This window comes from Ensifer sp. 1H6, assembly GCF_001976035.1.
Classification (GTDB): domain Bacteria; phylum Pseudomonadota; class Alphaproteobacteria; order Rhizobiales; family Rhizobiaceae; genus Ensifer; species Ensifer canadensis.
Window position 1 is genome coordinate 172505 of record NZ_MOAI01000005.1, and the last position, 115343, is coordinate 287847.

At 61.9% G+C, this 115343-nt stretch carries 99 protein-coding genes and 3 pseudogenes (2 of these 102 running past the window's edge); 60 read left to right on the forward strand and 42 right to left on the reverse strand.

Translation table 11 applies throughout. The annotated features are described in order from the left end of the window. A protein-coding gene (locus BKP54_RS08105) for an alpha-2-macroglobulin family protein (RefSeq protein WP_084814354.1) crosses the window boundary here: on the reverse strand, positions 1 to 1223 show its 5' end (the start). 4228 nt of this gene lie to the left of the window's left edge; only the first 1223 of its 5451 coding nucleotides appear in the window; it begins with the start codon at positions 1221 to 1223; its stop codon lies beyond the left edge, outside the window. A 156-nt stretch (positions 1224 to 1379) separates the two neighbouring features. Further along, on the reverse strand, positions 1380 to 2045 hold the full coding sequence (locus BKP54_RS08110) for a GntR family transcriptional regulator (protein WP_025428611.1): 666 nt from the start codon (positions 2043 to 2045) through the stop codon (positions 1380 to 1382). Between the two features lie 282 nt (positions 2046 to 2327). Between BKP54_RS08110 and BKP54_RS08115 the strand changes: the two genes are divergently transcribed. Next, positions 2328 to 3359, forward strand: a complete 1032-nt coding sequence (locus BKP54_RS08115; RefSeq protein WP_057218117.1) for a proline racemase family protein — start codon at positions 2328 to 2330, stop codon at positions 3357 to 3359. 13 nt (positions 3360 to 3372) lie between these two features. Here the strand turns inward: BKP54_RS08115 and BKP54_RS08120 are convergent, their stop codons facing one another. Further along, positions 3373 to 3993 carry a cupin domain-containing protein gene (locus tag BKP54_RS08120; RefSeq protein WP_082555520.1) on the reverse strand — a complete coding sequence of 207 codons (621 nt, stop codon included), beginning with the start codon at positions 3991 to 3993 and terminating at the stop codon, positions 3373 to 3375. Positions 3994 to 4223: 230 nt separating this feature from the next. Here BKP54_RS08120 and BKP54_RS08125 point away from each other — a divergent pair, with 230 nt between their 5' ends. From BKP54_RS08125 to ugpC (BKP54_RS08195), 16 genes and pseudogenes are all read left to right on the forward strand, one after another. Continuing rightward, positions 4224 to 5801, forward strand: a complete 1578-nt coding sequence (locus BKP54_RS08125; protein WP_025428614.1) for an ABC transporter substrate-binding protein — start codon at positions 4224 to 4226, stop codon at positions 5799 to 5801. 65 nt (positions 5802 to 5866) lie between these two features. Further along, entirely contained in the window at positions 5867 to 6808 is a 942-nt protein-coding gene (locus BKP54_RS08130; protein ID WP_025428615.1) for an ABC transporter permease, read from the forward strand. After that, positions 6805 to 7674, forward strand: coding sequence for an ABC transporter permease (locus BKP54_RS08135; RefSeq protein ID WP_025428616.1), 870 nt, complete (start codon positions 6805 to 6807; stop codon positions 7672 to 7674). Before BKP54_RS08130 ends, BKP54_RS08135 begins: the two co-directional genes overlap by 4 nt. A 1-nt stretch (position 7675) precedes the next feature. Beyond that, a complete protein-coding gene (locus BKP54_RS08140; RefSeq protein ID WP_025428617.1) occupies positions 7676 to 8689 on the forward strand; it encodes an ABC transporter ATP-binding protein in 1014 nt (337 codons plus the stop codon). Further along, positions 8686 to 9699, forward strand: coding sequence for an oligopeptide/dipeptide ABC transporter ATP-binding protein (locus BKP54_RS08145; protein ID WP_082523801.1), 1014 nt, complete (start codon positions 8686 to 8688; stop codon positions 9697 to 9699). The genes BKP54_RS08140 and BKP54_RS08145 overlap by 4 nt, the downstream gene beginning before the upstream one ends. 28 nt (positions 9700 to 9727) lie before the next feature. Further along, a complete protein-coding gene (locus BKP54_RS36405; protein WP_245317808.1) occupies positions 9728 to 10648 on the forward strand; it encodes an aminopeptidase P family N-terminal domain-containing protein in 921 nt (306 codons plus the stop codon). Next, entirely contained in the window at positions 10642 to 11529 is an 888-nt protein-coding gene (locus tag BKP54_RS36020) for a M24B family metallopeptidase (RefSeq protein WP_245317810.1), read from the forward strand. Before BKP54_RS36405 ends, BKP54_RS36020 begins: the two co-directional genes overlap by 7 nt. A gap of 226 nt (positions 11530 to 11755) precedes the next feature. Then, the gene (locus tag BKP54_RS08155; protein WP_038577837.1) at positions 11756 to 12487 is read left to right on the forward strand and encodes a DeoR family transcriptional regulator; all 732 of its coding nucleotides are present in this window, start codon (positions 11756 to 11758) and stop codon (positions 12485 to 12487) included. Positions 12488 to 12665: 178 nt separating this feature from the next. Then, positions 12666 to 13679 carry a deoxyribose-phosphate aldolase gene (gene deoC, locus BKP54_RS08160; protein ID WP_025428620.1) on the forward strand — a complete coding sequence of 338 codons (1014 nt, stop codon included), beginning with the start codon at positions 12666 to 12668 and terminating at the stop codon, positions 13677 to 13679. Positions 13680 to 13684: 5 nt separating this feature from the next. Beyond that, a pseudogene (locus tag BKP54_RS08165) lies at positions 13685 to 16068 on the forward strand (aldehyde dehydrogenase family protein). Between the two features lie 154 nt (positions 16069 to 16222). Then, positions 16223 to 16678 (forward strand): RbsD/FucU family protein, encoded by a 456-nt coding sequence (locus tag BKP54_RS08170; RefSeq protein ID WP_025428622.1) that lies wholly within the window; start codon positions 16223 to 16225, stop codon positions 16676 to 16678. Positions 16679 to 16799: 121 nt separating this feature from the next. Next, the gene (gene rbsK, locus BKP54_RS08175; RefSeq protein ID WP_025428623.1) at positions 16800 to 17732 is read left to right on the forward strand and encodes a ribokinase; all 933 of its coding nucleotides are present in this window, start codon (positions 16800 to 16802) and stop codon (positions 17730 to 17732) included. Continuing rightward, positions 17729 to 18607: a sugar ABC transporter permease gene (locus BKP54_RS08180; protein ID WP_025428624.1), complete on the forward strand. Its 879-nt coding sequence runs from the start codon at positions 17729 to 17731 to the stop codon at positions 18605 to 18607. Before rbsK ends, BKP54_RS08180 begins: the two co-directional genes overlap by 4 nt. Next, a complete protein-coding gene (locus BKP54_RS08185; protein WP_025428625.1) occupies positions 18604 to 19632 on the forward strand; it encodes a carbohydrate ABC transporter permease in 1029 nt (342 codons plus the stop codon). Before BKP54_RS08180 ends, BKP54_RS08185 begins: the two co-directional genes overlap by 4 nt. A gap of 41 nt (positions 19633 to 19673) precedes the next feature. Further along, the gene (locus BKP54_RS08190; protein ID WP_025428626.1) at positions 19674 to 21128 is read left to right on the forward strand and encodes an extracellular solute-binding protein; all 1455 of its coding nucleotides are present in this window, start codon (positions 19674 to 19676) and stop codon (positions 21126 to 21128) included. A 239-nt stretch (positions 21129 to 21367) separates the two neighbouring features. Next, positions 21368 to 22459, forward strand: coding sequence for a sn-glycerol-3-phosphate ABC transporter ATP-binding protein UgpC (ugpC, locus tag BKP54_RS08195; protein ID WP_025428627.1), 1092 nt, complete (start codon positions 21368 to 21370; stop codon positions 22457 to 22459). 46 nt (positions 22460 to 22505) lie between these two features. Here the strand turns inward: ugpC (BKP54_RS08195) and BKP54_RS08200 are convergent, their stop codons facing one another. Genes BKP54_RS08200 through BKP54_RS08220 form a run of 5 tightly spaced genes read right to left on the reverse strand, consistent with a single transcriptional unit; the run spans position 22506 to position 26514 of the window. Beyond that, the gene (locus BKP54_RS08200; protein ID WP_025428628.1) at positions 22506 to 23012 is read right to left on the reverse strand and encodes a GAF domain-containing protein; all 507 of its coding nucleotides are present in this window, start codon (positions 23010 to 23012) and stop codon (positions 22506 to 22508) included. Between the two features lie 21 nt (positions 23013 to 23033). Then, positions 23034 to 23774 carry an ABC transporter ATP-binding protein gene (locus BKP54_RS08205; protein ID WP_025428629.1) on the reverse strand — a complete coding sequence of 247 codons (741 nt, stop codon included), beginning with the start codon at positions 23772 to 23774 and terminating at the stop codon, positions 23034 to 23036. After that, positions 23771 to 24604: an ABC transporter ATP-binding protein gene (locus BKP54_RS08210; protein WP_025428630.1), complete on the reverse strand. Its 834-nt coding sequence runs from the start codon at positions 24602 to 24604 to the stop codon at positions 23771 to 23773. The genes BKP54_RS08205 and BKP54_RS08210 overlap by 4 nt, the downstream gene beginning before the upstream one ends. Next, a complete protein-coding gene (locus BKP54_RS08215) occupies positions 24604 to 25509 on the reverse strand; it encodes an ABC transporter permease (RefSeq protein ID WP_025428631.1) in 906 nt (301 codons plus the stop codon). Before BKP54_RS08215 ends, BKP54_RS08210 begins: the two co-directional genes overlap by 1 nt. A 12-nt stretch (positions 25510 to 25521) precedes the next feature. Further along, the gene (locus BKP54_RS08220) at positions 25522 to 26514 is read right to left on the reverse strand and encodes an ABC transporter permease (RefSeq protein ID WP_038578191.1); all 993 of its coding nucleotides are present in this window, start codon (positions 26512 to 26514) and stop codon (positions 25522 to 25524) included. A 204-nt stretch (positions 26515 to 26718) separates the two neighbouring features. On the opposite strand from BKP54_RS08220, the gene BKP54_RS08225 reads away from it, so the two are divergent. From BKP54_RS08225 to BKP54_RS08235, 3 genes are all read left to right on the forward strand, one after another. Beyond that, the gene (locus BKP54_RS08225) at positions 26719 to 27405 is read left to right on the forward strand and encodes an XRE family transcriptional regulator (protein ID WP_025428633.1); all 687 of its coding nucleotides are present in this window, start codon (positions 26719 to 26721) and stop codon (positions 27403 to 27405) included. A 10-nt stretch (positions 27406 to 27415) separates the two neighbouring features. Beyond that, positions 27416 to 29005, forward strand: a complete 1590-nt coding sequence (locus BKP54_RS08230) for an ABC transporter substrate-binding protein (protein ID WP_025428634.1) — start codon at positions 27416 to 27418, stop codon at positions 29003 to 29005. Positions 29006 to 29151: 146 nt separating this feature from the next. Further along, positions 29152 to 29580 (forward strand): OsmC family protein, encoded by a 429-nt coding sequence (locus tag BKP54_RS08235; RefSeq protein WP_025428635.1) that lies wholly within the window; start codon positions 29152 to 29154, stop codon positions 29578 to 29580. Between the two features lie 44 nt (positions 29581 to 29624). Here the strand turns inward: BKP54_RS08235 and BKP54_RS08240 are convergent, their stop codons facing one another. Both BKP54_RS08240 and BKP54_RS08245 read right to left on the reverse strand, forming a co-directional pair. Next, entirely contained in the window at positions 29625 to 30146 is a 522-nt protein-coding gene (locus tag BKP54_RS08240) for a hypothetical protein (protein WP_038578194.1), read from the reverse strand. A gap of 41 nt (positions 30147 to 30187) precedes the next feature. Further along, positions 30188 to 30613: an Lrp/AsnC family transcriptional regulator gene (locus tag BKP54_RS08245; RefSeq protein WP_025428636.1), complete on the reverse strand. Its 426-nt coding sequence runs from the start codon at positions 30611 to 30613 to the stop codon at positions 30188 to 30190. A gap of 124 nt (positions 30614 to 30737) precedes the next feature. On the opposite strand from BKP54_RS08245, the gene BKP54_RS08250 reads away from it, so the two are divergent. The 8 genes from BKP54_RS08250 (at position 30738) to BKP54_RS08285 (ending at position 37924) form a co-directional block, all read left to right on the forward strand. Next, entirely contained in the window at positions 30738 to 31790 is a 1053-nt protein-coding gene (locus BKP54_RS08250) for an ornithine cyclodeaminase (protein WP_280115194.1), read from the forward strand. A 1-nt stretch (position 31791) separates the two neighbouring features. Beyond that, positions 31792 to 32763 carry an arginine deiminase-related protein gene (locus tag BKP54_RS08255; protein WP_025428638.1) on the forward strand — a complete coding sequence of 324 codons (972 nt, stop codon included), beginning with the start codon at positions 31792 to 31794 and terminating at the stop codon, positions 32761 to 32763. 31 nt (positions 32764 to 32794) lie between these two features. Next, on the forward strand, positions 32795 to 33598 hold the full coding sequence (locus BKP54_RS08260) for an arginine deiminase family protein (RefSeq protein ID WP_025428639.1): 804 nt from the start codon (positions 32795 to 32797) through the stop codon (positions 33596 to 33598). A gap of 130 nt (positions 33599 to 33728) precedes the next feature. Beyond that, complete coding sequence (locus tag BKP54_RS08265; protein WP_245317809.1) at positions 33729 to 34421, forward strand: transporter substrate-binding domain-containing protein; 693 nt, start codon at positions 33729 to 33731, stop codon at positions 34419 to 34421. 124 nt (positions 34422 to 34545) lie between these two features. Then, positions 34546 to 35259, forward strand: coding sequence for an ABC transporter permease subunit (locus tag BKP54_RS08270; RefSeq protein WP_025428641.1), 714 nt, complete (start codon positions 34546 to 34548; stop codon positions 35257 to 35259). Continuing rightward, the gene (locus BKP54_RS08275) at positions 35259 to 35960 is read left to right on the forward strand and encodes an ABC transporter permease subunit (protein WP_025428642.1); all 702 of its coding nucleotides are present in this window, start codon (positions 35259 to 35261) and stop codon (positions 35958 to 35960) included. Before BKP54_RS08270 ends, BKP54_RS08275 begins: the two co-directional genes overlap by 1 nt. Positions 35961 to 35997: 37 nt before the next feature. Then, positions 35998 to 36762 carry an ATP-binding cassette domain-containing protein gene (locus BKP54_RS08280; protein WP_025428643.1) on the forward strand — a complete coding sequence of 255 codons (765 nt, stop codon included), beginning with the start codon at positions 35998 to 36000 and terminating at the stop codon, positions 36760 to 36762. 10 nt (positions 36763 to 36772) lie between these two features. Then, the gene (locus BKP54_RS08285) at positions 36773 to 37924 is read left to right on the forward strand and encodes a M20 aminoacylase family protein (protein WP_025428644.1); all 1152 of its coding nucleotides are present in this window, start codon (positions 36773 to 36775) and stop codon (positions 37922 to 37924) included. A gap of 30 nt (positions 37925 to 37954) precedes the next feature. Here BKP54_RS08285 and BKP54_RS08290 read toward each other — a convergent pair whose 3' ends face one another. After that, positions 37955 to 39331 (reverse strand): FAD-containing oxidoreductase, encoded by a 1377-nt coding sequence (locus tag BKP54_RS08290; protein ID WP_025428645.1) that lies wholly within the window; start codon positions 39329 to 39331, stop codon positions 37955 to 37957. After that, positions 39328 to 39795 (reverse strand): membrane protein, encoded by a 468-nt coding sequence (locus BKP54_RS08295; protein ID WP_025428646.1) that lies wholly within the window; start codon positions 39793 to 39795, stop codon positions 39328 to 39330. Before BKP54_RS08295 ends, BKP54_RS08290 begins: the two co-directional genes overlap by 4 nt. Before the next feature lie 335 nt (positions 39796 to 40130). Between BKP54_RS08295 and BKP54_RS08300 the strand changes: the two genes are divergently transcribed. The 9 genes from BKP54_RS08300 to ugpC (BKP54_RS08340) all read left to right on the forward strand — a co-directional run bounded on the left by BKP54_RS08300 (position 40131) and on the right by ugpC (BKP54_RS08340) (position 49660). Next, complete coding sequence (locus tag BKP54_RS08300; RefSeq protein WP_025428647.1) at positions 40131 to 41042, forward strand: ABC transporter substrate-binding protein; 912 nt, start codon at positions 40131 to 40133, stop codon at positions 41040 to 41042. 115 nt (positions 41043 to 41157) lie between these two features. Next, the gene (locus BKP54_RS08305) at positions 41158 to 42324 is read left to right on the forward strand and encodes an ABC transporter permease (RefSeq protein ID WP_025428648.1); all 1167 of its coding nucleotides are present in this window, start codon (positions 41158 to 41160) and stop codon (positions 42322 to 42324) included. Continuing rightward, a complete protein-coding gene (locus BKP54_RS08310; RefSeq protein ID WP_025428649.1) occupies positions 42321 to 43259 on the forward strand; it encodes an ABC transporter ATP-binding protein in 939 nt (312 codons plus the stop codon). Before BKP54_RS08305 ends, BKP54_RS08310 begins: the two co-directional genes overlap by 4 nt. Continuing rightward, on the forward strand, positions 43259 to 43996 hold the full coding sequence (locus BKP54_RS08315) for an ABC transporter permease (protein WP_025428650.1): 738 nt from the start codon (positions 43259 to 43261) through the stop codon (positions 43994 to 43996). The genes BKP54_RS08310 and BKP54_RS08315 overlap by 1 nt, the downstream gene beginning before the upstream one ends. Positions 43997 to 44263: 267 nt before the next feature. Next, the gene (locus BKP54_RS08320) at positions 44264 to 45421 is read left to right on the forward strand and encodes a Gfo/Idh/MocA family oxidoreductase (protein ID WP_025428651.1); all 1158 of its coding nucleotides are present in this window, start codon (positions 44264 to 44266) and stop codon (positions 45419 to 45421) included. Between the two features lie 13 nt (positions 45422 to 45434). Beyond that, entirely contained in the window at positions 45435 to 46319 is an 885-nt protein-coding gene (locus BKP54_RS08325) for a sugar ABC transporter permease (protein WP_025428652.1), read from the forward strand. Continuing rightward, the gene (locus tag BKP54_RS08330; protein WP_025428653.1) at positions 46316 to 47173 is read left to right on the forward strand and encodes a carbohydrate ABC transporter permease; all 858 of its coding nucleotides are present in this window, start codon (positions 46316 to 46318) and stop codon (positions 47171 to 47173) included. Before BKP54_RS08325 ends, BKP54_RS08330 begins: the two co-directional genes overlap by 4 nt. 35 nt (positions 47174 to 47208) lie before the next feature. Beyond that, entirely contained in the window at positions 47209 to 48438 is a 1230-nt protein-coding gene (locus BKP54_RS08335) for an ABC transporter substrate-binding protein (protein ID WP_025428654.1), read from the forward strand. An 88-nt stretch (positions 48439 to 48526) separates the two neighbouring features. Next, the gene (ugpC, locus tag BKP54_RS08340; RefSeq protein ID WP_025428655.1) at positions 48527 to 49660 is read left to right on the forward strand and encodes a sn-glycerol-3-phosphate ABC transporter ATP-binding protein UgpC; all 1134 of its coding nucleotides are present in this window, start codon (positions 48527 to 48529) and stop codon (positions 49658 to 49660) included. 150 nt (positions 49661 to 49810) lie between these two features. Here the strand turns inward: ugpC (BKP54_RS08340) and BKP54_RS08345 are convergent, their stop codons facing one another. Together BKP54_RS08345 and BKP54_RS08350 are read right to left on the reverse strand one after the other, a co-directional pair. Continuing rightward, on the reverse strand, positions 49811 to 51286 hold the full coding sequence (locus BKP54_RS08345; RefSeq protein WP_025428656.1) for a M81 family metallopeptidase: 1476 nt from the start codon (positions 51284 to 51286) through the stop codon (positions 49811 to 49813). A 20-nt stretch (positions 51287 to 51306) separates the two neighbouring features. Then, positions 51307 to 51798 carry a hypothetical protein gene (locus BKP54_RS08350; RefSeq protein WP_025428657.1) on the reverse strand — a complete coding sequence of 164 codons (492 nt, stop codon included), beginning with the start codon at positions 51796 to 51798 and terminating at the stop codon, positions 51307 to 51309. 113 nt (positions 51799 to 51911) lie between these two features. On the opposite strand from BKP54_RS08350, the gene BKP54_RS08355 reads away from it, so the two are divergent. From BKP54_RS08355 to BKP54_RS08380, 6 genes are all read left to right on the forward strand, one after another. After that, a complete protein-coding gene (locus BKP54_RS08355; RefSeq protein WP_025428658.1) occupies positions 51912 to 52301 on the forward strand; it encodes a RidA family protein in 390 nt (129 codons plus the stop codon). Between the two features lie 25 nt (positions 52302 to 52326). Further along, on the forward strand, positions 52327 to 53190 hold the full coding sequence (locus tag BKP54_RS08360; RefSeq protein WP_025428659.1) for a MurR/RpiR family transcriptional regulator: 864 nt from the start codon (positions 52327 to 52329) through the stop codon (positions 53188 to 53190). 21 nt (positions 53191 to 53211) lie between these two features. Then, entirely contained in the window at positions 53212 to 53988 is a 777-nt protein-coding gene (locus BKP54_RS08365) for an SDR family oxidoreductase (RefSeq protein WP_025428660.1), read from the forward strand. Between the two features lie 25 nt (positions 53989 to 54013). Beyond that, positions 54014 to 55933, forward strand: a complete 1920-nt coding sequence (locus BKP54_RS08370) for a beta-N-acetylhexosaminidase (RefSeq protein WP_025428661.1) — start codon at positions 54014 to 54016, stop codon at positions 55931 to 55933. An 11-nt stretch (positions 55934 to 55944) separates the two neighbouring features. Then, the gene (locus BKP54_RS08375) at positions 55945 to 57387 is read left to right on the forward strand and encodes a M81 family metallopeptidase (protein WP_025428662.1); all 1443 of its coding nucleotides are present in this window, start codon (positions 55945 to 55947) and stop codon (positions 57385 to 57387) included. 87 nt (positions 57388 to 57474) lie between these two features. Then, positions 57475 to 58686: an MFS transporter gene (locus tag BKP54_RS08380; protein WP_025428663.1), complete on the forward strand. Its 1212-nt coding sequence runs from the start codon at positions 57475 to 57477 to the stop codon at positions 58684 to 58686. Between the two features lie 43 nt (positions 58687 to 58729). Here the strand turns inward: BKP54_RS08380 and hutU are convergent, their stop codons facing one another. From hutU to BKP54_RS08445, 13 genes and pseudogenes are all read right to left on the reverse strand, one after another. Then, positions 58730 to 60403 carry a urocanate hydratase gene (gene hutU / locus BKP54_RS08385; protein ID WP_025428664.1) on the reverse strand — a complete coding sequence of 558 codons (1674 nt, stop codon included), beginning with the start codon at positions 60401 to 60403 and terminating at the stop codon, positions 58730 to 58732. 2 nt (positions 60404 to 60405) lie between these two features. Further along, positions 60406 to 61224, reverse strand: coding sequence for an N-formylglutamate deformylase (hutG, locus tag BKP54_RS08390; protein WP_084814349.1), 819 nt, complete (start codon positions 61222 to 61224; stop codon positions 60406 to 60408). A gap of 1 nt (position 61225) precedes the next feature. Further along, positions 61226 to 62761, reverse strand: a complete 1536-nt coding sequence (gene hutH / locus BKP54_RS08395) for a histidine ammonia-lyase (RefSeq protein WP_025428666.1) — start codon at positions 62759 to 62761, stop codon at positions 61226 to 61228. Beyond that, positions 62758 to 64002 (reverse strand): imidazolonepropionase, encoded by a 1245-nt coding sequence (hutI, locus tag BKP54_RS08400; RefSeq protein ID WP_084814350.1) that lies wholly within the window; start codon positions 64000 to 64002, stop codon positions 62758 to 62760. The genes hutH and hutI overlap by 4 nt, the downstream gene beginning before the upstream one ends. 193 nt (positions 64003 to 64195) lie before the next feature. Then, complete coding sequence (phnN, locus tag BKP54_RS08405; protein ID WP_057211228.1) at positions 64196 to 64783, reverse strand: phosphonate metabolism protein/1,5-bisphosphokinase (PRPP-forming) PhnN; 588 nt, start codon at positions 64781 to 64783, stop codon at positions 64196 to 64198. Further along, entirely contained in the window at positions 64780 to 65919 is a 1140-nt protein-coding gene (locus tag BKP54_RS08410; protein WP_025428669.1) for an alpha-D-ribose 1-methylphosphonate 5-triphosphate diphosphatase, read from the reverse strand. The genes phnN and BKP54_RS08410 overlap by 4 nt, the downstream gene beginning before the upstream one ends. A 1-nt stretch (position 65920) precedes the next feature. Next, positions 65921 to 66627, reverse strand: a pseudogene (locus BKP54_RS08415) (DUF1045 domain-containing protein). A 126-nt stretch (positions 66628 to 66753) separates the two neighbouring features. Beyond that, the gene (gene phnE / locus BKP54_RS08420; RefSeq protein ID WP_025428671.1) at positions 66754 to 68271 is read right to left on the reverse strand and encodes a phosphonate ABC transporter, permease protein PhnE; all 1518 of its coding nucleotides are present in this window, start codon (positions 68269 to 68271) and stop codon (positions 66754 to 66756) included. A 9-nt stretch (positions 68272 to 68280) separates the two neighbouring features. Further along, the gene (gene phnE / locus BKP54_RS08425; RefSeq protein ID WP_025428672.1) at positions 68281 to 69243 is read right to left on the reverse strand and encodes a phosphonate ABC transporter, permease protein PhnE; all 963 of its coding nucleotides are present in this window, start codon (positions 69241 to 69243) and stop codon (positions 68281 to 68283) included. A gap of 107 nt (positions 69244 to 69350) precedes the next feature. Then, a complete protein-coding gene (phnD, locus tag BKP54_RS08430) occupies positions 69351 to 70256 on the reverse strand; it encodes a phosphonate ABC transporter substrate-binding protein (protein WP_025428673.1) in 906 nt (301 codons plus the stop codon). Positions 70257 to 70342: 86 nt separating this feature from the next. After that, on the reverse strand, positions 70343 to 71185 hold the full coding sequence (phnC, locus tag BKP54_RS08435) for a phosphonate ABC transporter ATP-binding protein (RefSeq protein ID WP_025428674.1): 843 nt from the start codon (positions 71183 to 71185) through the stop codon (positions 70343 to 70345). Positions 71186 to 71353: 168 nt separating this feature from the next. Further along, positions 71354 to 72481 (reverse strand): FAD-binding oxidoreductase, encoded by a 1128-nt coding sequence (locus BKP54_RS08440; RefSeq protein ID WP_025428675.1) that lies wholly within the window; start codon positions 72479 to 72481, stop codon positions 71354 to 71356. A gap of 80 nt (positions 72482 to 72561) precedes the next feature. Then, on the reverse strand, positions 72562 to 73518 hold the full coding sequence (locus BKP54_RS08445; protein ID WP_025428676.1) for a LysR family transcriptional regulator: 957 nt from the start codon (positions 73516 to 73518) through the stop codon (positions 72562 to 72564). A 300-nt stretch (positions 73519 to 73818) separates the two neighbouring features. On the opposite strand from BKP54_RS08445, the gene BKP54_RS08450 reads away from it, so the two are divergent. Further along, positions 73819 to 75006 carry an acyl-CoA dehydrogenase gene (locus BKP54_RS08450; protein ID WP_025428677.1) on the forward strand — a complete coding sequence of 396 codons (1188 nt, stop codon included), beginning with the start codon at positions 73819 to 73821 and terminating at the stop codon, positions 75004 to 75006. 10 nt (positions 75007 to 75016) lie between these two features. Beyond that, the gene (locus BKP54_RS08455; RefSeq protein WP_025428678.1) at positions 75017 to 76210 is read left to right on the forward strand and encodes a CaiB/BaiF CoA-transferase family protein; all 1194 of its coding nucleotides are present in this window, start codon (positions 75017 to 75019) and stop codon (positions 76208 to 76210) included. Positions 76211 to 76269: 59 nt separating this feature from the next. Here BKP54_RS08455 and htpG read toward each other — a convergent pair whose 3' ends face one another. The 3 genes from htpG to BKP54_RS08470 all read right to left on the reverse strand — a co-directional run bounded on the left by htpG (position 76270) and on the right by BKP54_RS08470 (position 81219). Further along, a complete protein-coding gene (gene htpG / locus BKP54_RS08460) occupies positions 76270 to 78159 on the reverse strand; it encodes a molecular chaperone HtpG (RefSeq protein WP_057211223.1) in 1890 nt (629 codons plus the stop codon). Positions 78160 to 78337: 178 nt separating this feature from the next. Next, the gene (locus tag BKP54_RS08465; RefSeq protein WP_025428680.1) at positions 78338 to 79813 is read right to left on the reverse strand and encodes an NAD-dependent succinate-semialdehyde dehydrogenase; all 1476 of its coding nucleotides are present in this window, start codon (positions 79811 to 79813) and stop codon (positions 78338 to 78340) included. Between the two features lie 137 nt (positions 79814 to 79950). Beyond that, entirely contained in the window at positions 79951 to 81219 is a 1269-nt protein-coding gene (locus BKP54_RS08470) for a 4-aminobutyrate--2-oxoglutarate transaminase (protein ID WP_025428681.1), read from the reverse strand. Positions 81220 to 81449: 230 nt separating this feature from the next. On the opposite strand from BKP54_RS08470, the gene BKP54_RS08475 reads away from it, so the two are divergent. The 5 genes from BKP54_RS08475 to BKP54_RS08495 all read left to right on the forward strand — a co-directional run bounded on the left by BKP54_RS08475 (position 81450) and on the right by BKP54_RS08495 (position 87737). Then, complete coding sequence (locus tag BKP54_RS08475) at positions 81450 to 82262, forward strand: cupin domain-containing protein (RefSeq protein ID WP_025428682.1); 813 nt, start codon at positions 81450 to 81452, stop codon at positions 82260 to 82262. A 321-nt stretch (positions 82263 to 82583) separates the two neighbouring features. After that, positions 82584 to 83783 carry an acyltransferase gene (locus BKP54_RS08480; protein WP_025428683.1) on the forward strand — a complete coding sequence of 400 codons (1200 nt, stop codon included), beginning with the start codon at positions 82584 to 82586 and terminating at the stop codon, positions 83781 to 83783. A gap of 15 nt (positions 83784 to 83798) precedes the next feature. Beyond that, a complete protein-coding gene (locus BKP54_RS08485) occupies positions 83799 to 84902 on the forward strand; it encodes a glycosyltransferase family A protein (protein ID WP_025428684.1) in 1104 nt (367 codons plus the stop codon). Between the two features lies 1 nt (position 84903). Further along, the gene (locus BKP54_RS08490) at positions 84904 to 85932 is read left to right on the forward strand and encodes a glycosyltransferase family A protein (protein ID WP_025428685.1); all 1029 of its coding nucleotides are present in this window, start codon (positions 84904 to 84906) and stop codon (positions 85930 to 85932) included. An 11-nt stretch (positions 85933 to 85943) separates the two neighbouring features. After that, positions 85944 to 87737 (forward strand): ABC transporter ATP-binding protein, encoded by a 1794-nt coding sequence (locus BKP54_RS08495; RefSeq protein WP_025428686.1) that lies wholly within the window; start codon positions 85944 to 85946, stop codon positions 87735 to 87737. Positions 87738 to 87939: 202 nt separating this feature from the next. Here BKP54_RS08495 and fba read toward each other — a convergent pair whose 3' ends face one another. Further along, the gene (gene fba, locus BKP54_RS08500) at positions 87940 to 88983 is read right to left on the reverse strand and encodes a class II fructose-bisphosphate aldolase (protein ID WP_057211221.1); all 1044 of its coding nucleotides are present in this window, start codon (positions 88981 to 88983) and stop codon (positions 87940 to 87942) included. 752 nt (positions 88984 to 89735) lie between these two features. On the opposite strand from fba, the gene BKP54_RS08510 reads away from it, so the two are divergent. From BKP54_RS08510 to BKP54_RS08525, 4 genes are read left to right on the forward strand one after another with little or no spacing between them, the layout of a single operon-like run. Further along, positions 89736 to 91334, forward strand: coding sequence for a peptide ABC transporter substrate-binding protein (locus BKP54_RS08510; protein WP_025428689.1), 1599 nt, complete (start codon positions 89736 to 89738; stop codon positions 91332 to 91334). 54 nt (positions 91335 to 91388) lie between these two features. After that, positions 91389 to 92312, forward strand: a complete 924-nt coding sequence (gene oppB, locus BKP54_RS08515) for an oligopeptide ABC transporter permease OppB (protein ID WP_025428690.1) — start codon at positions 91389 to 91391, stop codon at positions 92310 to 92312. Then, positions 92305 to 93435 carry an ABC transporter permease subunit gene (locus tag BKP54_RS08520; RefSeq protein ID WP_025428691.1) on the forward strand — a complete coding sequence of 377 codons (1131 nt, stop codon included), beginning with the start codon at positions 92305 to 92307 and terminating at the stop codon, positions 93433 to 93435. The genes oppB and BKP54_RS08520 overlap by 8 nt, the downstream gene beginning before the upstream one ends. Before the next feature lies 1 nt (position 93436). After that, positions 93437 to 95038, forward strand: coding sequence for an ABC transporter ATP-binding protein (locus BKP54_RS08525; protein WP_025428692.1), 1602 nt, complete (start codon positions 93437 to 93439; stop codon positions 95036 to 95038). A 145-nt stretch (positions 95039 to 95183) separates the two neighbouring features. On the opposite strand, the gene BKP54_RS08530 is transcribed toward BKP54_RS08525, so the two are convergent. Together BKP54_RS08530 and BKP54_RS08535 are read right to left on the reverse strand one after the other, a co-directional pair. Continuing rightward, entirely contained in the window at positions 95184 to 96551 is a 1368-nt protein-coding gene (locus BKP54_RS08530; RefSeq protein ID WP_025428693.1) for a sigma-54 dependent transcriptional regulator, read from the reverse strand. Then, on the reverse strand, positions 96548 to 98374 hold the full coding sequence (locus BKP54_RS08535) for a sensor histidine kinase (RefSeq protein WP_025428694.1): 1827 nt from the start codon (positions 98372 to 98374) through the stop codon (positions 96548 to 96550). The genes BKP54_RS08530 and BKP54_RS08535 overlap by 4 nt, the downstream gene beginning before the upstream one ends. A gap of 250 nt (positions 98375 to 98624) precedes the next feature. On the opposite strand from BKP54_RS08535, the gene BKP54_RS08540 reads away from it, so the two are divergent. Further along, positions 98625 to 99557, forward strand: a complete 933-nt coding sequence (locus tag BKP54_RS08540; protein ID WP_025428695.1) for a VOC family protein — start codon at positions 98625 to 98627, stop codon at positions 99555 to 99557. A 74-nt stretch (positions 99558 to 99631) separates the two neighbouring features. Beyond that, entirely contained in the window at positions 99632 to 100234 is a 603-nt protein-coding gene (locus BKP54_RS08545; RefSeq protein WP_025428696.1) for an alpha/beta hydrolase, read from the forward strand. Between the two features lie 3 nt (positions 100235 to 100237). Here the strand turns inward: BKP54_RS08545 and BKP54_RS08550 are convergent, their stop codons facing one another. The 8 genes and pseudogenes from BKP54_RS08550 to BKP54_RS08585 all read right to left on the reverse strand — a co-directional run bounded on the left by BKP54_RS08550 (position 100238) and on the right by BKP54_RS08585 (position 109438). Beyond that, positions 100238 to 101350: an ABC transporter permease gene (locus BKP54_RS08550; protein WP_025428697.1), complete on the reverse strand. Its 1113-nt coding sequence runs from the start codon at positions 101348 to 101350 to the stop codon at positions 100238 to 100240. Position 101351: 1 nt separating this feature from the next. Continuing rightward, positions 101352 to 102500 (reverse strand): ABC transporter permease, encoded by a 1149-nt coding sequence (locus tag BKP54_RS08555; protein WP_025428698.1) that lies wholly within the window; start codon positions 102498 to 102500, stop codon positions 101352 to 101354. Continuing rightward, on the reverse strand, positions 102497 to 104233 hold the full coding sequence (locus tag BKP54_RS08560) for an ATP-binding cassette domain-containing protein (RefSeq protein ID WP_084814351.1): 1737 nt from the start codon (positions 104231 to 104233) through the stop codon (positions 102497 to 102499). The genes BKP54_RS08555 and BKP54_RS08560 overlap by 4 nt, the downstream gene beginning before the upstream one ends. Continuing rightward, positions 104230 to 105240 (reverse strand): secretion protein HlyD, encoded by a 1011-nt coding sequence (hlyD, locus tag BKP54_RS08565; RefSeq protein WP_025428700.1) that lies wholly within the window; start codon positions 105238 to 105240, stop codon positions 104230 to 104232. Before hlyD ends, BKP54_RS08560 begins: the two co-directional genes overlap by 4 nt. Then, positions 105237 to 105938, reverse strand: a complete 702-nt coding sequence (locus tag BKP54_RS08570; RefSeq protein WP_107027242.1) for a CerR family C-terminal domain-containing protein — start codon at positions 105936 to 105938, stop codon at positions 105237 to 105239. Before BKP54_RS08570 ends, hlyD begins: the two co-directional genes overlap by 4 nt. A 141-nt stretch (positions 105939 to 106079) precedes the next feature. Next, on the reverse strand, positions 106080 to 107243 hold the full coding sequence (locus BKP54_RS08575; RefSeq protein ID WP_057226606.1) for an HPP family protein: 1164 nt from the start codon (positions 107241 to 107243) through the stop codon (positions 106080 to 106082). A 160-nt stretch (positions 107244 to 107403) separates the two neighbouring features. Continuing rightward, a pseudogene (locus BKP54_RS08580) lies at positions 107404 to 108767 on the reverse strand (HAMP domain-containing sensor histidine kinase). Beyond that, a complete protein-coding gene (locus tag BKP54_RS08585; RefSeq protein ID WP_025428704.1) occupies positions 108764 to 109438 on the reverse strand; it encodes a response regulator transcription factor in 675 nt (224 codons plus the stop codon). The pseudogene BKP54_RS08580 and the gene BKP54_RS08585 overlap by 4 nt, the downstream one beginning before the upstream one ends. 278 nt (positions 109439 to 109716) lie before the next feature. On the opposite strand from BKP54_RS08585, the gene BKP54_RS08590 reads away from it, so the two are divergent. From BKP54_RS08590 to BKP54_RS08605, 4 genes are all read left to right on the forward strand, one after another. Further along, on the forward strand, positions 109717 to 111447 hold the full coding sequence (locus BKP54_RS08590) for a phosphoethanolamine--lipid A transferase (RefSeq protein ID WP_025428705.1): 1731 nt from the start codon (positions 109717 to 109719) through the stop codon (positions 111445 to 111447). 182 nt (positions 111448 to 111629) lie between these two features. Continuing rightward, a complete protein-coding gene (locus BKP54_RS08595; RefSeq protein ID WP_025428706.1) occupies positions 111630 to 112007 on the forward strand; it encodes a hypothetical protein in 378 nt (125 codons plus the stop codon). 197 nt (positions 112008 to 112204) lie between these two features. Further along, positions 112205 to 112873, forward strand: coding sequence for a metallophosphoesterase family protein (locus BKP54_RS08600; RefSeq protein WP_025428707.1), 669 nt, complete (start codon positions 112205 to 112207; stop codon positions 112871 to 112873). A gap of 127 nt (positions 112874 to 113000) precedes the next feature. Beyond that, the gene (locus tag BKP54_RS08605; protein WP_057211217.1) at positions 113001 to 113675 is read left to right on the forward strand and encodes an HAD family hydrolase; all 675 of its coding nucleotides are present in this window, start codon (positions 113001 to 113003) and stop codon (positions 113673 to 113675) included. Between the two features lie 200 nt (positions 113676 to 113875). Here the strand turns inward: BKP54_RS08605 and BKP54_RS08610 are convergent, their stop codons facing one another. Next, positions 113876 to 115343, reverse strand: partial view of an ABC transporter substrate-binding protein gene (locus BKP54_RS08610; protein ID WP_057211215.1) — the 3' portion only. 122 nt of this gene lie beyond the right edge of the window; 1468 of the gene's 1590 nt are visible here — the last part of the coding sequence; its start codon lies off the right edge, out of view; the stop codon is at positions 113876 to 113878.

The window sequence follows — 115343 nt, forward strand, 5'->3', positions numbered from 1 at the left end:
AACTGCGAGTTCTGCAGCACCTGCGCCAGGCTGCGATCGCCGATGCGGTAGAGCTTGAGCTTGGCGCTGTCGGTGTTGACGGAAACCAGCGGAATGCCGCGGCGCGCGGTCGAGGGCAGCACGAAGCTGTCGCCGGTAAAGCGCACGACCTGGCCGCGATCCTTGACGTAGACCTCAAGAGTGACCGGCGCCTCAAGCACTTCATCGACCGACGAGGGCAGGCCGGTGCGCAGCGTCAGCTTGTAACGCTGGCCATGCGACAGACCCTCAACGCAGATCTGGTCGCCCTTGGCTTCCACTGCGTTCGGGGCAGCGCCGTCTAGTGTGACGAAGGAGGCATAGTCGGCGCCGCTCTTTAGTAGCTGCTCCGAAAACTGCACGCAGGCGCGCGGCGAGGCGCTATCGGCATCAACGGTGTTTTCGATGACGCGGAAGCGCTTGCGTTCCTTCAGGTCGAGGTAGGCGGTCTCGACCGTTTTTGATTGCACCAGTTCGAGGCTGGCCTTGTAGGCATTGAGGGCGCCGCGGAAATTCTCGGCATTTTCCAGCGCCTTGGCGAGAACGGCCAGCGCATGGGCGCGGCTTTCTGCGGTCCGCGTCAGCTGATAGCCGTTGATCGCCGCAAGGGCGGCTTGCGTCGCGACATCGGTATTGCCGGTGACGCGATTTGCCGTGCGCGCCGTTTCAAGCCACAGCTCGCTGTCATCAGGGGTGATCGCAAGCGCGCCCTGGAACGCCTTCAATGCACCGTCGATAATGCCCGATTCCGCCTGCGCGCGCGCCGTTTCGATCAGGTTGTTGACACCGAAGCCCTGCTGATCGTCGGCAAGTGAAAGGTTCGCCTTGGCGTCGCGCGCGTCCTGAAGGATCTGGTCGGAGAGAAACGAGAGTCGCGGCGGCGCGCCGAGGTCCGGCTGCACGGCCTGCGCCTGGACGATCTTGCCGGCGATGGCGCCGGGGAAGTCGTTCAACTGATTGAAGTCGGACTTCAGGAAGCACCATTTCACCTTGGGATTGTAGGTGAATGCGCGGCAGGATTGGTCCGCGATGCAGGCGGTCTCGCACTGATCCAGCGAGACATTCTGTTCGGTTCGCAGATCGAAGCCGAAATAGTCACCATCCTGGGTGATCTCGACCTGGCGGCCGGTCTCAGCCGAAAAAGCCGGACATCCGGCGGCCAAAACAGAAACAAGAAGAGCGGAAAGGCCGAAAAACGCGCGCACAGACATAAGTCCTCCCAACGCAGCCGGTCTCGATAGGGCTTCACTTTTTCAAGGTTCCTGATGCCTTGTCAACCACGGACGTTCAAGAGTTGGACGACAATTTACGCGAGAGCGAGCAACATGTCCTAGTGAGGCGGCGCCACTGCGAATGGGCGCCTATCTTCTCTGCTCCTTCAGGAAAACGACGAGCGAACGGCCGGCGTCGAGGATGTGATCCCGGGTGAGCGACGATGCCAGATCGGCGTCACCTTTGGCGCAGGCATTGAGGATCGCCTCATGCTCGCGCGCTGCGCGCTTCATGCCATCCGTCAGCGTCAGCTGCGCGCGCAGATAACGATCGATGCGGTCGAGCGAGGCGCGCACGATCTGCAGGTAGTAAGGCCGCCGCGCGGCCTCATAGAGGCTGTAGTGGAAGTTCCGGTTGGTTTCGCCCCACTTCGCCGAATCGGATTCCTTGCCGAACTCGTCGCAATGCCTGCGGGCGAGTTCGAGCGTCCTTCGATCCATATTGGGCACGGCAAGCCGGATCACCTCCGCCTCCAGCAGAGCGCGAAATTCGAAGATCTCTTCGATCTCTTCGATCGAAAGGCCGGCAACGACAGCGCCTTTGTAGCGTTGCGTTGTGATCAACCCGTGCTGTTCAAGGCGCGAAAGCGCTTCGCGCACGGGGATGCGGCTGGTGTTGAACATCTGGGCGATCTGGTCCTGCCGCAGGTTCTCCCCCTCGGCAAGCGCACCCTCGATGATCGCCTTGCGCAATGCCTCGTAGACGATATCGGCTGCGGAAGCGGCTTGCCTGACATCAACGGCATCGAGTTTCATCGCGTCTAAACCCCGGCGGCTTTGTGTCCCTGACAGTGCGGAAACTGCTGTGGTTCTGGTCATAGGTCCATTCTCTTGGTCGGGCAACAGAGGTCGCGGCTTTGCGCAAAAAATCGTATATTTCAGATTGTATATTGGATCCAATCTTTCTATGACTGGTCCCACGTCGGCTGCGGCGGCCGTTTGGTCACCGAAAAGAGAGCCAGTCTCCCGAGTGTCGGCGTACAGATATCAAGGCATGGCATGTGGATGCGGTCCGCATGCATCGCGTGGAGGCGAAAGATGCGCAGCAGCAAGGTCATTCATATTGTTTCCTGCCACGCCGAGGGTGAAGTCGGCGATGTCATCGTCGGCGGCGTTGCGCCACCGCCGGGCAAGACGCTGTGGGAGCAGCGACGCTTCATCGCCGAGGATCAGACCTTGCGCAATTTTGTGCTCAACGAACCGCGTGGCGGTGTTTTCCGCCACATCAACCTGCTGGTGCCGCCAAAGGATCCACGCGCGACTATGGGCTTCATCATCATGGAGCCTGAAGACACGCCGCCGATGTCCGGGTCCAACTCGATCTGCGTTTCGACCGTCCTGCTCGACAGCGGCATCGTGCCGATGCAGGAGCCGGAGACGAGAATGGTGCTGGAGGCGCCCGGCGGGCTCGTCGATGTCGTTGCCACCTGCCGCAACGGCAAGGCCGAGCGCATCACCGTCACCAACGTCCCGTCCTTTGCCGGCAAACTCGATGCCAAGATCGAGGTGGAAGGGCTCGGCACACTCACCGTCGACACCGCCTATGGCGGCGACAGCTTCGTCATCACCGATGCTCGTACATTCGGCTTCTCCGTGACGCCGGATGAAGCGCGCGAGCTTGCCGAGACCGGCATCAAGATCACGCGCGCAGCCAATGAGCAGCTCGGCTTCGCGCATCCGGAAAACCCGGAATGGGCACATATCTCGTTCTGCCAGCTGACGCTGCCGGTGGAAGAGCGCGATGGCGTCCTGCACGGACGCAACACAGTGGTGATCCAGCCGGCAAAGCTCGACCGGTCGCCGACCGGCACCGGCTGCTCCGCGCGGATGGCGGTGCTTCACGCGCGCGGGCAGATCAAGGTTGGCCAGCGTTTTGTCGGCCACTCGATCATCGATTCGACGTTCGATTGCCGCATCGTCGGCGAAACGACGGTTGGCGGGCGCCCAGCGATCGTTCCGGAAATTTCCGGTCGCGCCTGGGTCACCGGCACACATCAGGTGATGCTCGATCCGGCCGACCCGTGGCCATCAGGCTATCGGCTCGCGGATACCTGGCCGCGCAAACAATAGGCCCCCGAGCGGGTTATTCCTCGGCAATGATGCGCGTGGTGCCGACCCAGAGTTCACGAGCCGGCCCTGCGCCGATGTTGCGGGCGCGGTGCGGTAGCGACGAGGGGAAGTGCAGGGTGTCGCCCGCTTTCAGGACATATTCCTTGCCGTCGATCTCGTAGAGCATTTCGCCTTCAATCAGATAGAGGAAATCCTCGCCCTCGTGGCTGGTCAGCTCGGAAGCGTAGCCGGCCGGCATGTGGGTGATGCAGCCGTTGAGTTGGGCGCCGGGAAAGCCGCGCTCGAGCAGTTCATAGACACGCTCCTTCGTCTCGACATTGTAACCGCGGCGTTCGCCGGCGTGAGACACAATGGAATGGGCGTGCTGCGGCGGCTGCGACAGGAACGTATCGACGCTGGTGCCGAGCGCATTGGCGACATTGTAGAGCGAGATCAGCGAGGGGGTTGAAATACCTCTTTCGATCTGGCTGATGAAGCCCTCCGTGAGGCCGGCTTCACGCGCGACCTGCTTCATCGTCTTGCCGATTTCCTTGCGGCGGGCGCGCAGCATCTGGCCGATCGTTGCGGCCACAGGCATGTCGGTGAGGGGGGCGCCGGCGTCTGCCGCTGGCGCCTCATCGGTATCGAGAGGCATGATTTTCTTTCCGCTTGACTCGCGTCTATTGTTGTACTTTAGTCCAGCTAAAGTCGGTTATGCAAGCTGATCAACTCGGCTTAGTACCGCTTTAAAAAGGGGAACAACAAGAATGCCTTCGCTGCAATCCGGACGCAAAGGAAAACGTTCGGAAAAATTGGATCCAATATCCAATTGGTGTGAGGCGTCGTGCCGGCGCTAGCCGGTCGATCAAACAGGAGGAGTGAGAGATGAAACGTTTGTTGCCGATCTTACTGGGTGCCGCCCTTGGGCTGGCCGCGGCCACGTCTGCGCTCGCCATCGAACGTGGCGGTGCGATGACCTTTGCGCGTTATGACGATTCCACGGTCATCGATCCTGTTTATGCCGATCGCAACCCGGACCTCTGGATGGTCACCGGCCTATACGAAACGCTGCTGCGCAACGGCCCGGACGGTTCGATCGTTCCAGGGTTGGCCGAGGGCTATGACGTTGCTGCCGACGGGCTTTCGATCAAGCTCAAGCTGCGCGACGGACTGAAATTCTCCGACGGGTCGGCCCTGACCGGCGCCGACGTGGTGTTTTCCCTTGACCGGGCCCGCAATCCCGAGCTTGGCCCTTGGGCGGGTCTGCTTGGCGCCGTCGACAAAGTCTCCGCCGATGGCAATCAGGTAACGCTGGCGCTCAAGAACCCGGACCCGACCATCGTCTCTATCCTCGCAACCTTCAACACCGGCATCATGCCGCAAGCGGCCTTCGAGAAGGCGGCCGGCGCCAACGATCAGGAAAAGGCGCGTGCCTTCTTCGAGGCCGGCCCGGTCACATCGGGCCCATTCACGATGAAGAGCCGCGTGCAGGGCTCAAGCATGACCTTCGCACGCAATCCCAACTACTGGCGGCCCGGCACGGATGGGCAGCCGCTGCCCTATCTCGATCAGGTCGATTTCGTCATCATCCCAGACGATGCCACCCGCATCCTTAAGCTTCAGGCCGGTGAAGTTGATGCCGCGGAGTTCATTCCTTTCGCTCGCGTTGGCGAACTCAGCGCTGATCCGGCTCTGAAGATGGAGCTCTTTCCCTCGACCCGCATCGTCTACGCACCGATCAATACGCGCGAGACACGCAAGGACGGCTCCAAGAACCCGCTTGCTGATGTAAAAGTGCGGCAGGCGCTGAACTACGCCACCGACAAGAACGTGCTGATCAAGCTCGTCACTTTCGATACCGGCAAACCGATGACGTCGTTGATGTCGGCCGCCACCCAGCTCCATTATGGGCCTGAGCCGCTCTACCCCTACAATCCAGACAAGGCCAAGCAACTGCTTGACGAAGCCGGTCTCGGCGGCGGCTTCGAGGTGAAGTTTACGACGCTTGCCGGCAGCGCCGACGACGCGACCTTGTTCACCGCGCTGCAGCAGATGTGGTCGCCGCTCGGCGTTAATCTCAAGGTCGAACAGGTCGACAATCCGACCCGCGGTGAGAAGAACCGCTCCGGCGACTTCGACATCCACACCTATGGCTGGGCAAACGACGTCAACGACCCGGCGCAGGTGACCGGCTGGCTCGGCTACTACAAGCAGCGCCAGGCCGTGGGCACGGGCTGGAACAATCAGGAGTTCAACACGCTGTTCGAAGCGTCCAACATCGAGGTCGATCCGGCCAAGCGCAAGGACGAGTACAAGCAGATGCAGGAAGTCTATGCAGAGGGCGCGCCGCTGCTCTTCCTGTTCGAGACCCCTTTTGCCGTTGCCGTCTCGAAGTCGATCGAGGGCTACGTGCAGACGCCGCTCGGTGCGAACGACTTCTCCGAGGCCTGGCGGGCCAAGTGACGACAGCCTGAATTCATGATGTTGGGCGGCGAGAGCTGCCCGACATCGCTTACAAGGTTCAATCCATGCCCTCGTTATCCTATCTTCTGGCGCGGTTGCTGCAGATCATCCCGACCTTTCTTCTGGTGATGATCTTCATCTTCCTGCTCGTCCGGCTGCTGCCGGGCGACCCGGCCATCGCCATGGCCGAAGCCAAGGCAACGGACGCGCAACTTGAGCAGATCCGCCACAATCTCGGCCTCGATCAGCCGCTGCCGATCCAGTTTCTCGTCTTCGTCAAGAACACGCTGACCGGCGATCTCGGGCGTTCGATCATGCTGAAGGCGCCCGTGACCGAGATCATCCTCGCGCGCCTGCCGACCACGGTCTTCCTGGCGCTCTATTCCGTTCTGCTGGCGATCTGTCTCGCAGGGCCGCTGGCGTTCCTTGCCGCGTCGCGGGTCAACGGTCCCGTCGATGTTGCAATCCGCAGCGTCTTCCAGGTCGGGCTGTCCATGCCGGTCTTCTACATCGGCCTCGTGCTGTTGACGGTCCTCGCAGCCCAGCTGCGCTGGTTTCCGGTCGGCGGCTACGGAACGGGCTTTCTCGACAATCTTCATCACCTGATCCTGCCGGCGCTCAGCGTCGCGCTTTACACCTCGGCCATCATTCTTCGCAATCTCAGGGCCTCGCTGATCGAGGTGCTCGATGCCGACTACGTGCAGTTCGCCCGCGCCAAGGGGCTTTCGCGGCGCATCGTCATGACCCGGCATGTGCTGCGCAACGCACTGGTCTCCACCGTGACGCTGCTCGGCCTTTCCATCGGCAACCTGATGAGCGGAACGCTGGTCACCGAGACCGTCTTTGCCGTTCCGGGCGTCGGCCGGCTGATGCTGGAGGCGATCTTCGCGCGTGACTATCCGCTGATCCAGGGGCTCACACTCACCTTCGCCGTGCTGGTTTCCGTCGTCTTCTTGCTGACGGACATCGTGCAATCCTGGCTCGATCCGAGGCTTCGTCAGTCATGAGTATCGTCGTGCAATCTCCCATCCGTAAGGCGGGTCGCGTGCGCGCCTTCCTCGGCCGGGCCTTCTTACGACCGTCCTTCGTCATCGGCTTTGCGATCCTCGCGCTGTCGATCGCGCTGGCGCTGTTCCCTGGGATGTTCGCGCCCTACGATCCGCTTGCCTTCGACCTGAGTGCAATCCAGCAGGGGCCGAGCCTCGCCCATCCCTTCGGCACCGACAATTTCGGGCGCGACGTGCTCTCGCGCGTCATCTGGGCCTATCGCGTCGACATGCAGATGGCCTTCTTCGCCACGATCTTCGCACTTCTGATCGGCATGACGGTCGGAGCTTTCGTCGGCTATTACGGTGGCATCGCCGACACCATCTTCGGCCGCTGCGTCGATGCGATCATCACCTTTCCCTTCCTCGTTCTGGTCATCGCCATCGTCGCGGTGCTCGGGCCTGGCCTCGTCAACATGTATGTGGCGATCACCGCGGTGAACTGGGTGTACTACGCCCGTCTCACGCGGGCCGAGATCATGGCGCAAAAGGCCAATGATTATGCCGCGGCCGGCCGCGTGCTCGGTTATTCCGACCGACGCATCATCTTCCGGCATCTGCTTCCCAACGCGATCTCGCCGATCATCGTCTACTGGATGACCGATATGGCGCTCGCCATCCTGCTCGGCTCTTCGCTCGGCTATCTCGGCCTGGGCGCACAGCCACCGGCGGCCGAATGGGGCGTGTTGATCGCCGAAGGCCGCAACTTCCTGCTGACAGCCTGGTGGATGAGCCTGATGCCGGGCATCGCCATCGTGCTCACCGGCCTCGGCTTCAGCCTCGTCGGCGACGCGCTGGCCGATCTGCTTCGACCGAAAGGGCGCTGACATGAACCAACTCGAGAAAGAAACGGTTCTGGACGTCCGGCATCTGCGCACGGAATTCGGCCTGCCAGAGCGCCCTCTTGTTGCCGTCGACGATGTTTCGTTTCAGGTGCGGGCGGGGGAGATCCTTGGGCTTGTCGGCGAATCCGGCTCGGGCAAGAGCATCACCTTGCGCTCGATCCTCGGCATCGTGCGGCCACGCGGCCGCGTCGGCGGCGAAATCCTCTGGAAGGGCCGGGATCTGGTGCCGCTCGACGAGGGCGCGCTCAGACGGGTGCGTGGACGCGAGATCGCGATGATCTTTCAGGAGCCGATGTCGTCACTGAACCCGTTGTTGACCGTCGGTTTGCAGATATCGGAAAACCTTGCCGCCCATACCGATCTGGATGGGAAAGCCAGAAAGGCGCGCGCGATCGAACTGCTCGACATGGTCGGCATTCCCGCGGCGCGCAACAGGCTCGGCGATTACCCGCACGAGTTTTCCGGCGGTATGCGGCAACGGGTGATGATCGCCATCGCCCTTGCGTCCAACCCGAAGCTGCTGCTGGCCGATGAGCCGACGACGGCGCTGGACGTGACCATCCAGGATCAGATCCTACGGCTCATTCAGGCGCTCAGCCGCGACCTCGGCATGGCCGTGATCCTCGTCACCCACGACATGGGCGTGGTGGCGGAGACCTGCGATCGTGTAGCGGTGATGTATGGCGGCCGTCTTTGCGAGACAGGACCGACGGCTGATGTCATCGGCGACGCCCGGCATCCCTATTCCCTGGGACTTCTGCGCTCTATCCCGCGCGATGTCGCACCACGCACGCCGCTCTATTCCATCCCCGGAGCACCGCCGTCACTCAACGCCTTGCCGGCCGGTTGCGCGTTTACGGCACGCTGTCCCGTGGCCGGGCCGGAATGCCGGGATGTTCGCCCGAGCCTCGAAGCGATCGGACGGCTGCGCCAGGTCGCCTGCCACCACCGCGAGGAAGCCCTCGTTCATTTCAGCGCACGGGAGGCGGCGCAATGAGCCAATCGATGCAAGAAGCGGCCACGCCGCTACTTTCCATCCGCGACCTTTTCATGCGGTTCGAGAAGCGTCGCTCGCTGTCGGATACGCTTGCCGGTCGGCCGCGGCAGGTCGTCTCAGCGCTCAACGGCGTCGATCTCGACGTGATGCCGGCCGAAACGCTGGGGATCGTCGGCGAGTCCGGTTGCGGCAAGTCGACGCTTGCGCGCTGTATCGCCGGTCTTCACCGGCCGACATCGGGCGATATCCGTTTCGAAGGCGAGAGTGTCATCGACCTCAAGGGCGCCAGGCGACGCGGCTACAACAAGCGCGTCCAGATGATGTTCCAGGATCCCTATACCTCGCTCAATCCGCGCATGACCGTGCGCGATACTCTGCGCGAGGCGATCACTGTCCATCGCATGCGCGAGGGCGCCGGCGTCGACCGCCGTGTCGACGAACTGCTCGACCTTGTGCGGCTGCCTGATGGCGCAGCCGACAAGTATCCGCACGAGTTTTCCGGCGGCCAGCGCCAACGCATCGGCATCGCGCGGGCACTCTCGCTGGAGCCGACCTGCCTTGTTGCCGATGAGCTCGTCTCCGCGCTCGACGTGTCCGTTCAGGCGCAGGTCGTCAATCTGCTGCTGGAACTGCAGGACAATCTGGGGCTGACGGTGCTCTTTGTTGCCCATGACCTCAGGCTGGTGCGCCATGTCTCCCATCGCGTGGCGGTGATCTATCTCGGCGCCATCGTCGAGATCGGGCCGTCGGAGGCGCTGTTTTCCAAGCCGATGCACCCGTACTCGCAAGCCCTGCTGGCCGCGGCCCCGTCGCTCGACCCGACGGAGCGGCGCAGGGCGCCAGCCCTGTCGGGTGAGTTGCCGAGCCCGCTCGACATTCCGCCCGGCTGCCCCTTCCACGTCCGCTGCCCGCACGCAACCGAGCTTTGCCGCCGGGAAAAGCCGGCACTGCGGCCGGTCGGCAACGGCATGACCGCCTGTCACTTCGCCGAAACGATCGGCGGCGCGTGAAGACAAATATTCAATAGGGAAAGACCACATGACATCGAAAGACAGGCTGGAGGCTTCCGGCCGGATCGAGGCCCTGCGCCGCAAACTCGACGAGCAGGGGCTGGACGGCTACGTCGTCCCGCGGTTCGACGAACATCAGGGCGAGTATTGTGCGCCCCATGACAACAGGCTCGCTTTTGTCACCGGCTTCACCGGTTCTGCCGGCGTTGCGATCGTCATGCGCGACCGCGCGGCAATCTTCGTCGACGGTCGCTATCAGGTGCAGGTTCGCCAAGAGATTGATGCCGACAGCTTCGCCATCGAGCATTTCTACGACGCACCGCTCAAGGACTGGCTGCGGAAGAACCTGCGCAAGGGCGAACGCGTCGGCTTCAATTCGATGCTGCTGCCGTCGACCTGGGACATGGATTGCGGCCAATCGGTTGTCGCCGCTGGCGCCGAGTGGGTCGCCGTAACCGATGATCTCGTCGATGCGATCTGGTCGGACCAGCCCGAACGCCCGCTTGGCAACGTGATGGCCCTGTCGCGCGACTATGCCGGCGAAAGCGTCGCCGACAAGAAGCGCCGCATTGGCCAGATGCTGGCGGAGCAAGGCGCCGACGTGCTGATCGAGGCGCAGCCCGACAACATCGCCTGGTTCCTGAATGTTCGCGGCCGTGACATAGCGTTCAACCCAATGCCGCAATCCTTCATGATCGCCGACAGGGACGGCCGGGTCGAATGGCTCGTCGACCACCGCAAGCTGCCCAATGACCTCTCGGACTTCGAACTCGACGGCGTGACGATGTCGAGCCGGAGGTGTTGCTCGACCGCGTCCGGACCGCTGCCGCCGGGCGGGTGGCGCTCGTCGATGCCGGCTTTGCCCCATCGGCGGTCGCCCATGCGACGCGCGAGGCTGGCGGCAGCGTGCGCCTTTTGCGCAGCCCGATCACGCTTGCCAAGATGCTGAAGAATCCCGTTGAACTCCAGGGCTTTCGCGATTGCCATCGCCATGATGGTGCTGCGTGGATCAGGTTCTTCGCATGGCTGGAGGCCAATGCGGCCAAGCGCGAGAAGGACGGGCGCCCGGTAACCGAACTGGAGGCGGAGGATCGTATTCTCGCCCTTCGGCAGATGGAGGAGACCTTCGTCGAGCCGAGCTTCCGCTCGATCTCGGCGGCCGCCGGCCATGCCGCCATGTGCCACTATGCGGCCAGCGCCAAGAGCGATGCGCCGATCACCTCGCAAGGCATCTATCTGCTCGATTCAGGTGGGCAGTATTTTACCGGCACGACGGACGCGACGCGCACGACCGCGATCGGAGCTGTCAGCGATGAAGTGCGCCGCACCTATACGGCGGTCCTCAAGGGGCTGATCTCCATGGTCTCGCTCAAATTCCCGAAGGGGACCTACGGCCATCACCTCGACGCCTTCGCGCGCCGGCCGCTTTGGGACCTCGGGCTCGACTATGATCATGGCACCGGTCACGGTGTCGGCCACTTCCTGTCGGTGCACGAGCAGCCGCAGCGTTTCGACCGGCGCGTCAACGAGATCGAATTGCGGCCGGGCATGGTGACGACCATCGAGCCTGGCTATTACAAGGCTGGGGAATACGGCATCCGCATCGAGAACCAGGTGGAAGTGATCGACGACGGCGATGGTTTCATGAGCTTCCGCAGCCTGACGTTGGTGCCGATCGATCTGCGGCTCGCGGATATCAGCCTGCTGAGCGAAACTGAGCGGCAGTGGATCGACACCTACCATTGGCGTGTAGCCAAGACCATGGAAGGGGTGTTCGATCCGGAGACCGCAGCGTGGCTGGCAGCGCGTACCGCGCCGATCGCCAGCTAGCCGAGCGAAAAGCGGCGGCGGGTTTCTTTGATCTACCGCCGTCGGCATTCTCAAAGCGACAATTTTCGACGACGGAGGCTTGCATTGCGGTCTCCGTCGTCTGCTTTTGCCGGGTCGTGTGAAGTTACTTGCCGAATAACGACACTTTGTGATAATTGTCACAAATTGTGTTCGGCCATCTCTGCTGTGATGTTTTGGCTCGAACGACCGGACAGACGGAACGATTATGGCCAGCCGCAAGACAGCCCGCATCATTCAACTCGCCGACGCGCTCTCCGGCCGTCGCGTTCTTCATCTGCGCGATGCCGCTGCCTTGCTCGGGGTTTCCGAGATGACCATCCGGCGGGATGTCGCCGATAATCCCGGGCAATTCACCTTCCTCGGCGGCCACATCGTGCCTGCGGGCGAGATCGATGGCGATATGCCCTATGAGCTGGCGCGCGAGGCCGACAGTCATGCAGCGGCAAAACGCGAGGCCTGTGTCCATGCGGCGCAGCACATTCGTCCGGACGAAACCATCTTTATCGATTGCGGTACGACGCTCGAGTATCTGGTCGATCTCATTCCGGACAATTATTCAATTACTGCAGTCTGTTACTCGTTAAATGTTGCTGACAGGCTGACGCGAAAACCCAATGTCCGCATCGTCATGCTCGGCGGGGTCTATCATCCGGCCTCGGCGTCGTTCTCGGGGAATTCTGGGCTGGAAACGCTCGATTTGCTTGGGATCAATGTCGCCTTTCTCTCGGCCGCAGGCGTGGACCCGGGACGTGGTGCAACCTGCGTGCATTTTCATGAGGTGGCGGTGAAGCAGAAGGTGATCTCGCTCGCGCGCGAAAGCCACCTCGTTGTCGACCTGAGCAAGATCGGCAAGCTGAAGCCCGCATTCTTTGCACCGATGAACGTCTTTCGTTCGGTGATCACCGAGGACGGCGACACGCGCATTCCGGTGATCTGAGACCTCGCCAAAAAATGGCAGCATTTCACCGAAACGCGATAGGTCGCTTGACACGTCGCGTTTCTGGTGGAATGCTAACAAAAATACGATAGAAAAATAACAAAATGAGAATCGCCGCCGACACGGGTAACAGCCGTGCTATCGTGCCGCGATGTCAGGGAGTTCGAGGAGCAATCGCTTGGAAGACCTTGCTGTGAAGAATGTGGCCGCGAAAGCCGTGGCACCTGTGGCCGCTGGCCATAACTGGCCGCGCAACGATGGCATGGAGCTTGATCTCGGCTGGGTTGTCGACCAGCGTGTCAACCTTTCGGCTGCCGAACGACGCGTCTCGACGCTGCCTGGTCGCCGGACGGTGAAGAAGGACGCGCAGGCCGCCTGGCTGCTGAAGGCCGTGACCTGCATCGACCTGACGACGCTCAACGGCGACGACACGACCGAACGCGTCAAGCGGCTCTGTGCCAAGGCGCGCCAGCCGGTTCGCCAGGACATTCTCGATGCGCTTGGCATGGGCAGTCGCGGTATCACCACCGGCGCCGTCTGCGTCTATCATCGTTTCGTTTCGACCGCCGTCGACGCGCTTGAAGGTTCGGGCATTCCGGTTGCCGCCGTCTCCACCGGTTTTCCTGCCGGCCTCATTCCGCATGACGTCAAGCTGCGCGAGATCGAGGCTTCGGTTGCCGATGGCGCCAAGGAAATCGACATCGTCATTACCCGCGAGCATGTGCTGACCGGCAATTGGCAGGCTCTCTATGACGAGATGCGCGACTTCCGCGCCGCCTGCGGCGATGCGCATGTCAAGGCGATCCTGGCGACCGGCGACCTGAAGACGCTGCGCAATGTGGCCCGCGCTTCGCTCGTCTGCATGATGGCGGGCGCCGATTTCATCAAGACCTCCACCGGCAAGGAAGGCGTCAACGCCACCCTTCTGGTGACGCTGGTGATGCTGCGCATGATCCGCGCCTATCAGGAACGCACCGGCATCAAGGTGGGCTACAAGCCGGCCGGCGGCATCTCGGCCGCCAAGGATATCCTCAACTACCAGTTCCTGATGAAGGACGAACTCGGTCGTGAGTGGCTGGAGCCGGACCTTTTCCGCGTCGGCGCATCGAGCCTCCTCGGCGATATCGAACGCCAGCTGGAGCATCACGTGACCGGCGCCTACTCGGCCCTCAACCGACACCCGATTGGATGATCCCGATGACAGTCGCAAGGTATTTTGACGAAATGTCCTATGGTCCCGCACCGGAAGCCGACACCGAAGCTCGCCAGTGGCTGGCGCGCCACAAAGGCGAGTTCGGCCACTTCATCAACGGTGCTTTTGTCGCGTCTTCCTCCGGCAAGGCCTTCGAAACCTTTGAACCCGCAACCGGCGCTCTTCTGGCAAAGGTCGCCCTGGGTAGCGCCAAGGACGTGGACGACGCGGTCGCGGCGGCACGAAAGGCGCAAGGGTCCTGGGCCAAGCTGCCGGGCCATGCACGTGCCCGCCACCTCTATGCCCTTGCCCGCATGATCCAGCGCCATGCGCGGTTGATCGCGGTGGTCGAGGCGATCGACAACGGCAAGCCGATCCGTGAAACGCGCGACATCGACATTCCGCTGGCCGCCCGCCACTTCTACCACCACGCCGGCTGGGCGCAGCTGCAGGAAACCGAGTTTGCCGATCAGGTGCCGGTTGGCGTCGTCGGTCAGGTCATCCCGTGGAATTTTCCGTTCCTGATGCTCGCCTGGAAGGTCGCGCCGGCCCTGGCGCTGGGCAACACGGTCATCCTCAAGCCGGCCGAGTTCACGCCGCTGACGGCCTTGCTTTTCGCGGAACTTGCCGCTGCAGCCGGACTGCCTGCCGGCGTGCTGAACGTCGTGACCGGCGAAGGCGAAACAGGCGCGCTGATCGTCGAGCATGCGGATATCGACAAGATCGCCTTCACCGGCTCGACGGAAGTCGGCCGCCTGATCCGCGAAAAGACGGCTGGTACCGGCAAATCGCTGACGCTTGAGCTCGGCGGCAAGTCGCCTTTCATTGTTTTTGACGACGCTGATATCGATGGCGCCGTTGAAGGTGTGGTAGACGCGATCTGGTTCAACCAGGGCCAGGTCTGCTGTGCCGGTTCCCGACTTCTGGTGCAGGAAGGCGTCGCTCCGCTCTTTTACGAGCGCCTGACGCGGCGCATGCAGACCCTGCGCGTCGGCCATCCGCTCGACAAGGCGATCGATATGGCGGCGATTGTTGCGCCGGTGCAGTTGCAGCGCATCGAGAGCCTGGTCGCCAAGGGCGTCGCCGAAGGCGCGAAGCTTCACCAGCCGAAGATCGAGCTGCCGAAGGGCGGCAGCTTCTATCCGCCGACCTTGCTCACCAACGTGCAGCCGACTTCGATCGTCGCGACCGAGGAAATCTTCGGACCCGTCGCCGTGTCGATGACCTTCCGCACGCCGGAGGAGGCAATCCAGCTCGCCAACCATTCGCGCTACGGCCTGGCCGCAAGCGTTTGGAGCGAAACGATCGGCCTGGCGCTGAACGTCGCAGCCAAGCTTGCGGCGGCGTCGTCTGGGTCAATGCCACCAATCTCTTTGACGCTGCGGCCGGTTTTGGCGGCAAGCGTGAATCCGGCTTCGGCCGCGAGGGCGGCCGCGAAGGCTGCTACGAATATCTGAAGCCCAAGGCCTGGGTCGGTCGCAAGCTGCGTGCAGCACCGGCAGAACCGGTGTTGAAGCAGGCGTCCGGCGATTTCTCGCTGCCGTCGCTCGATCGCACGGCCAAGCTTTTCATCGGCGGCAAGCAGGCGCGCCCGGATGGCAACTATTCGCGCCCTGTCCTTTCGCCGAAGGGCAAAGTGCTCGGCGAGGTCGGTGAGGGCAACCGCAAGGATATCCGCAACGCCGTCGTTGCGGCGCATGCGGCCTCCGGCTGGGCGTCGGCGACGTCGCATAATCGTGCACAGATCCTCTATTACGTCGCCGAAAACCTGAGCGGCCGGGCGGATGAATTTGCAGACCGTATCGTCGCGATGACCGGCGCCTCGGCAGCCAACGCGAAGGCAGAGGTCGAGGCTTCGATCTCTCGGCTCTTCAGCTACGGCGCCTGGGCCGACAAATACGAGGGCGTGGTCCATCAGCCGCCGCTGCGCGGCGTCGCGCTTGCCATGCCCGAAGCGATCGGTGTCGTCGGTGTCGTCTGCCCGACGGAAGCGCCGCTGCTCGGCTTCATCAGTCTGGTGGCACCGTTGATCGCTACCGGCAACCGCGTCGTTGCGGTTCCAAGCGAACAGCACCCGTTGGCAGCGACGGACTTCTACTCGATCCTCGAGACGTCCGATGTTCCGGCGGGGGTCATCAACATCGTCACGGGCTCGGCGATGGAGCTGGCAAAAACGCTGGCAAGCCACAACGACGTCGACGCGCTCTGGGCCTTCGGCACGCAGGAGCTTTCGACAATGGTCGAAAAGCTCTCGGCAGGGAACCTGAAGCGGACCTTTGTCGACAATGGCAAGGCGACCGACTGGTTCGATCGCTCGGCTGCAGAAGGACAAGCCTATCTGCGCCGCGCCACCGACGTCAAAAACATCTGGATCCCTTACGGCGAGTAAGGGATCCCCATCTCGGGGCGGGGGGAGCCGGCTCGAGAATGCAGCGACTGCAACGTTGCATGGTTAGATTTGGGAGAGCGTGGCGCCGACATGGCGGCACGCAGTTTCACGCCACTCGGGAGCATGCGAGCGGGCGTCTGGAGGAGGGTTGTCTATGCTGAAAAATCTGGACCCGGCGCTCAATGCCGATGTTCTGCACGCGCTTCGTTCCATGGGGCACGGTGATACACTGGTCATCTCCGACACCAATTTCCCATCCGATGCGATCGCCAGGCAGACCACGCTCGGCAAGCTTTTGCGGATCGACAACGTATCTGCTGCACGCGCCGTGAAGGCGGTCCTGTCGGTATTGCCGCTCGACACGCCGTTGCAGCCTTCGGCCGGGCGCATGGAGATCATGGGGGCGCCGACGGAAATTCCCGGCGTGCAACAGGAGGTCCAGGCCGAAATCGACCGCGCCGAGGGCAAGCCTGCGCCGATGTACGGCATCGAACGCTTTGCGTTTTATGAGGAAGCCAAGAAGGCCTATTGCGTCATAACCACCGGCGAGACGCGCTTCTATGGCTGCTTCCTTTTCACCAAGGGCGTCATTCCACCGGAAACGGCCTAGCTGACCATACGTTAGCCTAAGCATCAGCCGCCTGAGCTGATCGTCGTAAGATCTTGAAGTTGTGAAATTTAGCTGGATCTCCGCTTCGTCCTTCGTCGCGGCCTGACCAGGGGAGGCAGGAATGAAGGTTGGTGTTTCGATCCTGGGGATCTTCGTGGCCGATACGGCCTATCTGGCGCGGCGCATGCCCGTTGTCGGCGAAACGATTACCGGCAGCGGCTTTTCGGTCGGGCCGGGTGGCAAGGGGTCGAACCAGGCCGTCGCCGCAGCGCGGGCGGGCAGTCAGGTTTCCTTCATCTCGAAAATCGGGCGCGATACCTTCGGCGAGATGGCGCTTCGTACCTATGCCGAGGCAGGCGTGACACCCAAGATCGTCCAGATGGACGACCTTCCGACCGGTGCGGCCTTCATCTACGTCAACGACCAGAATGGCGAGAACGCGATCATCGTCTATCCCGGTGCGGCCGGGTCGATCGGTATCGACGATGTCGAGGCGGCGCGAGAAACGATCGAAGGATCGCGCATCTTCGTCACGCAGCTGGAGCAGCCTGCGGCTGCCGCCCAGCGAGCGCTCGAAATCGCACATGCGGCAGGTGTCGTCACCGTCTTCAATCCGGCGCCGGCGGAACCCTTCCCGGATGCGATCTACCCGCTTTGCGATTACATCGTGCCGAACGAGACCGAAGCGGCAGCGCTGGTCGGATTTGCTCTTGCCACGGCCGACGATGCGCGGCGGGCAGGTGACGCCCTTCTGAAGAAGGGCGCAAAGTCCGCGTTGATCACTCTCGGCGAACGGGGCGTCCTTCTCCACAGTGAGAGCCAGTCCGTTTTCGTCCCGGCGATGGCAAGCGGCGCGGTTATCGACACGACCGGTGCGGGCGATGCCTTCGTCGGCGGGTTCTCGGCGGCACTGGCGCGGGGATTGGCCCCGGTTGAGGCAGCACGCTTCGGCTGCGCGACGGCCGGAATCTCGGTTACCCGCCGCGGCACAGCACCTGCCATGCCGACCCTTGCGGAGATAGAGGCTCTACTTGGGCGAGGGGCGGCCGCATGACCACGCGCAACGACCCGATCAAGCACTTTTTCATCTGGCCGGCTCTCATCATCGTCCTGGTGATTTCCATCTTTCCGTTGATCTATTCGCTGACCACCAGTTTCATGAGCATGCGTCTGGTGCCGCCGATGCCGGCGCGTTTCGTCGGTTTTGGCAACTATGCGGATCTCTTACAGAACCCACGCTTCTGGCATGTTGCGGGCACGACCACGCTGATCGCGTTCATCTCCGTCGGCCTGCAATATGTGATCGGCCTTTCCGTCGCGCTTGCGCTTAATTCCCGTGTGGCGGGCGAGGGCATCTTTCGCGTCAGCTTTCTATTGCCGATGCTGGTGGCCCCGGTTGCTGTGGCGCTGATCGCCCGTCAGGTTCTCAATCCGACGATGGGTCCGCTCAACGAGTTGATGAGTGCTCTCGGTTTTCCCAATTTGCCGTTCCTGACGCAGACGAGTTGGGCGCTCGGGTCGATTATCGCCGTCGAGGTCTGGCAATGGACGCCTTTTGTCATCCTGATGCTGCTGGCCGGGCTGCAGACGCTGCCCGATGACGTCTACGAGGCCGCGGCGCTGGAGAACGCGACACCCTGGCAACAGTTCCGCGACATCACCTTTCCGATGCTGCTGCCGATCTCTGTTGCTGTCGTCTTCATCCGGCTGATCGAAAGCTACAAGATTATCGACACGGTCTTCGTGATGACGGGCGGCGGGCCTGGAATCTCGACCGAAACGCTGACGCTCTTTGCCTATCAGGAGGGCTTCAAGAAATTCAATCTCGGCTACACCTCGGCGCTGTCGTTTCTGTTCCTGATCGTCATCACGGTGATCGGCCTCGTCTATCTCGCCATCCTCAAGCCGTATCTGGAGAAGCACAAATGAGCGTGCGCACCCTCAAGGGGAAACGGCGTTGGGCCGCGCTCGGCGGTTGCCTCATCTGGCTCGCCATTACTTTCTTCCCGCTCTATTGGGTCCTGATCACGTCGTTCAAGACGCCGATCGCCGTCGTCGGCGGGCCGACCTATCTGCCCTTCGTCGATTTCGAGCCGAGCCTCACGGCCTGGCGCGAACTTCTGTCCGGCCAGCGCGGCCAGTTCTACAACACCTTCCTGGCCTCGACGATCATCGGCCTTTCAGCGTCTATCCTCGCGACAGGCATCGGCGCGATGGCAGCTTATGCGCTGGTGCGCTTTACCTTCCGCTTCCGGCTGGCCTCCGCCCTAATCTTCGTCGTCATCGCCTTCGGCGGCTTCCTGCTCGGTCGCAATGTGCTCGGCTTCGGGCAGGGGATCTCGCTGATCTACGCCTTCATCGCCGCCTTGGCGCTGGCGGTGTTCTCAAGTCGCTTCCGGTTGCCGGGGCCTGAACTCGGCAACAACGACATCGTCTTCTGGTTCGTCAGCCAGCGCATGTTCCCGCCAATCGTTGCCGCCTTCGCGCTCTATCTGATGTACACCGAAATGGGCAAGCTCGGCTTCAAGCTGGTCGATAGCTATATCGGCCTGACCTTCGCCTATGTCGCCTTCTCGCTGCCGATCGTCATCTGGCTGATGCGCGATTTCTTCGAAGCGCTGCCAGTCGAAGTCGAAGAGGCGGCCATGGTCGACAACGTTCCGTCCTGGCGGATTTTCTTCGGCATCGTTCTGCCGATGTCGAAGCCGGGGTTGATCGCGACATTCATGATCACGCTAGCCTTCGTCTGGAACGAGTTCCTGTTCGCGCTGTTCCTGACCAATTCGAGATGGCAGACGCTGCCGATCCTCGTGGCTGGTCAGAACAGCCAGCGCGGCGACGAGTGGTGGGCAATCTCCGCCGCCGCGCTGGTGGCGATCATTCCGATGATGGTCATGGCCGGGCTGTTGAGCCGGCTCATGCGCTCCGGTCTGCTGCTGGGGGCGATCAAATAACGACCTGTTTTTCGGCAAGAATTCATTCAAGGGAGGAAAGAATGAGGAAACTGCTACTGACATCAGCGTCGCTGGGTGTCCTTGCCATGGCAAGCACCGGCACGGCACTCGCCTGCGACCCCGATTATTCCGGCGTCGAACTGACGGCGACCACGCAGACCGGGCCTTATATCGCGTCCGCGCTGCAACTTGCGGCCAAGGGTTGGGAGGAAAAGACCTGCGGCAAGGTAAAGGTGGTCGAGTTTCCGTGGTCGGAACTCTATCCGAAAATCGTTACGTCGTTGACATCGGGCGAAGATGCCTTTGACGTCATCGCCTTTGCGCCGGCTTGGGCGCCGGACTTTACCGATTTCCTGTCGGAAATGCCCGCCGACATGCAGAAAGGCGCCGACTGGGAGGATATCGCACCGGTCTATCGCGAACAGTTGATGGTCTGGAACGGCAAGATCCTGTCACAGACGATGGATGGTGACGCCCATACTTACAGCTATCGTATCGACCTGTTCGAGAATGCCGACAACCAGAAGGCCTTCAAGGCGAAATACGGCTACGATCTGGCGCCGCCGAAGACCTGGAAGCAGTATCTCGACATCGCCGAATATTTCAACCAGCCCTCCAACAACCTGTGGGGAACGGCCGAAGCCTTCCGCCGCGGCGGCCAGCAGTTCTGGTTCCTCTTCAGCCACGTTGCCGGCTACACCAGCCATCCCGACAATCCAGGCGGCATGTTCTTCGATCCGGACACGATGGATGCGCAGGTCAACAATCCCGGCTGGGTCCGCGGCCTCGAGGAATATATCCGCGCCTCGAAGCTCGCTCCGCCGAATGCCCTGAACTTCTCTTTCGGCGAAGTGAACGCGGCGTTTGCCGGCGGCCAGGTTGCCGAGTCGATCGGCTGGGGCGATACCGGCGTTATCGGCGCCGACCCGAAGCAGTCGAAGGTGGCAGGCAATGTCGGCTCGGCGTCCTTGCCGGGTTCGGACGAGGTCTGGAACTACAAGACCAAGAAGTGGGACAAGTTCGACCACGTCGTGCAGACCTCCTTCATGGCGTTCGGCGGCTGGCAGGCGGCGGTACCCGCATCGTCGACCAAGCAGGAAGCGGCCTGGAACTACATTCAGTATCTGTCGAGCCCTGCCGTCTCCGGCCAGGCGGCGATCACCGGCGGTACCGGCGTCAATCCCTATCGCATCTCCCACACGACCAATGTCGATCTCTGGTCGAAGATCTTCTCCGAGCGTGAAGCCAAGGAGTACCTGGGCGCGCAGAAGGAGGCGGTGACCGCGAAGAACATCGCGCTCGACATGCGTTTGCCGGGCTATTTCTCCTACACCGAAGTGCTTGAAATCGAACTTTCCAAGGCACTTGCCGGCGAAGTCACACCGCAACAGGCGCTTGATAGCGTCGCTGAGCAGTGGAACAAGCTGACGGACGAATTCGGTCGTGACAAGCAGCTTGCTGCCTATCGCGCATCGATGGGCCTGCCACAGAAATAGGATGAGCCAGCGCCCGCTCCGAAGTGACCGGGGCGGGTTTCTCGATATCTGCGGCCGGGGCGCACCGTCCCGGTTGCAGCTACGCTACAGCGCCGCGCGTCAGATATGGCGCACTAAAGACGCTGTGGCGCTTGAAACCTGCTGCATAAAGTTCTCCTCAGATCGATGTCGATTTGAGGGATTATGCAGTATCCCGGTCGCTTTTCGCGCCGGCTATCGTCAGCAGAAAAGGCGTCAGCATGTCCCAGGTCCGGTTGGAGCAGATCACCAAGTCCTTCGGTAACATCACCGTCATCCCGCCGCTCGATCTTGAAATCGCCGACCGGGAGTTCGTCGTTCTCGTCGGGCCGTCCGGTTGCGGCAAGACGACCACCCTGCGCATGATTGCCGGCCTTGAGACGGCATCTTCGGGCACGGTGCGGATCGGCGAGCGTGACGTCACCGATTTACGCCCGGGCCTGCGCAATTGCTCGATGGTGTTCCAGAATTACGCGCTCTACCCGCATATGACGGTGGCCGAGAACATCGGCTACGGCATGAAGGTGCGGGGCACTTCGAAGGCCGACATCGAAAAATCCGTCGCCGAGGCGGCCCGTATTCTCAATCTCGGCGCCTACCTCAATCGCAAGCCGAGCGCCCTTTCCGGTGGCCAGCGCCAGCGCGTCGCCATCGGTCGCGCGATCGTCCGCCAGCCCGATGTTTTCCTGTTCGATGAGCCGCTGTCGAACCTCGACGCCAAGCTGCGCATTGAAATGCGCACGGAAATCAAGCTGTTGCATCGACGTCTTCAGACGACTGCCGTCTACGTGACCCACGATCAGGTCGAGGCCATGACCATGGCCGACCGCGTCGTCGTCATGAATCAGGGACGCATCGAACAGGCCGCCGATCCGATCACCCTCTACGAGGCGCCGAGCAATCTGTTCGTCGCGGCATTCATCGGCGCGCCGAGCATGAATTTCGTCGAGGGAACGCTCGAGCGCGGCGACGGCGGGCTATGGTTCAAGGCGGATGGTGGCATCGCAGCCAGGATACCAGACACACGAGCCGAGAAACTCGGCGCTTTCATCGGTCAGGCCGTCGTGCTTGGCATTCGCCCGGAGCACACGATGGCGTCGGACGTCGATGCGCCGAAGCTCTCCGTGCAGGTACGCGATATCGAGCCCCTGGGGCCGCACACACTGGCGCTCGGCAAGGTCGGTCAGGCAGCGTTCACCGCACAGATCCACGCGGCATCGCGGGTCAGGCCGGACGACACGATCGAGGTCCCGATCGAGACGCAGAAGATGCACTTCTTCCTGAAGCAGACCGGCATGGCGATCGGTCGCTGAGGCAAAGGCGTGGCCGAGGGCAATCGATGCCCCCGGCCACGACATGTCAGTTCTTGGCCGAGCGAGCGGCGGCGAGGAAAGCCAGCTTGGCCGGCAGTTCCAGATGCTTCGACAGGGCAACGCGCTCGGGCGTGTAATGATGTTCGACGTCGAGGCAGTTGACGGTTCCGAGCAGTTCGCCACCGACAACGACGGGGATGTTGGCGACCGATCCGCAGCCGAGTGCCCAGATCGTTTCGTGGTCGCCGAATACCTTGGAGATGTCGACAATCGTATTGGCGACGAAGGTCTGATGCGCCTTGTGCACGATGTCGAACCAGCTGTCGTAGCGGATCGGCTTGGTGCCGGAGGTCGGGTATTCCTCCGGATGCGAGGTATAGGCGCGACGGGCGACTTCGTTGACCATGTCGACGGTCATGATCGTGAAGAGCTTGGCGCCGATCACCTGGCGGCAAAGCGTCTGAAGCGCGCCCCATACGGCGTCCGCGTCGATGTCCTTGGCAATCGCCGCGTCGAATTCAGCCAACGCGGCAGCGATCTGTTCACTGTTCATCATAAGTCCTTGGAATGTTGATTAGTTCGCGTGCGCTGCGCTGATGTGCATCAGTTCGCGCGAATAGGGGTCCTTGAGGTCGCCACGCTTGAGGTCGGCGACATCGGCCACTTCGACGATGCGGCCCTGCCGCATCACTGCCAGCCGGTCGCAAAGGAAGGAAACGACTGGAAGGTTGTGGGTGACCATGAGGAAAGTCAGGTTCTGTTCCTGCCGCAAACGCTTGAGCAGGTTCAGGATTTCCGCCTGTACCGACACGTCGAGTGCCGAGGTAGGCTCGTCGAGCAACAGCACCTTCGGCTTCAGCATCAGTGCACGCGCAATGGCGACGCGCTGGCGCTGGCCGCCGGAGAGCTGGTGCGGAAAGCGGAAGCGGAATTTCCGGTCGAGGCCGACGGAGGACATCACTTCTTCAATACGCGCGCTGCGATTTCCGATGCCGTGAATGGTCAACGCTTCGCCGAGCGTGGCATCGACGGTCTTGCGCGGATGCAGCGAACCGTAGGGATCCTGAAACACCATCTGGCACTGACGGGAGAAGGCCCGGTCGATACCGTGGCTGCGCGGCTTGCCGAAGACGTTGATCTCTCCGGTCCACTCGGGAGCAAGGCCGGCGATTGCCTTCAGCACCGTCGACTTGCCCGAGCCGCTCTCGCCGACGAGCGCAAAGCTTTCGCCATCGGCAATCTCGAGATTGACGTCGTGCGTGATGTGCGCGTCGCCGTAGAAGATGTCGAGGTTCTTGAGGGAAAGCGCCGTCATTTCTTTGCCCATGCGCTGCGGTCGAGCACGGGAAGCTCGGTCCGGGTTTCGTCGAGACGCGGGATCGAAGCGATCAGACCACGGGTATAGGGGTGTTTGGCATTCATCAATTCGCCCGCCTTGCACTCTTCCACGACCTCGCCGGTGTTCATCACCAGGATCCGGTCGCAGTAGCTCGAAACAAGGTTGAGGTCGTGGCTGATGAAGATCAGGCCCATGCCCTTGCGCTTGACCAGTTCGTCGATGATGTCGAGGACCTGTGCCTGCACCGAGACGTCGAGCGCCGAAGTCGGTTCGTCGGCGATCAGGAGGTCGGGTTCCGGGATCAGCATCATTGCGATCATGACGCGCTGGCCCATGCCGCCGGAAACTTCGTGCGGGTAAAGTTTCGCAACGCGCTCCGGGTCGGCGATCCGGACCGATTCCAGCATGGTCAGAACGCGGTTGTTCACTTCGCGGCGCGGCATACGCTGATGCGTCAGCAAGGCCTCGGCGATCTGTTCGCCGATCGTCATCACCGGGTTCAGCGAGAACTTCGGGTCCTGCATCACCATCGAGATGCGGGCGCCGCGGATCGGGCGCATCTGCCGTTCGGAGCGTGTCAGCAGGTCGATGCCGTCGAAGGTCAGCTTGTCTGCCGTTACCCGGCCCGGTGCGCGCACCAGTTTCAGGATCGAGCGGCCGGTCATCGACTTTCCCGAACCGCTCTCGCCGACGATCCCAAGGCGTTCGCGGCCGAGCGTGAAGGAGAGGCCACGGACGACCTCAAGGTCGCCGCGCGGCGTCGGGAAGGTGACGCGCAGGTTTTCGATTTCGAGAAGCGGGTTCATCAGCGTTGCTCCCCGCTCTTCGGATCGAGCACATCGCGCAGACCGTCTCCAAGGAAGCAGAAGCCGAGGCTGACGAGGATGATGGCAAAGCCTGGCATGGTTGCCACCCACCACTGGTCGAGAATGAAGGAACGGCCGCGCGAGATCATCGCACCCCATTCGGGAAGCGGCGGCTGGGCGCCCAGCCCGATAAAGCCGAGGCCGGCTGCCGTCAGGATGATGCCGGCCATGTCCAGCGTGACGCGCACGATCATCGAAGAGGTGCAGAGCGGCAGGACGTGACCGAGATTGACCCGGAGGCTCGACGCACCGAGCAGCCGCACGGCCGAGATGAATTCCGAGTTCTTGAAGGTCATCGTCTCGGCACGGGCGACACGGGCGTAACCCGGCCAGGAGGTGATGGCGATGGCGATGATCGCATTTTCGATGCCGGGACCAAGCGCCGCGACAAAGGCAAGCGCCAGGATCAGCTTGGGCAGCGACAGGAAAATGTCGGTGATGCCCATGAGGATGCGATCGACCCAGCCGCCGAAATAGCCGGCGGCAACACCGATCACCAGGCCGGCGGGCGCTGCGAGCACCGCCACCAGCGTCACAATCGCCAGCGTGATGCGTGCACCGTAGACGACGCGCGACCAGATATCGCGGCCGAGTTCGTCGGTTCCCATCCAATGCTCGGCACTTGGCGGCAGCAGGCGCTCGCCGAGTGCCTGGCGAAGCGGATCATGCGTCGCGATCCAGGGTGCGAACAGTGCGGTCAACACGAGCACCAGGATGATGATCGCGCCGACCACGGCGAGCGGATTGTGCATCAGCGCGCCGAAAATCCGGTAGAACCTGCCAAGGCGCGCTTGCATCGGCGAGGCGGGGCTGTCGTCGATCAGCCAGTCGCGAAGTGTTGTCATGTCCGCTTCTCCCTAGCGCGCACGCGGATCGAGCACGCGATAGAGCACGTCCGATATCTTGTTGATGCCGATGAAGACCGCGCCGATCACCAGGGTCGAGCCGAGGACGGCCGCCATGTCGGCGTTGAGCAGGGCGACGGTCAGGTAGTTGCCGATGCCGGGCCACGAAAAGATCGTCTCGATCATCACGGAGCCTTCGAGCAGGCCGGCATAGGAAAGCCCTATGACGGTGATCAGCGGCACGCGGATCGGGCGGAAGGCATGGCGCCAGATCACGAGCCGTTCCGGAACGCCCTTGACCCGCGCCGTCGTCACATATTCCTGGCTCAACTGATCGAGCATGAAGGACCGTGTCATGCGGGCGATATAGGCAAGCGAGAAGAAGCCGAGGCAGGACGCCGGCAGGATGAGATGCCAGACCGCGTTGCGGAAGATCTCCCAGTCGCCGGCGATGATGCTGTCGACGAGGATAAGGCCGGTGATCGGGGTGACGACGCCGTCGTAGAAGATATCGACCCGACCAGGGCCGCCGACCCATTTCAGCTTCGCGTAGAAGACGGCGAGCCCGACGAGGCCGAGCCAGAAGGCCGGCACCGAATAACCGAGCAGGCCGACGACGCGGATGCCCTGATCGAGCCAGGAGCCGCGGCGGCTTGCGGCGACGACGCCGAGCGGCACGCCGATCAGTACGCCGAGGATGATGCCGAGCGTCGCCATCTCCAGCGTCGCCGGGAAGACCCGGGCGAGATCCTCGATCACCGGCTTGCCGGTTGATACTGCCGTGCCGAAGTTGCCGGTGACCACATCGCCGACATAGCTGACGAACTGGGCGGCCAGCGGTCGATCGAGACCCATTTCCTCGCGGACGCGCTCATAGACGGCGACGGGGGCACGGTCGCCGACGACGGCGAGCACTGGGTCGATCGGCACGATGCGGCCGATGAAGAAGGTGATTGCGAGCAGCCCGATGAAGGTCACGCCAAGCGTGACGAGAAAGCCAAGCAGCGAAAAAAGGCGCCGTCTGCCCGGGCTTTGTGCCCCGGCGCGGCGCGTCGGCGCGGGCGCTGTAGTCGTGTTGTTGTTTGCCACGTGGCGATTCCATCCCTCGTTCGCTTGCGGTCGCGGCTGTCGATAGCGCAAGAATTCGCTTGGAGTATATAAATAAGTTTGCTTAAATCAAAAAAATTTTACTGGTGAGGAGAATCCATTGTGACCGTGCCATCTGAGGATGCAGAGACCGCATCCGCCAGGGCCGCGACTGCGGGCCAGCCGCGGATCGGCGCGCTGTTGCGTGCGCGCCGGCGGCAGATGCATATGACGCTGCAGGCGCTGAGCGATGCTGCGGGGGTATCGGTTGGCTATCTCAGCCAGATCGAGCGCGATCTCGCCATGCCTTCCCTCGGCACGCTTGCGCAGATCGCCCAGGGGCTGAACGCCGAGCTCAACCACTTCATCCTGGCACCGGCGATCGATACCGGTCTGTCACGCGCCAGCGAGCGCATGGTCTTTTCCGTCGGCGGCTCGCCGGTGTCCTATGAGCGGATCGGTGCGGACTTTGCCGGGAACCAGCTATCCAGCTTCGTCATCACCATCCCCGCCGGACACCGCTCGGAGGTGTTCAGCCATGAGGGCGAGGAACTGGTGTACGTCCTGCAGGGCGAAATCCTGTTCGGTCTCGATGACGACGAGACCACACTTACCCCCGGCGACGGCCTGCATTTTCGGGGTATCCAGCCACACTACTGGTGGAACAAGACGGATCGGCCCGTCCGGCTGATCTGGACCGGCACCCTGCCTCTGTTCCGATCCCGTACACCCTTGCCCAACGAGACCGGTATGCCTCAGGCAACCCCCAAGCCGGCGACGACAACAAAAACCAAACCTCATCGAAAATAGGAGAGCGATGATGAGAATGTTCAAGGCCGCGGTTTTCGCGGCATCCCTTATGCTGAGCGTGGCTCCGGCAGCTTTGGCGGAGACCCCGGCCGAAGTGCTGGTGGTTGCCCAGAACATCGACGATATCGTCAGCATCGATCCGGCCGAAGCCTACGAGTTTTCGTCCGGCGAATATGTGACGCAGACCTATGACCGTTTGGTGCAATATGATGCGCCCGACGTCCTGAAGCTTTCGCCTGGTCTTGCCAGCGAATGGACCGCCGACGATGCGGCAAAGACGATCACCTTCACCCTGCGAGATGGCGTCACCTTCTCCTCCGGCAACCCGCTGCGTGGCGAAGATGTTGTCTACTCCTTCAAGCGCGTCGTCGCGCTCAACAAGGCGCCTGCCTTCATCCTGACGCAGCTCGGCTGGACACCTGAAAATATCGACAAGATGGTGACTGCCGACGGCAACAAGGTCACGATCAAGTATGAAGGCGACTTCTCGTCGGCGTTCGTACTCAACGTTCTGGCGGCACGTCCGGCCTCGGTCGTCGACGCGGAAGCCGTCAAGGCGAACGAAGCCGACGGCGACTACGGCAATGCCTGGCTCAAGGCGAACTCGGCCGGTTCCGGCCCGTTCGTGCTCAAGGCTTTCCGCGCCGGGGAACTTCTGAACCTGCAGAGCAACCCGAACTATTTCGCCGGCGCTCCGGCCATCAAGGGCGTGATCATCCGTCACGTTGCGGAAGCCGCAACCCAGCAGCTGATGCTTGAAACCGGCGACGTCGACATGGCGAAGAACCTGACGCCCGACCAGGTCGCAAGCCTTGGGGCCAAGAGCGGCATGAAGGTCGAATCCTACCCACAGGCGGCCGTCCACTTCCTGTCGTTCAACCAGAAGGCCGCAGCCCTGCAGCCGCCAGCCGTCTGGGAAGCAGCCCGTTATCTCGTCGACTACAAGGGCATGACTGACAGCTTCCTGAAGGGCCAGATGGAGGTCCACCAGGCCTTCTGGCCGAAGGGCTTCCCGGGCTCGCTCGACGAAACGCCTTATACCTACGATGTCGAAAAGGCGAAGAAGATCCTTGCCGATGCCGGCATCCAGACGCCGATCAAGGTGACGCTCGATGTTATCAACTCGACGCCGTTCACCGACATGGCACAGTCGCTGCAGGCTTCCTTCGCCGAAGCCGGCATCAACTTCGACATCATCCCGGGAACCGGCAGCCAGGTCATCACCAAATACCGTGCCCGTACGCATGAGGCCATGCTGCTCTATTGGGGCCCTGATTTCATGGACCCGCACTCGAACGCCAAGGCCTTCGCCTATAACGAAGACAATGCGGACGACAAGTATCAGTCGACGACCACATGGCGTAACGGCTGGGCAGTCCCGGCAGAGCTCAACGAAGCGACGAAAGCTGCGTTGAAGGAAGCCGATCCGGCCAAGCGTTCGGCGCTCTATGTCGACCTGCAGCGCAAGGTGCAGGAAACGTCACCGATCGTGATCATGTTCCAGGCCGCAACTCAGGTTGCGATGAAGGACAAGGTCGAAGGTTACGTCAACGGCGCTACCTCCGACTTCGTCTTCTACCGCCTCGTCAAAAAGAACTGATTCCTGTGCGCGCTCACTTGCACCTGCAACTGAGCGCGGACATATCAGAGCCGCGGGCCACTTGTGACCCGCGGCACCACGGCCGAATCGGGACTTCTGCGTAGTGGCTGAACCCGATTCTGCGAACATTGGAGAAGGCGAGTAAAATGGCAGACGTGAAGGTAAGGACGCGAGAAACAGGCGCCACGGCAGTGGTGGGCAGGACCGGCTTTCCGCACGTGACTTCGGTTACCGGCGGCGAACTGGATATCGTGACGGGCCCGTCGCAGCCGGGCTACGGACCGCTTGACCTGCTCTATGCTTCGCTCGCCAGCTGCCTGGTATTGAGCGCCCGCATTGCCGCCAGCCGTTTTGGCGTCCTCGACCGGTTGACCGAAGTCAGCGCCAGGGTGACGGGCGAGAAGGCCCATGACGAACCGTCACGGATCGGGAAATTCGAGATCGTCTTCGACATCAAAGGCGATTTTGACGACGCGACCCGGCATGCCATTGCCGAGGCTGCCGAAAATGAAATCTGCACCGTCAGCAACACCTTGCGCGGCAACCCGGAATTTGTGACCCGATACGCAGATTGACCCTCTTTGTATGAGTGGCCCGACCGTCTCGGGCCACGGCCCGCTCAATCCATGAACGGCGCCAATTCCCTATCGAATTCGACTTCGACCACGTTGTTGAACAGCGCGGTTGCGACCATGATCCCCGCAAATGCCACGAGGTTGACGAGCGCCGCATTGTCATAGCGCGCTTTCAACCCGTCCCAGATCTCTGCCGGCACCGCATTCGAATTGGCGACGATCGCCCGGCCGAAATCGATCAGCCGCTGTTCGTCCTCGGTCGGCACGAGGGAATGGAAGTCGGCGCCGGAATTGGCGAAGGCGCGGCGGAAAAAGCCCATCGCGATCGGCGATTTCATCGCCTCGGAGATTGCATGCGAGAGCAGCCAGATCGCCCGGTCGTCGAGAACAGGCCGCAACTCCTCCCGCAGCGTGAACCACTCGGCATAGATCCGGTGCGCCGTCGGCGAATGCAAGAGGGTACGCTTCATATTGGTCATGCGGCCACGGACTTGGACCTCCTCGTCGTGGGCGGCACGGATAGCGTCGGAAGCGGTGTCGTAATCGATCTGGGGAATGTGGCTCACGGTCATGCCTGTATTGGTGATGGCGGGGGGACGCGCAGATGTCAGATGGTGCTGAGAAGTATGCTCGTCTCGCTGTTGAGCACGCCTTCGACGTCGCGGACCTCGCGCAGGATGCGGTCGAAGTCGCTGAGGCTGTTGGCGCGAATTTCGGCCACCATGTCCCAGGCGCCATTGGTGGTGTGGAGAGCATAGAGTTCGGGCAGGCCGCGAAGGAATTTGATCACCTTTGTGGTCGTGCGCCCGCTGACCTCGATCATCATGATTGCCCGAATGGCGCGCTGGTCATAGTCCTGGCGGACGCGCAATGTGAAGCCCAGCACCGCCCCGGTTTCCAGCAGCCGGTCGATGCGCGTCTGTACGGTTGCACGCGATATGCCGAGAACCGAGGCGACCTTGGAGTAGGGCGCGCGGCCGTCTTCTCGCAGAAGCGAGATAAGCTGGTGATCGAGGTCATCGAAGATATGCATAAAAATCTTATAGATGAGTTGTACAATTTGCGCAATCTTTTGCAAGATTTTGCGCAAGTTTAAAATTTCAACTCGCTTCTTGCGTGCCTACGCTGACCTCATCGAATTTCCCGATGGAGATGAAATCGTGGTTCAGTATGTCGGTGTCGGCAACGTAATCGAGCTGGTCAAATCGATCGGCATTGAAACGTTCCTGTTGGGTCTTACGGAATATATCGAAGACGATTTCCGCAGGTGGAACGCTTTTGAGAAAACCCCGCGGCTGGCGAGCCATTCGAAGACGGGGGTCATCGAATTGATGCCGACGTCCGACGGCGAGCATTACGGCTTCAAATACGTCAACGGCCACCCGAAGAATCCGAATGTTGGCTTGCAGACTGTGACGGCCTTCGGTGTTCTCTCGGACGTCAGCACTGGTTATCCCTGCCTCGTCTCCGAGATGACGATCATGACGGGTCTGCGCACGGCGGCGACCTCTGCATTGGCCGCAAAGTACCTGGCTCGCCCCGATGCCCGCTCGATGGCGATCATCGGGCTTGGCGCGCAGTCGGAATTCCAGGCGCTCGCCTTCCGGGCCCTGCTCGGGATCAAGCGCCTGCAGGTGTTCGATATCGACATCGAAGCGGCGGACAAGTTCCTGAAGAACCTCGCCGACATGGATTTCGATATCGTTGTCGCCAAGACCGCAGAAGAGGCCGTTGCTGGCGCCGACATCATCACGACGGTGACGGCCGACAAGCGCAACGCGACGATCCTCTCCGACAATATGGTCGGCGCCGGCGTGCACATCAACGCCGTAGGGGGCGACTGCCCCGGCAAGACCGAACTGCAGGGCGATATCCTGCGCCGTGCCGATGTCTTCGTCGAATATCCGGAGCAGACGCGGATCGAAGGAGAAATCCAGCAGATGGCGCCGGACTTCCCGGTGATCGAACTCTGGCGCGTGATTGCCGGCGAGGCTGAAGGCCGCCGGTCGGGCTCGCAGATCACCATCTTTGATTCCGTCGGCTTTGCCACGGAAGACTTTTCGGCGCTGCGCTTCCTTCGTGACAGGATCCAGGGCACGGCCTTCTACACCGAGCTCGACCTGACGACGCAGCCGGAGCATCCGCGTGATCTCTACGGACTGTTCAAGCAGCCGGCGGCCGCTGTCATTGCCGAGCGGAGCGTTGCCTGAGATGAAGAGACTGTCCGTACAGGCGCCGAAGGGTGTCGTGATGATCCGTCCGCACCATTTCGGCCCGAACCCGATGACGGCCAAGGACAATGCCTTCCAGTCGACTGACGAGGCGCGCAAGCCCTCGGCGATCGCAACTGCCGCTTTTGATGAAGTGACGCGCATGGCTGATGGCCTGTCGGCCGCCGGCGTCGCCGTCCACCTGTTCGAAGACGAGACGATGACCCGTCCGGACTCGGTGTTCCCGAACAACTGGTTCTCCACCCATTCGGGCGGACATGTGGCCATCTATCCGATGTATTCGGAAAGCCGTCAGAGCGAACGCCGCGCCGACATCATCGAGATGCTCAAGAACGAGTATCGCGTCCAGGACGTGATCGACTACTCAGGCCTCGAAAAGGACGGCGTCTATCTTGAAGGCACCGGCGCCATGGTGCTCGACCATATCGGTCGCGTGGCCTATGCGGCCCGGTCGAACCGCACCAACGAGGTGGCGCTGGAGCGCTTCTGCACCCACTTCAACTTCGAGCCGATGGTGTTTGGTGCGGTCGACCGCAACGGCAACTCGATCTACCATACCAATGTGCTGATGTGCATCGGTACGGATTTCGCGCTGATCGGCACCAGCATGATCCCCGACGCGGCAAGGCGACAGGAAATTTGCGCGCGGCTGGAGGAAACGGGCCGGCAGGTCATCGATCTCACGATCGATCAGATCGAGAATTTTGCCGGCAACGCGATCGAACTCGACGGCGCCGATGGCCGTGTCGTCGTGATGTCGGCGCGTGCGCTTGCGTCGCTTCGGCCGGACCAGGTCAAGGCGATCGAGGTTTCGGCGCGCGTGCTCGCCTTCGACGTGCCGACCATCGAGCTTGCCGGCGGCTCCGTGCGCTGCATGCTCGCCGGCGTGCATTTGTCACGCAGAGAACCCGCCGGTACGCAAAAGCTTTACGCCGCCACATCCGATCGATAGAAGCACCTCATCCAAGCCAAAGGTACTACAAATGTCGCAAGCACGCCCCGTCTACAATTTCAACAACATCATCGTCCGCACGCCCTCGACCACCGTCGTCAACGGCCTGCGTGCCGATGACCGTGGCAATCCGACCTATGAGGGCGTGAAGGCCGAGCACGATACCTACATCGCTGCGATGAAGGATGCGGGCGTCAAGGTCACCGTGCTTCCGGCGCTCGAAGCCTTCCCGGATTCGATCTTCGTCGAAGATCCGGCGCTGGTGTTCACCGAAGGCGCGATCCTCCTGCGTCCGGGTGCTGCCACCCGCGTCAAGGAAACCATCGAGATCGAGCCGACGCTTCGCGCGATGTTCGAGACGGTTCTCGATCTGCCGGGCACCGGCCTTGCCGATGGCGGCGACGTGCTGACGACCCGCGAAAGCGTGATGATCGGTCTTTCCGCCCGCACCGACAAGGTCGGCGCCGAAGCGCTGCAGGCGTGCCTCGACAAGCTCGGCCGCAAGAGCGAGATCGTCACCACACCGGAAGGCGTATTGCACTTCAAGACCGATTGCTCGCTGCTCGATGAGGAAACCGTGCTCTCGACCGCTCGTCTTGCCAAGTCCGGCGTGTTCGACCGCTTCAAGCAGGTCATTATTCCCGAAGGCGAAGAGCCGGCGGCCAATGCGCTGCGCGTCAACGACGTCGTCATGGTTGGCTCCGACTTCCCGCGCACGATCGAGATGCTCGACAAGCTCGGCTACAAGGTCGTGCCGATGAAGACGACTGAAATCGGCAAGATCGACGCCGGCCTGTCCTGCATGTCGCTGCGCTGGTTCAGCAACACGCTCTGATCCAGACATAATATTCGCGGAGGAAACATCATGAGAACTTTCAAGTCGGCCCTGTTCGCGGGGATCGCCCTCACCATGGCGGCAAGCGCTGCTTTCGCTGAGGACACGCTGCGTCTGGGCATGACCCTACATGCCGTTCACGCAGGTCAACGCCGGCGGCGAATGGGAAGGCCTTGAAGCCGACCTGTCGCGTGCCCTCTGCGAAAAGATGGCCGTGAAGTGCGACATCAACCAGATGGCGTGGGATGGCCTCATCCCGTCGCTGAAGGAAAACAAGGTCGATTTCATCATCGGTGCGTTCTCGATCACCGATGAGCGCCGCAAGGTCGTCGACTTCTCGACGCCTTACTACACCGAAGGCACGTCCTTCGTCGGCGCCAAGTCCGACACCAGCGAGATCAAGACGACCGACGCCGCCGACGGCGGTGGCCAGATCATCGATCCGGCCAGCGTCGAGGGCAAGATCATCGGCGTTCAGACGTCGAGCGTGCAATCGGCCTACGTCGCCAAGTATCTGCCGGGCGCCGAGGCCAAGAGCTACGATACCGCCGACAACTCCGTCGCCGATCTCGTCGCCGGCCGCGTCGACTACGTTCTGATCCCGGACCTCTACATCCAGACGTTCCTGAAGTCGCCTGACGGCGCCGACTACGAAGTCAAGGTCGAGGTTCCCAAGAACGCCGTACTCGGCGAAGGTGTTGCCTATGCGGTGCGCAAGGGCGACGCTGCGAACCTCGAGAAGGTCAATGCCGGCCTCGCCGCTCTCGAAAAGGATGGGCAGATCAAGACGCTCGTCGACAAGTGGATCTTCGGCAAGAAGTGATAACGGACGTTTTCGAGGGCGACGGGCCGAGGCCCTTCGCCCTCGATCGCCAAACGGACCGCAGCGTCCGGGGCATCATCGCAGCCTTTGGCTGACGACACCAATCGGGAACAGGTAGCGACGGATGGAGTATTACTGGCAATTGCTTGCCTGGGGCGGCGAGGGCTGGGGCGATGATTTCGCCTGGGGCCTGGTGATGACGCTGCAGGTATCCGTGGTCGCCTATGCAGTCGCGGTCGTCTTCGGGCTGCTGGGCGCTGCCGGCAAGCTGTCGAAGCACCGCTTGCCACGTCTTCTGGCCGATATCTACACGACCGTCGTGCGTTCGCTTCCCGAACTCCTGGTTATCCTGCTTCTGTATTTCTCGGTGGCAAGCGGCGCTGAGCGGCTGCTGAAGCATTTTGGTCTCGTCGCCGAGACGTTTCAGTTCAGCTCGTTCTGGGCGGCAATCATCGCGCTTGCCTTCGTCTCCGGCGCGTTCATGACAGAAGTGCTGCGTTCGGCCTTCCTCGCCGTTCCGCCCGGGCAGATCGAGGCTGCGGTTTCGATCGGCATGCGGCCACGCAAGGTCTTCACCCGTATCGTGCTGCCGCAGATGATGCGCCACGCCGTGCCCGGCATGGGCAATCTCTGGCTTTCCATCACCAAGGAAAGCGCCATCATCAGCGTGCTCGGCTCGTTCAGCGAGTTGCTCTATACCGGCTACCGCGCTGCCGCGGGCACCAAGCAATACATTTTCTTCTACGGGCTGACGGCCGTCCTGTTCCTGCTGATTACGCTTGTCTCAGCCTTGGTGATCGCGCAGATCGAACGCCGCCTTAACCGGGGGCACAATTGATGGAAACGATCTCCAACGTTGTCGGCTTCTTGCCGGCGCTCATCAAGGCGACCCCGCTGACGCTGCTGTTGACCGCCGTTGCCGGCGTCTTCGGTCTGGTCATAGGCACGTTTGTCGCGCTCGCCCGGCTTTCGACCCGACGCATCCTATCGATGCCGGCCTATGTCTTCACCTTCGCGTTTCGCGGTACGCCGCTACTCGTGCAGATTTATCTCATCTATTACGGCCTCGGGCAGGTCCTGCCGGGAACCTGGGTTCGCCACAGCTTCCTGTGGCCGTATCTTCGCGACGGCCTGTGGTACGCGATCTTCGCGCTCAGCCTCAACCAGGCGGCCTACAATGCCGAAGTCATCCGCGGCGCGATCAAGGCGATCCCGCGTGGGCAGATCGAGGCCGCAAAATCGATCGGCATGCGATCGTCGATGATACTCAGGCGGATCACGCTGCCGCAGGCGCTGCGATCCTGCTTGCCGGTTCTGACGGGCGATCTGATCATCCTTTTGAAGACGACCTCGCTCGCCTCGACGATCACCATTCTCGAGGTGATGGGCACCGCGCGCATGCTGCAGCGTCAGTCGCTGTTGATCTTCGAGCCGTTGATCGCGGCCGGCATCATCTATTTCACCGTCGTCTTCATTCTGACGCGAGTGATGAACGTCGTCGAAAAGCGGCTGACCCGCTACCGCACGGCGAAGGCATAGGTACACGGCGCGCAGAGGCGCCACGGGAGGAACGATGATGGTCGCAACCGCACTGTCAGTGAAGAACATCCACAAGAGCTTCGGCTCGGTCGAGGTACTCAAGGGTGTTTCGTTCGAAGCGAAATCCGGCGACGTCATTTCGCTGATCGGCAGCAGCGGCTCTGGCAAAAGCACGCTGCTGCGCTGCATCAACTATCTCGAGACGCCCGACGAGGGCGAAATCTCGGTATCGGGCGAAGTGATCAGGACGTTGAAGGGCAAGGACGGCAAGCTCGTTGCCGCCGACAAGCGCCAGCTCGAGCATATCCGCACCCGCCTCGGCATGGTGTTCCAGAGCTTCAATCTCTGGTCCCACAAGACCATCCTCGAAAACATCATCGAGGGGCCGATGCATGTGCTTGGCATGACGCGCAAGGACGCCGTCGGCGAGGCCGAGGTGCTGATGGAGAAGGTCGGCATCACGCCGAAGCGCGACCACTATCCCAACCAGCTTTCGGGCGGCCAGCAGCAACGCGCAGCGATCGCGCGGGCTTTGGCGATGAAACCCGATGTGATGCTCTTCGACGAGCCGACATCGGCGCTGGACCCGGAACTCGTCAACGAGGTGCTGCTGGTCATCAAGAAACTGGCGGAGGAGGGGCGCACCATGGTGATGGTGACGCATGAAATGTCGCTGGCGCGCGACATCTCCAGCGAAGTCATCTTCCTTCACAAGGGGCTCGTTGAAGAACGCGGCGCCCCGTCGCAGGTCATGCGTGACCCGAAGTCGGCGCGCCTGCGCCAGTTCCTGCAGATGGCTTGAGGAGAACACCATGCGCGACGCGATCCTGTCGAAATTCCTGCCTGAACTCGTCAATATCCGCCACAAGCTGCACGAGATGCCGGAGATCGGCCTGTCTGAAGTGAAGACCTCGGAATTCGTCGCCGGCCTGCTGCAGTCCTGGGGCTTCGAGGTGACGCGCGGGCTTGCAACGACCGGCATCGTCGCGACACTGAAGCGCGGCAACAGCAACCGGTCGATCGGCTTTCGTGCCGACATGGATGCGCTGCCGATGCAGGAAGAAACAGGACTCGCCTATCAGAGCCAGCATCCCGGCGCGATGCATGCCTGCGGCCATGACGGTCACACGAGCATGCTGCTGGGCGCCGCCTGGGCGCTGTCGCAGGATGCGAGTTTCAACGGAACCGTGCATCTGATCTTCCAGCCCGCCGAGGAGAATTTCGGCGGCGGCAAGCTGATGATCGAGGACGGCCTGTTCAAGCGCTTTCCCTGCGAGCGCGTCTTTGCGCTTCACAACTGGCCAGGTCTGCCGGCCGGTACCTTCTCGACGCGCGCCGGTGCCATGGCCGCCTCGATCGATGTGCTGACGCTGACGATCAGGGGCAAAGGCGGCCATGGGGCGCAGCCGGAACTGACGGTCGATCCGGTGGTCGTCGGCTCAAGCGTCGTCATGGCGCTGCAGACGCTCGTGTCGCGCAACGTCTCGCCGCATCAGCCCTCGGTCGTGACCGTCGGTTCGTTCCAATCGGGCTCGGCGTCCAACATCATTCCCGACACCGCAGTGCTGGAGATCAGCATGCGGGCAACCGATCCTGCCGTGCGAAAGCAGTTGCAGGAGCGCGTCGAGCAGATTGCGCGTTTCCAGGCGCAGAGCTTCAATGCCGATGTTACTTTCGGCTGGCAGGTCGGTTATCCCGCGACCATCAACGACGCGGAGGCGGTCGCAGAGGCGCGCGCCGTGATCAGCGAGAAATTCGGTGAAGGCGCGTTCGTCGAACTCGCCCAGCCGTTGATGGGCAGCGAGGACTTTTCCTTCCTGCTCGAAGAGGTTCCCGGCGCCTACGTGCTGATTGGCAATGGTGAGAGCAGCGGGCTCCACACCACGCGCTACGACTTCAACGACGAAATCCTCGAACGTGGCGCGATGTATTTCTACCATCTCGCACGCTCTGCGCTGGTCTGAACCAACACCTGACGGTCGGCTTGCCGACCGTCAGTTTGCCGGCGCGAGATCCCCGAAGACCGTCGGGATAAGCTCCGAAACCGTCGGGTGAATGTGCACCGCATGGGTGATCGTGGTGTAGGGCTTCTTGGCGTACATGACGTCGAGAATGCTCTGAACCGCTTCGTCGCCGCCGGTGCCCAGGATCGATGCGCCGAGGATCTCCTTGCTGTCGGCGTCGACGACAACCTTCATGAATCCCTCGGTCTCGCCTTTTTCGACCGCCCGGCCGACCCGGGTCATCGGCCTCCTACCGACGGCAATCTTGCGGCCGGTCTTGCGCGCCTCGGTCTCGCTCATGCCGGCGCGCCCGAGCGGCGGGTCGATATAGAGCGCATAGGTGGAGATGCGGTCGCTGACGCGCCGCGGCTCGCCGTCGAGCAGGTTGGCGGCGACGATCTCGAAGTCGTTATAGGCAGTGTGGGTGAAGGCGCCGCGGCCGTTGCAATCTCCCATGGCGAAGATGTGCGGCACGTTGGTCCGCAAGGCGTCATCGACCTCAATATAGCCGTGCGCGTCGGTCTTTACGCCCGCCCTGTCGAGCCCGAGATCGTCGGTGTTCGGCCGGCGGCCCGTCGCAAGCAGCAGATGTGAGCCGGTGACCTCCGGCGCGCCCGAGGTGCAATCGACGCCGGCGACGACATCGTCGCCTCGCCTGGCGAAACGAATGCATTCGGCGTTGAGCCGAAACCGGATGCCCTCCTTCTCCAGGATCGCAAGGACCGCATCTGAGACATCTGGGTCTTCGCGGGCAATCAGCTTCGGGCCCTTCTCGATCACCGTTACCTCGGAGCCAAAGCGGCGGAACATCTGGGCGAATTCAAGGCCGATATAACTGCCGCCGACGATGATCAGATGCCTTGGAAGAACATCCTGGTCCATCATCGACACATTGGTGAGAAAAGGCACGTCGTCGACACCGGGAAAATCCGGTACTGCCGCCCGACCGCCGGTGTTCAGGAAAATCTGGTCGGCAGTGAGGATTTCTTCGCCCACCCGGATCGTGTGCGGGTCCTCAAATTGGGCATGACCTTCGATGACGGTGCAGTTTTCCATCCCCTTGAGCCAGTTTTCAACGCCCGTGCGGGCGTCGGTCCTCACCTTGTCCTTGCGCGCCATGACGCGCTTGAAATCGACCGAAACCGGGCCGGTTGTCACGCCGAAATCGGCACCGCGACGCGCCATGTGCACGGCGTAGGCGCTGGCGACCATCGCCTTGGTCGGCATGCAGCCGGTGTTGACGCAGGTGCCGCCGAAGAGCTTGCGCTCGATAAGCGCCACGGCCTTGCCGGCCGCGGCCAGACGACCGGCCAATGATGGTCCCGCCTGGCCTGCGCCGATGATGATGGCGTCGAAATGTTTTGTCATAGGACCGAGGACACCACCCAGAGCGCGAGCAGCACTGCAACGACGTCTTCCAGCAGGGCAATCGGCAGGTCCTTACCGCCGGTGGCTGCGACCAGGCGTTTGCGCGCCTCATAGCCACCAAGCGTGCCGATCACGGCGCCGATGACGCCGGCAATCAGGCCGCCGACCAACGAACCGCCGGCAGTGCCCAGCACCGCACCGCAGAATCCGCCGCTGACGATGCGTGCGCCGAACTGTTGCGGCACCTTGCGGCTCGGTGTGCTCGGCAACTGGTCGGTGACGAATTCAACGAGCGCGAGGAGCCCGAAAATGTAAGGCGTAAAGCGGAAGCCCATGAAGGCTGCCCAGGTGCCGGAAAGCGGCAACCAGCCGGCGGCCGCACCAATGCTGACGGCGGCAGGTGCAGTCATGACGCGAAGGCCGGCGACCACGCCGATGAGAAGCGCGAGAAGATAGATCGACATCAATTCCCCGAACGTTCGCCGGGCGAACCCGCGCCGCCAGCCCCCAAGCGGTTCGGATCGAGCGGCATCGCAACCAAGAGTGAAAGCGGATGTTTCCGGCGGGCCTCAATCAGAGTGACCGACAACGCTGTTGATTGCAACGTCCAATCCTACGCTGCCCCATGCGGTAGTTGATGCTTTCGATCGCGTTACTTGATGTTGGAATTTTTCGCGCGCCGCACTTCCTGCGTGCAGCTCTATTTTTCGTCGAAGACTGACATATATGGAATGGCTTGCCCGGACGACGCGAATATTCCGTGATCAAACTGCGGGACTGAATTTCGAGGGAGATCTCCATGCGCCTGACCAAACTGCTTATCGGGACAGCCTTTGCCTTGACACTCACTGCAGCCGCCGCCAACGCCGACGTCGTGGTGTCCTCCAAGATCGATACAGAAGGCGGTGTGCTCGGCAACATCATCCTTGCTGTGTTGAATGCCAATAATATCAAAACTGTAGACCGCGTACAGCTCGGTGCTACACCGGTGGTGCGCAAGGCGATCACCGCCGGCGAGATCGACATCTACCCGGAGTACACCGGCAATGCCGCCTTCTTCTTCGAGAAGGCCGATGACCCGGTCTGGAAGGACGCGGCGAAGGCCTACGAGTCCGCCAAGAAGCTCGACTACGACGCCAACAAGATTGTCTGGCTGACGCCATCGCCGGCCAACAACACCTGGGCAATCGGGCTGCGCAAGGACGTCGCTGAAGCCAACAAGCTGGCGACGTTGTCCGATTTCGGCAAGTATGTTGCCGGCGGCGGAAACATCGTGCTCGCCGCATCGTCCGAATTCGTCAACTCGGCAGCAGCGCTTCCCGCATTCCAGACGACCTACGCCTTCACGTTGAAGCCGGAGCAGCTGATCACGCTTTCGGGTGGCGATACGGCAGCGACAATCGCTGCGGCTGCTAACCAGACGAATGGTGCCAATGCCGCGATGGTCTACGGCACCGATGGCGGCATCGCCCCCTCCGGCCTCGTGGTGTTGGAAGACGACAAGGCAGTCCAGCCGATCTACCAGCCGGCTCCGATCATTCGCGAGGCAGTGCTGAAGGAAAATCCTCAGATCGAGTCCCTGCTGAAGCCGGTCTTCGAGAAACTCGATCTGGTGACACTGCAGGAGTTGAATGGCCGCGTCCAAGTCGGTGGTGAACCGGCCAAGACGGTTGCCGAAGACTTCCTGAAGAAGAACGGCTTTCTGAAATAGGTTGACGCAAATGCGCGACGCTGGTCGGATGCACGCATCCGACCAGCGTTTTGTTTTCTAGGCGTAGAACGACCAAGGTCCGTCGAGCGGAAGCCGGGCGAGAAAAAGGGATCTGATGCAGCTCCGCGTGGACAAGCTTGGCGTGATCATTGCCGTGCTTACCGCCTACGGCGCCTTGCTGGCGCCCTTTGCGACTTTTCGTGCCAACCGCATCGTCGCCGGCGAGGCGAGATCGCTCGGCGAGGCGTTGCCTCCGGCGTGGGCTGCCATCATCCTTATCCTCGTGATCGCCACGGCGGTTGTCGCCCTCCTGAAAACGCCAAGCCCGCTACGCCTTGCCATCGCCTTTTCGACGATCGCGGCATTGGCGCTCGGTATCGGTGCTGCAGCCGGCCACCTGACGCCGCCTGAAAATACCTACGCCCGCGTTTCGCCAGCATCAGGGTTCTGGATTCTTTTGTTTGCGCTCGGTCTTCTAGCGGCCGACGCATTGACCCGGATGCGTCCATCCCCGCTGGTGCGAGTGCTGTTCCTTGCCGCCGTCCTTGGTTTTATTGCCGCGCTCCTGTGGTCCGGCACCTGGGACGGTCTGTCGCTTCTGAAAGAATATGCCAGCCGCGCCGACACCTTCTGGGCCGAGGCAGGCAAGCATGTGATGCTCGCCTTGGGTTCGCTTGCCGCCGCCACCATTGTCGGCATTCCGCTCGGCGTTCTCTGCCATCGTGTCACGCGCCTGCGCGATGGCCTTTTGGGTGTCCTGAATGCGATCCAGACGATCCCGTCGATTGCACTTTTCGGCATTCTGATAGCGCCGCTTGGCTGGATTGCGATCCATGTTCCGGGTGCTGCCGCCATCGGCATCCGTGGGATCGGGGCGGCACCGGCATTCGTTGCCCTTTTCCTCTATTCGCTGCTGCCTGTCGTCGCCAATACAGTGGTGGGGCTTGCCGGCGTGCCGCGAGAAGCCAACGACGCGGCACGCGGCATCGGCATGACCGACTTCCAACGCCTTGCCGGTATCGAGTTTCCGCTGGCTTTTCCGGTCGTTCTCACCGGCATTCGCATCGTGCTCGTTCAGAACATCGGGTTGGCGACGATCGCGGCGCTGATCGGCGGCGGCGGTTTCGGCGTCTTCGTCTTCCAGGGGGTGGGGCAGACGGCGATGGATCTGGTGCTGCTCGGGGCAGTGCCGACCGTTATCCTTGCCTTCACGGCCGCAATCGTCCTCGACGCCGTGATCGAGGCGGCTACTCCGAACCGCAACCAGGTGCAAAGCGCATGATCGAGATCGAAGGCATTACCAAGCGCTATGGCGAAACCACTGTCGTCAGGGATGTCCGCCTGACGATCGCGCCGCGCACGGTTACCGTTATCGTCGGCACGTCCGGTTCCGGCAAGACGACGCTGCTTAGGATGATCAATCGTCTGGTCGAACCGACATCGGGCACGATCAGGCTCGATGGCGAGGATAACCGCTCGTTGCCGGGCTACGAGCTGCGTCGCCGGATCGGCTATGCGATCCAGGGGCACGGGTTGTTTCCACATCGCACGGTCGCTCAGAACATCGCCACCGTGCCGACGCTGCTCGGCTGGGATCGCGCCCGCATAGACGCGAAGGTCGCCGAGCTGCTGACGCTTTTTCAGCTCGACCCCGCGGCGTTCGGCCCGCGCTATCCGCACGAACTCTCCGGCGGCCAGCAGCAGCGCGTCGGCGTTGCCCGCGCGCTTGCGGCAGAGCCGAAGGTGCTGCTGATGGACGAGCCCTTCGGCGCGCTCGACCCGATCATTCGCGCCAAGGCCCAGGACGACCTGCTGGCGATCCAGAAACATTTCGAAACGACTGTTGTCCTCGTCACGCACGACATGGAGGAGGCTTTCCATCTGGCCGACCGGATTGCGGTCATGGACAAGGGCGAGGTGGTGCAATACGCAACGCCGGCCGAAATGCTCGTCAAACCGGCGACCGCTTTCGTCGAGAGCCTGATCGGGGCCGGTGAGCGCCCGTTTCGCCTGCTGGCGATCGAGCCGGTGTCATCAGCCGTTGAACCGGGTACCGCTGAGGGAGAGGCGATCTCAAGCGCTGCCAGTCAACGCGAGGCCCTGTCGACGCTTCTCTGGTCCGGCCGCAAGGCTCTTCCCGTCGTCGGCCCCGATGGTGTCCTCATCGGCAAGGTCAGTCTTGAAAGCTTGGCGCAGCGTGCCGCGGGGCCATCGTGATGCTGCGTCTTCCCAACCTGTTCCGGCTGCTTGCTCTAGCCCTTCTGATCGCGTTTCTGGTCCAGCCGCAGTGGTTCGAGCCGCTGTTGCGACCGCTTGTGCAGGAGAATGCGCCGGCCATCTATAACCAGGGCAGCCTGCTGCAACTGACGTTTCTGCATCTGCGCACTGTCGCGATTGCAACGGCTGGCGCGACGGTGGTCGCGCTGGCTCTGGCGATCCTGGTGACACGCACTTCCGGAGCAGAATTCCTGCCGCTTTCGCGCAGCCTTGTGAACATCGGCCAGACGTTTCCGCCGGTTGCGGTGCTGGCGCTCGCCGTGCCGATCTTCGGCTTCGGCGAGAAGCCGACGCTGATTGCGCTCTTCCTCTACGGCCTGCTGCCGATCTTCGAGAATGCTCTGACTGGGCTTACGACCTTGCCGCCTTCGATCATGGAGGCGGCGCGGGGCACCGGCATGACCGGGCGCCAGCGGCTGATGAAAATCGAACTGCCGCTGGCGATGCCGGTCATCCTCGCCGGCATCCGGCTCTCCGTGGTGATCAGTCTGGCGACGGCGACGATCGGCTCGACGGTCGCAGCAAGGACGCTCGGCGAGGTGATCATCGCCGGCCTCCAGTCGAACAATCTCGCCTTCGTCGTTCAGGGCGGCCTCATCGTCGCGGTGCTCGCGGTGTTGATCCACGACGCCTTGCAGGCAGCCGAACGAAGCATCAGTTCTCGAATGGGACGGTAGTTTCGTCAACGATGCGTTCTGGCGCGAACGAGACGCCTCACATGGCGAAGCCGCATTGGTCTGGACCGCTTTCCCCCTGTTGTAGCGTTAATGGGTCACTTCCCTTTTCGGTTGTGTTGGCAATTGCCCATATTTCCGGTGTTTCCGACCTTTATGAAAATGAATTTCACAATTTTACAAAATACGCGGATTTAGGTTGACGACCTGAAAAAACTGTCCCAGTCTGCGAAAATAAATTACGCCATAAGGCAAGGGAACAGTGCGCGCATGAAAGTCGGGATAATCGGACTCGGATTCCGTCTGGGATATCTGGGCTACGTTTTCAAAGCCATGGATGAGAACTTCGAGATCGCGGGATACGTCGATCCGAATCCGGCCGGACTGCCGGGCCTGACCGAAAAAGGCATCTCCGCCGGCACGGCCTATGCGACGCCTGAAGAGCTAATCGCCAATGAAAAGCTCGACCTGCTGATGATCGGTTCGCCCAACCACATGCATCTCGATCATATCCGGATCGGGCTCGAGGCCGGCCTCAAAGTCTTCAGCGAAAAGCCGATCGTGACGACGGTCCAGGAAAGCCTGGAGCTTGCGCAGTTGATGGCGAAATTCGGTCATGAGCGGCTGATGGTCGGCCTCGTGCTGCGCTACGCGCCGATGTATCGCGACCTGCGTGCGGCCCTTGCCGAAGGAAAGCTCGGCCAGGTCGTCTCGATCGAGGCATCCGAACATATCGAACCCTATCACGGTGCCTTCTTCATGCGCGACTGGCGCCGCTACGAGCGCTATTCCGGCAGCTTCATGCTGGAAAAATGCTGCCATGACCTCGATCTTTACAACGGCGTCGTCGGCGCGCGTCCCGAACGTGTCGCCAGCTTCGGCGGCCGCAAGAGCTTCATTCCCGCAAACGACCCCGCACGCGAGGGCATCAACGATCTCGAGCTTTTCCATCGCAAGCCGAGCGGCTGGATGGGATCCGACAAGGTGTTCGACAGCGACGGCGACATCATCGACTATCAGGTCGCCATCGTCGAATATGCCAATGGCGTCGGCATGAACTTCCACACCAATCTCAATGTGCCGGACCAGTTCCGACGCTTCTGCATCATGGGATCGCGGGGCATGGCCGAGGGGGATTTTATCCGCGGCTATTTTGACGTGCACGAGATGCTGAGCGGCAAGAAGGTGGTCGAGAACAAGTACGCGGCCACCGAGCTGTCGCAGCACTACGGCGCCGATGAGCAGATGGCGACCGACATCATCGGCCATGTGCGTGACGGCCGGCCGCTGCCGGTCTCGACGATCGATGCGCTCGAAGCCGGTATCCTCGCCTTGTCGATGGACGAGGCCCGGCGCAAGCGGACCGTGATCGATCTCAGGCCGATCTGGGATCGGTTCGACGAAGCCTTGCACTCGCGCGCGGCTTGAGGGGAGAAGCGGGATGAGTGTTCAACGCAGCACGATCATCTTCGCCTGGATCCTGCTCCTACCAGCCGTGCTCTACGTCACGGTCATCGTCGCCTATCCCCTTGTCGACACCTTCATCCTGTCGTTCACCGACGCGTCGCTGAAGAAGACGACGAAATGGGTCGGCTGGGCCAACTATGACAAGATCTTCAACGAGACCTTCGCCGAGGTCATCTTCCGCACCTTCATTTGGACCTTCTTCTCGGTCTCGATCAAAATGATCATCGGTGTCTTCGGCGCGACCATGCTGAACGCAGCCGTGCCCGGCCGCGCGCTTTTCCGGCTGCTCACCATGCCGCCGTGGATCGTCCCGATGGCCATCGGCATCTTCATGTGGGGCTGGATGTACAACGGCCAGTTCGGCATGATTTCCGGCGTGCTGCAGAACTGGGGTCTCATCGACGGACCGATCGCTTTCCTCGCACGCGGCGAGACGGCCTTCTGGGCGACAATCGTTACCGACGTGTGGATCGGCGTGCCGCTGGTCACGCTCTACATGCTGGCTGCGATGCAGGCGATCCCGCAGGATCTGTATGAGGCGGCCTGGACGGATGGAGCAGGGCGCTTCTATCGATTCCGGCGCATCACGCTGCCGCTGCTGGTGCCGTCGCTGATCACGATGTCGATGTTGTCGCTGATCGCGACCTTCAACTCCTTCGATATCATCTGGATCCTCACGCAGGGTGGTCCGAACGGCGAAACTACAACGATGATCATCGATACCTACCGCACCGCCATAGGGTCGAAGAAATACGGCGAGGGTGCGGCACGCGCGGTGCTGATCTGCATCTTCCTGTCGATCTTCTGCTTTGCCTATTTCCGGGTCACCAGCCGCCTGTCCTCGGGAGAACAGAAATGAGCCAGCCTGCCTTGATCAACCGATATCGCTGGTACGAACTCGTCGCCATCTATGCCGGGATCTTTGTTTTCCTGGCCTTCATTCTGGCGCCATTCGTCGAGGGGTTCCTCGTTTCGCTGAAGCCGCTGGGTCTGCTCTTTTCCTCCCCCTACAAGTTCTGGCCGGAAAACGGATCATTCGCCGCCTATCGGACCATGTGGGACAGCGTGCCCGGTTTCGCTCGGTACATCTTCAATTCCTTCTTCATCTCCACCATCGTCACAGCCATCGTGCTGATACTGGTCATTCCGGCGGCCTATGCCTTTGCCCGCTTCAAATTCCGCGGCAGCGGCGCGCTGCTCGGCGCCTTTCTCGCAGTCAACATGTTCTCCGGCGCCGTGCTGCTCATTCCGCTTTTCCGGCTGATGCGCAGCTTCGGCGTGCTCAACACCTATCTCGCCATGATCATGCCGGGTGTCGCCTTCCTTATCCCGTCGGCGATCTGGCTGTTGCGCACTTACATGATGCGCATTCCGCGTGAGCTCGACGAGGCCGCTTTCGTCGATGGCGCGAGCCATTTCTATACGCTGCGCCGCGTGATCCTGCCGATCGCCATGCCGGGCATCACCGTGGTGGCGATCACCACCTTCATCGGCGCCTATGCCCAGCAGTTCATTTATGCCCTGACCTTCAACTCCAAGAGCGAATACATGCCGCTACCGGTCGGGCTCTTCGCCTATTTCGGTCGCCAAGAGGTGATCTGGAACGAGCTCATGGCGGCGAGTTTCGTCGGCATCGCGCCGGCGGTCGTCGTGATCTTCCTCCTACAACGGTATCTCGTCAGCGGGCTGACCGCAGGCGCGGTGAAACAATAAGACCAACCAACCACCAGAGAACGGGAGCTTGCAACGTGTCAATTCAATTCAAGACAGGGGTACTCGCGCTCGCCCTGCTCGGTTCGACCGCGCTTGGCGCAGTCACCGCCCAGGCGGCCGACCAGGAGATTAGCTGGATCTACTGCGGCGACACCATGGATGCGGTTCACGCCAAATACATCAAGCAGTGGGAAGAAAAGAATCCAGGCTGGAAAGTCACGCCGGAAGTTGTCGGCTGGGCCCAGTGCCAGGATAAGGCAACGACGCTTGCCGCTGCCGGCACGCCGGTCGCCATGGCCTATGTCGGCTCGCGCACGCTGAAGGAGTTCGCCCAGAACGATCTCATCGTTCCCGTGCCGATGACGGACGAGGAAAAGAAGAGCTATTACCCCAACATCGTCGACACGGTGACCTTCGACGACAACCAGTGGGGCGTTCCGATCGCGTTCTCGACCAAGGCGCTCTATTGGAACAAGGACCTGTTCAAGCAGGCCGGCCTTGATCCTGAGAAGCCGCCGAAGACCTGGGCCGAAGAGATCGAGTTCGCCAAGGCGATCAAGGAAAAGACGGGTATCGCCGGTTACGGCCTTCCGGCCAAGACCTTCGACAACACGATGCACCAGTTCATGCACTGGGTGTACACCAACAACGGCAAGGTGATCGATGGCGACAAGATCGTCATCGACAGCCCGGAGGTTCTCGCCGCGCTCCAGGCCTACAAGGACATCACTCCCTATTCCGTCGAAGGGGCGACCGCCTACGAACAGAACGAGGTTCGCGCGATCTTCCTCGACGGCAAGGTCGGCATGATCCAGGGCGGGTCTGGTGCCGCCGTGCGCCTGAAGGACACCAAGGTCAACTGGGGCGTTGCGCCGCTGCCGCTCGGCCCATCGGCCAAGGGCGAGGGGACGCTGCTGATTACCGACAGCCTGGCGATCTTCAAGGGCTCCGGTGTCGAAGAGAAGGCGACCGAATTCGCCAAATTCATCACCTCGCCCGGTCCGCAAGGTGAGTATGAGTTGCAAGGCGCGGCCGGCCTGACGCCGTTGCGTCCGTCGCCGATGGTTGACGAATTCGTCAAGAAGGACCCCTATTGGCAGCCGTTCATCGACGGCATCGCGTTCGGTGGTCCGGAGCCGCTCTTTACCGACTACAAGGGCTTCCAGAACGTCATCATCGCAATGGTCCAGTCGGTGGTGACCGGCAAGGCCGAACCGGCCGACGCCTTGAAGAAGGCGGCCGCCGACCTCGAAGAGTACAAGTAAAATCACCGGGCCGCGGATCTTTGGTCCGCGGCCCAGGCCAATCCGCTTACGAACGTGCCGCTTCTCGCCGGTGGCCGGAGACAGTTTCTTGGGACAGCTCAATCTCAATACGGTTCAGAAATTCTACGGGACATTCGAGGTGCTGAAAGGTATCCAGCTCGAAGTCAGGAACGGTGAGTTCGTCGTTTTCGTCGGACCCTCCGGCTGCGGCAAGTCGACATTGCTCAGGATGATAGCCGGTCTCGATGAGACTAGCTCGGGGGACATCGTGATCGATGGCAAACGCGTCAACGACCTGCCGCCGGTCAAGCGCGGGATCGCGATGGTGTTCCAATCCTATGCGCTCTACCCGCACATGTCTGTCTTCGAGAACATTGCCTTTCCGCTTCGCGTGGAAAACATGCCGGAAGAGAAACTGAAGGCCAAGGTGGAGCATGCAGCGCGCATTCTCCATCTGGACCAGCGGCTACAGCAAAAACCGGGAATGCTCTCCGGCGGCCAGCGCCAACGGGTGGCCATCGGCCGGGCGATCGTGCGCGAACCGAAGATCTTTCTGTTCGACGAGCCGCTCTCTAACCTCGATGCGGCGCTGCGCGCCGACATGCGCATTGAATTGGCGAAGCTGCATCGGCAATTGCGGGCCACGATGATCTACGTCACGCACGACCAGGTCGAAGCGATGACGATGGCGGACCGGATCGTCGTGCTCAATGCCGGTGAAATCGCCCAGACAGGCGCACCGCTCGAGCTCTACCATAAGCCAGCCAACATTTTCGTCGCCGGTTTCATCGGCAACCCGAAGATGAACTTCCTGCCGGTCACCTGCAAAGGCGTCAGCGATGCCGGCGTAGAGGTCGATTACAAGGGGAAGACGGTTGTCGTCCCGGTCAGGCCGCACGATGGCCTGGTTGGGCGGACATTGACGCTGGGCGTCCGGCCCGAGCACATTTTGCTCGGCGCCGGAGACCTGTCGCTGACAGTCACGCCAACGGTGATCGAGCGCCTGGGCGCCCATACCGTTGCCTATGCCGCCATCAGCGGTGAAGGGGAGAACTATTGCGCGATGCTGCCGGGCACGGTGGCAATCCGCCCGGAGGAACAGGTGTTGACCGGCATACGTGCCGCCGACTGCCATCTGTTCGACGAGGCGGGCATCGCGCTCGAGCGGCGTGTCGAACTCACCGATATCGACATGGGCTTGCTCGACCCGGCGGCGGCCTGAGCGGAGCGTAGCTAGACTAGGACAAGAACGGCCGCTGTCCATGACCAGGACAGCGGCGTTTTCGTTATTGGTGATGAGAATAGGCCAGATCAGAAGGCCGATCTGCTGACTATCCGCCTCGATCGCGGCCGCCGCATAAACTGCCTTGGTTCACGCCGCTCCCTTTTCGAGACCATGCGGATCGGCGACCTTCGGCCAGATATTCCTGGGTGCGCGCAGATAGGCGGTCTTGGCGGGGTTGTTCGGGTAGGGGGTGCCGGCCGAGCAATATAGGATCTGCGCGGCGATCTTGGAGAACGAAGCGTAGAAGTGGTTGGTCGATTTGATGACCAGAATGCTCTTTGACTGCGGGTCGAGGCCCATCACCGAGAAGAGGCTCGGATCGAAGCTTTGCGCCCGCGTCGAATTCAGGATGATATCGATGCCGCGATAGGAAATGAGGGCTGCATCGCCGAAGGGGGCAAAACTCTCGCCGAACCGCATCTCGGCGTCGCGGACCAGCTTGACCACCTTGACGATGCCATCGACAGGATTGCCGGTTCCCGGAGCCGACTTGGCGCCGAAGCGCAACGGGATTTCGGCGCCTTCGCCGGCGGCCATGCAGATCTGCACGGCCATCGGATCCCAGATCGTTCCGACGGCGGCATTGGTGACACCCTGTGCCAGCAGTTCCTCGAGCAGCACCGTCGCGTCGCCCGCGGTTCCGCCGCCCGGGTTGTCCCAGACATCGGCGATGACGACCGGGCCTTCGGTCGCAGCCTTCGCCTCGGCGACAGCTTGCTTCTCGTCGATCTGCGGCATGATGAAGGTTCCGCGTTTCGAAAAGAGTTCGAGCCCGAGTTCCCGTGCGAGCGCCTCGCCTTTCTCCGGTTTGCCGTTGGTCACGGCGAGCACCTTCGTGCCCATTTCCGGAACATCGCCCGCCATGAAGCCGTGCACCATCGAAAGCGACAGGACATCGGCGTCCTCCGCTTCGATACGCATCAGCTTGTCGACGAAGGAGCGCATTGGCTCGCGCGAAGTTGGGTAGACGTCGATCATGCGGCAGTCGAACACTGACATCACAGGCGTCACGCGACCTTCCAGCGTGTCGATGGCGATCCGCCAGAGATCCTCGGCACGATCGACGAAGTCGGTGTGCGGGAACTCCTTGAAGTAGACGAAGAAGTCTGACGCCGAAACGCGCTTCTGGGTCAAGTGGCTGTGCGGGTCCAACTCGGCGCAGACGAGAACATCACGGCCAACGATCTCGCGAATGCGAGAAAGAAGATCGCCCTCGGTGTCCTCGTAGCCGGCAGCGACCATCGCGCCGTGCAGTCCCATGACGACGGCATTGACCGGAAGCGCGGCGCGCAACTGGTCGAGGATTTCATCGCGCAGGCTCTCATAGGTCTGGCGGTTGACGAGGCCGGCAGGATCCGCCCAGGTGGCGGTGCCTTCGATCAGCGTCCAGCCTTTTTCCGCGGCAATGCGGCGGCCGACCGTGATCGGCGCCGTACAGAGCGTCGGCGTCTCAGGATGCTCGCCCGGCGGCGCGTAGAGCGACGCCTCGAAGGCGCGGCGATCTATGCAGATGGGCGAGAAGGTATTGGTTTCCGTTGCGAGCGCTGCTGTGAAGATCCGCAATGCCGTTGCCTTTTTGCTTTTTAGGCCGGTCCCATCGGGTTCGGCAGGTAGCCGGTGAAACCGGAGATCTTCCAGCGTCCCTCGTGCAGGCGGCAATAATAGACCGTCTGCCATTTCATCACGTCGAAGCTGCCGTCCGATTTCTTCAACCCGCCGTCGAACTTCTTGCGCGCAAGCGCGAAGTCGCCGTTGACCTCGATGTCCTCAAGCGTCGTCGTCGTGAAGATCGCCGTGCGTGTGTCTTCCGCGAAGGAGAGGCCCGCGAAATCTTTCGCCTGGCGCAGCCACTCATCGCGATAGGCCGAAAGCGAGGGAAAGGTGAGGCGCCAATTGTCGGGATTGGTTTCGCGACGTCCATCGATGCCGATGAAGCCGTCTTCGACAAAGTCACCTGCCACCATCGACCAGTCGGCCGAAAGAAAAGCGTCGATATCGCGCGGAACAAGCATCTCCCAGATGCTATGGCGTGCGGTGTCGGAAGAGGGGAACGGATTGAGGAAGGGATCCCGCATGTTTTCGCCCTGGATTGAAATTCTTTTCATGAATGGTGTTTTTCTCTGGTCAAATTCAGCTTTCTATGGTCACTTGTCAACGATCAAAGAAAATAATTTGCACGAAGGCACACATGACCATCAAACGGTATGGCACTGAACAAGTCGGTGCGGGCGGTAAGCCATTACCCTTTGCGCGCGCGGTGGAAGCGGACGGCTGGCTGCATGTTTCCGGCCAGGTCGCCATGGAAAAAGGCGAGATCATCGAGGGCGGTATCATCCCTCAGACGCACAAGGCGATCGCCAATCTTCTGGCCATTCTGGACGAGGCCGGATACGGTACCGAGCACGTGGTGCGTTGCGGCGTTTGGCTCGACGATCCGCGTGATTTCTGGACTTTCAACAAGATCTATCAGGAGTATTTCGGTGCGCATCCACCGGCGAGGGCCTGCGTCCAGTCGGCGATGATGGTTGATTGCAAGGTCGAGATCGACTGCATCGCCTACAAGCCGAAGGAAGGCTGATAGACCCTAAGGACATCAGCAGCCGATGGATATTTTCGCGACACTTCAGGAAGAAAAGGGCCGGCTCTCGCAATCGGAGAACCGCATCGCCGATATTCTTCTGAATGACTTCGAGTTCGCGGTGAATGCATCGATCATCGAGCTGGCCGGCAAGGCCGATGTCTCTCCTCCCACGGTCACGCGCTTCTGTCGGCGGCTCGGTTGCGACAGCTTCTCCGATTTCAAGGTGCAATTGGCGCGCACCGCCTATATCGGCATGCGCTACCTGAAGCCGGAGCCGAAGAGCCGCGAGACCGGTGACGTCGCCCAGGACATCATCACCAAGGCGCAGAACGCGCTTTTCCTCCTGCATCGTTCGCTCGATCTCGCGGCGATCGAGCAGGCGGTCGAGCGCATCGCAACCGCCGAAATGATCTATGCCTTCGGTTCGGGCGGCAATTCCTCGATGATAGCCAGCGAGTTGCAGAACCGGCTCTTTCGCTACGGCCTGCGTGTTACCGCCAGTTCCGACCACAGCATGCAGCTGATGATGGCGGCCGCCGCTCGCCCAAGCGACGTTCTGATCGGCTCATCCTTCTCGGGCCGGAACGCCGAACTCGTGCGCGCCTTCACGCTGGCGCGCGAGCTCAAGGTGCCGACGATTGCCCTGACCCAGAGCAACAGTCCGGTCGCGGCCGCGGCGACGATCACGGTTCCTGTCGACCTGCCCGAGGGCAACAACATCTACCGTCCGACCTCCACCCGCATCGCCTATCTGGCGCTGCTCGATATCCTCTCCAGTCTCGTTGCCTACCGGGTTCAGCCGCAGGCAACGGTCACACTTCGGCGCATCAAGCAGCAGCTGGTGACGCACCGCGACGGTGATGACCGCCAGTTGCTGGGAGACTGACGTGCCGCGAAAGGTTTCCGCATGACGCAGTCCGTCGCCATCGTCACCGGTGCAGCCGGCGATATCGGCCGCGCAATCGCCAGGCGCCTTGGCGAGGATCATGATGTCGTCCTCCTTGCCGACATCGACAGCCGTGCCGCCGAGAGAGCGGCGCTGGAGATCGGCGGCGGCAAGCGCTTCGTTGCGGTCCCGTGCGATGTGACGGATGCGACAAGCGTCGGAAAATTGGCTGCGACGGCCGGCGAGCACGGTACGGTGCGCACGCTCGTCAACAATGCCGGCGCCGCACGCGCCGTCAGCCTGCATGATACGACGCCGGATATCTGGCGCATGGACAATGCGCTGAACCTTGAAGCTGCCTTCCTGTGCTTTCGCGCGGTGGAAGACATGCTGAAGGAAAGCCGCGGCTCGGTGATCAATATCGCCTCCGTCAACGGCATGAATGTCTTCGGCCATCCCGCCTACAGCGTTGCTAAGGCCGGCCTGCTGCATCTGACACGCCTGATCGCCGTGGAGTACGGCAAGTTCGGCATTCGCTCCAACGCCGTTGCGCCGGGCACCGTGCGAACGCAGGCATGGGAAGCGCGTGCCGCCGCCAATCCGCAGGTCTTTGAGGAAGCGCGCCGCTGGTATCCCTTACAGCGCATCGTCAATCCTGACGATGTTGCCAACGCCGTACATTTCCTCGCAGGGCCGCTCGCCGCTGCGATCTCGGGCGTGTGCCTGCCTGTTGATTGCGGTCTGACCGCCGGCCAGGCTGAACTGGCGCGAACCTTCTCACAATCTAGCCACTACTGACCGAAAGACTTCTGGGAGGAAGATCATGGCGCCCGTTTCCTATCGTCTCGAAGCGTCCTGGCAGCCTGACGGCGGCGCATTTGGCCGGTTCACCTTCACGCTGTTCAATTTCTCAGCCGCACCGCTCACGGGCTTCCGGCTGGTGTACACGTCGCTCACGCGCGTAATCGTGCCGGAGGCCTGCGACAACGCCACTTTCCTGCGCCGCAACGCCAATTTTCATGAATTCGCACCACCCGCCGGGCTGACGCTTGGCCCCGGCGAAAGCTGGACGTTCACGGTGAGCGGCCTGCATCGACAGGCGAAGCACTGCACTGATGGTGCCAAGTCAGCCTATCTGACGTTTTCGAGCGGCGAGCATGTGCCGGTCGCCGTCTCCGATCTGCTCCTGGAAAATGCCATGAGCGAGCCTCCGCCAGCACAACTGCCCGAAGGCAAGCTCGACCTGCCGTTTTCGATGCAGCCATGGCCGGCGCAAATCGACGCCTGGGCAGGCGACAGCTTTCCCGTCGTGCTTTACCCCGCGCCGATGACGGCGCCCGACGACGTGGCAGCGGTCGCGAGCGTGCTTGGGCTTTTTCATCGTCTGTTTTCGGCGGGGCATGCGCCATTCAGCCTGGTTGCCTCCAGTCAAGGGCGGGCAATTGTCTTCTCGAAGAATGCGACGCTTGCTGCCGAGGCCTACGAATTGGCCTTCTCGACCAAGGAGATCCGCCTTGCCTATGGTGGTGCTGCCGGCCGGCAATACGCGCTGACGACCTTGGCGCAGCTGCTGAACGGCGCGCGCACGCATCCGGAAAAATTCCGTTTTCCGGCGCAGGGCACGATCTCCGATGCGCCGCGTTACGGCTGGCGCGGTTGTCATCTCGACGTATCCAGGCAATTCTACCCGACATCGGACATTTCCCGCCTCATCGATATTCTCGCCTGGTTCAAGCTCAACATCTTCCACTGGCATCTGACGGATGACGAGGCCTGGCGGCTTGAAATCAAGGCGTTTCCAACGTTAACGACGATCGGCGTGCTGCGCGGGCCGGACGAACCGTTGTTGCCGCAACTCGGCAACGGTGCGGAACCCGCCGGCGGGTTCTACAGCCAAGAGGATGTGAAAGCCCTGGTGGCCCAGGCGACGGCGCTTCACGTCGAGATCGTTCCGGAGATCGACATTCCCGGCCATAGCACCGCCACGCTTGTCGCCCTGCCTGACCTGACCGATGGCCAAGAAGCGCCGGAAAGCTATCATTCCGTTCAGGGCTACCCGAACAATGCGCTCAATCCGGCGATCGCCTTTACCTATGACTTCCTCGAGAAAGTGCTCGACGAAATGGTCGAGTTGTTCCCGAGTCAGTACATCCATATCGGCGGCGACGAGGTTGCCAACGGTTCCTGGCTTGCCTCGCCGCTGGCGAAGAAGCTGATGGAGAAAGAGGGTCTTTCCGGCACCTTTGCGTTGCAATCCTTCTTCCTGAAGAAGGTCAAGCAGATGCTGACCGTCCGCGGCCGCAAGCTTGCCGGGTGGAACGAGGTCGCCCATGGCGGCGGCGTCGAGACCGAAGGCACGTTGCTGATGGCGTGGGAGCGGCCGGAGGTCGGCATCGAGCTTGCGCGGGAAGGCTATGACGTGGTGATGACGCCCGGTCAGGCCTATTATCTCGACATGGCGCAGGCCGACGCCTGGCAGGAACCGGGCGCCAGCTGGGCCGGGACGGCAACGTCGGCCCATACCTATGGCTACGAGGCCGAAGGCGAATTTCCGGATGAGCTGAAAGCGCGCATGAAGGGCGTTCAGGCCTGCATCTGGTCGGAGCATTTCCTGTCGCGCGGCTACTTCAATCGGCTCGTCTTCCCCAGGCTGTGCGCCATCGCCGAAGCCGCATGGACCCCGAAATCCGCCAAGGACTGGCAGCGCTTTGCTGCGATCGCTCCCTTGAGCCCGAAACTGTGACAGGAGCTTCCATGCGCATTGCCGTCGGCGGTATCCATACGGAGTGCAGCACCTATTCGCCGGTGCTGATGGCGGTCGAGGATTTTCGGGTGCTGCGCGGGGCGGATCTGCTCCAGGCGGAGTATTTCGATTTTCTCGACGCTGAAGGCATCGAGCATCTGCCGCTCCTGCACGCGCGCGCCGTGCCCGGTGGGCCGGTGTCCCGACCGACCTACGACGCCTTCAAGGCGGAGTTTCTCGACCGGCTGCAACAGGCCCTGCCGATCAACGGGCTCTATCTCGCCATGCATGGGGCGATCAAGGTCGACGGCATGGAGGATGCTGAGGGGGACTGGATCTCTGCCGCGAGATCTGTCGTCGGGCCGGACTGCCCGATCGCCACCAGCTACGATCTGCACGGCAATGTCAGCCAGCGTATCATCGACCAGATCGACATCTTCGCGGGCTATCGGACCGCGCCGCACATCGACACGCGTGAAACGATGATCCGCGCCTGGGCGATGCTCATTGAGGCGCTACGCAGCGGGACGCGCCCGGGTGTTGCGTGGGCAAAGATCCCCGTGTTGCTGCCGGGGGAATGCACCTCTACCGAGGACGAGCCGGCCAGGGGCCTCTACCGGCAACTGCCCGACATCGACGCGCGGCCGGGTGTGCTCGATGCCAACCTGATGGTCGGCTATGTCTGGGCCGACGAGCCGCGTGCAACGGCTTGTGCCGTGATTACCGCGACCGATCGGGCCGCGGCAGAGCAGGCAGCCGTCGACATTGCGGCGGCATACTGGGCGGAACGTCGCAATTTCCGTTTCGGTCCTGTGACGGGCCCGCTCGACGCCATGCTCGATGTCGCCGAAAAGGCGACGACAACCCCCATCATCCTTGCCGATTCCGGCGACAACCCGACCGGCGGCGGTGTCGGCGATAGGGCGGATGTGTTGAAGGCCCTGCTTGCGCGGGGGTGGCGCGGCGCACTCATCGCCGGTATCGCCGATCGTCCTGCCGTGGAAGCCTGCTTTGCTGCCGGCGTCGGCGAAAACCTGATGCTGAAGATCGGCGGCAGCCTCGATCCGGCAAGTCCCGTCGCGGAGATGCTGGTGGAAGTCGTACGGCTCGATGATCCTGGTCCTGTAAAGGAGCGCCAGGCGGTTGTCCGCGTTGGGGCGATCGACGTCGTGCTTTCGGCGCGACGTCGACCCTATCACGATATCGCCGACTTCACCCGCCTCGGCCTCGACCCGAGCAATGTCCGGTTGCTCGTGGTCAAGTCAGGCTATCTCTCGCCGGAACTCGCGCCGATTGCCAACCCCAACCTGATGGCGTTGACCGATGGTGTCGTCAACCAGGACATCCCCCATCTGGCAAGCCTGCACCGCTCTCGTCCCGCATTTCCCTTCGATCAGGAATTCGACTTTATGCCCAAGGCGAATCTCTCGGCGCGCTGGTCGGAATCGGTGTAAGCAGCTTCCCGCAATGCAACCGCCGGTGCGACCCGCCGGCGCCAAGCTCCCCTTTTGAAATCGCCTCCTTCGTGGACGTGCATCATCATGACTTCCTCGCTTTTCAGCGCCATGCGCAACCCGTCGATTCGGGTCAGCATGCTGGCGATCTTTCTCTTCGGCTTCGCCGGGGCGGCAACCTCACCTTATCAATCCGTGGTCGGCATCAACGAACTGGGCCTGAGTGACGGGCTCTATTCACTGCTGATTCTGGCCGCCGCGACGGTGAACGTCATCGTCAGCGTTTCCATCGGCATCCTTGCCGATCGGATCGGCAATTATCGCGTGCTGATGTCGACCGCGATCCTGTTCGGCGTGGTCGGCTACGGCATTGTCTATGTCCTGCCCTATCAATCGAGCTTTCTCGTCAGCGTGCTTCTGTTCCTGCCGATCTATGGCGCAGTCTACACGTTGCTCTTTGCCAATGTGCGCAGCGTCGCGCGGCGCATGAGTGGGCAGGACGCCGGCGCTCTGACGACCGGCGCGCGCGCGGCGATTTCGCTTGCCTGGGTATTGGTGCCCGGGCTGGTGGGCTTTGCGCTTGCCGGTGGCGACAGCATGCTGCCCGCCTATCTGCTCGCCAGCCTCGGATGCTCGGCCAACCTGCTTCTGGTCTTCTTCTCCTTGCCGAACGAGGGCGGCGTCGATCCGGGCCTGGGCAAGCGCCTTTCCTATTGGACATCCTTCGGCGAGATCCTTGCGCCGCGCATCTTCGCGCGCGTGGTCGCGGTGGCAATGATCACCTCGACATTGCATATCAACGCGGCCGTCCTGCCGCTGATCATGACCAATGCCGTCGGTGGTAGCGTCACGGATATCGGCATCATCGCCGGCGTTGTCGCTTTTCTAGAGGTGGTCTTCATCTTCGTCTGGGCGCGCATCCAGGTGAGCCTGCTGCCGGCGAAGGCACTGGCGCTCGGGACGGTCATCTATATCGGCTACATGGTCCTGCTCGGACTGTCGTCGGCGCCGTGGCACATCTATGCGCTGACGCTGATCAGCGCCTTCGGCGCTGCCGCGCTGATCACGATCCCCATCACCTACCTGCAGGAATTGATTGCCGACCGGCCGGGGCTCGGAAGCTCGCTGATCTCGGTCAACATCTTCATGAGCGGCGGCCTTTGCGCGGCGCTCTTTGCACTCGGCACCCGCATCAGCGACTATTCGGGAACAGCACTTCTTGGAGGTCTTGGCGGATTGGCGGGCCTTGGACTACTGCTCTTGCTCGAAGGCGGCAATCGGAAAGCGACCACCCCGTAAGAACCAGGGGTAGGGGCGCCAGACCGGCGCCCCTAAATCTTCGTCAGTTGCCGAGGATGCCCGGCAGGCGCAGGCCCTTGTCCTTGGCGCAGTCGAGCGCGATGTCGTAGCCGGCATCGGCGTGGCGCATGACGCCGGTGGCCGGGTCGTTCCAGAGTACACGCTCAAGTCGCTTGGCGGCATCATCAGTGCCATCGGCGCAGATGACGACGCCCGAATGCTGCGAGAAGCCCATGCCGACGCCGCCGCCATGGTGCAGCGACACCCAGGTGGCGCCGGACGCAGTGTTCAAGAGGGCGTTGAGCAGCGGCCAGTCGGAGACGGCGTCCGAGCCGTCCTTCATCGCTTCCGTTTCGCGGTTCGGCGAGGCGACCGAGCCGGAGTCGAGGTGATCGCGGCCGATGACAACAGGAGCCTTGAGCTCGCCGTTTCTGACCATTTCGTTGAAGGCGAGGCCGAGCCGATGGCGATCACCGAGACCGACCCAGCAGATGCGTGCTGGCAGTCCCTGGAACGAGATGCGCTCGCGCGCCATGTCGAGCCAATTGTGCAGGTGGGTGTTGCCGGGGGTCAGTTCCTTGACCTTGACATCGGTCTTGTAGATGTCTTCCGGATCGCCGGAGAGTGCGGCCCAACGGAACGGGCCGATGCCGCGGCAAAAGAGCGGGCGAATATAGGCCGGCACGAAGCCGGGGAAGGCGAAGGCGTTTTCGAGGCCCTCTTCCTTGGCGACCTGGCGGATGTTGTTGCCGTAGTCGAAGGTCGGGATGCCCATGTCCTGGAAGGCGATCATGGCTTCCACATGTTCACGCATCGAGGCGCGCGCAGCCTTTTCGACAGCCTTCGGGTCGCTCTCGCGCTTGGCCTTCCACTCGGCCATGGTCCAGCCCTTGGGCAGGTAGCCGTTGACCGGATCATGCGCGGAGGTCTGGTCGGTGACCATATCCGGGCGGATGCCGCGGCGAACCATTTCCGGCAGGATTTCGGCGGTGTTGCCGAGCAGGCCGACGGACTTGGCTTCGCCGTTTTTCGTCCAGCGAGCGATCATCTCCATCGCCTCGTCGAGCGTTTCCGCCTTTTCATCGACGTAGCGGGTGCGAAGGCGGAAGTCGATCGAGTCCGGGTTGCACTCGACGGCGAGGCAGGATGCACCGGCCATGACGGCTGCCAGCGGCTGTGCGCCGCCCATGCCGCCCAGACCACCTGTCAGCACCCACTTGCCTTTGAGGCTGCCACCGTAATGCTGGCGGCCGGCCTCGACGAAGGTTTCGTAGGTGCCCTGAACGATGCCCTGCGTGCCGATGTAGATCCACGAGCCGGCCGTCATCTGGCCGTACATCGCCAGACCCTTTTTATCCAGCTCGTTGAAGTGGTCCCAGGTTGCCCAATGCGGCACCAGGTTGGAGTTGGCGATCAGGACGCGCGGCGCATCCTTGTGGGTGCGGAAGACGCCGACCGGCTTGCCGGACTGGACGAGCAGGGTCTCGTCTTCGTTGAGGTCCTTCAGGGTTTCGACGATCTTGTCGAAGTCGGCCCAGGTGCGGGCGGCGCGGCCGATACCGCCATAGACGACCAGCTCGTGCGGGTTTTCTGCCACGTTCGGGTCGAGGTTGTTCATCAGCATGCGCAGCGGCGCTTCGGTCATCCAGCTCTTGGCGTTGAGCGTGGTTCCCTGTGGGGCGCGCACGTCGCGAATATTGTGGCGCGGATTGTTCATGGTCATGCCTCGCTCCCTGTCAGCGTTTTAAGGTCGAATGCGGTATTCTCGATGCTTTGAAGAATGGCCCGAAGGGGCGCGCGCAGGCGTTCCTCCTTGCTGGCGTCGAGCACGAAAGGCGGCTCCTCGGTGGCAAGATGGGTCGATTGCGCCAGTTCCATCTGGATGGCGTGCACGCCGGTTTCCGGGCGCCCGTAATGCCGGGTCGTCCAGCCGCCCTTGAAGCGGCCGTTGAGAATGCTCGTGTAACCATCGGCCGAAGCGGCGATATCGACGGCGGCCTTCTCGATAGCAGGCGCGCAGGTGCGGCCCATGTCCGTGCCGATGTTCAGGTCCGGCAGCTTGCCGTCGAACAGGAACGGGATATGCGAGCGGATGGAATGGCAGTCGTAGACGATGGCGATGCCGTGGATGGCCTTGACCCGCTCGATCTCGGCCAGAAATGCGGCTTGATAAGGCGCATGGAATTGGCGCAGGCGCGATGCCGTGTCGGCCTCCGTCGGGGCCTCGCCATCCTTCCAGATCGGCAACCCGTCGAAATCGGTCTCCGGGATAAGCCCGGTGGTGTTCTGCCCGGGATAAAGGCTGACGTTTTCCGGGTCGCGGTTGGCGTCGATTACGTAGCGGTGGAAGGTGGCGCGCACGACGGTAACATCAGGCAACAGGCCTTCATAGAGCTTGTGAATGTGCCAATCGGTGTCTGCGAGCAGGCGACCGGTATCGTTGAGACGGTCCCATATTTCAGCCGGCACATCCGTGCCGGTGTGCGGAAAGCCGAGGATGACGGGCGAGGTGCCCTGGCGGACTTCGAAGACGCTCATCTCAAGCCTCCAGTTTTGGCAGAATGCCGGCAGAAATCGCGGCATTCAGGGTGCCGGATGCGATCAGCTCGCCGGCCGCCTGCAGATCGTCGGCGAGATAGCGGTCCTCTTCGATCGTCGGCGAAACTGCACGTAGGGCTGCGGCGGCTTTTTGAAGTTCGGGGCTCGTTGTCAACGGCGCACGGAATTCGACGCCCTGCACGGCGGTCAGCGCCTCGATGCCGATGATCGAAAACAGGTTGTCGGTCATCTGCAGCAGCCGGCGGGCGCCATGGCAGGCCATGGAAACATGGTCTTCCTGATTGGCCGATGTCGGCGTGGAGTCGACCGAGGCCGGGTGCGAAAGTTGCTTGTTTTCCGACATCAACGCCGCCGACGTCACCTCGGCGATCATCAGGCCGGAGTTGAGGCCAGGCTTCTTGGCGAGAAAGGCCGGCAGTCCGTAGGACAAGGCCGGGTCGACAAGAAGGGCAATGCGCCGCTGGGAGATCGCGCCGATCTCGCAAACCGCGAGCGCGATCTGGTCGGCGGCAAACGCTACCGGTTCTGCGTGGAAGTTGCCGCCGGAGACGACGGAATTGTCGGAAAGGACAAGCGGGTTGTCGGTAACGGCATTCGCTTCGATTTCGAGCACGCGCGCGACCGAGCGCAACAGGTCGAGGCAGGCGCCGTCCACCTGCGGCTGGCAGCGAATGCAATAGGGATCCTGCACCCGCTCGTCGCCCTCGATATGGCTTTCGCGAATGGCGGAACCTGAGAGAAGCGCGCGAAGGGCGGCGGCGGTGTCGATCTGGCCCTGATGGCCGCGAAGTGTGTGAATGTCCGGATGGAAGGGCGCAGACGAACCCATCGCTGCATCGGTCGACATTGCGCCGGTGATGAGCGCTGCCTGGGCGGCGCGGTGGGTGCGGAAGAGGCCGGCGAGCGCGAGTGCGGTCGACGTCTGAGTGCCGTTGATCAGCGCGAGGCCTTCCTTGGCGGCAAGCACCACCGGCGTCAGCCCGGCCTTGGCAAGGGCCTGTGCGCCGGACATGCGGGCGCCTTCGAAGAATGCCTCGCCGTGGCCCATCATGACGGCTGCCATGTGGGCAAGCGGTGCCAGGTCGCCGGACGCACCGACCGAGCCCTTTTCCGGAATGACCGGGATGACGCCCTTGTCGAGCATCGCCTCTATCAGCCGCACCAGTTCGAGCCTGACGCCGGAGGCGCCGCGACCGAGAGAAACGAGCTTCAGCGACAGGATCAGGCGGACGATGTTTTCGGCGAGCGGCTGGCCGACGCCGCAGCAATGCGACAGGATCAGGTTGCGCTGCAGGGTGGCGACGTCAGCGCTGTCGATCTTGATCGAAGCCAGTTTGCCGAAGCCGGTGTTGATGCCATAGACAGGCGCATTGCCGGCGACGATCTCGGCGATGCGCTTGGCCGCCTTCTCGATTCCTGCGTCGAACGACGGATGCAGGCGGGCAGGTTCGCCGCTCCAATAGATGGTCTCGAGATACTCAAGCGGAACCGAGCCTGGATGCAGAATGATGGTCATAGACCGGTCCTTTCGCCCTTAAAGATGCGCAGATGAAGTGGATTGAAGCCGATGCGGTAGACGAGCTCGGCCGGATCTTCGATGTTCCAGAGTGCGAGGTCGGCAGACTTGCCGACTTCGATCGTGCCGGTTTCGGCGAGAAGCCCGAGCGCACGTGCCGCCTCGCGGGTAACGCCGGCGAGGCATTCGGCAATCGTCAACCGGAAGAACGTCGCCGACATGCTCATGGTCAGTAGCAGCGAAGTCAGCGGCGAGGTGCCGGGATTGCAATCCGTTGCGATGGCGATGTGCGCTCCGGCAGCGCGCAGCGCGTCCACCGGCGGAAGCTGCTTTTCGCGCAGCGCGTAAAACGCGCCGGGCAACAGCACGGCTACCGTGCCCGATTTGGCGATTGCCTGCGCTCCATCAGCGTCGAGATATTCGAGATGGTCGGCGGACAACGCACCGTAGGAGGCGGCAAGCTTGGCGCCACCGAGGTTGGAAAGCTGTTCGGCATGCAGTTTGACCGGCAGGCCGAGCGCCTTGGCGCGACCGAAGACGCGGGCGATCTCTGCGGTCGAAAAGGCGATGCCTTCGCAGAAGCCATCGACGGCATCGACCAGGCCCTCGGCGTGGGCGACATCAAGACCCGGAAGCACCACCTCGGAAATGTAGTCGTCGTTGCGCCCCTTGTAGTCGGCGGGGGTCGCATGCGCTGCGAGATAGCTGGTGACGATGCGGACCGGACGTTTGTCGCCAAGCTTGCGCGCGGCGCGCAGCATGTTGAGTTCGGCGTCGATATTCAGGCCGTAGCCGGACTTGATCTCGACCGTCGAAACACCTTCGGCAATGAGCGTGTCGAGCCGTGGCAGAGCGCTTTTCACGAGCGCGTCGACTGAGAGTGCATTGGTTGCCTTGACCGAGGAGACGATACCGCCACCGGCGCGGGCGATTTCCTCATAGGACGCACCTTCGAGCCGCATCTGGAACTCGCGAGCGCGGTTGCCGCCGTGGACGAGGTGCGTATGGCAATCGATGAAGGCGGGCGTCATCACCCGGCCGTTGCAATTCGTTGCTTCAAGTGTGCGGGATAGATCGGCGGGAAGGTCGCTCTCGGCGCCGGCAAAGGCAATGTGTCCGTCGACGACAGCCACTGCGCCCTTTTCCACCATGCCGAGGCCGTCTTGATCGGGTCGCAACGTCGCAAGGCGAAGATTGCGCCAGATGCCGGACGCGTTTGCGTTGGTCGAAAATTGACTCATCAGCCGATCCCCTCTCGTTGGATATAATGTATATACATAATAATCGTCTCGACAAGAGGAAAATTGACTTTCTGAAGGAAAAGGGAAGGAGACGGCGCACGGAATTGCCGCCGGGCGATGGCATTCAAATGCAAAAGACCCCGGAGCGGTTGCTCCAGGGTCTTAAAAAACGGCGCCTGGGAAAACGCGACACTTAGGCCGGATGGGCGGCACTCATGCGCAATCGCTCGACGAGGTCGACGAAGTGACGCCCGGCACTCTCAAGGCGACCGCTGTTGTCGATGATCGTGACATCCGGTCCCGATGTGACGTCGGGCACCTGTCGCGAGAGCCGGCGCAACACGTCCTCTTCGCTTTCGCGTCCGCGCTCGGCAAGACGCTTGGCGAGCGCGGCGGGCTCGGCCGTGATGACCGCGACGGCGATGTTGCCGAAGGCGGCGCGGAACGCCGGCAGGGCGCTTCGGCTGCCGTTGACGATTGCCGTGGTGCCGTGTTCGACATTGCGGCGAACGTCTTCGGGAATGCCGTATTTCAGGCCGTGCGCGTCCCAGGACACAGCGAAGGCGCCTGCCTGCTCCATGTCGACGAATTCGGCGACTGAAACGCTTTCATGCACCTCGCCTCCGGCGTCCGACGGCCGCGTGATCACGCGGCGAACGAAGTGGACATCGGAGCAGTCGCAGAAGTGTCGGGCGGCAAAGCCCATGACGCTATCCTTGCCGGCCCCGCTCGGGCCGACGACGACGACAAGCGCGCCACGCCTAAGTTCGAGCTGGCTCATGCGACACGCCGACCTTCGCGCCAGACCGAACGCACCACTGGAATACCTTCCTGCCTGTGGACACGCGCGATGTCGGCGCGCAAGCCGACGGCAATCCGGCCACGATCGTCGAGGCCGACGGTGCGGGCAGGGGTGGTGCTGACCATGGCGATCGCCTTCGGCAGGTCGATGGCTTCAAGCTCATCGGCGAGCACGAACGGCGCGTGGATCAGGCTGAAGGGCACATAATCGGACGAAAGCACGTCGAGCACGCCGCGGTCGGCAAGGTCACGGGCGGCGATATTGCCCGAATGCGACTTGCCGCGCACGATGTTGGGCGCGCCCATCAGCACACTAAGACCGGCGCGATGGGAGGCTTCCGCCGCTTCGAAGCTGGTCGGGAACTCGGCGAGCTTGATGCCGTAGCTGATAGATTCGTCGACATGGGCGATCGTGGCGTCGTCGTGGCTGGCGATGGTAATGCCGCGCTCAGCACAGGCCTTGGCGAGCGCATCGCGGTGCGGGCCGGCATACTTCGCCGAAAGCGCCTGCTGACGTTCAACGAATTTTCCGAATTCGGCGTCCGACAGGCCGCGCTTGGATTTGTAGTAGAGCGTGTACTGGTCCATCGTCTGGAACTGGCGCTGCCCCGGCGCGTGGTCCATCAGCGAGACGAGCTTGACCTGCGGATCGTTCTGGAAGTCCTCGTAGTGATCGAGCACGTCCGATGTCGAAACCTCGCAGCGCAGGTGGATCAGATGGTCGGCGCGCAGGCGGCCTTCCTGCTTGGCCTGGGCCAGCGCGTCCGCCATGCTGCGCATTTCGCCCTTCTGGAAACCGCCGTCTTCGTCCGAACCAAGGCGCAGGCAGTCGAATACGGTGGTGATGCCAGACGTGACGACCTGTGCGTCGTGTGCCTGGATCGCGGCGATCTTCAACCAGCGAACGCCGGGCCGCGGCGAGTAATGTGCCTCAAGGTGGTCGGTGTGCAGCTCGATGAGGCCAGGCAGAAGGTAGTCGCCTTCGAAGTCTTCACCAGTGTTGGTCGTGCCATGAGAGATATCGGCGATCTTGCCGTCGCGGATCAGCACCGAGCCGTCGAGGATACTGTCCTCGAGAACGATGCGGGCATTGGTCAGGACTTGTTCTTTGCTCATCTCATGCGATCTTTCGTTGTGTCGCGCCGCGGAGCGGCAGCAGGGAATGGACCAGGAACGGTGCGCCACGGTGCGGCTCGACGAAGAGCGCAACTGACGTGACGTGAAGCGGCTTGCCGATGTGATCAGCAAAGGTGCTCTCAAGCACGGTCCGCATTGGTTTCGCTGTCTCGCCGGGTACCGGCCCGGTCAGCGTCAGGTGAAACTGAAATTCTTCGAAAACATAGGGGTATCCCCACTTTCTCAAGTATTCCCTCTGCCGCTCCGGAAGCTTGTCCGGGTTGCGTCGCGCCATGTCCACGTCCGACAACGGCGCCCGAAACGGCTCGAAGGTTTGCACGGCCTGCGCCGCGAATTCCTGCAACGCCTCGCAGTGGGTCGCGGAAACCAGCGCGAAGAACGGGCCAAGCTGAAGGAGCGTGAGTTGAGGGATCTCGAAGGGTTCAACATTGTCGGCAAACGTTTCGAAGGCTGCGACCAGCTCGGCTTCGCTGCGGTCTTCGGCAAGTGTGAAGGGGGCCTTGAGAGTGCCGTGAAAGCCGTAGCGTCGCGGGTCGCAGTCAGTGCATGTCGCGTGGCGGCATCAAGGCTGCCTAACGCTGAAAGTTCATTGGTCTCGCCGGTAAAGGCATCACGGCCGAGCCAACGGGCCGCCGTCTGCGACAGCCGGTCGTCTGCCGGCGGCGCGAAGTAGATTGCATAACGCACGGTCTTCACTTTCTTGTATCGACCGGCCCGCCGGAACGGCGGGTCGATTGTTCGCGGGATGCGATGCGCAGCTAGCCGATTTCCATGACAACATCATGATGGCCGCGGTGCAAAAAATTCTTCTCGTCAATGAGCCTTCTGCCCCATCAGTCGCGAGCGGCAGGCGTTCGAGATGCTGTCGAAAATAAACACGACCAGCAAGATGAGAAGCACCATATAAGCGACATTTTCCCAATCGGAGTTGGTACGCATCGCTTCCCAGAGTTTCAGGCCGATGCCACCGGCGCCGACAGCGCCGATGATCGTTGCCGAACGCGTGTTGGATTCCCAGAAATAGAGCGCCTGGCTGGCGAATACCGGCAGGACCTGCGGCAGGACGCCGAAGCGTTGCACGGCAAGCGGGGTGGCGCCGACGGATTTTACGCCTTCGCGCTGCTTGTCGTCGATGTTCTCCAAAGCCTCGGAGTAGAGCTTGCCCAAGGTGCCGGTGTCGGTGAAGAAAATTGCGGACATGCCGGCAAGCGGTCCCGGGCCAAAGGCGCGCGTGAAGAACAATGCCCAGATGAACATGTCCACCGAACGCAGGAAATCGAAGAAGCGCTTGGCGAGCTGGTTCGTCAGGAAATTCGGGGTGATGTTGCGCGCCGCCAGGAAGCAGAGCGGGAACGCGACCAGCGAGGCAAAAAGCGTGCCGACGAAGGCCATGACCACGGTCTGCAGCAGTTTGGTCCACACATCCAGATGCTGCCATTCGGCGTTGTAGAGGATGTTGTTCCAGGCAAGCGACAGGTTCGAGCGCGTGGGTTCGATGCGCTCGCCGCTCGTGATCAACGAAAATATATCGCCATAGCCCTTGCCGAAGAACGGTGAGTGGACGTCGAAGAGGAAATTGGCCCAGCCGAAGAAGCGATTGCGGATCGAGATGTCGTCACCTTCGACGTCGGCCCAACCAGTTGCACCAAAGGCGAGCGTGATCTTCTCGCCCGGGCGTTTCTGCGTGGCCCAGGCGGGGAGGGCACCCTGAGGGGTTACCGTGTCCTGGCCATCGACGGCCATCGTCAGCGTCTCGCCACGATGGGTTGCCTTGACGAGTCCGTCGGCAATTTCGATCTTCGTCGACCTGTCATAGGTGATGACGGCCCTGGTGATGATTTCCTCGGTCCGCATTTCGACGCGGTTCTGCTCACTTGGCGTATTGGCCGCGCCGAGCGCTGAACCCGGCGCCATGAAGCTGAAGGATGACGTCGTCTTGGGCTTTGCAGTCTGTGCGGTTGCAGCGGGTAATTCGACTTTTCGGGTCACGGTTTCCTTGTCGAGTTCCACCCATGCCGGATTCGGATTTGGCCCAAGCGGCGAGTTGCGCTGGTAATCGAGCGTCATCGTCTTGTCGCGGGCGATCTTGATCTCGGGCCGAACCTCGTAGGAGACCCAATCCGCGAGATAGGTCCCGGCAATGCCCCAATTGGCGTTGCCCAGAACATGCCCGATCGAAAAGAACCACCAGCTGAAGATGAGGTAAGCGACGAGGCCGACACTGATGACAATCGTGCGCAGGCGCTTGTTCGAGGAGCCCTGCAGCAAGTGCGGGTGACGCGATGCGATCGCATCCATTTCGAGAGCGCTTAATCTGGTCGTGGAGGTCATGATGCGCACCTACTGGGCAAGCTGGAAGGCCTGGTCGCCGACGAGGCGACGGCGCAGCCATGCGGAAAACTGGTCGACGGCGAAGATCGTTGCAAACAGCAGGATGACGATCGCCAGTGTCTTTGCCTGATGGCCCTGGCCGATCGACAGACGCAGCAACTCGCCGATCCCGCCGCCGCCAACTGCGCCGATGATGGTCGAGGCGCGTACGTTGATCTCGAGGCGAAGCAGGAAATAGCTGGCGAAGTTGGGCAGCACCTGCGGCACCATGCCGAACCAGACGCGTTCGATCCAGTTGCCACCGGCGGCGCGCAGGCCCTCGTCCGGTTTCATGTCGGCGTTCTCGACCACCTCGAAGAACAGCTTGCCGAGTGCGCCGACCGTGTGGATCGAAACCGCGGCGATCGCGGGTATCGGCCCGAGCGAGAGGATTGCCAGGAAGAAGCCGGCGATGACCACTTCGGGAAAGGCGCGTAGGATCTCCATCAGCCGGCGCACGACACCACGAACCCACGGATTGGGCATCAGGTTGCGGGCGGCAAGGAAACAGAAGATGAAGCCGAAGAACGTGCCGATGACGGTGGAGAAGATCGCGATGTTCACGGTCTCCAGCATCTTGTGCACATACTCAGGAATGTAGAAGCTCTCGGTCAGGTAGAGCCGACCCTCGGGATAATTGTACTTGAAGCTGCCGTCGTCGTAGGGCGAAGGCAGATCGAACATGGCGCGGAAGATTTCCAGGCCATCACGCGGCGCGAGATCGCCGACGAAATCGAAGAAGTGCGGCAGGCGGTCGAAGAATTTGCCGGCATTGGAATCGTTGGCAAACCAGAGCGAGCCGGAAAGGGCGAGCACCAGCACGGCGAAGCCGAGCCAGGAGTAAAGCCGGCGACGCGAGTTCAACTCCTGCCAGTGGCGCTCGACCAGCGCGCCGTTTTCACTCAGATGCCTCGGGAGCATGGAAGTTGCCATGAATGTTCCGGCAATGCCGGCCTCTGTCGACAGGCGCTCCAGGCGCCCCAGCAAAAAGGCGAACGCTGGCCGTTTTGGCGGCCAGCGTCCTTGAATGATCAGGAAAATCAGCCGCCGATCGTTGCCTTGCGGGCGTCGATGATCGGCTTGTAGAAGTCGGCGTTGACTTCGGTGAAGCCAGTGAAATCGCCACCCTGGATGGCGGAGAAGCAGGCGGCATCGGTCTTCGGCAGGTCGAGCATGAACTGCTTGAACTTGGCCTTCATGTCATCGTTCATCGTCGAACGGACGACGATCGGGCCGTTCGGGATCAACGGCGACTTCCAGAGTTCGACCAGGTCATTCATGTCGAGGATGCCCTTGTCGACCATCTTCTTCAGGTTGCCCGAAGTGTAGCCGTCCTTGAATTCGCCGACGCCCGAACCGAAGGTCGTGCCGGCATCGAACGTGCCCTTGACGACTTCGAGAACCAGGTTTTCGTGACCGCCGCCGAAGCCGGTTTCACCGAAGAATTCCTTGACCGGCGCGCCGATCGATTCCGGCAGGGTGACGAGCGGGATGAGGTAGCCAGAGGTCGAGTCCGGATCGGCAAAGCCGAGCTTCTTGCCCTTCAGGTCTTCGAGCTTGGTGATGCCGGAGTCCTTGCGGGCGACCATGATCGAGTGGTAGCCGGTCGAACCGTCGGTCTGGACGGTCGTCAGGATCGGCTCGACCGCGTCGGCCTTGGCGAGGTAGATCTTGGCAAAGCCCGAAGCGCCGAGTTCGGCGTAGTCGAGCGTGCCGCCGAGCAGGCCCTGGATGACGCCGTCATAGTCGGCGGCCGGGAACAGCGAAACCTTTTCGACGCCGATTGCAGCCGGCAGCTTGTCGACGATACACTGGAAGTTGCGCAGGCGGTCGGCTTCGTTTTCGCCGCCGATGATACCGACGCGGAATTCCTTGAGGTCTTCGGCCTGAGCGTGGCCGACGAGGGCGAGCAGGGCGACAGCGCCCAGAAGAGCTTTCTTCAGCATAAGGTTCTCCCGTTTCTCCGGCTTTGCCGGATGATATTCGGTTTCAAAGAGGTGCCCTTGACGTGGGCCTTCGATCCTGGCGGGCGTCAGATGCCGGCCAGTGCCAGCGGCTGGAGGCCGGCAGATGCCGTTTGTTCCTGCGGAATGGCCGCCGGAATGTTGATGCTTGTCGAGGTCATCGATTCCTCGATGCCCGTATCGGCGCCGTAGATCTCGGCGACGGCGGCCGCCGTCAGGTCCTTCGGCTGGCCGTCGAAGACGACGCGGCCGTGCGCCATACCGATGATCCGCTCGCAGTAGTTGCGCGCCGTGTCGAGCGTGTGGAGATTGGTGATTACGGTGATGCCGTCGCGCTCGTTGATGTCGCGCAGCGCGTCCATGACGATCTTGGCGTTGAGCGGGTCGAGCGAGGCGATTGGCTCGTCAGCGAGCAGAACCTTCGGCTGCTGCATCAATGCGCGGGCGATGGCCACGCGCTGCTGCTGGCCGCCGGAAAGCGTGCCCGCCGCCTGCAGCGCCGTCTGCTCGATGCCGAGGCGCTCCAGCGCGCCGATCGCCATGATGCGCTCTTCGCGGGTAAACATGTTGAGGATGCTCAGAACCGTCGAACGATGGTTCAGGCGACCCAGCAGCACATTGGTCAGAACGTCGAGGCGCGGCACCAGATTGAACTGCTGGAAGATCATCGCGCAGTCGCGCTGCCAGTTGCGCAGTGCGGCACCGCGCAGTGACGAGACTTCCGTGCCGGCGAACTCGATCGAGCCGGACGACAGGTCGACCAGGCGATTGATCATGCGAAGCAGCGTCGACTTGCCAGCGCCGGAGCGGCCGATCACGCCGACCATCTGGCCCTGGGGAATGTCGAAGGTAACCGAGCTCACGGCTGTCTTCTTGCCGAACTGGCGGGTTACATTCTTCAACTGAAACATTTCTAGCAGGTCCTCTTTCGGGGAGACCGGTCATCGGTATGACACCTGCCATATCGGCGCTTCATGAAAGCGAAATGTCAGTTTCTTGTAGTTTATGTTACAGTTCACAGCCTCGCCGACATCCTTAACGGAATGTGACAATCGCAGCGGGATGGAGGTGCGTTGTCGCTACCTCAGGAAGCGCTCGGGGTTGAAACCGACTGGGTCAAGGCCGTTTGCGGCGAAGCTTTCGGGCGCCGGTAGGCCAATCAGCAGGTTTGCGGCAAGCGCGCCTAGTGCCGGCGACGTCAGAATGCCGTAGCCGCCCTGGCCGGCAAGCCAGAAGAAATCCGGACGATCCTTGGCGTGACCGATCACCGGCAGCTTGTCCGGTGAAAAGCTGCGCAAGCCAGCCCAGCTCTTGAAGATGCGGCGGACCGGGACGGTCGTCGCCTCTTCCACGTAGTGGGCGCCCCAGGCGACATCGATCTCCTCGGGCTGCACGTCCGTCGGTTCGCACGGCGTGGCGTCGGCAGGAGAGGCAAGCAGCCGCCCGCCTTCGGGCTTCATATAGAAGTCCTCGTCGATCTCGTTGATCTCGGGCATTGTCAGGGCATCGATCTCCGCGGGAAGGTCCACCGTGATCGCGCTGCGGCGATGCGGCACGATGCCGACCGGCGTCACGCCGAAGAGGCTTGCGACCGGGTCGGCCCAGCCGCCAGCCGCATTGACGATGACCTGGGCATGGATCTCGCCGGCATTCGTCGAAAGCACCCAGCCATTTGCCTCGCGGCGCGGAGCCACGATGTCGCTGCGCTCAATCACCTCGGCGCCATGGCGACGTGCGCCGCGCAGGTAACCCTGCAGCAGGTTCTCGACCTCGATGTCCCAGAAATTCGGGTCATAAAATGCGGCCGCCACATAGTCGCGCCGAAGAATCGGTACGCGGGTGATTGCTTCGTCGACAGTCAGCCTTCGCAGGTCGGGATTGACAGCGCTTTCCTCGGCAAACACCGCCTCAAGCCGTGCCACTTTCTCCGCATTGGCGATCATGACGCCGCCACGCTGCTTCAACAGCGGTACGTCGGAAAAGCCTTCGGGAGGCTGATCGAAGAAAGTCTTGGAGATCGCCGCGAGCTTGCACACTTCAGGGGCGTTGTACCGCAGAACGAATTCGGCGGCGGAGCGCCCGGTGCTGTGATAACCGAGCCCGTCTTCCCGCTCGATGACGGCAACGGAGCGGTGCGGTGCCAGAAAAAAGGCCAGCGAAAGGCCGGCAATGCCGCCACCAACGATTGCCACATCAAATTCACGCATGTCCCGACCCCGCTCCTGATTTGGTGGGACCATAGGCAGCGCGTGTTACGCGTTCAAATTTATAACGGGAAATGTCGCTATCAATTCTGCTGATGATCAAGGCAGTGATCAAGCGGCGCGGTATCGGCCACATGCGCAAGGAAGGCGGCCTCGGCCGGATTGAGAATCGAGTTCGGGTTGGAGATGCGAAACACATCCGTCGTTGGCAGGTTGTGGTAGGGCGGCAGTTGCCAAAGTCGTCCGCCGGCGACGGCGGGCGCTGCCAGATGATCCGGCAGCATGCCGATGCCGACGTTGGAGGCGATCAGCCGCATCACTTCCTCGACATTGCAGGAGACGGCCCGAACCTGCTGGCCAAACGAGCCAATGGCGCGCACTGCCGTCACGGAGTTCATATGCTGTCCGCCGAGCACATCGGCGATGAAGGCGATATAGGCATTGCCGCGAAGATCGTTGAAATCAACACCCTCGACACCGAACAGGGGATGCTCGCGGCCGCAGTAAAGCGCATAGCGCTCACGCACGTGGAAGCTCTTGTTCAGCCAGGCGGGGATGTTGCCGTCGCAAAGACCCATCGTCGCGATGTTGCGTTCGACTGCGCTCAGAACGTCCACAGTCGTGGCGACCGTCACCGAAATCGTTACCTTCGGATGCTGGATAAAGAAGCTCTCGAGCTTCCGGTCCCAGGCCGGGTTGTGGGCATGGCTGACGACATGAATGTTGAGGTGGCCGGTGATTTCCTCGCCCGCCGTTTCAAGGACGTTGGGAAGCCGGATGACGGCCGCGAAGATGTCGCGGCACTGCGCGTGCAATCGGGCGCCGGCATCGGTCAGGTCGAAGCGGCCCGGGCGGCGGTCGATGAGCTTTTGCCCAACGGTCTGTTCGAGCCGCTTGAGCGCCATGCTGACGGCCGGCTGCTGCAGCAGGAGCCTGTTGGCCGCAGCGGTGATGCTGCCTTCCTCCACCACGACGACGAATGTGCGCAGCAAGTTCCAGTCGAGATTGTGAGCAAAGCGTTCTAAGCGGTCGTTGGCCATTGGCGGGTACGAGCATGGACCTTTAGCGTGGCACTGGCGCGGCGCGGTGACGACGAGCGCCGCCAAGTGAACCCGACTCTTGTCGCCATATTTCGACGGATTTGCAACATGAACGGCACCTGGCGACCGGTGGCACGCCCAATGTGTAGCGCGCAAGGAGTCCGGCGGCACTTCACAGCCGATTGTGTGGCGCTCAGCGAGGCCATTCCGCAGACGCATGAGGCGGTGCCTCAATTTCGTTTGAAAGCCTTGGTTCTGCTTGCCATAACCGCAAGTGGAAAAATCCGATGGGAGAGAAACATGGCCGGCAAGACGCAATTTCAATGGGACGACGCGTTCCTCCTCGAAGATCAGTTGACCGAGGACGAGCGCATGATCCGCGACACGGCACGAGCCTATGCACAGGATCGCCTGCAGCCGCGGGTCATCGCTGCCTATCGCGAAGAATCGACTGATCCCGAAATCTTCCGGGAAATGGGCGAACTTGGTCTGCTCGGCGCGACCGTATCGGAGACCTACGGCGGTGTCGGCGCTTCCTATGTCGCCTATGGTCTTGTCGCCCGCGAAGTCGAGCGCGTCGATTCCGGCTACCGATCGATGATGAGCGTGCAATCCTCGCTGGTCATCTACCCGATCTACGCCTATGGCTCGGAGGAGCAGAAGCAGAAGTATCTGCCGAAGCTGATCAGCGGCGAATGGATCGGCTGCTTCGGCCTGACGGAGCCTGACGCCGGTTCCGACCCCGGCGGCATGAAGACCCGTGCCATCAAGACGGAGAACGGCTACCGTCTCGTCGGCTCGAAGATGTGGATCTCCAATGCGCCGATCGCCGATGTCTTTGTCGTCTGGGCAAAGTCCGAAGCCCATGGCAATGCCATTCGCGGCTTCGTGCTCGACAAGGGCATGAAGCGCCTCTCGGCGCCGAAGATTGCCGGCAAGCTGTCGCTGCGCGCCTCGATCACCGGCGAAATCGTCATGGACAATGTCGAGGTCGGCGAAGATGCGCTGCTGCCGAATGTCGAGGGGCTCAAGGGCCCGTTCGGCTGCCTCAACCGCGCCCGCTACGGCATTTCCTGGGGTGCGCTTGGCGCGGCCGAGTTCTGCTGGCACGCCGCTCGTCAATACGGTCTCGACCGCAAGCAGTTCAACCGCCCGCTCGCTCAGACGCAGCTCTTCCAGAAGAAGCTCGCAGACATGCAGACGGAGATCTCGCTCGGACTTCAGGGTTCGCTGCGCGTCGGTCGCCTGATGGATGAAGGCCGCATGGCGCCGGAAATGATCTCGATCGTCAAGCGCAACAATTGCGGCAAGGCACTCGACATCGCCCGCATGGCCCGCGACATGCACGGCGGCAATGGCATCTCCGAGGAATACCAGGTGATGCGCCACATGGTGAACCTCGAGACGGTCAACACCTATGAGGGCACGCACGACGTTCATGCGCTGATCCTCGGCCGCGCCCAGACCGGCCTCCAGGCCTTCTTCTGAGCGGCCGATCATGGAAGCGCCACTGAAGGGTATTCGCGTTCTTGAGCTTGCCCGCATTCTCGCCGGTCCCTGGATCGGCCAGACGCTCGCCGATCTCGGCGCCGACGTCATCAAGGTGGAGAGCCCGGCGGGTGACGACACCCGCACCTGGGGCCCCCCATTCGTCGCCGGCGAGGAGGGGGAGAAGCTCGACGCGGCCTATTTCCACGCCTGCAATCGCGGCAAGCGCTCGGTGGTGCTCGATTTCACCACCGAGGAAGGGCAGGAGGCGGTGCGCCGGCTGGTGGCACAATCCGACGTCCTGCTGGAAAACTTCAAGGTCGGCGGCCTCGAGAAATATGGTCTCGACTACGCGAGCCTGAAGAAGGTCAATCCGCGCCTGATCTATTGCTCGGTCACGGGCTTCGGTCAGGATGGACCCTATGCGCATCGCGCCGGTTACGATTACATCGTCCAGGGCATGAGCGGGATCATGGATCTGACCGGCGAGCCGGATCGTGAGCCGCAGAAGATCGGCGTCGCCTTTGCCGATATTTTCACCGGGCTTTATGGCGTCATCGCCGTCCAGGCGGCATTGGCGCAGCGCGAGCGAACCGGTAAGGGCCAGCAGATCGACATGGCCTTGCTTGATTGCATGACCGGCGTGCTCGCCAATCAGGCGCTCAATTTTCTCGTCTCGGGAAAGGCGCCGCGCCGCCTTGGCAACGCCCACCCGAACATCGCACCCTACCAGGTGTTCCCGACGGCGGACGGGCACCTGATCGTCGCCGTCGGCAACGACCGCCAGTTCGTCAAGTTCTGCAACCTGCTTGGCCGCGGCGATCTGGCAACGGACGAGCGCTATCTGACCAATGCCTCCCGCGTCCAGAATCGCGAGAGCCTGACACCGGCGCTTAGCGCCGAAACGGCAAGGTACGAACGGGACGCGCTTTTGACATTGCTGGAAGAGGCAGGCGTGCCGGGCGGTCCGATCAACACGGTCGCCGACGTCTTTGCCGATCCGCAGGTCGTGCATCGGCAGATGCAGATCGACACACCGCATTCCGGTGCGGCCAGCGGGACCTCGCCGGGCGTCCGTACGCCGATCCGTTTTTCCGATGCCTCGCTGGTGCTCGACCGCGGTGTTCCGCGTCTCGGCGAGCATACGGCGGAGGTATTGGCGGAGATCGGCATGGAAGCGGCGCCCGAAAAAGCGAAAGGGTGAGAGGGATTTCTCCCTCTCACCCTTTCATCGCTGCAATTACAGGTGCTTGAACCGGTGCGTTAAACCTTGAGCGCCCGGTTGAAGACGCGTGACAGGCGCTCGGCGAATGCGCGTGGATCCTGCGGCTTGTCGCCATCGAGGACGCGCGCCTGGTCGAGCAGAAGCTGAACGGCGTCAGTCCGAAACGCGCTGTCATCGGCCGGGCAGGCGGCGATTGCGGCAATCAGCGCATGGCCGGGATTGATCTCTAGGATCGGCTTTGCCGCTCCGTCGAGGCGGCCGGCGCCCTGCAGCATCTTTTCGAGCTGGCGATCGGGGCCATTCTCGGGCGCGACCAGGCATACGGCGCTTTCCGTCAGGCGATCGGACGTGCGAACTTCCGACACGGCTTCCCCGAGTGTTTCCTTGGCGAAGGCGACGAAATCCGTCACCGCCTGGCTTGCCTCTGGTGCGCTGTCGGGACTGCCTTCCGGCTTTGCGACACTGCCCAGATCGGCCGAGCCCTGCGTGATCGACTTCATCGGCTTGCCTTCGAAGTCCGGCGCCGAGGTCACCCAGAAGCTGTCGACCGGATCCGTCAGCAACAGCACTTCGATGCCGCGGGCGCGGAAGCCTTCAAGTTGCGGCGATGCCTTGAGCTGGGCGAGGTTGTCACCCGTCAGGTAGTAGATCGCCGACTGGCCGTCCTTCATGTCCTTGACGTAGTCGGCAAGGCTGCGGTGACCGTCTTCCGAGGTGGTCGTGCGGAAGCGGGAAAGCGAGATCAGCTGGGTGCGGCGTTCGAAGTCCTCGTAAATGCCTTCCTTCAGCACGCTGCCGAAGTTTTCCCAGATCTTGTCGAAGGCCCCGCGATCGCTCTCCGCCAGCTTTTCGATCGCCGTCAGCATGCGGTTGGTCAATCCCTTGCGGATGCTCGACAGCAGCGGGCTTTCCTGGATCATCTCGCGCGAGACGTTGAGCGGAAGGTCCGAGGTGTCGACCAGACCCCGCACGAAGCGCAGGTAACGCGGCAGCAATTCCGCCTCGTCGGTGATAAAGACGCGCTTGACGTAGAGCTTCATCCGGCCCTTGCGGTCCTGATCGAAGAGGTCGAAGGGCTTGGAGCCGGGCACGAAGGCAAGTGCCGTATATTCGTGCCGGCCCTCGGCGCGGAAATGCACCGTCAATGCCGGATCGTCGTACTGGCCCGAAACGCCCCGATAGAAGTCGGCGTAGTCTTCCTTGGAAATCTCGCTCTTCTGCTTGGTCCAGAGCGCCGTGCCGTCGCCGACGGAAACCGGTTCGGCACCGGGCTTCTCGACGATCGAGATCGGAACCGGAACGTGGCCGGACTGGTCCTTGACGATGCGCTCGACCGTCCAGCGCGAGGTGTAGGTCTTGGCATCTTCCATAAGATGCAGGGTGATGCGCGTGCCGCGTGCCGGCGCGTCAGCAAGATCGGCGGCTGCGACCGTGTAGCTGCCCTTGCCGTCCGACGACCAGTGCCAGGCGTGGTCCGAACCGGCGCGGCGCGAGACGACGTCGACATTGTCGGCGACCATGAAGGCGGAGTAGAAGCCGACGCCGAACTGGCCGATGAGCTGCGCGCCTTCCTTGCCCTGTGCGGCCTCGATGCGCTCCATGAAGGCGCGCGTGCCTGAACGGGCGATGGTGCCGAGCGCCTCGACGAGTTCGTCGCGGCTCATGCCGATGCCATTGTCCTCGACGATGAGGCGGTTGTTTTCCTCATCGAGCGTCAGCTTGATGCTGGGGTTCGTATCGCCTGCCAGCAGTTCCGGCGAGACGATCGCCTCGTAACGCAACTTCTCGCAGGCGTCCGCGGCGTTCGAAATCAGTTCGCGGAGGAAGACGTTCTTGTCGGAATAGACCGAGTGCACCATGAGATGGAGCAGCCTGGCTACATCGGCTTCAAAGACATGTTTCTCGACGGACATTTCAGCTTCGCTCATCGCGGTGGCAACTCCTATGGTTCCTTGGTTCCTGCCCCAATTGGCAAGCCCGCCGATCAATTTCAAGTGCTGTTTATGACAGGCCGGGTACCGGCAGGCATTGCGCCCGCCGCAGTCCACAAACATTGCGATCAGCGGCGAGGCGAGAGGTTCAAGCAGTTCACGTGGAAGGCAACGCTCAGATGTTGCCCATGCAGAGATACTTCATCTCCAGATAGTCTTCGAGCCCGTGACGGGAGCCCTCGCGGCCGATGCCGGATTGCTTGATGCCGCCGAAGGGGGCGGCCTCCGAAGACATGCGGCCGGTGTTGATGCCGACCATGCCGTATTCGAGTGCCTCGGCCACATGCCAGACGCGCTTGAGGTTCTCGGCATAGAAGTAGGCGGCGAGGCCATAGATCGTATCATTTGCCTCGGCGATCACCTGTTCGGCGGTCTCGAAGCGGATGATCGGGGCAATCGGGCCGAATGTCTCTTCCTGGGCGATGCGCATGTCGGTCGAAATGCCGGTCAGCACCGTCGGTTCGAAGAAGGTTCCTGACGTGCCGATGCGATGACCGCCGCTGCGCACCTCGGCGCCCTTGGACACGGCATCGGCGACATGGGCTTCGATCTTCTCGATCGCGTGCCGGTCGATCATCGGCCCGATCGTGACGCCGGCGGAAAAGCCGTCCCCGACCGAGAGTTCGGCCACGCGTGCGACGAATTTCTCGGCGAATGCGTCATGCACCGCCGATTGCACATAGATGCGGTTTGCCGAAACACAGGTCTGGCCGGCATTGCGGAACTTCGCCTGGACGGCGCCATCGACCGCCTCGTCGATATCGGCATCGTCGAAGACGATGAAGGGCGCGTTGCCGCCGAGTTCCAGGCTGACCTTCTTGATCTGGTCGGAGCACTGGCGCATCAGCAGGCGCCCGACTTCCGTCGAGCCGGTAAAGCTGATCTTGCGGACCTTGGGGTTACTGCAGAGTTCCCGCCCGATCGCAGCACCTTCCGAGGCGTAGAGCAGATTGACGACGCCGGCCGGGAAACCCGCCTTCTCGGCCAGGACGAACAGGGCTCCGGCAACGAGCGGCGTCTGTTCGGCAGGTTTCAGGACAATGGCGCAGCCGGCGGCGAGTGCTGGAGCGATCTTGCGGGCGACCATCGAGGCCGGGAAGTTCCACGGGGTAATCGTGCCGACGACGCCAACGGGTTGCTTGATGACCAGCATGCGGCGGTCATTGGCCGGAGCCGGAAAGGTCTCGCCGTAGATGCGCTTGGCTTCCTCGGCATACCATTCGACATAGGCGGCCGCGTGCAGCACTTCGCCTTTCGATTCTCCGACCGGCTTGCCCATTTCGGCGGTCAGGATGGCGGCGAGATCGTCGGCATGGGCGATGATCAGGTCGTGCCAACGTCGAAGCACGGCACTTCTATCCTTGGCGGGCTTTGCCGCCCAAAGGGTTTGCGCGGCGGCTGCCGCGTCGATCGCCGCACTCGCCTGTTCGATGCCCATATCCGGCAACGACGCCAGAAGCTCGCCGGTAGACGGATTGAAGACGTCGAAGGCCTCGCCCGTCCAGCTCCCGGCGAAATGCGCTATGCGGTCCAAGGCGGAAAACAGTTCGCCGTCGCGCAAGTGTTTGGTCAAAGCCGGCGTCAGGGTCATGATGGGCGTCCTCCAGCGATGCCTGTCGCACGCCGACCGACCCGCTTCCTGTTTGTTCTTGCGGGTGTCGTTCCTCCCGACACCCGGAGCCATTTCATCGGCCCGGACAACCGCGTTAGCGGTCGCCCGGCAAAGCGTCAACCGCGTGCTTCGAGGATCGATGCCTCAAGGATGTCGAGCGCCTCGGCAAAGACGTTGTCCTGGATGGTAATCGGCGCGAGGAAACGGATGACGTTGCCGTGCACGCCGCAGGTCAGCAGAATCAGACCCTTGTCGAGCGCAATCAGGCGCACCTTGTTGGCAAAGTCGGCGCTCGGCAGATTGGTCTTCACATCGTTGAATTCCACGGCGTTCATGAAGCCGGGGCCGCGGATGTCGACGATCTCAGGCGCCTGCTCGCGGATTGCGGCGAGGCGCTGCTTCAGACGACCGCCGAGCAGTTCGGCACGTTCGCAGAGGTTCTCTTCCGCGATGACGTCGAGTACGGCATGCGCGGCGGCGATGCCGAGCGGGTTGCCGCCATAGGTGCCGCCAAGGCCGCCCGGCGCCGGTGCGTCCATGATCGAGGCACGGCCGGTGACGGCAGCGAGCGGGAAGCCGCCGGCAAGGCTCTTTGCCATCGTCATCAGGTCGGGCGCGACCTCATGATGGTCCATGGCAAACATCTTGCCCGTCCGGGCAAAGCCGGTCTGAACTTCGTCGGCAATCAAGAGGATGCCGTGCTGGTCGCAGATTTCGCGCAGCGCCTTCATGAAGGTCGGCGGAGCCGGGTAGAAACCGCCTTCGCCCTGCACCGGCTCGATGATGATTGCGGCCACGCGACCCGGATCGACATCGGCGGCAAAGAGCTTCTTCAGCGCCGCCAGCGACTGGTCGACGGTGACGCCGTGCAGCTCGATCGGGAAGGGGGCGTGGAAGACGTCGCCCGGCATGGCGCCGAAGCCGACCTTGTACGGGACCACCTTGCCGGTGAGCGCCATGCCCATGAAGGTCCGGCCATGGAAGCCGCCGCCGAACGCGATCACGGCCTGGCGGCCAGTCGCCGCGCGGGCGATCTTCACTGCATTTTCGACGGCTTCCGCGCCGGTCGTGACGAAGATCGTCTTCTTGGCGAAGTCGCCGGGCGCAAGCGCATTGAGGCGTTCGGCGAGATGCACATAGGTCTCGTAGGGCACGACCTGATGGCAGGTGTGGGTGAAGCGATCGAGCTGCGCCTTGACGGCGGCGATCACCTTCGGGTGGCGGTGGCCGGTGTTGACGACTGCAATGCCCGAGGCAAAGTCGATGTAGCGGTTGCCTTCCTTGTCCCAGATTTCGGCGTTCTCCGCACGGTCGGCGTAGATCTGCGTGGTCATGCCGACGCCGCGGGAAATGGCAGCGTTCTTACGATCGGTGAGGCTAGTCATGGCGCGTGTCCTGTTGCTGGCGGAGGCAATATATTGCATTTTTTCTGCAAGATTGTCTGGGAAGTGGTACATCTTTCAAAATGGAATGCAAATCAAATTTGGTGATCGAGAGAACACCGGCGCTGATGACGCATTCTTGTAAAAGGTCATGCCCGGCAGGTAAGTTCGCCAACGCGCAGGCGCGGCGCAGATTCGCGCCGGCACCCGCGATCGAAACAGGGAAACAGAAAATGGGCGGCGTGCGCTACAAGGTTGCCGAGGCTGCACGGCTGGCGGGTGTATCCGCCTCGACGCTCCGATTGTGGGAAACCCAAGGACTGGTCGTGCCCGAGCGCTCACCGACGGGCCACCGGCAATACACCGAAGGCGATCTCGCCCGGCTGAAACGCATTTCCTGGTTCCGGGTCGAGCGCGGTCTCAATCCCGCGGCCATCAGGGAAGCGCTCGAAGCGGAAGCGGCCGGGGACGACGACGCGCCCGCACCGGGCGAAAGCGGTCTCGACAATCAGGTCGGTCGCAAGCTGCGCAGTCTGCGGCATGCCGCCGGCCAGACTCTCGAACAGGTCGCAGGCGACGTCGGCATTGCCGCTTCTGTCCTCTCGACGCTCGAGAGAACCTCGCAGGGCGTGTCTGTCGCTGTTCTGCACAACATCGCCGAATATTTCGGGTCGACGGTATCGAGCCTGTCGGGCGAAGAGGAGACCGATGGTCGAGCCGTTGTCCGTGCGGGAGAATGGCGCACCTGGCCGAAGACGACGCCCGGTGTCACCGTGCAGCTTTTGGCCGACGGTCGCAACCAGATGGATTGCCATCGCTTCGTGCTGGAGCCGGGTGCTTCGAGCGAAGGCGCCTATCGGCATGAAGGCGAGGAATTCGTCTATGTGCTTTCGGGGCGTGTCGAGTTCATTCTCGACAGCGATCAGTTTTACGACCTGAGCGCCGGCGATTCGCTCTACTTCGAAAGCAAACGCCGCCATGCCTGGTCCAACCGGCATGACGGCGAAACGGTTCTTCTCTGGATCAACACGCCGCCGACGTTCTAACCCTCGGGCTGACTGGACGACGCTCGTTTCTGAAACGAAACAAGCGCTTGCGGTGCGGTTCTGCAGCGGCGACCGAATTTGCAGGCGTGGCGTCAGCCGCCAGCCGCCGGTATATGCGCGCGCTTGCCAATCAAGCGGTCAAAGTTTGGCCCTATTCGGCCCTAAGGTTTTGGGGGCCGCCCTCAACGTGTCTTGCGACCGACCGAACCCTTCGCGCTTCTTCGAAGCAAATGGCAACCTCGCGGCAAAAATCGTAGCTGACCACGGAGTTGGCTCCACAGGAAGTTGACCGCAGCGGTCGGAACTCCGAGGGGACGTTTAATGCTGACTATGCGCGACCGGCAACTGGACGGATTGAGAGCCGTTGCCGTTTCGATGGTGCTGTACGCGCATTTCTTTGCCGCCGACGATTCCCATTGGGGGCATCTCGGCGTGCGGCTATTCTTCGTGCTCAGCGGCTTTCTGATAACGCGCCTGCTCCTCGACGCGCGTTCCGCGGCTCAGTTCGAAGCAGCGACGACCCTCAGGTCGTTCTATATTCGCCGTGCCCTGCGCATCTTCCCACCCTATTTCGGCATGCTTGGCTTCGTGTGGCTGGTCAACCTGGAAGGCTCCAGGGAAGGCTGGGCATGGCACGCGCTTTATCTCTCGAATTTTTGGTACGCGCTAAAGGATGCGTGGACGCCGTGGGTGCTCTGCCACACCTGGAGCCTGAGCATTGAAGAACAATTCTACATCGTCTGGCCGCTCCTCATTCTGCTGACGCCGCGCCACTGGATCGGGCGGCTCTGCGTCGGCGTCATCGCCTGCTCGCTGGCATACCGATTTTATTGGCCGCTCACGGGGGAGCCCTCGCTTGCACGAGACCTGCTGCCTCCGGCATCGATGGATGCGCTGGCGGCTGGTGCCCTCTTGGCTGTTCACCGATCGACGGCCACGGCCTGGCCGCGGTGGATGACAGTCAGTTGGCTGCCGTTTTCCATATTATCCCTCGTGCTGCTTTGGGGTCGATCGATGCCGGTGGGGCCGGCACTTGATTGGATCGTTTGGATCGGTCTCGAAGTTTTGCCTCTCGTCCCGCTTGTAATGTTGGTCGGCACCGCTTCCGCCGGGTTTCGTGGCGATTTCGGCAGGTTGCTGGAACTCCCGCCGCTAACGGCGCTTGGGCGTGTCAGCTATGGCGTCTACCTGTTTCATCCGGTCGTGCTGGCGCTGGTCGTCAAGGCGCAGGGGTGGATACCGGTCAACGTTTCGGAACAGGGCGTTGGGCGCTTGGTCGTCGCAGGTGCCGCCACTTTGGTCGTGGCGGCGTTCTCCTGGCTGGCGTTAGAGAGGCCGCTCAACGGCTTGAAGCGGCACTTTCCCTATCTTCGTGCCAACGGTCGGCCAAGTGCACCATCCGCGAGTGCTGGAAGCACTGTCGACTGGTTTCAGGGGCGAGGGGACGAGCGGCCGCATCCGGCTTATCGTGCGGACGCCGCTGGCCGGGCAAACGCGCTTCAAGCCTCAGATCTGCAATAGTGTTCGAGATTGTTCATGACCGTTCCGTTGGTTTCCGTCCTGCTGCCCGTTTACAACGCCGAGTCCTATCTCGCCGCGGCGCTTGAGAGCATTCTGAGGCAGGATTACCAGCGGCTGGAGATCATCGCCATCGACGATGGTTCGCGTGATCGCTCACTGGAAATCATGCGGCGTTATCAAAAGGCCGATGACCGCGTCACTATCATCTCCCGCGAGAACCGCGGTTTGATCGCGAGCTTGAACGAAGGTCTCGCTCTGGCAAAGGGCGATCTCATCGCACGGATGGATGCCGACGACATTTCCTATCCGTCACGGCTGTCGCGGCAGGTGTCGCTGTTCATGCAACAGCCACAGCTCGCGCTGTGCGGCACCGGCATCGATACGCTCATCGGCGATCGTATCGTCCGTGGCACGCCCAATCCAATCTATCGGCCGGAGAACCTGAAGGCGCTGTCGATGTTCTTCACGATCTTCATGCACTCGACCGTCGTCTACAACAGGCATGTCATACCGGAGGATATGCTCACCTATGACGCGCTTTATGTGCATGCGGAGGATTTCGATCTCTTCCGGCGCGTCACCGACCGTTTTCCGGCGATGATGATCGACGAGGCCATGGTCGCCTATCGTATCCATGGCAACAGCGTGACGAACAAGCACAAGCGCCAAATGCGCCGCACCCACTTGAAGATTGTTGCTGAAAACCTCGAGCGCGAACGTCTTTGCGACAATCCCCAGGCGCTCAATGACATCGGCCTTGCCGTCACGGCCGAGACGATCGGAAATGCTGCGAACTGCATTCTGGCGCTCGAAGACAGGATTTCCGGGTACCCGCAGCAAAGCCGCGCCGGCCATGACGAAGGCGCCTTGAACCTATTCTATTTCCTCTACCAGCTTGTCAGCGACGAGCGGCGGCCGCAGCTCACCCATGAGTTTCTGACGCAGACGGGCAAATGGGGACTTATCCGGCGCCGGGAGCGATACGGCCTCATCGCAGGCGTTCATGCGCCCTGGTGCAGCAGCATGTCGCTGGCTGCGATGAGGCGCATGGATGCCCTGTCGCGATACCTGCAGTCCGTCCCGGCAGCGAACGTCCTTCCTCGTCATGGCCCGGTTTAATATGACAGTCGAACGCCCGGCATGGGCGGCAAAGGGATGCGCGAACGCGACGGAGACGCCGTGGGTGCCGACGTCGGCCGCGCGCGAAGAGACCTTCGCAAGCTTCATCGTCTGCACGCGCAACCGCGTCGAGGCGCTCGATGCCTGTATCCGATCGATCGAGGCGGCGTGCCGCTTCCATGCCGGAGATCGATGCGAGCTTGTCGTGGTGGATAACGGCTCCACGGACGGCACGCCCGATTGCATCAGCCGTATTGCGGCCGCGTCACCCATGGCGATCACGCATGCCGTCGAGACCCGACCGGGCCTGGCTGTCGCCCGAAATACGGCAATGGCACATGCGCGCGGCAGGATCCTGATCTTCATTGATGATGACTGCGAAGTCGACGTCGGCTATCTGCGCGATCTGGAACACCACTGTGCAGGCGGCGGGGGCGGGGTCATCCGCGGCGGCCGTGTCGAGCTCGGCAACCCCGCCGACTTGCCGTTCACCATCAAACGGTCGAACGTGCGCGAACGGCTGACGCATGAGGTTCATCCAGGCGGCTTCGTGTTGGGTTGCAACATGACGATGCATCGTGAGGTCGCATTGCGCGTCGGTCCCTTCGACGAACGGTTTGGCGCCGGCGCGCCGTTGCTGTCGGCAGAGGACACCGATTATCTCGTGCGCGCTGATCGGCTTGGCATCCCCGTCGAATATGTCCCCGACATGGTCGTCTTCCATCATCACGGCCGTCGCGCACGGGCGGCAATCGAGACGCTTCATTGCAACTACAGCTTCGGCAATGGTGCGCTTTGCCTGAAGCACCTGCGCACCGCGCCGTGGCTGCTGCGGCATTTCTGTTGGACCGTCAGGTCGGCGTTCGGGGAAATCTTCGGCGGCGCCCGGTTCGACCCCGTCTTGCACCTGTCGCACTGGCCGATCGTTTTCATGAACCTGCTCGGTGCCCTCAAGTTCGTGGGCCTGTTCGTCGCGGAGCGGTCGCCAGGTCCGGTCGAGCAACGGGCCGAAGAGCAACTCCATCGCTGAGGACGGTCGCCATGTTCAGAATCTTCTTGCCGGGCCTGCAGCTATTGCGCGATGCGCTGGGCGGGCAAATGCGTCTGCTTCCGGCCGTGGTAATTCTCGGCCTTTTCAGCGCAGCACTCGAGGGCGTCGGTATCGGCCTCATCATCCCCATGCTCGGCATCATTGCCGGCGATCAGGATCCAGCGGCATTGAACGGCGTCTCCTCGCTGTTCCAACAGGTCGGATCGGGGCTGGACGACGGCGAGCGGCTGATTGTCATCGCCGGCGCGGCCTTTGCCTTGATCGCGCTCAAGAACGTCCTCGCCTTTGCCAACAGCGTGCTCGCGACCTTCATCTACGGCAAGGCAGGACACTCGATCCGCAGCGCCCTGTCGGCTCAGCTCCTGCGGGTCGGCTATCCTTTCTTCATGAAGGAGAATCCGGGGCGGCTGCTCAACATCATTTCAAATGAGTCCTGGCGGGCCTCCGATGCAATCCAGACCGTCCTTGCGGCGCTCGTGAATGGCTCGGCTGCCATCATTCTCCTGGCATTCCTCCTACTTCTGTCCTGGCAGATGACGTTGTTCGTCGCGCTCGGCCTCGTTCTCGTCCAGCTCGTGCACTACGTCCTGTCCGCAACCCTCAAGGGGCCGAGCCGCGAAGTTACCTCCTTCAACAGCGAGCTTGCGGCTCGAATGCTCCATCTTGTTCATGCCGGTCGTTTGATACGGATATTCGGCCAGGAGGCGCGGGAGAAGGCCGTGTTCGATACGGCGTCGGATGCGGTCAGACGCGCCGGGTTCTCGCTACAGGCCCGTCAGGGCGTGCTGCCGCCACTCACCGAGACGCTCCACTCCGCCCTCTTCCTGGCTGTGGTTGTCGCCGCCTGGTCTGGCGGCGTCAGCTTTCCCGTCATCGTTGCCTTCGTGGTCCTGCTCTATCGCTTGCAGCCGCACGTGCGTGCGCTGCAATTGTCCTGGAGCCAGATCCAGGGCTGGAGCGGCTCATTGGAGGAGGTGCGGTGGCTGTTGGACGCATCCGACAAGCCAAAGCCACCTGAGGGGAGGGAGCCATTCGATTGTCTGCGACAGCAGCTGAGATTTGATCGGGTGACCTTCCGATATCCGAGTTCTGGCTCGCGTGCCGTGGTGCTGCATGCCGCGACATTCAATATCCGTGGCGGCCGCTCGACGGCGGTCATCGGCCGGTCCGGTGCCGGGAAAACCACGATCGTCAATCTGTTATGCCGCTTCGTCGAACCGGACGAGGGGCAGATCCTCGTCGATGGTATCCCCCTGAACCGGATAGACCCGGTTCAGTGGCGGAACCAGATCGCGCTCGCCAGCCAGGACCTCGAATTGGTGGATGGTACGATCCTCGAGAACATCACCTATGGCCGGGAGGCGACGACCGCAGAAGTGGAGCACGCGGCCAGGATGGCCGAAGCACACGGCTTCATCGAAAGCCTGCCGCAGGGCTATCAAACCGTCGTCGGATACAGAGGCGCCAGCCTCTCGGCGGGGCAGCGGCAGCGGGTTGCCCTGGCCAGAGCCCTCGTGCGCGACCCCGAGATCCTGATCCTGGACGAAGCCACCAACGCGGTCGACGGCCTGTCCGAAGCGGCCATCGTCGAGACGCTGAAATCGAGGGCCGGGCACCGCACGACCATCGTCATCAGTCATCACCGCAGCACGATTTCATTTTGCGACGAGGTCGTCATCCTCGGCGGTGGCCGGGTGAAAAGCCAGACGCCTTTCGCTGACGTGGCCACCTTGAGCATGGATCAGCTTTACGAGCACGAAGCGGCGGGCGAGCGCCGCGCCTGAATGAGCGCTGGGGCCGAGTGAGTACTTGGATATCGCGTGGCCTGGCGTCCGCTCGCCGAACCAGCCATCGCGATCGAAACGAAATCGGCGCGCGGCCGCTTGATCACGGGCCGCGCGCCGACTGTTGTCTGTCGCCAAGCGCTCGAACAGGGCACCCCCGTTCCCGTCGTTCCATTGGGAAGAGGGGCGGCCGGTTCGCGGATCAGGCGGCTGCGTAGCGCTTTGCCATCTCCGGCAAGCGCAGGGTGCGGATCTTCGATGCCTTGCCGGCGGTGCGGAAGGCTTCGAAACGCTCCCTGCAAACCTCGGTCATGAGAGCCGTTGCTGGCTTTAGGTAGGTGCGCGGGTCGAAATTCTCCGGGTTTTCAGCGAAGTTCTTGCGGATCGTTCCGGTCATGGCCAGACGCAGGTCGGTGTCGATGTTGACCTTGCGCACGCCGAGCGGGATCGCCTTCTGGATTTCCGACACCGGAACGCCCCAGGTCGGCTTCATCTTGCCGCCATAGGTGTTGAACAGGTCCTGCAGATCCTTCGGGACCGAGGACGAGCCATGCATGACGAGGTGGGTGTTCGGCAGGCGCTTGTTGATCTTGGCGATCGTTTCGATCGACAGGATGTCGCCATCTGGCTCGCGGGTGAACTTGTAGGCGCCGTGGCTGGTGCCGATGGCAACGGCCAGCGCATCGACGCCGGTCTTGGTGACGAAGTCGAAGGCCTGTTCCGGATCGGTCAGCAGCTCCTCGCGCGACAGCTTGCCTTCGAAGCCGTGGCCGTCTTCCTTGTCGCCAGCGCCGGTTTCCAGGTTGCCGAGGCAGCCAAGTTCGCCTTCGACGGAAACGCCGGCCGCATGGGCGATCTTCACGACTTCGGCGGTGACCGCGACATTGTATTCATAGCTGGCGACGGTCTTGCCGTCTTTCTCCAGCGAGCCGTCCATCATGACGGAAGTAAAGCCATTGGTGATCGCCGAAATGCAGGTCGACGGCTGGTCGCCGTGATCGAGATGCAGACAAACGGGAATGTGCGGATATTCTTCCGCCGCACCAAGGATGAGATGGCGCAGGAACGCATCGCCCGCATAGGAGCGAGCACCGCGGCTTGCCTGCAGGATGACGGGAGAATCAGTGGCGTCAGCCGCGCGCATGACGGCCTGAATGTATTCGAGATTGTTCACATTGAACGCCGGCAGCGCGTAGTCGTTCTCCGCCGCATGGTCGAGCAGTTGCCGCAATGTGATCAATGCCATTCGATATCTCCCTTTAGTGTTTCGGCGCAGCCTGGTGCGCCACGAAAATTGGTCCGGCGAAGCGCCGCACGTGCTTGCATCGACGCAATGTCGATGGCCGGATTGTCGTGCGGCGTGACAACGCGTGCGAAATGGTCGCGCCCACCGAAGTCTGGCGCACAATAGTTCATCAAAGTGGTTTGGCAACGGTCAAGAGGGCCCCTGCGAGGGGTGCCGAAGCCGCTTCAATCGATTTTACTGTGGACTGGATGCAACACAGCGGATCTAACCGTTTCGCTTTCTAGTGGTGCGCCGCGGATGAGCGGGTAGGGAAAGGTCAATACCACTTTTCCGTGTGTCGATGGTGGGTTGCACCGAGACAGAAAACACTTATAGGGAAACACAGTGTCGCTGCTGAGTGAACGCTTTGCAAGAAGATTGCGGCAAAGGCTCTGTTTCTTTCCGCACATTACGTAAACTGCGCCTTGAATTCACGAAATTTGCATCAGGGCCGATTCTTGCCGTTCTGGGGACAGAGCGGCGCCAGCATCTAAAACGTTGCAGTAGAAACGCGTGGATTGCCGCCCGGTTGTCACACCTGCGTCGCAAAAACGACGAAAAGGACCGCAAACGAAATACAACCTGTGATTTCGTAAAATTACAACTCTATAGATAAAGATGCAGCAGGTTGCAGAATCCGCCTTGCGTTCGAGAAAGATTTGCACTTCTCTCCTGCGATCACAAACCCAAAAAAGGGGAAGGAGAGAAACAAAATGGCATCACTGAAACTCAACCTAAGCGCTGCCGCGCTGATCGGCTCGTTGCTCATCGGAGCAAGCCCGGCTCTTGCCGAAGCTGTCCTGCATCGTGGCAACGCCGGTGAGCCGCAGACGCTGGACCAGGCCCATACGTCGATCAACATCGAAGAGTTCATCCTCAAGGATCTCTACGAAGGCCTGACGATCTATGACGCCTCGGGCAAGATCGTCCCGGGTGCAGCCGAAACGTGGGAGCTTTCGGACGACGGTACGGTCTATACCTTCAAGCTGCGCGCTGACGCGAAGTGGTCCGACGGTTCACCGTTGACTGCAGAAGATTTCGTCTTCTCGTTCCGCCGTGTCGAAGACCCGAAGGTCGCGGCCGGCTACGCCAACATTCTCTTCCCGATCAAGAACGCCGAAAAGGTCAACAAGGGTGAACTGCCGACCGACCAGCTCGGCATGAAGGCTGTCGACGACAAGACGCTCGAAATCACGCTTGAGCGCCCGACCCCGTTCTTCCTCGAGCTGCTGGCGCACCAGACGGCACTTCCGGTCAGCAAGGCAAGCGTCGAAAAGAATGGCGCGGACTTCGTCAAGCCGGGCGTCATGGTTTCGAACGGTGCATTCACGCTCGCCGCGCACGTTCCGAACGACAGCCTGACCGCCGTCAAGAACCCCAACTACTGGGATGCCGCCAACGTCAAGCTCGACAAGGTCATCTTCTACCCGATCGACGACCAGGCCGCCTCGGTTCGCCGCTTCGAAGCGAAGGAAATGGATCTCGCCTACAACTTCTCGGCCGATCAGCTCGATCGTCTGCGCAAGTCCCATGGCGAACAGGTTCATGTTTCGCCGACGCTCGCGACCTACTACTACGCCTTCGATACCCGCCAGGAGCCCTATAGCGACGTTCGCGTTCGTCAGGCCCTGTCGATGGCAGTCGATCGCGACTTCCTCGCCAAGGAAATCTACGCCGGCTCGCAGCTGCCGGCCTACTCGATGGTGCCCCCGGGCATCGAGAGCTACGGTGATCCGTCCAAGGCCGAGTTCGGCACCCTGTCGCAGCTCGATCGCGAAGACAAGGCACTGGCTCTGATGAAGGAAGCCGGTTACGGCGAAGGTGGCAAGCCGCTCGAAATCGAGCTGCGCTACAACACCAACCCGAACCACGAGCGTGTTGCAACGGCCGTTGCCGACATGTGGAAGAACACCTTCGGCGCCAAGGTGTCGCTGGTGAACCTCGACGTGTCCTCGCACTATGCCTACCTGCAGGAAGGCGGCAAGTTCAACGTTGCGCGCGCCGGCTGGGTTGCCGACTACGCCGACGCCGAGAACTTCCTCGCTCTCAGCCTTAGCTCCAACAAGACCTTCAACTACGGCCACTTCGAAAACGCTGAATTCGACGCGCTGATGAAGAAGTCTTACGAGGAGCAGGATCCGGCAGCTCGCTCCAAGCTGCTGCATGAAGCTGAAGCTCTGCTGATGAAGGAACAGCCGATCGCTCCGCTTCTGACCCAGGCCGACCTGTGGCTGGTTTCCGACCGCGTCAAGGGCTGGCAGGACAACTCGCCGAACCAGCACTTGAGCCGGTTCCTGAGCGTCGCCGAATAACGAACAGGGACGACGCGCGGTGAAAATGCCGCGCGTCGCCTCCGGAGCACGTCAATGATTTCCTTCATCCTTCGCCGATTGGCGAGTGCGGTGCCGACCTTGTTTATTGTCGTCACCATTTCCTTTTTCCTGATGCGGTTTGCCCCTGGCGGCCCCTTCAACCTCGAGCGTCCTCTTCCGCCACAAACAATGGCGAACCTGATGGCGACCTATCAGCTCGATCAGCCCCTGTGGCGCCAATACGTTCACTATCTCAGCAATGCGGTGACCGGCGACTTTGGCCCGAGCTATATCTACAAGGATAACAACGTCGCGCAGTTGATCGGCAAGGGCTTGCCCTATTCGATGGAGCTCGGCCTGTACGCACTGCTGTTTGCCGTGATCGGCGGCGTTACCGCCGGTACGATCGCTGCACTCCGGCAAAACAGCATCCTCGACTTCACGATCATGTCGGTCTCGACGCTCGGCGTCACCGTACCGAATTTCGTCGTTGGTCCTGTCTTGACGCTGGTCTTCGCCATCGTCCTGGCCTGGCTGCCGGCCGGCGGTTGGGGTGACGGTTCGTTGCGCTTCCTGATCCTGCCGATGATCGCGCTCGCACTGCCGCAGCTCGCGGTCTTCGCGCGGCTTACCCGCGGTTCGATGATCGAGGCGCTGCACACCGACCATATCCGAACGGCCAAGGCCTACGGCCTTCCGGCAAGGACAGTCGTCATCACCCACGCCATGCGCGGCGCGATGCTGCCGGTTGTCTCCTACCTCGCACCTTGCGCGGCGGCATTGCTCACCGGTTCGGCTGTGGTCGAGACGATCTTTACCATTCCGGGCGTCGGCCGCTACTTCGTCCTCGGGGCGATCAACCGCGACTATACGCTGGTGATGGGCACGGTCATTCTCGTCGCCATCTTCGTTATCGTTTTCAATCTTTTGGTCGACATTCTCTACGGCCTGCTCGATCCGAGGGTTCGCCATGACTGATGTCGTCCAGACGCCGGCGGTAACGCCGGAAACCAAGGGGCGCAGCCTCTTCCAGCTGGCGGCCATGCGCTTCAAGCGCAACCGCGCTGCCATGGCCGGCTGCGTCATGCTGGCCCTCATCGCAGTATTCTCGTTCCTCGGGCCACTGTTTTCGCCGCATACCTACGACCAGGTGTTCCCGTCCTACGTGAATATCGGACCAAGCCTCGAGCCGCGCCCTGACACGTCCACCCTGCAAGGGGTGATGGAAGGGATCGCAACACGCGCCCGCGTCACGCTCAAGGAGTTCAACATCGACGGTGAGACCTTCACCGCGACGATCACCTCAGAGCAGCCGATCGATGCCCGCGCGACGCGCTACTTCGATCGTGCCAACGAGTTCCGTGACACTCAGGTCGTGGCAACGGAGGACGAGGGTCGTACTCTCAAGGTGACCGGTCAGGTGAACCGCGAGTATTTCCCGTTCGGCACCGATTCGAACGGCCGCGATCTGCTGGTGCGCGTCATGCTCGGCGGCCAGATCTCGATTGCCGTCGGTCTCTTGGCAAGTCTCGTGTCGCTCGGCATCGGCGTCGTCTACGGCGCGACGTCGGGTTACATCGGCGGCCGCGTCGACAACGTCATGATGCGACTGGTGGAGATCATGTATTCTCTGCCGTTCGTCTTCCTCGTTGTCGTGCTCGTGGTCTTCTTCGGACGCTCGTTCATCCTGATCTTCCTGGTGATCGGCGCGGTCGAATGGCTGGATATGGCCCGTATCGTGCGCGGCCAGACGCTGGCGCTGAAACGGCGGGAGTTTGTCGGTGCAGCCCAGGCGCTCGGCCTGACGGACTGGCAGATCATCCGCCGGCACATCATTCCGAACACCATCGGTCCTGTCATCGTTTTCGTCACCGTCGTCGTGCCGAAGGTGATCCTGCTCGAGAGCTTCCTCTCCTTCCTCGGCCTTGGCGTTCAGGCGCCGCTGACGAGCTGGGGAGCGTTGATTTCGGAAGGTGCCAACAACATCCAGTCGGCGCCCTGGCTGCTGATCTTCCCGGCCATCTTCTTTGTTCTGACGCTGTTCTCGTTGAACTTCGTCGGCGACGGCCTGCGCGATGCGCTCGACCCGAAGGACCGCTGACATGGCTGACACAAACGAAACCATCCTGGCCGTTCGCGGCCTCAAGGTGAACTTCTCGACGCCTGACGGGACGGTCGAAGCGGTCAAGGGTATCGATCTCGACGTGCGTACCGGCGAGACTCTTGCTGTTGTCGGCGAGTCCGGCTCGGGCAAAAGCCAGACCATGATGGGCATCATGGGACTGCTCGCCAAGAACGGCACCGTTACCGGTTCTGCCCGCTATCGCGGTCAGGAGCTGGTGGGTCTTTCGCCCAAGGCGCTCAACGGCGTGCGCGGTTCCAAGATCACGATGATCTTCCAGGAGCCGATGACCTCGCTCGACCCGCTCTACACGATCGGCCGGCAGATCGCCGAACCGATCGTGCACCACCGCGGCGGCACGTTCAAGCAGGCGCGCAAGCGCGTGCTGGAACTGCTCGAACTGGTCGGCATCCCCGAGCCGGGTCGACGCATCGACAGCTATCCGCACGAGCTTTCGGGCGGCCAGCGTCAACGCGTGATGATTGCGATGGCGCTCGCCAACGAGCCTGACCTTTTGATCGCCGACGAGCCGACGACAGCGCTTGACGTGACGATCCAGGCTCAGATCCTCGATCTCCTGAAGTCGTTGCAGAAGCGCTTCGGCATGGCGATCGTGCTGATCACGCACGATCTCGGCATCGTCAAACACTTTGCCGAACGCGTCGCGGTAATGCGCCGCGGCGAAGTGGTGGAGCAGGGAACGACCGCAGACATCTTCGAGCGGCCGCAGGCCGACTATACGAAGATGCTGCTCGCGGCAGAGCCGAGCGGCCGCAAGGCACCTCCGGCGGACAGCGCACCGATCATCCTTGAAGGTCGGGACGTCTGTGTCGACTACGCGATCGGCGGTGGGTTTTTCACCCGCGGCAATGCCGTCTTCCGCGCGGTCGACAAGGTCAACCTGCGGCTTCGCGAGGGCCAGACGATCGGCGTTGTCGGTGAATCCGGCTCCGGCAAGTCGACGCTTGGGCGTGCTTTGCTGCGGCTTTTGCCGAGCAGCGGCTATTACCGCTTCGGCACGACCGACATCTCCGGCTTCGACCGCGGCCAGATGCGCCCGCTACGGCGTGCGCTGCAATTGGTGTTCCAGGATCCCTATGGCTCGCTGTCTCCGCGCAGGACCGTCGGTGAAATCATCACGGAAGGCCTGCACGTGCACGAGCCCTCGCTTAGCCGTGCCGATCGCGACCGTCGTGCCATCGAAGCGTTGAAGGAGGTCGGGCTCGATCCGGCCTCGCGCAACCGCTATCCGCACGAGTTTTCGGGTGGTCAGCGGCAGCGCATCGCGATCGCGCGTGCCATGATCCTGAAGCCGAAGGTGGTTATTCTCGACGAGCCGACATCGGCGCTCGACCGCTCCGTCCAGGGCCAGGTTATCGAGCTGCTGCGCGATCTGCAGCGCTCGCACGGCCTGTCCTACATCTTCATCAGCCACGATCTGTCGGTGGTGAAGGCAATGTCGGACTACGTGATCGTGATGAAGAACGGCAAGATCGTCGAGGAAGCCGATACCGACGGGATCTTCACTGCACCGAAGGAGCCTTACACCAAGACGCTCATCGGTGCGGCCTTCAACGTTTAAGGCGGAACCCTTACCAGGGCTTTGCAGGGGCGCGGCATCCGCGCCCCTGTTCTCGTTTTGGGTTGGGCGCAGCAGTGTCGCGGGTACGCGGTATTGCGGGGACACCATGCGCATGACGTCCGGCGTCGCCGCGTGGTCGCCGACGTTACCGCCCGTCGCTTTCGCCAGACATGTCCGTCGCAACGAGCTTCTTGTCGAGGCCAAATTTCTGCATCTTCTCGTAGAGCGTTTTCCGTGAGATGCCGAGCGACTCGTATACGGGCTTCAGGGCGCCGCCGTAGGTGGCTATGGCATTGGCAATCAGCCCCTTCTCAAACGCTGCGACCTTGTCGGCCAAACGGCCGCTGTTCGGCTCGGACGAGTTGATTTCGTTCGAGGCCGTATCCAGCCCAAGAACCAGCCTTTCGGCGGCGTTACGCAATTCGCGCACGTTGCCCGGCCAGTTGCGTTCCGCCATCTCGGCCAGCAGGTTCTGCGATACCTCGACTTCATCGCGGCCGTAACGAGCCGCGGATTCCCGTACGAGCTGCAGGAACAAGAGCGGAATGTCGGCACGACGCTGCGTCAGCGGCGGCACGCGCAGCGTCGCGACATTGAGGCGATAGAGAAGGTCGGGCCGGAAGCGGCCGGCGGCCACCTCCTGCTCGAGATCGACCTTGTTGGTAGCGATGAAGCGTACATCCAGCGGCACCACCTCGTTGGAGCCGAGCCGCGTGATCACGCGCTCCTGCAGGACGCGCAGAAACTTGGCCTGCAGATCGATCGGCATCGAGCCGATCTCGTCGAGCAGGATGGTGCCGCCGCGCCCATGTTCGAACTTGCCGTAGCGTGGACGGATCGCGCCGGGAAACGCGCCTGGCTCATGTCCGAAAAGCTCGCTCTCGATCAGGTTTTCGGGCAGGGCTGCACAGTTGATGGCGATGAAGGGATTGTTTGCCCGGCCGCTCAGATCGTGCAGGGTGCGGGCCACGACCTCCTTGCCGACGCCGGTGTCGCCGATGATCAAGGTGTCGGCATCAGAGGCGCCGATTGCGCGGACCCGATAGCGCAGATCGACCATGACCTGACTGCGGCCGGGCAGGCGTTGTTCAATGTCGTCGCGCTTGCCGGCCACCGCCTTGAGCCGCCGGTTTTCGAGTACCAGTGCGCGCCAGTCGAGCGCGCGGCGAATGGTGCCGGCAAGCATCTGTGCGGTGAAGGGCTTTTCGACGAAATCATAGGCGCCTTCGCGCATGGCACGCACGGCCAGTTGAACGTCGCCATGGCCGGTGACAAGGATCACCGGCACCTCGACGTCGATCTCGCGGATGCGCTGCAGGAATGTCATCCCGTCCATGCCCGGCATCCGGATGTCGCTGATGACGACACCGGGAAAGCTGAAGCCGATGAACTCCAGGGCGTGTTCTGCGCTCGCGAAGGTATCGACGCGGAAGCCGGCGAGTTCCAGCGCCTGCGCACTCGAATGGCGCAACTCCTCTTCGTCATCGACAAGCAGGACGCGGCTCTCGATCATTCGGCGGCCTCCTGGCCCTGCTCATTGGCGACGGGAAGTTCGATGCGGAATTCCGCACCGCCTTCGGCAAGGTTCGTGGCAGTCAGGCTGCCGCCGAAGTCCTTGACGATGTTGTAGGAAATGGACAGGCCAAGGCCTAGTCCCTTGCCGACGCCTTTGGTCGAAAAGAATGGGTCGTAGATGCGCTCGGCGATCGCCGCAGGTACGCCGGGACCGCGGTCGCTGACCGCGAGCACGACCTTGTCGCCGTCGCTCCAGGCGCGAAGCCGGATGTGGCGATCGTCCAGCCCCTCGACCGCATCGGCTGCGTTGGAGATGACATTGACCAGCACCTGTTGCAGACGGACAGAACCGGCGCGCACTACCAGCGGCGCTGGACCAAGGTCGATGTCGATGTCGGCCGCAGCCGCCTTCAGCCTGACGGCGACGATCTCCATCGTGTCGCGCACGACATCCTCGATCAACACCGGCCCCAGCTTCTCGTTGGGCTTGCGCGCAAAATTGCGCAGATGCCGGCTGATTGCCGCCATGCGGTCGACCAGGCCGGAGATGCGCCGGATGTTGTCACTCGCCTCTTCGGCCCGCCCACGCTCGATCAGCAAGGCTGCGCTGTCGGCATAGGTTTTTGCCGCCGCCAGTGGCTGGTTGAATTCGTGCGAAAGCGCCGCTGACATCTGGCCGAGGCCGGCGAGCTTACCCGCCTGGATGAGGTCCGCCTGGGTCCGACGCAATTGTTGCTCGGTCTGGCGCCGTTCGGCGACTTCTTCCTCGATCTGCACGTTGACGCGCGCAAGGTCCGCGGTGCGTTCGTCGACGCGTCGCTCGAGTTCGGCCTGGGCTTCCGCCTGCATCGAGATGCGCTCGTTGAGGCGGGAGCGGCGCTGCCAGAGAATGGCGGCGGCAAGGCCGGTGAGGCATAGAAGCAGAAGGGCAGCGATGACGGTGGTCAGCGCCTGGGTGCGGACGGATGCCGTGTCGGTCAGCACATTCACAGTCCAGTCGGCATCGGCCATGTATTGCGACAGTAGCAGGTACTCCCGGCTAGTGTCGCTGGACGCGATCGTCATCAGGTCGTGATCAGTGAGGCTGGTGCGCGCGACAGGCAGTGCGCGCAAGGTGGCATTGGCATAGCGCCTTGATGTCTCCGTGCGTGCAAGCCGCTCCGGGGTCAGCGGCAGGACTGACGCATAGAGCCATTCCGGCGTGCCGGACATGAAAATGATGCCCTCCGGGTCGGAAACGAAGATCTTGTATTCGCCTCCCTGCCAGGATGCCTCGATGCTCTCGATATCCACCTTGAAGACGATGACGCCGCGAATGTCGTCACCCACGCGGATTGGCGAGCCGAAATAGTAGCCGCGTTTCAACGATGTCGTGCCGAGTGCGTAGAAGCGGGATTGCTGCCCGCGCAGGGCTTCCTGAAAATAGGGGCGATAGCTGAAATTCTGCCCGACGAAGCTCGTCGGACCGTCATAGTTGCTGGCAGCAATCGTGTCGCCGTCCGGCGTGATCACATAGATATCGGATGAGTTGAGAAGTGCATTGATATCTTTGAGATAGGCGTTCACGGCCTCTCTCAGCCGGCGGTCGCGCGGTCGTGTCGCAAGTTCACGGATGTCGTCGTGGTCGGCGATCAAAGCGGGCAGAGCCTGGTAGCGGTTGAGGTGACCATCGAGGGCCGCCACTGCGAGCCTGAGCGCCGTATTTGCCTGCGCCGATGCTTCATCGAGATAGCTGCGCGTGGCCACAGCATTGCCTTGCCAGGCAAGCGCGGCAACCGCCAGCGGCAGCAGGATGACAGCAACAACCAGGCGGTATTTCACGGAATGTCTGGGCTCCTCCTCCCGCACGTTCCCGACAGCCACAATGTGGCCGATGCCGATCTTAAGCAGCAGCCGATCCACCCACAAGGCACGGATCGTCTGCTCGCTATTCGTTCAACGATTTTCTCCAGTCGTCAACGGTATGTTGACAATGCGTTTGGTCGCGGCCGTCTTTCGCAACGATCCGGATGGGCGCATCTATGCGTCATGACAAAGCCCGGTCTTGGCGGGCAGAGAAAGGATCACGGCAATGCTCAATCAGATCAAGGGCCTGCACCACGTTACATCGATGGCGGACGACGCGTTCACCAACAATCAGTTCTTCACGAAGACACTGGGCATGCGTCGCGTCAAGAAGACGGTGAACTTCGATTCCCCCGACGTCTATCATCTCTACTATGGTGATGAAGCCGGCACGCCCGGCACGGTGATGACCTATTTTCCTTTCCCGCAGATGCCGCGCGGACGTGCCGGCACGGGCGAAGTCGGGACCACCGTCTTTTCCGTTCCCGAGGGCGCACTCGGCTTCTGGCGCGAGCGGCTGTCGAGCCTCGGCGTCAGCGGGCTCAAGGATGAAGAGACCTTCGGTGAAAAGCGTTTGAACTTTGCAGGCCCTGATGGTGACGGCTTTGCGCTGGTCGAAGTGCGCGACGATCCGCGGTCGCCTTGGACGGATGGCGGCGTTTCGCAAGACCATGCAATCCACGGCTTCCATTCGGCCGCAATGCGGCTGCGCGACGAAGGGGCGACAGCGGAACTTCTGAAGTTCATGGGCTACGAGGAGCTGGACCGTAAGGACGGCGTCACCCGCCTGATTATGCCTGATGGCAACGGCGCGGGCCTGATCGACCTTGAGACCATGCCGAACCTCAACCGTGCCGCTCAGGGGGCGGGTTCCGTTCATCACATCGCCTTTGCCGTCGACAATCGCGAAAAGCAGCTCGAAGTCCGCAAGGCGCTGATGGACACCGGCTACCAGGTCACCCCGGTGATCGACCGCGATTACTTCTGGGCCATCTACTTCCGCACGCCGGGCGGGGTCTTGTTCGAGATCGCCACCAACGAGCCGGGCTTCAACCGTGATGAGGATCTGGCCCATCTCGGCGAGGCGCTGAAGCTGCCGCAACAGCACAAGCACCTGCGCCCGGTTCTCGAAAACCATCTGCAGAAGCTGGAAGCCTAAATCTATTGGCTGAAGCGCACGGCGGCGGGCGACGCCGCCGATGCCACATCCGGCAAGCAATAAGGAGACTTTCCATGGCAGATCACGGCTACGTCCATAAACTGAAGGCCGGCGAGCCCGGCAATCCGATCTTCTTCGTCTTCCACGGCACGGGCGGCGACGAAAACCAGTTCTTCACCTTCGGAACCCAGCTGATGCCGGAAGCGACGATCATTTCGCCGCGTGGCGACGTGTCGGAGCATGGCGCTGCCCGCTTCTTCAAGCGGACAGGCGAGGGCGTCTACGACATGGCGGACCTATCCCGTGCAACCAAAAAGATGGCCGAATTCGTCAGGGCCGTCGCAGGCGAACACCAGGCATCCGAGGTCATTGGGCTCGGCTATTCGAACGGCGCGAACATTCTTGCCAACGTGCTGATCGAGAACGGCCTATTCGACAAGGCTATCCTGATGCATCCGCTAATCCCGTTCCGCCCCAGAGACAATGCAGCGCTCGCGGGGCGTCAAGTTCTGATCACGGCCGGGGAGCGCGATCCGATTTGCCCGGCGCCTCAGACGCAGGCATTGGCGGACTATTTCAAGGCGCAGGGCACCGCCACCGAGATCGAATGGCATGCCGGTGGGCACGACATCCGCCAGAATGAAATCTCTGCGATCGAGCGTTTCATCAAGGGTTGATATTCATTCCAGCCGGCGGCGGAACAGCCATGAAGCGGCCGAGAGCGTGACAAGGGCGATGACGCAGAGCGGAATCGTCTGGCGCACGACCTCGGCCAGCGGGATGTCCTTGAGGAATACGCCCTTCACGATCACCAGGAAGTAACGCAGCGGATTGACGAGCGTGACCGGCTGCAGCCAGGCGGGCATGTTCTCGATCGGCGTGGCGAAGCCGGAGAGCAGCATTGCCGGCACCATGAACAGGAAGGCGCCGAGGATTGCCTGCTGCTGTGTCATCGACAATGCGGAAATGAACAGGCCGAGCCCGACAACGGCGGCGAGATAGAACACTGCGCTGCCGTAGAGCAGGAACAGCGAGCCACGCAGCGGCACGCCGAAGATGAAGACGGCGGCGAGAATATAGACGGTGATGTGGAACAACCCGATCATCATCGGCGGGATCAGCTTGCCGATCAGGATCTCGTGGGTGCGCAACGGCGACACCATCAACTGGTCGAAGGTGCCAAGCTCCCGTTCGCGCGCTATCGAGAGCGCCGTGACGATCAACCCGATCAACAGCGCAATGCTGGCAACCAGATTGGGCACCATGAACCATTGATAGGTGAGGTTGGGATTGAACCAGTTTCGGGCCACGACCGTGATCGCCTCGGACGACACGCGCTTGCCGGCCGGCGTATCGGCGGCGAGCGTGCCGACGATGCGTCCGAGATAGCCGGAGACGATCTGGGACGCATTCGACCGACGCCCGTCGAGAATAATCTGGACCTTGGCGGGCTGGCCAGCTTCTATGTCGCGCGAGAAGGTTGGGCCGATCTCCAGGGCGGCAATAGTGCGTTGCCTGTCGATGGCGTCGCGAACTTCATGCTGATCATCGGTGAACGCGATGCTTCGAAACGTCGGGGAGCCGTCGATCCGTTCGACCAGTTCTTGTCCCCAATGGCCGTTGTCGCGATTGAGAACCATGACGTCGACATTGGTCACCTCGAGCGTAGCCGCATAGGAAAACACCAGAAGCTGCACGATCGGCGGTCCGATCAGGATTGCGCGGCCCTTGGGGTCGCGCAGCACTGCCAGCAGTTCCTTGACGATCAGCGCCTTGAGCCGGGTCCACCACATGTCAACCAATCCTCTTGCGGGTGCTTCGGGCCGCGAGCGCGAAAAACACGCAGCCGATCAGCAGCATGACGGCGATCGCCTGCAGGAACATCGGCCAGATGTCGCCTGCCAGAAACACCGTTTGCAGGCTCGGAATGAGATAACGGGCTGGCACGATGAAGGTGATCCATTGGATGACAGTCGGCATCGAGTTGATCTCGAACAGGAATCCGGACAGCAGAAAGGCCGGCAAGAAGGCCGAGATCAGCGCAAGCTGCGAGGCCAGGAACTGGTTCTTGGTGGCCGCGGAAATCAGAAGACCCTGGCCGAGCGCCGGCATCAGGAACGTCGCCGAAAGCGCGTACAGGGCTGCAACGGAGCCGCGGAACGGGACGCCGAAAAGGAAGACCGCGAGAAGTACACAGAGCGTCATCGACGCCAGCCCGAGCAGAAAATAGGGCAACAGCTTGCCGGCGAGCAGCTCCGCTGCCGATACGGGCGTTGCCATCATCGCCTCCATCGTGCCGCGCTCCCACTCGCGCGCGACGACCAGTGAGGTCAAAAGCGTGCCGACGAGGGTCATGACGATGGCGATCGAGCCGGGCACGAGGAAGTTCCGGCTCGTCAGCTCCGGGTTGAACCAGAACCGTTGCTCCGCGGAGATTGCCGGCGGCCGGCCGGCATCCTCCTCGAGCCGTTGGCGCTCCCAGTTGGCGACTGTAGCCTGGGCATAGTTCTGCACGAAGTTGGCGGTGTTCGGATCCGAGCCATCGACGAGAACCTGTAATGCCGGGTGTCGTCCGGCGGCATGATCGGCGGCAAAGCGGGCAGGGATGATGACGATCCCACGGATACGCCCGAGCACGAGATCGTCTTCGAAATCGCGACGGTCACGGCCGAGACTGACGGAGAAGTAGCGCGATGCCTGAAAGCCTGCGGCGAGATCGCGCGTCAGGGGCATCTCCTGCTCCACCACCAGGCCGATGCGCGTTTGCGTGGTATCGAGCGATACGCCGTAGCCGAACAGGAACAAGAGGATCAGTGGCAGGACGAAGGCGATGAGGATGCTGCTCGGATCGCGGACGATCTGGTAGCTCTCCTTGCGCACAAGTGCTGCAAAGCGGCGTCCGCGTCCGGTCGTCGGCGTTTCGATTTGTGCCGACGTATTCATGCCGCGGCCTGTTTTTCTTCAGACCCCTGCACCAGGGCGATAAAGGCGTCTTCCATCGTCGGGTCGGGGTTGGCCGCATCGGCCACCTGCTTCTTCAGGTCGTCCGGCGAGCCGAGCGCGATCGAGCGCCCGCGATAGATGAGCGAGATCCGATCACAATACTCTGCCTCGTCCATGAAGTGGGTGGTGACCAGCACCGTCACGCCCTTTTCGACGAGGCCATTGATGTGGGTCCAGAACTCGCGACGGGTGATTGGATCGACGCCCGAGGTAGGCTCGTCAAGGAACAGCGCTTCCGGTTCGTGCAAAACGGCGCAGGCAAGGGCAAGGCGTTGCTTGAGGCCGAGCGGCAGGTCCTTGGCGGACATGTCGAGCAGACGGCCGAAACCGAAAATCTCGACCATCAATCGCGTCCGCTCCCGCTTGCGCTCGCCGGACAGGCCATAGACACCGGCAAAGAAATTCAGGTTCTGCGCGACGCTGAGATCGCCGTAGAGCGAGAATTTTTGAGCCATGTAGCCAAGGCGGTTGCGCGCTTCGGCGGCGTCGCGGCGCAGGTCGAAGCCGGCGACGCGTCCTTCGCCGGCGCTCGGCTTCAACAGTCCACAGAGCATCTTGAACGTCGTCGATTTTCCGGCGCCATTGGGCCCGAGAAGTCCAAAAATCTGGCCACGTGGAATCTCGAAGGTGATGTCGTCGGCAGCGGTGAAATCGCCAAAGCGCTTTGTCAGGCCATGGGCCTCGATCACTGGCCTGCCGTTCTCGTTCCTAAACGGCGTCTGCGCCTCGGCCAGTTTCGAGCGACCGCCCGGACCGCCGCCGAGCATGTCGATGAATGCATCTTCGAAACGCGGCGGCGTCACCGTCGCTTGCGGCGCGGCGTCGTTCCTCTCTGGCGATGCCGATGGCGGGGCTACCCCTGATGCCATGACAAGGCGGATAGCTTCCCCCTGGATGACACCGTCGACGACGCCGTCTTCGTCGAGATATCGCGCAAGCACCTCGCGGCGGCGTCCCGTGATGCCGGAAATCTTGAAGACACGATCGGCGACGCGCCCCGTCAACTCGGCGGGCGCGCCGGCAAAAAGCAGCTTGCCCTCGTTCAGCAGCATCACCCCGTCGCAGGCCTCCGCCTCGTCGAGATAGGCCGTGGACCAGACAACGCCGATGCCGGAGGCCGTCAGGTTTTCGACCATCTTCCAGAGGTCACGTCGGGAAATCGGGTCAACGCCGACGCCCGGCTCATCGAGCAGCAGCAGGCGTGGTTTGCGGAGCAACGCGCAGGCAAGCCCGAGCTTCTGCTTCATGCCACCGGAAAGCTTGCCCGCCAAGCGCGACGTAAAGCGCTTGAGGTCGGTGAATTCGAGCAACTCGTCGTATGTCGCAGTGCGTTCGGCGAGCGGAAGGCCGCGCAGGTCCGCATAGAGATCGAGGTTTTCCTGCACGCTCAGATCTTCATAAAGGCCGAAGCGCTGCGGCATATAGCCTATGGACGCCTGAATGCTGGCGGGATCCTTCGCGGTGTCGAAGCCCAGCACGTCCACCGTGCCCTCGTCGGGCAGCATCAGGCCGGTCATCAACCGGATCAGGGTGGTTTTTCCCGCACCGTCGGGGCCGACCAGGCCGGTGATGCGACCGCCGAGAATTTCCCCGTCGATATGATCGAGCGCGGGCGCGCGCTCGCCAAAGCGCTTTACCACGCCGGAGATCCGAACGAAGGGTTCGTCGGTCATGGCACGCGCCCTTCAGCCGGTGGCAGACGTACGGTGACGGGCATGCCCTGGCGCAGATCCTCTCCCGGTTTGGTTACCACGATACGCAGGCGGTAGACGAGATCGGTGCGCAGTTCCGGCGTTTCGACCGACTTCGGCGTGAATTCGGCAACCGGAGAAATAAAGCCTACCGTTGCCTCATAGGGCCGGTCCGGGGCCGTATCCGAGACGATCTCGACTTTCATGCCGGGATGCACACGGCCAAGGTCGGGTTCGGCGACGTAGGCGCGAACCCAGACGGGCTCATTCAGCGAAAGCACATAGGCGGTATCTGCTGGCGCAATCATCGCGCCGGGCTCGCGTACACGGGAAAGCACGATGCCGTCGCTCGGCGCCAGCAACTGCGTATCGGAAAGCGAAGTGCGCGCGCTGGCAAGCTTGGCTTCGGCAGCCTGCACCTGTGCGGTGGCAGCCGCGATGTCTTCGACCCGACTTCCTTCCTCAAGCAGTGCAAGTGCTTCGCGGGCGGAGGTGGCGCGAGCGGCCGCCGCGGCGCGAGCGGCGCTTGCTTCGTCGAGATTCGCTTGCGAAATCGTGCCATTCGGCCGCAATTGTCGGGCGCGCTTATAGGCGAGCTCGGCATTCTGGAGATCGGCGAGACGCTCCTCGTGGGCGGCGCGCGCCTGAGCGATCTCGGTCTTGCGTGCACCGGCTTTCAGCTTTTCAAGATTGGCGCGCAGCGCACCGAGGTCCGCCTCGGCCGCGTCGACCGCCTGTTGAAAAGGCGTGGCGTCGAGGCTGCCGAGGATATCGCCCGTCTTGACTGGATCTCCTTCGTCGACAGCAAGCTTGTCGATGCGCCCGCTCACGCGAAAGCCGAGAGACACCTGCCTGATATCGACATTGCCGTAAAGCACTGAGGCCGAGCGCTGTTCGGTCCATCCAAGCCGCAAGGGTAGCTCGAACCACCAGCCGGCAGCGACTGCTCCGGCGAGGAGGACGACCGGGATGAGTACTTTCCGGTTCATGGGCGGCGCTCCCCATTCTCTCCGAGCGCTTCGACGAGGCCGGCGGCATGGCGCTGCAGCATCTCCAGTTCGGCGGGGCCGACGGCCTCCCACCGCATCTGCCGTAGCAGTGCGGCATGCGCCATGCGGAAGACGAGGATGCTGCCGACGAAAGACAGCGTCTTCAGCCGGACCTGCTCCGATGCCGGGTCCTCACCAAGGATCGCGCCGACCAGTCGGCCGGCAATGCCGATCATCGGCCCCATGATGTTTTCGTAAACCCGTGCGAAGGCTTCCGTCGGCTCCATCTGCTCGCGGATGATGAACCGGGCCCAGCTCTCGGACTGCCGGCTGACGAACAGGCCGACCATGCGCTGGGCCATCTGCGTCAGCAAGGCGCGTGCCTCCGTTGGGCTCATGGCGCCACCTTCCGCATCAAGCCGTGCAAGGCGTTCCAAGATCACGGTTCGCAGATCGGCGACATGCCCGCCGATGATCGCCGCCAGATGCTCGGCTGCGGCGATGTAGAGGCCTTCCTTGCCGCCGAAGTAGTAGGGGATCGCCTGCAGGTTGACGCCGGCCGCATCTGCGAGTTTTCGAGTACTTGCCCCGTCAAAGCCATAGCGTCCAAAGACGTCGATCGAGGTCGAAAGCAGCTTCTCTTTGGTGAGGTCGCCGCGATCGGGTTTTGGTGTGGGCTGGGAGTTTTTGTTTTTCATCACGTGCGCACATTGCGGCATTCGAGTGATTAAGTCAATCGAATGAATGTGCATAAAAGCAAGCCGACGGATCGCGCGCCATTTTTCTAGAAGATGGCTTGGCAGTGTCGCCCTCGAAAGGCCCAACGCTAAAGTGCGAGACTACGCGACGTCGCGCTCGTCATTTTCCAGCCTTCGCTGGAAAAGGGCGGCGATCAGATCGGATTGCGTGATGATGCCGACCAATCGGTTGTCGGCGTCGACAACAGGCATGTGGTGCAGGCCCATGTCAGCCATCGGCGGGACGAGCTTGGCGATCATCGTTTCCGGCAGTGCCGATTGGACGCGACGCGTCATGATCTCGGAAACCAGCCGTGGTGGCTTCGGGCCGAATCCGATGACGTTGCCGAGGCGCTGCCTGAGGCCGCCGTGCTGTGCCAGCATCGTATGCTTGATGAAGTCGGTCTGGGTGACGATGCCGACGAGGCCTTCTTTTTCCGTGACCACCGGCAGGGCCTTGATGTCGTGCTCGAGCAATGTCTGCCAGGCTTTGCGCAGTGAGGTTTCCGGCGTCGCCGTCGCCACGTCGCGTGACATGACTTCGCCGCAGGTGATTTCGCCCGAGCGCCGATTGAACGCGCGGATCTGCGCCTGATGAATGAGCGCATCGAGTTCGTCCGGGCTGATATCGACAACTTCGCCATATTGCGCCAGCACCGCCTGCAAATCTTCCGGCACGATGCCGAGACGCTGCATCGGCGGCGGGTCATCGGTGCGGTGCGTGTTGCCGGCGGGCGCTAGGTGCGGATAACGGCGGCCGGTGGCGTTGTTGAACAACAGCGCGACGACGAGGATGAGCGCGGAATTGATCGCGACCGGCGACAGCACGAACCAGTAGCCGGCCTCATGGATCGATGTGCCGCCAAGCACGGCGGTGAGGGCGACCGCGCCGCTCGGCGGATGAAGGCAGCCGAGCAACAGCATGATGGCGATCGCAAGTCCAACGGCAACGGCCGCCGCGACCACCGGTTCCGGAATGAGAAACGCGCAGGTGACGCCGATCAGCGACGACACGATGTTGCCGCCGAGGATGGACCAGGGCTGCGCCAACGGACTGGACGGCGCGGCGAACAGCAGGACCGCGGAAGCGCCCATCGGCGCGATCAGCAGGGGCAGATTGGCATCGGCACCAAGTGCCAGAGTGCTGACGAGGCCGGTCAGGAGAATGCCGACAAGCGCGCCAAGCGACGCGCGCAGCCGCTCCATATGGCTGACGGGGACGAGCGATGGGATGAAACGCTTGAGATAGGCACTGGCCTTCGACATGGCAACTCGCGGGCGGCAGAATGACTAATTGCCCAGCCCAATAGCACATGACGGAGAATTGGGCAGGAAATCCACATCCAAAAAAACGCGACGGATTAAAATATATGCACGGCGCCTGCGTCGGAAGCATCGCGGGCCTCGGCCTCCCGCGTATCGGTCGTCAGGTCTGCGACCCATCCGATCGGGCGGCAGAGAAGTCGATGGTAATCTTCGTGCCTTGATCCGATGCGGTCTCGAAGGCGATCGGGGCGGCATGCAGCTCACTGATGCGCTGGACGATTTTCAAGCCGAGGCCGAGCTGTCCCGTACGCTTGATATAGCCGAGATCTTCGTGATGTTCCGGAAGATCGACGAGCCCCTTGCCGTTGTCCTCGACGCTGACGATCGCGCCAGGGCCGCAGGTCAGCACAATGCGGGTGCCCGGCGGATTATGCTTGACCGCGTTCTCGATCAGGTTGCGCAGCATGTTTTCGACGAGCGCCGGGATAACCGTGACCGCAGGCGTTCCTTCGTCGACGAATTCCAGCGATTTGTCGTGATCAAAGACAAATGGCGCGATCGCCTCTGCGAGGCTCGCACCGATCTGCGAGAGGCTGGCCGATTGATAGGCCGAAGGGTCGACGGCATCGGCCCGGGCAAGCGAGGTCAGCTGCTCGAGAATATGCGTGAGGGCATCGAGGTCACGTTCGGCATTGCGGGCGCGAGGGTCGTTGATGTGGCTGAGTTCCATTTTTGCGATCGAAACGGGGGTGCGGATCTCGTGCGCTATGGAGGAGGAGAACAGTTTCTGGGATTGGACCAGGTCGGCGACCCGCGCCAGCATGCGGTTGACGGCACTGACCAGGCGAGCGATCTCCTCGGGCATGCGGGTGAGTGGCAGCCGAGCACGCTATCGCGGGGATCCAACCGATCTGCCGCCGCAGCCGCCATGGCCACCGGTTTCAATGCGCTGCGGATCGACCAGATCGTCGCGCCGATGACGAGGCAGAACATCAAGGTCATCGGCACGATCATGGAATCGAACATCTCGTGCAGCAGTGCGCCGTACATGAAGCCGTTCGGGTCCCTCAGGATCGCCAGTTCGACCAGGACAGTCGCCCCGGCACGCTCGAAGGTTTGTCCGCCGGCGACGCTGAACGGTTTGCCTGGTTGAATTTCGCGTTTCCAAAAATTCGGCGCGTCGATGCTCATTGGAAGAAAATGCTCGGCGCATTCCGTCGTGCAGTTTGAATAGAGCGGCGTACCCGTCTCCGTTCGGACCCTGAGGAAGATCGAGCCATCGCGATCATGGCGGTCGATATAGCGTTCCCTCAGTTCGCGATCCGGTTCGAAACTTACAACGCCGTCGCGGACGTGGATGGCACGCGAAAGAGCCTCCGTCTCCTGTTGCAGCATGAGAACGCTGAGCTTGTCGTCGTCGAACCAGTAATCTGCAAAGACGACGCCGATCTGGATTGCCATGGCGAGTAGCGAGAACGCCACGATGCGGCGGGCAACGATGCCGATCAGCGACGAGTGCTTCATAAGGCCCGCCTGAGCAGATAGCCGATCCCGCGTACGGTCTCGATCTGGATGCCGGTCTCGTAGACTTGCAGCCGTTTGCGCACCCTGGAAACGGCCAACTCCAGCGCATTGGGGCTAATCTCCTGGCCATATTCCGAAAGTGCGGTTTCCAGCCTGCGCTTCGGAACGACCCGGCCGACCTCGCGCATCAGGATTTCGATCAGCGAGCGTTCTCGCGGCGGTAGCGGTACAACAATGCCGTCACATGTCAGGTCCGCGGTTGCAGGGTCGTAGCGTAGGGCGCCTGCCTCGAGAACCGGCTGCACCGCTTGCGGATTGCGCCGCAACATCGCTCGGCAACGCGACAAGAGCTCCCGGTGATGAAAGGGCTTGACCAGATAGTCGTCGGCGCCGGCATCCAGTCCGGCAATGCGCTCATCGACCGATCCTCGCGCCGTGATGATCAAGACGGGCAGCCCCGGATATTCCTGGCGAACGCGGCGCAGCAGTGTCAGGCCGTCGCCATCCGGCAGGCCGAGGTCAAGCAGAATCAGGTCGTGTTCCTGAGCCGCGATTGCCGCTTCAGCGTCCGAAACGCTCGAAACGGCGTCGAGCCGCCAGCCCGCATCGCGCATGGTCTCTCCGACCAGTTCTACCAGTCGCGGACTGTCTTCAACCAGGAGCAGGCGCATCGAGTCGTCTCGGCATGACCATTCTTCGTTCGACCATATGGGCTTTCTCAAGGGCTGCCAACTCCCCCGCGCACGCCAACCAAAGCGGGTGCCGCAGAGGTAATGAGCAATCTTGACGGGGTTTCGACAGCTTATGGGGCGTATCTCGACAGAGCAGGGGCAGGCTGTAGTCGAACCGGCGAGCCCGCATGACGTGGCCTCCGCCTCTACTGGATGCCCGCGACAGCATCGGCCGTAAAGCAAAATCGGCCCGGCAGTCGCAGCAGGAGAAGACTGTTTTGATGGTCACGAAAATCCGCCGGCCAGAGCTCGGCAGCATTACGCTCAGTGCAATCGTCAGCGTTTATTTGCTCGCTATCACCAACAATTCCTTCTGGACGCACGCTGCGATCTACTTCGATCACTCGCGACTGTCGCTTTTGTCCTTCGGCGCCGCAATGACGCTCGCAACCTTCGCGGGTATGATGCTGGTGTCGGCCAAGTACATCATGAAGCCGGTGTTGATCTTTCTCATAGTCGCTTCCGCGGCGGCTGCCTATTTCATCGATTACTTCGGAGTAATCATCGACAAGGACATGATCGGCAACGCTGCCGTGACGACGCAGGCCGAGGCGAGCCATCTGTTGACCGGCAGCTTGGTGCTGCATCTGTTTCTCTATGCTGTCGTTCCTTCACTGTTCGTGGTCTGGGTCAAGGTACGCCACCAGCGGGTCCTGCCCAAGACAGCAACCACTCTTGCCATTGTCATTCCCTGCGTGCTCGTCAGCGGCGGGCTGATCTATTCGGATTTTGCAAGCGTTGCCTATGTCATTCGCGAGCACAAGGATCTGATGAAGCGCTTCAATCCCACCGGGCCGGTTTCCGCTGCGTTAAAATACGCATCCTCGACCTATAAGGAGCGCAATATTGCCGTGCAGCCGTTAGGCACTGACGCCCGGCAGGGTGCGCGTGTCGCCGCGGCGGGCAAGCCGGTTGTCGTGGTCGTCGTTGCCGGTGAAACCGCCAGGGCGATGAACTTCTCGCTCAACGGTTATGGCAGGGAAACCAATCCGGAGCTCAAATCTCTCGGCGCGATCAACTATACCGACACGACGAGCTGCGGCACGGCAACGGCGATCTCGCTTCCCTGCATGTTCTCGGTCTATCCGCGCAACGAGTATACGGAGTGGAAGGCCCGCTCGACCGAAAACCTCGTGAACGTTCTGACCCGCGCCGGCGTTTCTGTGTCCTGGTGGGACAATAATACCGGCAGCAAGGGCATTGCCGACCTCATCAGCTTCGCCAGCATGACGAACCAGAAGAACAGCCCGCTGTGCAACAATGGCGAATGCCTTGACGAGATTTTCCTCGGCGAACTGGACAAGAAGCTGACGGCGACCAAGTCGAACAGCGTTATCGTGCTGCACCAGCTCGGCAGCCATGGCCCATCCTACTATCTGCGTTATCCGGAAAAGTTCCGGAAGTTCAAACCGGATTGCCGCACAGCTGAGCTGATGAAATGCTCAGTCGAAGAAATCACCAACGCCTACGACAATAGCATCCTCTACACGGACCATGTGCTGGCAAGCGTTTCCCGCCTCTTGGAGAAGCATCAGAACGACATCTCTGGCGCGATGATCTACATGTCCGACCACGGCGAATCCCTTGGCGAGAACGGTATCTATCTGCACGGCGCGCCCTATGCGATCGCGCCGCGCGAGCAGACTCAGGTTCCCTTCGTCACATGGTTCTCGAAACCGTATCAGGCGGCAATGGGCGTCGACACAAGCTGCCTTGCCAAGGAGACGGATCAGCCGAAATCGCACGATAACCTGTTTCACACCGTGCTTGGCATGATGGATGTCGAGACGAAGGTCTACAATCGCGAGCTTGATGCCTTCGCCAACTGCACCCGGCAGGATCCGCCCGGCAAATCGAACGGTTCCGCCTTCCAGGCCGCCGATACGGCAAAAGACCTGCCGGCGCCGATTGTCCCGGCAACGATCATGCCGGGTGCGAAGGCGCTCTAAACGATCGGTCCGACCGCGGATCCGGTACAAATCTGATCGACCGGTGGAACAAAGCAACCATCTGCGCACTTCCCTGAATGGACACTCGTTTGCGCCACAGTGCGGCAATGCAAACGAAGGGTGGCAAAGACGCCAGCGCCAATCGGCGCCGGCGATCCATGCTTTTGCAGAGGGAGAGACTGATGCAGGTCGTCGGAATACAGGTTTCCGCTGAACGCGCCGGCAAGGCCGGCTTCACGGTCGAGTTCGTTGGCGCCGAGGGCGAGGTCGTCACGGTGACATGTCCGCAGGATGCGGAAGGATCGCTGAACAGGTTGAATGCGGTGACGAGGGCAAAGGACATTCTGTCCGCCGCGCTCGGAGCCGATGAAAAATTGCAGGATACGCCAGATCCGCGCGCAAGTGCCGCCGCGCTGCGCCCGATGCCCAATGCGCGGACTGCACATGACCGTAAAACCATGGAAGAACAACTCGACGAAGGTCTCGAAGATACCTTCCCGGCAAGCGATCCGGTCTCCATTGCCAGCTCGGCGATTGCCAAGGGAAACTCCCGCCGTTAATCAGTGGGTTCTCAGTGGTTCAAATCGAGCCCAAGATGGCGCACCATCCTTGACCGGCGCCTTGGCTGCTTTTTCGGCTTGATCATCGCTGGCCTTGCCGTGTTTCTGCCATCCATGCAGTCTATCGGCGCTCGCATCCAAGCGCCGAACATCCGTTGCGGCGTCAACCCTTTCGTCGAGTACCGGAGGACTGGCGCATGAGCGCGCAGCATCTGACCTTTGCCGTCGGCGATATCCACGGCTGTCTGACCGAGCTTCAAGCGCTCCTGAGGCAGATCGAAACCTATGCGCCCGAGGGCAGGGTGATCTTTCTTGGTGACCTGATCGACCGCGGCCCGGATAGCCGAGGCGTGATTGAATTGATCATGGCAGGGCCGCAGAAGCAGGGCTGGTCCTGGCTGACGCTCAAGGGCAATCACGAGGAAATGCTGCTCGGCGCACGCAGCGGCGAGAGCGATGTCGACTGGTGGCTGCTTAACGGCGGCAAAGAGACACTGGCATCCTACGATCACACTATTCCCGCAGCGCATTTGAAGTGGCTGATGCAGCTTCCCTCCATTATCGTCGAACCGTTTCGCATCTTCGTCCATGCGGGCGTCGATGAAACCATGCCGCTGGAGCGCCAGGGCGAGGAAATCTTCCTGTGGATCAGGCGGCCCGACAATCACTCCGGCGATTATTGGGGCAAACACCTTTGCCATGGCCACACGCCGAGCCGCTCCAATCCACGCACCGTCGGCAACCGGACCAATGTGGATTCGGCTGCCGTGTTTGGCGGCAGTCTGTCCTGCGCGATTTTTGACGATGACGTTCCGGGTGGCCCGATCGGTTTTCTGAGCACCGGGCGTGGCGCTGACCATTCGTAACTCACCGTTGCCGAAGATGATCACGGGCACACCGAATTGCGTTGTGCCCCTGATCTCCAGGCTGTAGGTGTGCCGGGACTGTCGGGCGGGCTTTCTCGCCCATCATTGCAGCTTCAGGGGATCACCGTTGGATACCGCGCCTTCATCTCTCTTTGCCAAGAACTTCGCCGCTCTCCTGTTCGATATGGATGGCACGCTGCTCAACTCGATGGCCGTCGTCGAACGCGTCTGGGGCGCCTGGGCTGTCCGGAACGGGCTCGACCCCGTCGAAATGATGAAAACGGTACATGGCGTTCGCGCCGTGGATACGATCCGCACGCTCGAACTGCCGGGCGTTGATCCGGAGCATGAGGCGCACGAACTCGCGCTCGCCGAAATCGCCGACGTCGAAGGCATCATCGAGATCGAGGGCGCTGTCGCCTTCCTCAATTCACTGCCGCCGGAGAAGTGGGCGATCGTCACATCGGCGCCGCTCGACCTTGCCGTTCGTCGCCTCGCGGCCGCAGGTATTCCCACGCCGAAGCTGATGATCACCGGCGAAGACGTGTCGGTCGGCAAGCCCCATCCCGAGGGCTATCTTTTGGCCGCCGAAAAACTTGGCGTGCGGCCGGAAGACTGCATCGTTTTCGAAGACGCTCCGGCCGGAATTCTCGCGGGCAAGGCCGCCGGCGCCGAAGTCATCGTGATCACCGGCGCGCACTCTGCCGCGGCAGACACGCCGCACCTGACGCTCGCCCGCTACAATGATATCGAGGCAGGCATTGCCGATGACGGCCTGCTGTCGCTGCGCCACCGTCGCTAGAGCGTTTCCGATTTAGACGGAACCGGACAAACGCTCTATCTGTTTGTTTTTACGCATTTCCTGACGGAAAGCGGCATCGCACTTTTCCTGGAAATGCGCTGAGCGCTGCCCTTGAAAGACGCGGGCCGCCATGGCGGTGCCTGCTCGCGACGTTGATGAAAGCCGGAGAGCCTGATCAGGGCCTCCGGCCGTCTCTTGGTTCAGGCCGTGACCCAGCACTTCGTCAAGGCATGGCCGCCCATCAGTTCGCCGTTCGGATCGTCGACCCACCCGCCGACCTTGTCGTTGGTGGCGTCGATATAGTTGTTGAACATCGGCACGATGACGCCGCCTTCGTCGCGCAGCATCATTGCGGCCTGGCGATAGATCGCCTTGCGCTTGGCCTCGTCGAGTTCGCCGCGGGCGGCGAAGATCAACTTGTCGAAGTCATCGCGCTGGAAACGCGTGTCGTTCCATTCGGCCTTCGACAGATAGGCAATCGAATAGACCTGATCCTGCGTCGGTCGGCCGGTCCAATAGGACATGCTGAAAGGCTGCTTGTTCCAGACATCCGACCAGTAGCCGTCGCCCGGTTCGCGCTTCAGGTCGATGGTGATGCCGCATTTGGCAGCGCTCATCTGGAAAAGCTGGGCGGCATCGACGGCGCCGGGGAAGGCGACGTCGGACGTGCGCAGCAGCACGGAGCCGTCGTGGCCGGATTTCTTGTAGTGGAACTTCGCCTTGTCAGGGTCGAAGACACGCTGCTCGATGTCGTTGTCGAAGAGCGGATAGCCATTGATCATCGGCGTATCGTTGCCGACGGTGCCATAACCGCCGAGAACCTTTGCCACCATCTCCTCGCGGTCGACGGCATATTTCAACGCCAGCCGCAGGTCGTTGTTGTCGAACGGCGCGGTGTTGCAATGGGCAATGAACACGTAATGCCCCTTGCCCGGCACATTTCGGATGACCACGCCGGGAAGGCGCTTGATCAGTTCGACAAGCTTCGGCTCGATGCGGTTGATCATATGCATCTGGCCGCTTTGCAGCGCCGCGGTGCGCGCGGTCGAATCGTTGATGACGACGATTTCGATCTGGTCGGCATGACCGCGTTCGGCCGATCCCCAATAGCCTTCGTGGCGCTCAGCGACGTGTTTTACGCCCGCCTCGTTCACGACAACCTTGTAAGGACCGGTGCCAATGCCGGCGGTCGGATCGTCCTTGCCGCCGTTCGGCTGGATCATCAGGTGGTAGTCGCTGACGATATAGGGCATGTCCGCATTGGGCTGCCGCAAGGTGATCACGACATTGTCGCCGTCAGCCTTGATCGTCTCGAACTCCTGCACAAAGGGCAGGGCCGCCGATTTCGAGTCTGCATCGCCGTGGCGCTCGAGCGTTGCCACCACGTCAGCCGGCGTCAAAGGCTTGCCATTGTGGAAGGTGACGTCCTTGCGGATCTTGAAGCTCCAGGTTTTTGCGTCGCTGGAGGCCTCGTAGGACTCGGCCAGGCGGTACTCGATCTCGCCGGTCGGTGCGACTTCCAGCAGTTGCTCGCCCCAGCAGCGACCGAGCGTGTATGGCACCTGGCTCGCCCATGTCGCAGGGTCGAGGCTGTTGGTCGATTCGCCGCCGACCAGGCCCGCCCGCAGCGTCCCGCCCTTGACTGGCCCCGCCGCACGGGCGGCACTG

Coding starts and splice junctions, on each gene's coding strand:
- BKP54_RS08110 (WP_025428611.1), bottom strand. CDS start 2,045: ATGAAACTCGATGCCGTTGATGTCAGGCAAGCCGCTTCCGCAGCCGAT.
- BKP54_RS08115 (WP_057218117.1), top strand. CDS start 2,328: ATGCGCAGCAGCAAGGTCATTCATATTGTTTCCTGCCACGCCGAGGGT.
- BKP54_RS08120 (WP_082555520.1), bottom strand. CDS start 3,993: ATGCCTCTCGATACCGATGAGGCGCCAGCGGCAGACGCCGGCGCCCCC.
- BKP54_RS08125 (WP_025428614.1), top strand. CDS start 4,224: ATGAAACGTTTGTTGCCGATCTTACTGGGTGCCGCCCTTGGGCTGGCC.
- BKP54_RS08130 (WP_025428615.1), top strand. CDS start 5,867: ATGCCCTCGTTATCCTATCTTCTGGCGCGGTTGCTGCAGATCATCCCG.
- BKP54_RS08135 (WP_025428616.1), top strand. CDS start 6,805: ATGAGTATCGTCGTGCAATCTCCCATCCGTAAGGCGGGTCGCGTGCGC.
- BKP54_RS08140 (WP_025428617.1), top strand. CDS start 7,676: ATGAACCAACTCGAGAAAGAAACGGTTCTGGACGTCCGGCATCTGCGC.
- BKP54_RS08145 (WP_082523801.1), top strand. CDS start 8,686: ATGAGCCAATCGATGCAAGAAGCGGCCACGCCGCTACTTTCCATCCGC.
- BKP54_RS36405 (WP_245317808.1), top strand. CDS start 9,728: ATGACATCGAAAGACAGGCTGGAGGCTTCCGGCCGGATCGAGGCCCTG.
- BKP54_RS36020 (WP_245317810.1), top strand. CDS start 10,642: ATGCTGAAGAATCCCGTTGAACTCCAGGGCTTTCGCGATTGCCATCGC.
- BKP54_RS08155 (WP_038577837.1), top strand. CDS start 11,756: ATGGCCAGCCGCAAGACAGCCCGCATCATTCAACTCGCCGACGCGCTC.
- BKP54_RS08170 (WP_025428622.1), top strand. CDS start 16,223: ATGCTGAAAAATCTGGACCCGGCGCTCAATGCCGATGTTCTGCACGCG.
- rbsK (WP_025428623.1), top strand. CDS start 16,800: ATGAAGGTTGGTGTTTCGATCCTGGGGATCTTCGTGGCCGATACGGCC.
- BKP54_RS08180 (WP_025428624.1), top strand. CDS start 17,729: ATGACCACGCGCAACGACCCGATCAAGCACTTTTTCATCTGGCCGGCT.
- BKP54_RS08185 (WP_025428625.1), top strand. CDS start 18,604: ATGAGCGTGCGCACCCTCAAGGGGAAACGGCGTTGGGCCGCGCTCGGC.
- BKP54_RS08190 (WP_025428626.1), top strand. CDS start 19,674: ATGAGGAAACTGCTACTGACATCAGCGTCGCTGGGTGTCCTTGCCATG.
- ugpC (WP_025428627.1), top strand. CDS start 21,368: ATGTCCCAGGTCCGGTTGGAGCAGATCACCAAGTCCTTCGGTAACATC.
- BKP54_RS08200 (WP_025428628.1), bottom strand. CDS start 23,012: ATGAACAGTGAACAGATCGCTGCCGCGTTGGCTGAATTCGACGCGGCG.
- BKP54_RS08205 (WP_025428629.1), bottom strand. CDS start 23,774: ATGACGGCGCTTTCCCTCAAGAACCTCGACATCTTCTACGGCGACGCG.
- BKP54_RS08210 (WP_025428630.1), bottom strand. CDS start 24,604: ATGAACCCGCTTCTCGAAATCGAAAACCTGCGCGTCACCTTCCCGACG.
- BKP54_RS08215 (WP_025428631.1), bottom strand. CDS start 25,509: ATGACAACACTTCGCGACTGGCTGATCGACGACAGCCCCGCCTCGCCG.
- BKP54_RS08230 (WP_025428634.1), top strand. CDS start 27,416: ATGAGAATGTTCAAGGCCGCGGTTTTCGCGGCATCCCTTATGCTGAGC.
- BKP54_RS08235 (WP_025428635.1), top strand. CDS start 29,152: ATGGCAGACGTGAAGGTAAGGACGCGAGAAACAGGCGCCACGGCAGTG.
- BKP54_RS08245 (WP_025428636.1), bottom strand. CDS start 30,613: ATGCATATCTTCGATGACCTCGATCACCAGCTTATCTCGCTTCTGCGA.
- BKP54_RS08255 (WP_025428638.1), top strand. CDS start 31,792: ATGAAGAGACTGTCCGTACAGGCGCCGAAGGGTGTCGTGATGATCCGT.
- BKP54_RS08260 (WP_025428639.1), top strand. CDS start 32,795: ATGTCGCAAGCACGCCCCGTCTACAATTTCAACAACATCATCGTCCGC.
- BKP54_RS08265 (WP_245317809.1), top strand. CDS start 33,729: ATGCCGTTCACGCAGGTCAACGCCGGCGGCGAATGGGAAGGCCTTGAA.
- BKP54_RS08270 (WP_025428641.1), top strand. CDS start 34,546: ATGGAGTATTACTGGCAATTGCTTGCCTGGGGCGGCGAGGGCTGGGGC.
- BKP54_RS08275 (WP_025428642.1), top strand. CDS start 35,259: ATGGAAACGATCTCCAACGTTGTCGGCTTCTTGCCGGCGCTCATCAAG.
- BKP54_RS08280 (WP_025428643.1), top strand. CDS start 35,998: ATGGTCGCAACCGCACTGTCAGTGAAGAACATCCACAAGAGCTTCGGC.
- BKP54_RS08285 (WP_025428644.1), top strand. CDS start 36,773: ATGCGCGACGCGATCCTGTCGAAATTCCTGCCTGAACTCGTCAATATC.
- BKP54_RS08290 (WP_025428645.1), bottom strand. CDS start 39,331: ATGACAAAACATTTCGACGCCATCATCATCGGCGCAGGCCAGGCGGGA.
- BKP54_RS08295 (WP_025428646.1), bottom strand. CDS start 39,795: ATGTCGATCTATCTTCTCGCGCTTCTCATCGGCGTGGTCGCCGGCCTT.
- BKP54_RS08300 (WP_025428647.1), top strand. CDS start 40,131: ATGCGCCTGACCAAACTGCTTATCGGGACAGCCTTTGCCTTGACACTC.
- BKP54_RS08305 (WP_025428648.1), top strand. CDS start 41,158: ATGCAGCTCCGCGTGGACAAGCTTGGCGTGATCATTGCCGTGCTTACC.
- BKP54_RS08310 (WP_025428649.1), top strand. CDS start 42,321: ATGATCGAGATCGAAGGCATTACCAAGCGCTATGGCGAAACCACTGTC.
- BKP54_RS08315 (WP_025428650.1), top strand. CDS start 43,259: ATGCTGCGTCTTCCCAACCTGTTCCGGCTGCTTGCTCTAGCCCTTCTG.
- BKP54_RS08320 (WP_025428651.1), top strand. CDS start 44,264: ATGAAAGTCGGGATAATCGGACTCGGATTCCGTCTGGGATATCTGGGC.
- BKP54_RS08325 (WP_025428652.1), top strand. CDS start 45,435: ATGAGTGTTCAACGCAGCACGATCATCTTCGCCTGGATCCTGCTCCTA.
- BKP54_RS08330 (WP_025428653.1), top strand. CDS start 46,316: ATGAGCCAGCCTGCCTTGATCAACCGATATCGCTGGTACGAACTCGTC.
- BKP54_RS08350 (WP_025428657.1), bottom strand. CDS start 51,798: ATGCGGGATCCCTTCCTCAATCCGTTCCCCTCTTCCGACACCGCACGC.
- BKP54_RS08355 (WP_025428658.1), top strand. CDS start 51,912: ATGACCATCAAACGGTATGGCACTGAACAAGTCGGTGCGGGCGGTAAG.
- BKP54_RS08360 (WP_025428659.1), top strand. CDS start 52,327: ATGGATATTTTCGCGACACTTCAGGAAGAAAAGGGCCGGCTCTCGCAA.
- BKP54_RS08365 (WP_025428660.1), top strand. CDS start 53,212: ATGACGCAGTCCGTCGCCATCGTCACCGGTGCAGCCGGCGATATCGGC.
- BKP54_RS08370 (WP_025428661.1), top strand. CDS start 54,014: ATGGCGCCCGTTTCCTATCGTCTCGAAGCGTCCTGGCAGCCTGACGGC.
- BKP54_RS08375 (WP_025428662.1), top strand. CDS start 55,945: ATGCGCATTGCCGTCGGCGGTATCCATACGGAGTGCAGCACCTATTCG.
- BKP54_RS08380 (WP_025428663.1), top strand. CDS start 57,475: ATGACTTCCTCGCTTTTCAGCGCCATGCGCAACCCGTCGATTCGGGTC.
- hutU (WP_025428664.1), bottom strand. CDS start 60,403: ATGAACAATCCGCGCCACAATATTCGCGACGTGCGCGCCCCACAGGGA.
- hutG (WP_084814349.1), bottom strand. CDS start 61,224: ATGAGCGTCTTCGAAGTCCGCCAGGGCACCTCGCCCGTCATCCTCGGC.
- hutH (WP_025428666.1), bottom strand. CDS start 62,761: ATGACCATCATTCTGCATCCAGGCTCGGTTCCGCTTGAGTATCTCGAG.
- hutI (WP_084814350.1), bottom strand. CDS start 64,002: ATGAGTCAATTTTCGACCAACGCAAACGCGTCCGGCATCTGGCGCAAT.
- phnN (WP_057211228.1), bottom strand. CDS start 64,783: ATGAGCCAGCTCGAACTTAGGCGTGGCGCGCTTGTCGTCGTCGTCGGC.
- BKP54_RS08410 (WP_025428669.1), bottom strand. CDS start 65,919: ATGAGCAAAGAACAAGTCCTGACCAATGCCCGCATCGTTCTCGAGGAC.
- phnE (WP_025428671.1), bottom strand. CDS start 68,271: ATGACCTCCACGACCAGATTAAGCGCTCTCGAAATGGATGCGATCGCA.
- phnE (WP_025428672.1), bottom strand. CDS start 69,243: ATGGCAACTTCCATGCTCCCGAGGCATCTGAGTGAAAACGGCGCGCTG.
- phnD (WP_025428673.1), bottom strand. CDS start 70,256: ATGCTGAAGAAAGCTCTTCTGGGCGCTGTCGCCCTGCTCGCCCTCGTC.
- phnC (WP_025428674.1), bottom strand. CDS start 71,185: ATGTTTCAGTTGAAGAATGTAACCCGCCAGTTCGGCAAGAAGACAGCC.
- BKP54_RS08440 (WP_025428675.1), bottom strand. CDS start 72,481: ATGCGTGAATTTGATGTGGCAATCGTTGGTGGCGGCATTGCCGGCCTT.
- BKP54_RS08445 (WP_025428676.1), bottom strand. CDS start 73,518: ATGGCCAACGACCGCTTAGAACGCTTTGCTCACAATCTCGACTGGAAC.
- BKP54_RS08450 (WP_025428677.1), top strand. CDS start 73,819: ATGGCCGGCAAGACGCAATTTCAATGGGACGACGCGTTCCTCCTCGAA.
- BKP54_RS08455 (WP_025428678.1), top strand. CDS start 75,017: ATGGAAGCGCCACTGAAGGGTATTCGCGTTCTTGAGCTTGCCCGCATT.
- htpG (WP_057211223.1), bottom strand. CDS start 78,159: ATGAGCGAAGCTGAAATGTCCGTCGAGAAACATGTCTTTGAAGCCGAT.
- BKP54_RS08465 (WP_025428680.1), bottom strand. CDS start 79,813: ATGACCCTGACGCCGGCTTTGACCAAACACTTGCGCGACGGCGAACTG.
- BKP54_RS08470 (WP_025428681.1), bottom strand. CDS start 81,219: ATGACTAGCCTCACCGATCGTAAGAACGCTGCCATTTCCCGCGGCGTC.
- BKP54_RS08475 (WP_025428682.1), top strand. CDS start 81,450: ATGGGCGGCGTGCGCTACAAGGTTGCCGAGGCTGCACGGCTGGCGGGT.
- BKP54_RS08480 (WP_025428683.1), top strand. CDS start 82,584: ATGCTGACTATGCGCGACCGGCAACTGGACGGATTGAGAGCCGTTGCC.
- BKP54_RS08485 (WP_025428684.1), top strand. CDS start 83,799: ATGACCGTTCCGTTGGTTTCCGTCCTGCTGCCCGTTTACAACGCCGAG.
- BKP54_RS08490 (WP_025428685.1), top strand. CDS start 84,904: ATGACAGTCGAACGCCCGGCATGGGCGGCAAAGGGATGCGCGAACGCG.
- BKP54_RS08495 (WP_025428686.1), top strand. CDS start 85,944: ATGTTCAGAATCTTCTTGCCGGGCCTGCAGCTATTGCGCGATGCGCTG.
- fba (WP_057211221.1), bottom strand. CDS start 88,983: ATGGCATTGATCACATTGCGGCAACTGCTCGACCATGCGGCGGAGAAC.
- BKP54_RS08510 (WP_025428689.1), top strand. CDS start 89,736: ATGGCATCACTGAAACTCAACCTAAGCGCTGCCGCGCTGATCGGCTCG.
- oppB (WP_025428690.1), top strand. CDS start 91,389: ATGATTTCCTTCATCCTTCGCCGATTGGCGAGTGCGGTGCCGACCTTG.
- BKP54_RS08520 (WP_025428691.1), top strand. CDS start 92,305: ATGACTGATGTCGTCCAGACGCCGGCGGTAACGCCGGAAACCAAGGGG.
- BKP54_RS08525 (WP_025428692.1), top strand. CDS start 93,437: ATGGCTGACACAAACGAAACCATCCTGGCCGTTCGCGGCCTCAAGGTG.
- BKP54_RS08530 (WP_025428693.1), bottom strand. CDS start 96,551: ATGATCGAGAGCCGCGTCCTGCTTGTCGATGACGAAGAGGAGTTGCGC.
- BKP54_RS08540 (WP_025428695.1), top strand. CDS start 98,625: ATGCTCAATCAGATCAAGGGCCTGCACCACGTTACATCGATGGCGGAC.
- BKP54_RS08545 (WP_025428696.1), top strand. CDS start 99,632: ATGGCAGATCACGGCTACGTCCATAAACTGAAGGCCGGCGAGCCCGGC.
- BKP54_RS08550 (WP_025428697.1), bottom strand. CDS start 101,350: ATGTGGTGGACCCGGCTCAAGGCGCTGATCGTCAAGGAACTGCTGGCA.
- BKP54_RS08555 (WP_025428698.1), bottom strand. CDS start 102,500: ATGAATACGTCGGCACAAATCGAAACGCCGACGACCGGACGCGGACGC.
- BKP54_RS08560 (WP_084814351.1), bottom strand. CDS start 104,233: ATGACCGACGAACCCTTCGTTCGGATCTCCGGCGTGGTAAAGCGCTTT.
- hlyD (WP_025428700.1), bottom strand. CDS start 105,240: ATGAACCGGAAAGTACTCATCCCGGTCGTCCTCCTCGCCGGAGCAGTC.
- BKP54_RS08570 (WP_107027242.1), bottom strand. CDS start 105,938: ATGAAAAACAAAAACTCCCAGCCCACACCAAAACCCGATCGCGGCGAC.
- BKP54_RS08575 (WP_057226606.1), bottom strand. CDS start 107,243: ATGTCGAAGGCCAGTGCCTATCTCAAGCGTTTCATCCCATCGCTCGTC.
- BKP54_RS08585 (WP_025428704.1), bottom strand. CDS start 109,438: ATGCGCCTGCTCCTGGTTGAAGACAGTCCGCGACTGGTAGAACTGGTC.
- BKP54_RS08595 (WP_025428706.1), top strand. CDS start 111,630: ATGCAGGTCGTCGGAATACAGGTTTCCGCTGAACGCGCCGGCAAGGCC.
- BKP54_RS08600 (WP_025428707.1), top strand. CDS start 112,205: ATGAGCGCGCAGCATCTGACCTTTGCCGTCGGCGATATCCACGGCTGT.